The organism is Leucobacter sp. Ag1, from assembly GCF_000980875.1.
GTDB classification, from domain to species: Bacteria; Actinomycetota; Actinomycetes; order Actinomycetales; family Microbacteriaceae; genus Leucobacter; species Leucobacter iarius.
Genome location: NZ_LAYO01000111.1, coordinates 55682 through 167740, shown reverse-complemented (window position 1 = coordinate 167740; position 112059 = coordinate 55682). Strand labels below are relative to the sequence as shown.

At 69.7% G+C, this 112059-nt stretch carries 112 protein-coding genes and 1 tRNA gene (2 of these 113 only partly in view); 58 read left to right on the top strand and 55 right to left on the bottom strand.

Features of this window, described 5'->3' with window-relative positions; all coding sequences use genetic code 11:
- From XM48_RS16425 to XM48_RS16320, 22 genes are all read left to right on the top strand, one after another.
- Nucleotides 1–404, top strand: the 3' portion of a protein-coding gene (locus XM48_RS16425) for a hypothetical protein (RefSeq protein ID WP_046456901.1). Its footprint begins 58 nt before the window's first position; only the last 404 of its 462 coding nucleotides appear in the window; its start codon lies beyond the left edge, outside the window; the stop codon is at nt 402–404.
- A complete protein-coding gene (locus XM48_RS16420) occupies nt 328–2067 on the top strand; it encodes a hypothetical protein (RefSeq protein WP_197074239.1) in 1740 nt (579 codons plus the stop codon). The genes XM48_RS16425 and XM48_RS16420 overlap by 77 nt, the downstream gene beginning before the upstream one ends.
- A 15-nt stretch (nt 2068–2082) precedes the next feature.
- Nucleotides 2083–2292 carry a hypothetical protein gene (locus XM48_RS16415; protein ID WP_046456900.1) on the top strand — a complete coding sequence of 70 codons (210 nt, stop codon included), beginning with the start codon at nt 2083–2085 and terminating at the stop codon, nt 2290–2292.
- An 11-nt stretch (nt 2293–2303) separates the two neighbouring features.
- Nucleotides 2304–4214 (top strand): phage portal protein, encoded by a 1911-nt coding sequence (locus XM48_RS16410; RefSeq protein WP_046456899.1) that lies wholly within the window; start codon nt 2304–2306, stop codon nt 4212–4214.
- A gap of 10 nt (nt 4215–4224) precedes the next feature.
- Nucleotides 4225–5007: an HK97 family phage prohead protease gene (locus tag XM48_RS16405; RefSeq protein ID WP_046456898.1), complete on the top strand. Its 783-nt coding sequence runs from the start codon at nt 4225–4227 to the stop codon at nt 5005–5007.
- Between the two features lie 17 nt (nt 5008–5024).
- Nucleotides 5025–6353, top strand: coding sequence for a phage major capsid protein (locus tag XM48_RS16400; RefSeq protein WP_046456897.1), 1329 nt, complete (start codon nt 5025–5027; stop codon nt 6351–6353).
- Between the two features lie 119 nt (nt 6354–6472).
- Nucleotides 6473–6823, top strand: a complete 351-nt coding sequence (locus tag XM48_RS17200; RefSeq protein WP_052961589.1) for a hypothetical protein — start codon at nt 6473–6475, stop codon at nt 6821–6823.
- Nucleotides 6824–6837: 14 nt separating this feature from the next.
- On the top strand, nt 6838–7380 hold the full coding sequence (locus tag XM48_RS17195; protein ID WP_052961588.1) for a hypothetical protein: 543 nt from the start codon (nt 6838–6840) through the stop codon (nt 7378–7380).
- Nucleotides 7377–7718, top strand: coding sequence for a hypothetical protein (locus tag XM48_RS16385; protein ID WP_046456895.1), 342 nt, complete (start codon nt 7377–7379; stop codon nt 7716–7718). Before XM48_RS17195 ends, XM48_RS16385 begins: the two co-directional genes overlap by 4 nt.
- Complete coding sequence (locus XM48_RS16380; protein WP_046456894.1) at nt 7718–7981, top strand: hypothetical protein; 264 nt, start codon at nt 7718–7720, stop codon at nt 7979–7981. Before XM48_RS16385 ends, XM48_RS16380 begins: the two co-directional genes overlap by 1 nt.
- Before the next feature lie 2 nt (nt 7982–7983).
- Entirely contained in the window at nt 7984–8403 is a 420-nt protein-coding gene (locus tag XM48_RS16375) for a hypothetical protein (protein WP_046456893.1), read from the top strand.
- A 72-nt stretch (nt 8404–8475) separates the two neighbouring features.
- A complete protein-coding gene (locus XM48_RS16370; protein WP_046456892.1) occupies nt 8476–9057 on the top strand; it encodes a hypothetical protein in 582 nt (193 codons plus the stop codon).
- 91 nt (nt 9058–9148) lie between these two features.
- Nucleotides 9149–9499: a hypothetical protein gene (locus tag XM48_RS16365; RefSeq protein WP_046456891.1), complete on the top strand. Its 351-nt coding sequence runs from the start codon at nt 9149–9151 to the stop codon at nt 9497–9499.
- A complete protein-coding gene (locus XM48_RS16360; protein WP_156175102.1) occupies nt 9445–9876 on the top strand; it encodes a hypothetical protein in 432 nt (143 codons plus the stop codon). Before XM48_RS16365 ends, XM48_RS16360 begins: the two co-directional genes overlap by 55 nt.
- Before the next feature lie 21 nt (nt 9877–9897).
- Nucleotides 9898–13341, top strand: coding sequence for a phage tail tape measure protein (locus XM48_RS16355; RefSeq protein ID WP_046456889.1), 3444 nt, complete (start codon nt 9898–9900; stop codon nt 13339–13341).
- A gap of 2 nt (nt 13342–13343) precedes the next feature.
- The gene (locus XM48_RS16350) at nt 13344–15134 is read left to right on the top strand and encodes a hypothetical protein (protein ID WP_046456888.1); all 1791 of its coding nucleotides are present in this window, start codon (nt 13344–13346) and stop codon (nt 15132–15134) included.
- Nucleotides 15135–15139: 5 nt separating this feature from the next.
- Nucleotides 15140–16186 (top strand): hypothetical protein, encoded by a 1047-nt coding sequence (locus XM48_RS16345; protein WP_084821255.1) that lies wholly within the window; start codon nt 15140–15142, stop codon nt 16184–16186.
- Nucleotides 16183–16857: a hypothetical protein gene (locus tag XM48_RS17190; RefSeq protein WP_052961587.1), complete on the top strand. Its 675-nt coding sequence runs from the start codon at nt 16183–16185 to the stop codon at nt 16855–16857. The genes XM48_RS16345 and XM48_RS17190 overlap by 4 nt, the downstream gene beginning before the upstream one ends.
- Nucleotides 16854–17120: a hypothetical protein gene (locus tag XM48_RS16335; protein WP_046456886.1), complete on the top strand. Its 267-nt coding sequence runs from the start codon at nt 16854–16856 to the stop codon at nt 17118–17120. The genes XM48_RS17190 and XM48_RS16335 overlap by 4 nt, the downstream gene beginning before the upstream one ends.
- Entirely contained in the window at nt 17120–17977 is an 858-nt protein-coding gene (locus XM48_RS17185; RefSeq protein ID WP_052961586.1) for a M23 family metallopeptidase, read from the top strand. The genes XM48_RS16335 and XM48_RS17185 overlap by 1 nt, the downstream gene beginning before the upstream one ends.
- Entirely contained in the window at nt 17974–18411 is a 438-nt protein-coding gene (locus XM48_RS16325; protein ID WP_046456885.1) for a DUF2746 domain-containing protein, read from the top strand. Before XM48_RS17185 ends, XM48_RS16325 begins: the two co-directional genes overlap by 4 nt.
- Nucleotides 18408–18743 (top strand): hypothetical protein, encoded by a 336-nt coding sequence (locus XM48_RS16320; RefSeq protein WP_046456884.1) that lies wholly within the window; start codon nt 18408–18410, stop codon nt 18741–18743. Before XM48_RS16325 ends, XM48_RS16320 begins: the two co-directional genes overlap by 4 nt.
- A gap of 170 nt (nt 18744–18913) precedes the next feature.
- Here the strand turns inward: XM48_RS16320 and XM48_RS16315 are convergent.
- The 4 genes from XM48_RS16315 to XM48_RS16300 all read right to left on the bottom strand — a co-directional run bounded on the left by XM48_RS16315 (nt 18914) and on the right by XM48_RS16300 (nt 22236).
- Nucleotides 18914–18986 (bottom strand) — tRNA-Arg (locus XM48_RS16315).
- Between the two features lie 104 nt (nt 18987–19090).
- A complete protein-coding gene (locus XM48_RS17180) occupies nt 19091–19831 on the bottom strand; it encodes a hypothetical protein (RefSeq protein ID WP_052961585.1) in 741 nt (246 codons plus the stop codon).
- Between the two features lie 270 nt (nt 19832–20101).
- Complete coding sequence (gene gdhA / locus XM48_RS16305; protein ID WP_046456883.1) at nt 20102–21451, bottom strand: NADP-specific glutamate dehydrogenase; 1350 nt, start codon at nt 21449–21451, stop codon at nt 20102–20104.
- A gap of 74 nt (nt 21452–21525) precedes the next feature.
- Complete coding sequence (locus tag XM48_RS16300; protein ID WP_046456882.1) at nt 21526–22236, bottom strand: metal-dependent transcriptional regulator; 711 nt, start codon at nt 22234–22236, stop codon at nt 21526–21528.
- Nucleotides 22237–22343: 107 nt separating this feature from the next.
- On the opposite strand from XM48_RS16300, the gene serC reads away from it, so the two are divergent.
- Nucleotides 22344–23462 carry a phosphoserine transaminase gene (serC, locus tag XM48_RS16295; protein ID WP_046456881.1) on the top strand — a complete coding sequence of 373 codons (1119 nt, stop codon included), beginning with the start codon at nt 22344–22346 and terminating at the stop codon, nt 23460–23462.
- 86 nt (nt 23463–23548) lie between these two features.
- Here the strand turns inward: serC and XM48_RS16290 are convergent, their stop codons facing one another.
- From XM48_RS16290 to XM48_RS16265, 5 genes are all read right to left on the bottom strand, one after another.
- Nucleotides 23549–24583: a class C sortase gene (locus tag XM48_RS16290; RefSeq protein WP_084821246.1), complete on the bottom strand. Its 1035-nt coding sequence runs from the start codon at nt 24581–24583 to the stop codon at nt 23549–23551.
- A gap of 76 nt (nt 24584–24659) precedes the next feature.
- Nucleotides 24660–26123, bottom strand: coding sequence for a SpaH/EbpB family LPXTG-anchored major pilin (locus tag XM48_RS16285; RefSeq protein WP_046456880.1), 1464 nt, complete (start codon nt 26121–26123; stop codon nt 24660–24662).
- 104 nt (nt 26124–26227) lie between these two features.
- Nucleotides 26228–29743, bottom strand: coding sequence for a SpaA isopeptide-forming pilin-related protein (locus tag XM48_RS16280; RefSeq protein WP_156175100.1), 3516 nt, complete (start codon nt 29741–29743; stop codon nt 26228–26230).
- Between the two features lie 305 nt (nt 29744–30048).
- Complete coding sequence (locus XM48_RS16270) at nt 30049–30882, bottom strand: DUF3027 domain-containing protein (protein ID WP_084821245.1); 834 nt, start codon at nt 30880–30882, stop codon at nt 30049–30051.
- Complete coding sequence (locus XM48_RS16265) at nt 30875–31255, bottom strand: cold-shock protein (RefSeq protein WP_046456879.1); 381 nt, start codon at nt 31253–31255, stop codon at nt 30875–30877. Before XM48_RS16265 ends, XM48_RS16270 begins: the two co-directional genes overlap by 8 nt.
- A 179-nt stretch (nt 31256–31434) precedes the next feature.
- On the opposite strand from XM48_RS16265, the gene XM48_RS16260 reads away from it, so the two are divergent.
- From XM48_RS16260 to XM48_RS16250, 3 genes are read left to right on the top strand one after another with little or no spacing between them, the layout of a single operon-like run.
- Nucleotides 31435–31701: a hypothetical protein gene (locus XM48_RS16260; RefSeq protein WP_052961582.1), complete on the top strand. Its 267-nt coding sequence runs from the start codon at nt 31435–31437 to the stop codon at nt 31699–31701.
- 7 nt (nt 31702–31708) lie between these two features.
- Nucleotides 31709–33655, top strand: a complete 1947-nt coding sequence (locus XM48_RS16255; protein ID WP_156175099.1) for a helicase-associated domain-containing protein — start codon at nt 31709–31711, stop codon at nt 33653–33655.
- 57 nt (nt 33656–33712) lie between these two features.
- A complete protein-coding gene (locus XM48_RS16250) occupies nt 33713–35353 on the top strand; it encodes a DNA repair helicase XPB (protein ID WP_046456877.1) in 1641 nt (546 codons plus the stop codon).
- Between the two features lie 57 nt (nt 35354–35410).
- Here XM48_RS16250 and XM48_RS16245 read toward each other — a convergent pair whose 3' ends face one another.
- The 4 genes from XM48_RS16245 to XM48_RS16230 form a co-directional block, all read right to left on the bottom strand.
- Entirely contained in the window at nt 35411–37501 is a 2091-nt protein-coding gene (locus tag XM48_RS16245; protein WP_197074238.1) for an ABC transporter ATP-binding protein, read from the bottom strand.
- A 2-nt stretch (nt 37502–37503) separates the two neighbouring features.
- Entirely contained in the window at nt 37504–38409 is a 906-nt protein-coding gene (locus XM48_RS16240; RefSeq protein WP_046456876.1) for an ABC transporter permease, read from the bottom strand.
- Nucleotides 38406–39362, bottom strand: coding sequence for an ABC transporter permease (locus tag XM48_RS16235; RefSeq protein WP_046456875.1), 957 nt, complete (start codon nt 39360–39362; stop codon nt 38406–38408). The genes XM48_RS16240 and XM48_RS16235 overlap by 4 nt, the downstream gene beginning before the upstream one ends.
- Before the next feature lie 125 nt (nt 39363–39487).
- On the bottom strand, nt 39488–41278 hold the full coding sequence (locus tag XM48_RS16230) for a peptide ABC transporter substrate-binding protein (protein ID WP_046456874.1): 1791 nt from the start codon (nt 41276–41278) through the stop codon (nt 39488–39490).
- Between the two features lie 248 nt (nt 41279–41526).
- Between XM48_RS16230 and XM48_RS16225 the strand changes: the two genes are divergently transcribed.
- The 6 genes from XM48_RS16225 (at nt 41527) to XM48_RS16200 (ending at nt 48091) form a co-directional block, all read left to right on the top strand.
- Nucleotides 41527–42687, top strand: coding sequence for an ROK family protein (locus tag XM48_RS16225; RefSeq protein ID WP_084821244.1), 1161 nt, complete (start codon nt 41527–41529; stop codon nt 42685–42687).
- The gene (locus XM48_RS16220; protein WP_046456872.1) at nt 42684–44141 is read left to right on the top strand and encodes a M81 family metallopeptidase; all 1458 of its coding nucleotides are present in this window, start codon (nt 42684–42686) and stop codon (nt 44139–44141) included. Before XM48_RS16225 ends, XM48_RS16220 begins: the two co-directional genes overlap by 4 nt.
- Entirely contained in the window at nt 44138–45046 is a 909-nt protein-coding gene (locus tag XM48_RS16215) for an ROK family protein (RefSeq protein WP_046456871.1), read from the top strand. Before XM48_RS16220 ends, XM48_RS16215 begins: the two co-directional genes overlap by 4 nt.
- A complete protein-coding gene (locus XM48_RS16210) occupies nt 45043–45807 on the top strand; it encodes a copper homeostasis protein CutC (RefSeq protein WP_231580924.1) in 765 nt (254 codons plus the stop codon). Before XM48_RS16215 ends, XM48_RS16210 begins: the two co-directional genes overlap by 4 nt.
- 66 nt (nt 45808–45873) lie before the next feature.
- Complete coding sequence (locus XM48_RS16205; RefSeq protein ID WP_046456869.1) at nt 45874–46575, top strand: response regulator transcription factor; 702 nt, start codon at nt 45874–45876, stop codon at nt 46573–46575.
- Between the two features lies 1 nt (nt 46576).
- On the top strand, nt 46577–48091 hold the full coding sequence (locus XM48_RS16200; RefSeq protein WP_046456868.1) for a cell wall metabolism sensor histidine kinase WalK: 1515 nt from the start codon (nt 46577–46579) through the stop codon (nt 48089–48091).
- A gap of 118 nt (nt 48092–48209) precedes the next feature.
- On the opposite strand, the gene XM48_RS17170 is transcribed toward XM48_RS16200, so the two are convergent.
- The 4 genes from XM48_RS17170 to XM48_RS16180 all read right to left on the bottom strand — a co-directional run bounded on the left by XM48_RS17170 (nt 48210) and on the right by XM48_RS16180 (nt 54307).
- Nucleotides 48210–50372 (bottom strand): cell wall-binding repeat-containing protein, encoded by a 2163-nt coding sequence (locus tag XM48_RS17170; protein ID WP_052961581.1) that lies wholly within the window; start codon nt 50370–50372, stop codon nt 48210–48212.
- A gap of 211 nt (nt 50373–50583) precedes the next feature.
- Complete coding sequence (groL, locus tag XM48_RS16190) at nt 50584–52203, bottom strand: chaperonin GroEL (RefSeq protein WP_046456867.1); 1620 nt, start codon at nt 52201–52203, stop codon at nt 50584–50586.
- 182 nt (nt 52204–52385) lie between these two features.
- Nucleotides 52386–53063 (bottom strand): LytR C-terminal domain-containing protein, encoded by a 678-nt coding sequence (locus XM48_RS16185; protein ID WP_052961580.1) that lies wholly within the window; start codon nt 53061–53063, stop codon nt 52386–52388.
- Between the two features lie 104 nt (nt 53064–53167).
- On the bottom strand, nt 53168–54307 hold the full coding sequence (locus XM48_RS16180; protein ID WP_046456969.1) for a hemin ABC transporter substrate-binding protein: 1140 nt from the start codon (nt 54305–54307) through the stop codon (nt 53168–53170).
- 133 nt (nt 54308–54440) lie between these two features.
- Here XM48_RS16180 and XM48_RS16175 point away from each other — a divergent pair, with 133 nt between their 5' ends.
- Together XM48_RS16175 and XM48_RS16170 are read left to right on the top strand one after the other, a co-directional pair.
- Nucleotides 54441–55517 carry an iron ABC transporter permease gene (locus XM48_RS16175; RefSeq protein WP_046456866.1) on the top strand — a complete coding sequence of 359 codons (1077 nt, stop codon included), beginning with the start codon at nt 54441–54443 and terminating at the stop codon, nt 55515–55517.
- Entirely contained in the window at nt 55514–56332 is an 819-nt protein-coding gene (locus tag XM48_RS16170) for a heme ABC transporter ATP-binding protein (RefSeq protein ID WP_336653434.1), read from the top strand. The genes XM48_RS16175 and XM48_RS16170 overlap by 4 nt, the downstream gene beginning before the upstream one ends.
- 72 nt (nt 56333–56404) lie before the next feature.
- On the opposite strand, the gene XM48_RS16165 is transcribed toward XM48_RS16170, so the two are convergent.
- The 3 genes from XM48_RS16165 to XM48_RS16155 all read right to left on the bottom strand — a co-directional run bounded on the left by XM48_RS16165 (nt 56405) and on the right by XM48_RS16155 (nt 60087).
- On the bottom strand, nt 56405–57619 hold the full coding sequence (locus tag XM48_RS16165) for an NADP-dependent isocitrate dehydrogenase (protein WP_046456864.1): 1215 nt from the start codon (nt 57617–57619) through the stop codon (nt 56405–56407).
- A gap of 187 nt (nt 57620–57806) precedes the next feature.
- Nucleotides 57807–58577, bottom strand: a complete 771-nt coding sequence (nagB, locus tag XM48_RS16160) for a glucosamine-6-phosphate deaminase (RefSeq protein WP_046456968.1) — start codon at nt 58575–58577, stop codon at nt 57807–57809.
- Nucleotides 58578–58647: 70 nt separating this feature from the next.
- Nucleotides 58648–60087: a sugar porter family MFS transporter gene (locus XM48_RS16155; protein ID WP_046456863.1), complete on the bottom strand. Its 1440-nt coding sequence runs from the start codon at nt 60085–60087 to the stop codon at nt 58648–58650.
- 136 nt (nt 60088–60223) lie between these two features.
- Here XM48_RS16155 and XM48_RS16150 point away from each other — a divergent pair, with 136 nt between their 5' ends.
- The 4 genes from XM48_RS16150 (at nt 60224) to XM48_RS16135 (ending at nt 64623) form a co-directional block, all read left to right on the top strand.
- Nucleotides 60224–60676, top strand: coding sequence for a GNAT family N-acetyltransferase (locus XM48_RS16150; RefSeq protein ID WP_046456862.1), 453 nt, complete (start codon nt 60224–60226; stop codon nt 60674–60676).
- 105 nt (nt 60677–60781) lie between these two features.
- Complete coding sequence (rarD, locus tag XM48_RS16145) at nt 60782–61699, top strand: EamA family transporter RarD (protein ID WP_046456861.1); 918 nt, start codon at nt 60782–60784, stop codon at nt 61697–61699.
- Between the two features lie 51 nt (nt 61700–61750).
- Nucleotides 61751–62083, top strand: coding sequence for a metal-sensitive transcriptional regulator (locus XM48_RS16140; RefSeq protein ID WP_046456860.1), 333 nt, complete (start codon nt 61751–61753; stop codon nt 62081–62083).
- 152 nt (nt 62084–62235) lie between these two features.
- Nucleotides 62236–64623, top strand: a complete 2388-nt coding sequence (locus tag XM48_RS16135) for a cell wall-binding repeat-containing protein (protein WP_046456859.1) — start codon at nt 62236–62238, stop codon at nt 64621–64623.
- 78 nt (nt 64624–64701) lie between these two features.
- On the opposite strand, the gene ccsB is transcribed toward XM48_RS16135, so the two are convergent.
- The 3 genes from ccsB to XM48_RS16120 are packed head-to-tail and all read right to left on the bottom strand — an operon-like array spanning nt 64702 to nt 67291.
- Nucleotides 64702–65676 carry a c-type cytochrome biogenesis protein CcsB gene (gene ccsB, locus XM48_RS16130; protein WP_231580923.1) on the bottom strand — a complete coding sequence of 325 codons (975 nt, stop codon included), beginning with the start codon at nt 65674–65676 and terminating at the stop codon, nt 64702–64704.
- Between the two features lie 42 nt (nt 65677–65718).
- The gene (locus XM48_RS16125) at nt 65719–66522 is read right to left on the bottom strand and encodes a cache domain-containing protein (protein WP_052961579.1); all 804 of its coding nucleotides are present in this window, start codon (nt 66520–66522) and stop codon (nt 65719–65721) included.
- Nucleotides 66523–66535: 13 nt separating this feature from the next.
- The gene (locus XM48_RS16120; RefSeq protein WP_046456858.1) at nt 66536–67291 is read right to left on the bottom strand and encodes a GntR family transcriptional regulator; all 756 of its coding nucleotides are present in this window, start codon (nt 67289–67291) and stop codon (nt 66536–66538) included.
- 117 nt (nt 67292–67408) lie between these two features.
- Between XM48_RS16120 and XM48_RS16115 the strand changes: the two genes are divergently transcribed.
- From XM48_RS16115 to XM48_RS16100, 4 genes are all read left to right on the top strand, one after another.
- Complete coding sequence (locus XM48_RS16115; RefSeq protein ID WP_052961578.1) at nt 67409–68455, top strand: ABC transporter ATP-binding protein; 1047 nt, start codon at nt 67409–67411, stop codon at nt 68453–68455.
- A 105-nt stretch (nt 68456–68560) separates the two neighbouring features.
- A complete protein-coding gene (locus tag XM48_RS16110) occupies nt 68561–69745 on the top strand; it encodes an ABC transporter substrate-binding protein (RefSeq protein WP_046456856.1) in 1185 nt (394 codons plus the stop codon).
- 81 nt (nt 69746–69826) lie between these two features.
- Complete coding sequence (locus XM48_RS16105; RefSeq protein ID WP_046456855.1) at nt 69827–70741, top strand: ABC transporter permease; 915 nt, start codon at nt 69827–69829, stop codon at nt 70739–70741.
- A 15-nt stretch (nt 70742–70756) separates the two neighbouring features.
- The gene (locus tag XM48_RS16100) at nt 70757–71563 is read left to right on the top strand and encodes an ABC transporter permease (protein ID WP_046456854.1); all 807 of its coding nucleotides are present in this window, start codon (nt 70757–70759) and stop codon (nt 71561–71563) included.
- Nucleotides 71564–71686: 123 nt separating this feature from the next.
- Here the strand turns inward: XM48_RS16100 and XM48_RS16095 are convergent, their stop codons facing one another.
- The 22 genes from XM48_RS16095 to XM48_RS15990 form a co-directional block, all read right to left on the bottom strand.
- Entirely contained in the window at nt 71687–72169 is a 483-nt protein-coding gene (locus tag XM48_RS16095) for an SRPBCC domain-containing protein (RefSeq protein ID WP_046456853.1), read from the bottom strand.
- A 119-nt stretch (nt 72170–72288) separates the two neighbouring features.
- A complete protein-coding gene (locus XM48_RS16090; RefSeq protein ID WP_046456965.1) occupies nt 72289–73962 on the bottom strand; it encodes a cytochrome c biogenesis protein ResB in 1674 nt (557 codons plus the stop codon).
- A gap of 46 nt (nt 73963–74008) precedes the next feature.
- A complete protein-coding gene (locus tag XM48_RS16085) occupies nt 74009–74785 on the bottom strand; it encodes a cytochrome c biogenesis CcdA family protein (RefSeq protein ID WP_046456852.1) in 777 nt (258 codons plus the stop codon).
- A gap of 4 nt (nt 74786–74789) precedes the next feature.
- The gene (locus XM48_RS16080) at nt 74790–75425 is read right to left on the bottom strand and encodes a TlpA disulfide reductase family protein (protein ID WP_046456851.1); all 636 of its coding nucleotides are present in this window, start codon (nt 75423–75425) and stop codon (nt 74790–74792) included.
- Nucleotides 75422–76066 (bottom strand): histidine phosphatase family protein, encoded by a 645-nt coding sequence (locus XM48_RS16075; RefSeq protein WP_046456850.1) that lies wholly within the window; start codon nt 76064–76066, stop codon nt 75422–75424. The genes XM48_RS16080 and XM48_RS16075 overlap by 4 nt, the downstream gene beginning before the upstream one ends.
- A 60-nt stretch (nt 76067–76126) precedes the next feature.
- Entirely contained in the window at nt 76127–76648 is a 522-nt protein-coding gene (locus XM48_RS16070; RefSeq protein ID WP_046456964.1) for a GNAT family N-acetyltransferase, read from the bottom strand.
- Nucleotides 76645–77682 carry an LLM class flavin-dependent oxidoreductase gene (locus tag XM48_RS16065; protein ID WP_046456849.1) on the bottom strand — a complete coding sequence of 346 codons (1038 nt, stop codon included), beginning with the start codon at nt 77680–77682 and terminating at the stop codon, nt 76645–76647. The genes XM48_RS16070 and XM48_RS16065 overlap by 4 nt, the downstream gene beginning before the upstream one ends.
- A 56-nt stretch (nt 77683–77738) precedes the next feature.
- Nucleotides 77739–78500 carry an amino acid ABC transporter ATP-binding protein gene (locus tag XM48_RS16060; protein ID WP_046456848.1) on the bottom strand — a complete coding sequence of 254 codons (762 nt, stop codon included), beginning with the start codon at nt 78498–78500 and terminating at the stop codon, nt 77739–77741.
- Entirely contained in the window at nt 78497–79294 is a 798-nt protein-coding gene (locus tag XM48_RS16055) for an amino acid ABC transporter permease (RefSeq protein WP_084821242.1), read from the bottom strand. The genes XM48_RS16060 and XM48_RS16055 overlap by 4 nt, the downstream gene beginning before the upstream one ends.
- Nucleotides 79295–79303: 9 nt before the next feature.
- On the bottom strand, nt 79304–80170 hold the full coding sequence (locus XM48_RS16050) for a transporter substrate-binding domain-containing protein (protein ID WP_046456847.1): 867 nt from the start codon (nt 80168–80170) through the stop codon (nt 79304–79306).
- 124 nt (nt 80171–80294) lie between these two features.
- Nucleotides 80295–81065, bottom strand: coding sequence for a maleylpyruvate isomerase family mycothiol-dependent enzyme (locus tag XM48_RS16045; RefSeq protein WP_046456846.1), 771 nt, complete (start codon nt 81063–81065; stop codon nt 80295–80297).
- A 5-nt stretch (nt 81066–81070) separates the two neighbouring features.
- A complete protein-coding gene (locus XM48_RS16040; protein WP_046456845.1) occupies nt 81071–81907 on the bottom strand; it encodes a fumarylacetoacetate hydrolase family protein in 837 nt (278 codons plus the stop codon).
- Nucleotides 81904–83031: a cupin domain-containing protein gene (locus XM48_RS16035; protein WP_046456844.1), complete on the bottom strand. Its 1128-nt coding sequence runs from the start codon at nt 83029–83031 to the stop codon at nt 81904–81906. Before XM48_RS16035 ends, XM48_RS16040 begins: the two co-directional genes overlap by 4 nt.
- Before the next feature lie 126 nt (nt 83032–83157).
- On the bottom strand, nt 83158–83967 hold the full coding sequence (locus tag XM48_RS16030) for an IclR family transcriptional regulator (protein WP_046456843.1): 810 nt from the start codon (nt 83965–83967) through the stop codon (nt 83158–83160).
- An 8-nt stretch (nt 83968–83975) separates the two neighbouring features.
- Complete coding sequence (locus XM48_RS16025; protein WP_046456842.1) at nt 83976–84836, bottom strand: alpha/beta fold hydrolase; 861 nt, start codon at nt 84834–84836, stop codon at nt 83976–83978.
- Nucleotide 84837: 1 nt separating this feature from the next.
- Nucleotides 84838–85719: an MBL fold metallo-hydrolase gene (locus tag XM48_RS16020; protein WP_046456841.1), complete on the bottom strand. Its 882-nt coding sequence runs from the start codon at nt 85717–85719 to the stop codon at nt 84838–84840.
- The gene (locus XM48_RS16015; protein ID WP_046456840.1) at nt 85716–86843 is read right to left on the bottom strand and encodes an aryl-sulfate sulfotransferase; all 1128 of its coding nucleotides are present in this window, start codon (nt 86841–86843) and stop codon (nt 85716–85718) included. Before XM48_RS16015 ends, XM48_RS16020 begins: the two co-directional genes overlap by 4 nt.
- Nucleotides 86844–86845: 2 nt before the next feature.
- Nucleotides 86846–87340 carry a MarR family winged helix-turn-helix transcriptional regulator gene (locus tag XM48_RS16010; protein ID WP_052961576.1) on the bottom strand — a complete coding sequence of 165 codons (495 nt, stop codon included), beginning with the start codon at nt 87338–87340 and terminating at the stop codon, nt 86846–86848.
- Nucleotides 87337–88194, bottom strand: coding sequence for an ABC transporter ATP-binding protein (locus tag XM48_RS16005; RefSeq protein WP_046456839.1), 858 nt, complete (start codon nt 88192–88194; stop codon nt 87337–87339). The genes XM48_RS16010 and XM48_RS16005 overlap by 4 nt, the downstream gene beginning before the upstream one ends.
- A gap of 35 nt (nt 88195–88229) precedes the next feature.
- On the bottom strand, nt 88230–88997 hold the full coding sequence (locus XM48_RS16000) for an ABC transporter permease (RefSeq protein ID WP_046456838.1): 768 nt from the start codon (nt 88995–88997) through the stop codon (nt 88230–88232).
- Between the two features lie 2 nt (nt 88998–88999).
- The gene (locus tag XM48_RS15995; RefSeq protein WP_046456837.1) at nt 89000–89782 is read right to left on the bottom strand and encodes an ABC transporter permease; all 783 of its coding nucleotides are present in this window, start codon (nt 89780–89782) and stop codon (nt 89000–89002) included.
- A gap of 12 nt (nt 89783–89794) precedes the next feature.
- A complete protein-coding gene (locus tag XM48_RS15990; RefSeq protein WP_046456836.1) occupies nt 89795–90781 on the bottom strand; it encodes an ABC transporter substrate-binding protein in 987 nt (328 codons plus the stop codon).
- A 279-nt stretch (nt 90782–91060) separates the two neighbouring features.
- Between XM48_RS15990 and aspS the strand changes: the two genes are divergently transcribed.
- The 3 genes from aspS to XM48_RS15975 all read left to right on the top strand — a co-directional run bounded on the left by aspS (nt 91061) and on the right by XM48_RS15975 (nt 93052).
- Nucleotides 91061–92404, top strand: coding sequence for an aspartate--tRNA(Asn) ligase (gene aspS, locus XM48_RS15985; RefSeq protein WP_231580921.1), 1344 nt, complete (start codon nt 91061–91063; stop codon nt 92402–92404).
- Nucleotides 92405–92489: 85 nt separating this feature from the next.
- Complete coding sequence (locus XM48_RS18045) at nt 92490–92642, top strand: hypothetical protein (RefSeq protein WP_156175096.1); 153 nt, start codon at nt 92490–92492, stop codon at nt 92640–92642.
- On the top strand, nt 92642–93052 hold the full coding sequence (locus XM48_RS15975; RefSeq protein ID WP_046456833.1) for a type II toxin-antitoxin system VapC family toxin: 411 nt from the start codon (nt 92642–92644) through the stop codon (nt 93050–93052). Before XM48_RS18045 ends, XM48_RS15975 begins: the two co-directional genes overlap by 1 nt.
- Here the strand turns inward: XM48_RS15975 and XM48_RS15970 are convergent.
- Both XM48_RS15970 and XM48_RS15965 read right to left on the bottom strand, forming a co-directional pair.
- Nucleotides 93049–93762 (bottom strand): bifunctional 2-polyprenyl-6-hydroxyphenol methylase/3-demethylubiquinol 3-O-methyltransferase UbiG, encoded by a 714-nt coding sequence (locus XM48_RS15970; RefSeq protein ID WP_046456832.1) that lies wholly within the window; start codon nt 93760–93762, stop codon nt 93049–93051. The genes XM48_RS15975 and XM48_RS15970 overlap by 4 nt on opposite strands.
- The gene (locus XM48_RS15965; RefSeq protein WP_046456831.1) at nt 93759–94766 is read right to left on the bottom strand and encodes an NAD(P)/FAD-dependent oxidoreductase; all 1008 of its coding nucleotides are present in this window, start codon (nt 94764–94766) and stop codon (nt 93759–93761) included. The genes XM48_RS15970 and XM48_RS15965 overlap by 4 nt, the downstream gene beginning before the upstream one ends.
- An 81-nt stretch (nt 94767–94847) precedes the next feature.
- Here XM48_RS15965 and XM48_RS15960 point away from each other — a divergent pair, with 81 nt between their 5' ends.
- Complete coding sequence (locus XM48_RS15960) at nt 94848–95417, top strand: helix-turn-helix domain-containing protein (RefSeq protein WP_046456830.1); 570 nt, start codon at nt 94848–94850, stop codon at nt 95415–95417.
- 15 nt (nt 95418–95432) lie between these two features.
- On the opposite strand, the gene XM48_RS15955 is transcribed toward XM48_RS15960, so the two are convergent.
- A complete protein-coding gene (locus tag XM48_RS15955; RefSeq protein WP_046456961.1) occupies nt 95433–95942 on the bottom strand; it encodes a glyoxalase/bleomycin resistance/extradiol dioxygenase family protein in 510 nt (169 codons plus the stop codon).
- A gap of 121 nt (nt 95943–96063) precedes the next feature.
- On the opposite strand from XM48_RS15955, the gene XM48_RS15950 reads away from it, so the two are divergent.
- Complete coding sequence (locus tag XM48_RS15950; RefSeq protein WP_046456829.1) at nt 96064–96888, top strand: helix-turn-helix domain-containing protein; 825 nt, start codon at nt 96064–96066, stop codon at nt 96886–96888.
- A 14-nt stretch (nt 96889–96902) separates the two neighbouring features.
- On the opposite strand, the gene XM48_RS17165 is transcribed toward XM48_RS15950, so the two are convergent.
- The 5 genes from XM48_RS17165 to XM48_RS15930 form a co-directional block, all read right to left on the bottom strand.
- The gene (locus XM48_RS17165) at nt 96903–98720 is read right to left on the bottom strand and encodes a cell wall-binding repeat-containing protein (protein ID WP_084821241.1); all 1818 of its coding nucleotides are present in this window, start codon (nt 98718–98720) and stop codon (nt 96903–96905) included.
- 97 nt (nt 98721–98817) lie between these two features.
- Nucleotides 98818–99120: a Dabb family protein gene (locus tag XM48_RS15940; protein ID WP_046456828.1), complete on the bottom strand. Its 303-nt coding sequence runs from the start codon at nt 99118–99120 to the stop codon at nt 98818–98820.
- 57 nt (nt 99121–99177) lie between these two features.
- Nucleotides 99178–99474, bottom strand: coding sequence for a glutaredoxin family protein (locus tag XM48_RS15935; RefSeq protein ID WP_046456827.1), 297 nt, complete (start codon nt 99472–99474; stop codon nt 99178–99180).
- A 230-nt stretch (nt 99475–99704) separates the two neighbouring features.
- On the bottom strand, nt 99705–99803 hold the full coding sequence (locus tag XM48_RS17620) for a 30S ribosomal protein bS22 (RefSeq protein WP_005504750.1): 99 nt from the start codon (nt 99801–99803) through the stop codon (nt 99705–99707).
- Between the two features lie 106 nt (nt 99804–99909).
- The gene (locus XM48_RS15930; protein WP_046456826.1) at nt 99910–100365 is read right to left on the bottom strand and encodes a helix-turn-helix transcriptional regulator; all 456 of its coding nucleotides are present in this window, start codon (nt 100363–100365) and stop codon (nt 99910–99912) included.
- 159 nt (nt 100366–100524) lie between these two features.
- On the opposite strand from XM48_RS15930, the gene XM48_RS15925 reads away from it, so the two are divergent.
- A complete protein-coding gene (locus XM48_RS15925; RefSeq protein WP_046456959.1) occupies nt 100525–101898 on the top strand; it encodes a TrkH family potassium uptake protein in 1374 nt (457 codons plus the stop codon).
- Nucleotides 101891–102556 (top strand): TrkA family potassium uptake protein, encoded by a 666-nt coding sequence (locus XM48_RS15920; RefSeq protein ID WP_046456825.1) that lies wholly within the window; start codon nt 101891–101893, stop codon nt 102554–102556. Before XM48_RS15925 ends, XM48_RS15920 begins: the two co-directional genes overlap by 8 nt.
- A 7-nt stretch (nt 102557–102563) precedes the next feature.
- On the opposite strand, the gene proC is transcribed toward XM48_RS15920, so the two are convergent.
- Nucleotides 102564–103427 carry a pyrroline-5-carboxylate reductase gene (gene proC / locus XM48_RS15915; RefSeq protein ID WP_046456824.1) on the bottom strand — a complete coding sequence of 288 codons (864 nt, stop codon included), beginning with the start codon at nt 103425–103427 and terminating at the stop codon, nt 102564–102566.
- Nucleotides 103428–103531: 104 nt separating this feature from the next.
- Between proC and XM48_RS15910 the strand changes: the two genes are divergently transcribed.
- From XM48_RS15910 to XM48_RS15890, 5 genes are all read left to right on the top strand, one after another.
- Entirely contained in the window at nt 103532–104494 is a 963-nt protein-coding gene (locus XM48_RS15910; protein ID WP_046456823.1) for a cation diffusion facilitator family transporter, read from the top strand.
- A gap of 188 nt (nt 104495–104682) precedes the next feature.
- A complete protein-coding gene (locus XM48_RS15905; RefSeq protein WP_046456822.1) occupies nt 104683–105825 on the top strand; it encodes an ABC transporter substrate-binding protein in 1143 nt (380 codons plus the stop codon).
- Between the two features lie 140 nt (nt 105826–105965).
- Nucleotides 105966–106811, top strand: a complete 846-nt coding sequence (locus tag XM48_RS15900; protein WP_084821240.1) for an ABC transporter permease subunit — start codon at nt 105966–105968, stop codon at nt 106809–106811.
- A complete protein-coding gene (locus tag XM48_RS15895; RefSeq protein ID WP_046456958.1) occupies nt 106808–107704 on the top strand; it encodes an ABC transporter permease in 897 nt (298 codons plus the stop codon). The genes XM48_RS15900 and XM48_RS15895 overlap by 4 nt, the downstream gene beginning before the upstream one ends.
- Nucleotides 107694–108773 (top strand): ABC transporter ATP-binding protein, encoded by a 1080-nt coding sequence (locus XM48_RS15890; protein ID WP_046456820.1) that lies wholly within the window; start codon nt 107694–107696, stop codon nt 108771–108773. Before XM48_RS15895 ends, XM48_RS15890 begins: the two co-directional genes overlap by 11 nt.
- Nucleotides 108774–108803: 30 nt before the next feature.
- Here XM48_RS15890 and XM48_RS15885 read toward each other — a convergent pair whose 3' ends face one another.
- Nucleotides 108804–109238, bottom strand: coding sequence for a nucleoside deaminase (locus tag XM48_RS15885; protein ID WP_084821254.1), 435 nt, complete (start codon nt 109236–109238; stop codon nt 108804–108806).
- 97 nt (nt 109239–109335) lie between these two features.
- Between XM48_RS15885 and upp the strand changes: the two genes are divergently transcribed.
- The 4 genes from upp to XM48_RS15865 form a co-directional block, all read left to right on the top strand.
- Nucleotides 109336–109971 (top strand): uracil phosphoribosyltransferase, encoded by a 636-nt coding sequence (upp, locus tag XM48_RS15880; RefSeq protein WP_046456818.1) that lies wholly within the window; start codon nt 109336–109338, stop codon nt 109969–109971.
- 378 nt (nt 109972–110349) lie between these two features.
- The gene (locus tag XM48_RS15875; protein ID WP_052961574.1) at nt 110350–111075 is read left to right on the top strand and encodes a winged helix-turn-helix domain-containing protein; all 726 of its coding nucleotides are present in this window, start codon (nt 110350–110352) and stop codon (nt 111073–111075) included.
- 156 nt (nt 111076–111231) lie between these two features.
- Nucleotides 111232–111897: a DUF4870 domain-containing protein gene (locus tag XM48_RS15870; RefSeq protein ID WP_046456817.1), complete on the top strand. Its 666-nt coding sequence runs from the start codon at nt 111232–111234 to the stop codon at nt 111895–111897.
- Nucleotides 111898–112010: 113 nt separating this feature from the next.
- On the top strand, nt 112011–112059 hold the beginning of the coding sequence (locus XM48_RS15865; protein WP_046456816.1) for an aminotransferase class I/II-fold pyridoxal phosphate-dependent enzyme. Its footprint extends 1169 nt past the window's final position; only the first 49 of its 1218 coding nucleotides appear in the window; the start codon lies at nt 112011–112013; its stop codon lies off the right edge, out of view.

The window sequence follows — 112059 nt, the reverse complement described above, 5'->3', positions numbered from 1 at the left end:
GCGCGAAGGCCACCGAGCAGCGCGAGCTCGCGAAGACCGAGCAGCGGACGGGCAACGCGTCCGCCGCGCCGACCACGATGCGCGACGCGGTCGACGAGTCGCTGCGCGCGATGAAGTGGCTCGTGCCATCCGATCTCGCATCGCAGGTCCAGGCCCGCGAGCTCGCGCGCACTATCGACGAGCTCACCCACGCGGGCGAGGACGCGAAGGCGCTCAGCGCGCACCGGGCGCTGTCCCGCGTGCTGTCCGACCTCGGCGGCACCCCTCAAGTTCGACTGCAGCGCGAGCTGCGCTCGCTCCGGCGAGCACCGGATCCGGAGGGGGACGATGAGCGCGCCGACTCGACCCGCCCGCCGGCGGGGATCCTCTCAGAGTTCAAGCGCCCGGCGAAGCGGGGCACGTAGGCGGAAGCTGTACGGCTGCCAGACGCCGCGCATCTTCACGCCGCCGCTGCGCGAGCTCACGCCCGAGACGTCGCTCGGCTTCGATGTCGTCGAGTTCTGGGACTGGATGCGGAATCGTCTCGAGGAGCTCGACGCGAATCGCGCGCCCGACGACGACATGGACTACCTCGGCCTGCTGCCGCGCTCGCTCGAGTGGCAGCGGTGGCTGCTGATCCACGCCCTCGAGCTCCTCGACGAGCCCGGCGCGATCTTCCGCTTCCGCACGGTGCTGCTGCTCGTCGCCCGGCAGAACGGCAAGTCGACGCTCCTCACCGTGCTGATCCTGTGGCGCATGTTCCAGGACGGCGCGAAGATGACGCTCGAAACGCACGCCTCGATCGACCACGCGCTCGCCGCATGGCAGGAGGCCGTCGCGGTCGCCGAAGCGATCCCTGAGCTCGCCGACGAGATCGCGAAAAAGCACGAGGGCAAGGGCTCCGTGCTGCTGCAGCTCGACGCTCAGGAGACGTTCAAGATCGCGACGGCGAACCGCCGTGGCGGCCGCGGCTACCGCGGCGACCTCGTCATCTTCGACGAGCTACGCGAACACCACGACTGGCGCGCATGGTCGGCGACGTCGAAGACCACGCTCGCCCGCCGACGCGCGCAGGTGTGGGGCGTCTCGAACGCGGGCGGCCTCGAGTCGGTCGTGCTGCGCCACCTCCGTGCTGGCGCGATCGCGAGCATCGAGGGGAAGCATCCCGAGGACATTCCGCCCGAGCTGCTCGATCAGCTCGACCTCGACTCGACCGGCTTGTTCGAGTGGTCGGCCGGCACGGTCGACGGCACGGAAGATGGGCAGCTCGTCGGCCGCTGGGACCGCGAGGGGTGGGCGCGCGCCAATCCGTCGCTCGGGTACACCGAGCTCGACGAGCGTGCGATCGCCGCTGCGGCGAAGGACGACCCCGAGATCGAGTTCCGCACCGAGGTGCTCTGCCAGTTCGTCAACACGGCGAAGGCCGGCCCGTTCCCGAACGGCTCATGGACGGCGCTGCTCGACAGCAAGGCCGACCGTGAGGCGCGCGGCGTCACCCGCGACCGGGCGCGCACCGCCTGCTACGGCGTCGACATGTCGCACGACCGCACGATGGTGTACGTCGCGCTCGCGTTCTGGGACACCGAGGGCCGGATCCGCGGCGAGATCGTCGCGCACCGCGCGGGCCCCGACTGGGTGATCCCGTGGCTCAAGTCCCCGCAGCGCAAGGTGAAGCCCGAGCACGTCGCGTTCCAGCGACGCGGCGCCCCGATCTCCTCCCTCTGGAAGGACTTCGAGGACGCCGGTCTCGTCGTCCACCCGTGGGGCGAGTCCGAGCTTGCCGGCTGGCACGGCAAGACGTTCGACCTCGTGAAGCGCGGCGCCGCCGACGAGGCTCCCGCGGGTGAGACGCCCGAGGAGTTCCGTGCGCGCGTCGGCTTCTCGCACGGCGTGCAGCCGCTGCTCGACTCCGCGGCGACCACCGCGCAGATCAAGGCCGTGGGCGACGGCTGGGTGATCGACCGGAAGGCGTCACCGGTCGACGCCGCGCCGCTGCTCGCGATGATCGCGGCCGTCGGCCTGCTGCTCACCAACCCTCAGCCGACCACAGAGTCGGCATACGAAACGCACGACCTGATGGTCGTCTAACGAAGGAGGCCGCCCGTGGGCGCGTACCGCCGTCTCGTCGTCCACCGCCAGGTGCTCGTGAACCTCGTCAACGGCCAGGCCGTGCAGGGCGTTCTCGTGCGCCAGCGCGGCCCGCTGCTCTTCGTCGCGAACGCGACCCTGCTCGAACCCGACACCGAACCGACGCCGCTCGACGGCGAGATCGTCATCGAGCGCGACCGCGTCGCGTTCGTTCAGGCGCTCTGAGAGGAGGCATCGTGGCATTCGCTGTCTCTGGCGGTTCGCTCCGCAGCACCGCGAAGGCGCCCAAGCCGGGCGGCTACAGCCTGCAGCTCGCCCCTGATCTCGCGTTCACGTACGCGCAGATTTGGCGGAAGCAGCCCGAGGTGCGCACCGTCGTCGACTTCCTCGCACGCAACATTTCGCAGTTGTCCCTGCACACGTTCCGCCGCCTCGGCGAGACGGACCGGGAGCGGCTGCGCGACCACCCGCTCGCGCAGCTCCTCGCGAACCCGAACCCGGAGACGACGCCCTACCGCCTCATGCGGTCGCTCGTCTCTGACCGTGGCATCTTCGACTGCGCGTACTGGGCGAAGCTCGGCGACGGCGGCCTGCAGCGGCTCCGCCCGCAGATGGTGAAGCCCGTCGGCGAGGACTGGATGACGATCTCGCACTTCGAGGTGAAGGGCGACCGCGGCAAGATCGAGATCCCGCGCGAGCAGGTCGTCTACTTCCGCGGCTACAACCCGGAGGACGACCTCACCGGGGTGTCTCCGATCGAGTCCATCCGGCAGATCCTGTCCGAGTCCTACCAGGCGAGCCGCATGCGCGAGCAGGTGCTGCGCAACGGGGCCCGGATCTCGGGCTACCTCGAACGCCCCGCCGCCGCTCCGGCATGGTCGGCGCCCGCGCGCGATCGGTTCAGCCAGGGGTGGCGCTCGCAGTACGCCGGGCACACCGCGCTCGAGGCTGGCGGCACGCCGATCCTGGAGGACGGGATGACGTTCAAGGCGGCCGCGCAGAACGCGGTCGACCTGCAGTACGTCGAGGCCCGCATGCTCACCCGCGAGGAGGTCGCGGCGGCGTTCCATATCCCGCCGCCGATGGTCGGCATCCTCGACAAGGCCACGTTCTCGAACATCCAAGAGCAGCACAAGATGCTGTACCAGGACACTCTCGGGCCCTGGCTGCAGGAGATCCAGCAGGACATTGCGCTGCAGCTCATCCCCGACTTCGACGACACCGAGAACGTGTACGTCGAGTTCAACCTGCAGGAGAAGCTGCGCGGCAGCTTCGACGAGCAGGCCGCGCAACTGCAGTCCTCTGTCGGCGCGCCGTACCTCACCCGCAACGAGGCGCGCGCCCGTGCGAACCTCCCGCGGGTCGAGGGCGGCGACGAGCTCGTCGTGCCGCTGAACGTGCTCGTCGGCGGCCAGGCGTCGCCGACGGACTCGGGCACGCAGAACCTCCGCGCCGCACCCCGGCACGGGGTGAAGAGCGCTCGGCGGTCGGTGAAGTCGAGCGACGTCGAGACGACGCCGCATGTCCGCGCGGCTGCGCAGGTGCTCGCGAAGTTCTTCGCCCGGCAGCGCGACGTAGTCATGAGTCGGCTCGGCGCGAAGGCCGCGGCCGAATGGTGGGACGAGGACCGCTGGAACGACGAGCTCACCGTCGACCTGTTCAAGCTCGCCGCCACGACGGCGACCGAGCTCGGCCGCGAGCAGGCGAAGGCGCTCGGCTTCGAGCCTGGCGACTACGACGAGGACCGCACGCTCGCGTTCCTGCAGTCCGTCGCGAAGTCCCGAGCCGAGGCGATCAACTCGGCGACGCTCGCGCAGCTCGAGGAGACGCTCGGCAGCGACGAGCCGGATCCCGGTCACGTCTTCGACCAGGCGATCGAGAACCGCACCGACACGGGCTCGACCGCGCTCGTCACCGCGCTGGCTGGCTTCGCGGTCATGGAGGCCGGGAAGCAGCTCGTCGGCTCCCGAGCTGAGAAGACCTGGCTCGTCACGTCCGGGAATCCCCGCCCGGAGCACGCCCTCATGGACGGCGAGACCGTCCCCATCGAAGACAACTTCTCGAACGGCGCCAAGTGGCCCGGCGACCCGGTGCTTGGCGCCGACGGGGTCGCCGGCTGCTCGTGCGAGGTCGAGGTCACCTACTAGGAGGCACCCGATGAAGACCAAGACCGCGATCCTCGCGACCACCCGGCTCAAGGCCGGGCCAGAGGACGGACTCGAGGAAGGCCAGTTCGTCGTCTACCCGAGCACGTTCACCCGCACGCCCGACGCCTACGGAGACGTCGTCGCGCCCGGGGCGTTCGCCGAGGGGATCCAGGCGCGGAAGGATCAGGGCGCGGTGCTGCCCGGCCTCTTCGGGCACCGCATGGACGACCCCGACTTCTACGTCGCGTATGCGATCGACGAAGGCGAGGACGAGCACGGCTGGTGGGTCAAGGGGCAGTTCGAGCTCGACGACCCCAAGGCCGCGAAGGTGTACCGCCTCGTGAAGGGGCGTCGCCTGCGCGAGCTCTCGTTCGCGTACGACGTGCTCGACGAGGGCGCGGTGCAGCTCGACGACGGCCAGAAGGCCAACGAGCTGCGCAAGCTCGACGTCCACGAGTTCAGCTTCGTGCCGATCGGCGCGAACCGAGACACGTCGGTCGTGGCGGTGAAGTCGATCACCGACCACCTCATGACCGACCTCAAGGCCGGCCGAGCGATCTCGGCCAAGAACGAGGACGAGCTGCGCACCGCGCACGAGGCCATCGGCCGCGTGCTCGCGGCGCTCGACTCCGACTCGAACGACGACAGCAGCAAGGCCCGCGGAAGCGAACCGGCCAAGGACGAGGAGCCCGACGCGGCCAAGTCCGAGGAGCCCACGCGCGCACCGTCCGCCCGAGCGCTGGCGCATCAGATCGAGCTCGCGTCCAGCGAGCTCGAGTTCACCACCCTCTGACCCAAAGGAGACACCCCATGAGCGAGCAGCTCAAGGACCAGATGCGCGCGGCTCTCAAGTCGGCGCGCGACATTGCGGCGAAGGCTGAGGCCGAGAACCGCGACATGACCGAGGACGAGGTCACCGACGCGGCGACCCACCTCAAGGCGTACGAGGCGGCGAAGGCCAGCTTCGCGAAGGCGCAGGAGGGCGCGGACCTCAAGGCCGCGCTCAAGTCGATCGGCGACGAGCTCGGGCTCGAGAAGAACGAGGACCGCCCCGGCGCGTCCGACTTCATCGTCCCCGGCAAGAAGTCGCTCGGCGCGCTGTTCGTCGAGTCGGCCGCCTACCTCGGCCTGATGAAGGAGCACAACGGCCGCGCTCCCGGCGACCGCGCCCGCGTCCAGTCCCAGCCCCTCGGCGTGAAGTCGCTCCACGGCACCCGCCGTAAGGGCCTCGTCACCGGAGCATCGGACACCTCGGCCGGCGCGTTCGTCAACACGGACATCACCGGCATCTTCGAGGCGCTCGGCCGTCCGAAGCTGACGATCCGCGACCTGATCTCGGTTCGCCAGACCGAGTCGGACACCGTCGAGTTCGTGCGCCAGACCACGCAGCCCACCTCGGCCGCGCCGGTCCCGGAGGCGACGAGCGCCGCGGGCCCGACCGCACCCGCCGACGGCGGCGCGCTGACGCCCGTCGCGGGCGGCGGTTACAAGCCCGAGGGCAGCATCGCCTTCGAGAAGGTCACCGCGACCGTGAAGACGATCGCCGAGTGGATCCCCGCGACGAAGCGCGGCATCGCCGATGCCTCGCAGCTCCGCGGCCTCATCGACGACGAGCTCATGGCGGACCTCGCCCGTGTCGAAGAGGACGAGATCCTCAACGGCACCGGCGCCGGCGAGCACCTGACCGGCATCCTCGAGACGCCGAGCATCCAGGCGCAGGCGTGGTCGGCGACCGTCGCCGAACTCGACCCGCTGCTCGAGACCACGCTCAAGGCGCGCACCAAGGTGCTCACCGTCGGGCGGGCGAACCCGACCGGCTACGTCCTGAACCCGCTCGACTGGGAGCGGATCCAGCTCGCGCGCCTCGCGAAGAACCCGCAGAACGAGGCCCTGACCGCGGGTGTCCCGACGCTGCACGGCCTCCCGGTCGTCGAGTCGGAGTCGATCGCGGTCGGCACCGGCCTGATCGGCGACTTCGCGAAGGCGGTCCTCTGGGACCGCGAGGAGGCGACGATCAGCGTCACCGATTCCCACGCGGACTTCTTCATCCGCAACCTCGTCGCCGTGCTCGCCGAGGAGCGAGTCGCGTTCGGCGTCACCCGTCCGAAGGCGTTCGTCGAGATCGACCTGACCGCCTAGGCCGAGAGGGGATCACCGTGGCGAGCTGCCGAGTATGCGGTGCCGGGCACGCAGCATGCGGGCCGCGAACCACGGTGGTCCCCGTCGACCACCGAGTCACGACAGAGAAAGGGCGCACCATGCCGCTCAAGCGATACAAGGTGACGGAGCGCGTCGGACGCAGCGACGTCGAAACGATCATGAAGCTCACCGAGGAGGAGGCCGCGCGCCTCGGCGTCGAGGAGTACGTCAAGGACGCTCCGAAGCGGCGCACGACCGCACGCTCTGGCGCGAAGCCGTCGGGCGCGAAGGGCGCGAAGCCGGCAGCCAACAAGGCGCGCAAGCCCGCAGCCAACAAGGCGCGCAAGCCCGCAGCCAACAAGGCCGCTCCCGCGGGCGACAAGCCCGCCGATCCGGCGCCCCCGGCGACGGAAACCCAGAAGCCGGCCGGCGGCGTCGAAGACGCTTCCGACCCCGACGCGAGCGAGTAAGGGAGGCGGCGGCGATGGCTGACACCACCGACATGTTCGCGACCCCGGCCGACATGGCCGACCGGTCGGGCGGCACCATCGCCGCCGAGCACCCCTTCCTCGAACGCGAACTCCGTGCCGCGACGCGCTCGATCCGCAACCACTGCGGATGGCACATCGCGGGGAAGCACATCATCAAGCACCGGCGGCGCGGCCGCTTCTCGGCCGAGGTGTGGCTGCCCGCGATGCGCATCGAGTCGATCGAGAGCGGCACCATCGACGGCGCGGCGATCAACCCGGCGCTCGTCGACTTCGACGAGGACACCGGGTGGACGCCGCTCGTCGGCCGCGCGGTCGACGTGACGTTCGTCGCAGGCTTCGACCCGATCCCCGAGGATCTCGTGACGCTCACGCTCGAGCTCGCCGCGGGCGCCCTCGGATCCCCGCTCGGCATCAGCCGCGAGCAGGCCGGCGGCGTCTCGGTGACGTTCACTCGCACCTCGGGCGCGCTGCTCATCGGCCCCGGCGGGCCGGACGAAGCGCGCCTCGCGCCCTACCGGCTCGGGGTGCTCCCGTGATCGCCGGGCTCACCTCGCGGCACACGCTCGTGCGCGAGCGCCCCGCGATGGTCGACGACGGCCGAGGCGGCCAGGAGGCCGACTTCTCGGCCGCTGTCGGCGTCGAGCTCAAGGGCTGGGCGCTCGACGCCGGAGCGACGACGCGCGACGCGCAGAACCGCGATGCGGCGTCGATCGTGTGGACCGCGCGCGGCCCGTTCTCCGCCGACGTCGAGCGGCACGACCGCATCGTCGTGTTCGGCGAGCAGTTTCAGATCGACGGGGACGTCGTGCGGCAGCCGGGCCCGAGCGCCCTCACGTCGCACACGATCCTCCTCCTCAAGAAATGGGTGGGCTGATGGCTACTGGCATTCGCATCAAGATCAACCCGGCCGGCCTCCGCGCCGTGCTGCAGTCGCCCGAGGCGCAGGCACTCCTCAAGGAGCATGCCGAGGCGATCGCGGAAGAGGCCGGCGACGGCTTCGAGGCGCGCGTGCAGGTCGCCGAGGGCTCGTCGAAGCTCGGCCGCGCGATGGGGTACGTCACGACGGCGACCCCGCAGGCGCGGAAGCGGCAGGCCGAGGACGCCGTGCTGCAGCGCGCAGTGAACGCTGGGCGGTGACCATGCCCGAGCTGCTCATCCCCGCCGACCCCGAGGTCGCGGCGATCGTCGAACTCAACGCGGCGTTCCCCGAGACGCGGTTCGCAGGCGTCGCGGTCGGCACGAAGCTGCCCACCGCCGACCCGAAGCCGCCGCAGTTCGTCCGCGTGACGACGGCGGGCGGCGGCGAGCGCGACCTCGTCACCGACCGGCCGATGCTCGTGCTCGACGGCTTCGCTGTGCGGGAGCAGGATGCCCGCGACCTCACCGCGTTGGCGCTCGGCATCCTGCAGCGCGCCGGCCGCGCGGGCGAGCTCGGCGGCGTCCCCTGCTATGGGGTCGCCGTCGGCGGGCTCCCCGCGAACCTCCCGCACTCCGCGGTGCCGACCCACTTCCGGTTCACCGCGACAGCCTCCGCCGATCTCCGCAGAACGACGGTCTAGGTTCCCCACCCACCCATGACGCCCGGCAACCGCCGGGCGTTTTCCATTCCTGCCTGAAAGGGGCACCCCGCTATGAGCGTGGAATCCAAGAACGTGTTCGTCGGCGCGCCTGATCAGAAGGTCACCGGCGCGATCCTGAGCGGACCCGAGACCGACATCATCCCGGAGACGATCGACGACTTCATCTTCACCGCCCTCAAGGACTCGGGCTACGTCAACGAGGACGGCGTCGTCATCACGCCGTCGGAGTCGACCGAGTCGATCAAGGACTGGTCCCTCAAGACCATCCGCAAGGTGCTGACCGAGTTCGAGAGCACCCTCGCGTGGACGCACCTCGAGCTGTCGCGTGGCTCCCTCGAAACCTACATGGGCGAGGACAACGTCGAGGTGACCCCGGCGACCGCGGCCAAGGGCACGCTCACGCGCGCCGCGATCGCGGGCGAAGAGCGCCCGACGAAGGCGTGGTACTTCAAGATCAAGGACGGCGCCCGCCGCGCCCTGGTCTTCGTCCCGCACGGCCAGGTGACCGAGCGCGGCGAGATCCCGCTCACCGCATCCGGCGCCGTCACTCTGCCGGTCACGCTGTCGACCTACCCCGACGCGGCCGGCAAGAACATCTACATCTACACGGACGACGGCGTCGTCTCGGCGTAGCGCAGACCAGAGCGCCCGGACGACTGGGGAACCCGTCCGGGCGCTCTGCTATCCCCATCGGTTCCCCGACCCCAGACCAGGAGGTTCCCCCGTGGTATTCGAAGTCCCGGCGTCCAAGGCGTCGATCAAGCAGAACCAGTTCCAGTTCAAGCTGCCCGACAGCAAGAAGACCTACACCCTGCCGAAGATGCAGTACATCAGCTCCGACATTCGCGAGCGGATGCAGCGCACCTCGGTCACGCTCAAGGCAGCGATCGACGCGGGCGTCGAGCCGGACCCAGCCGACGCGCTCGAAGCGTCCAAGATCCAGCGCGAGCTGTTCGAGCGGTACGCGCCCGGCCTGTATGAGCTCGTGACCGACGACCAGATCCGTGCGATCCAGGAGGCGTGGCAGGAGGCGTCCTCCATCGAGCTGGGGGAATCCTCGCCCTCTGCCGACTGATCGACCGGCACGGCAACGCGATCGAGTACGACCTGCTCATGGCGGGTCGATCGCTCGACGATCTCGGCTACTCGCTGTCGTGGCGCGACCTGCAGGTGCTCGTCAAGCGATGGCAGCGCACGCCGGGCACAGCGACGTGCGAGTCGGTTCAGGGCGTCGAACACTGGACGGTCACCGAGCAGCTGCTCGCGACCGCCATCGACGCCCTGAACACCGGCAACTGGCAGCGGGGCCAGAACAGGAACAGCCCGAAGCCGAAGCGGATCCCGCGCCCGTGGGAGCAGTCGCAGAACCAGCGCCTCGGCTCGGACCCGATCCCACTCCACCAGTTCAACGACTGGTGGGACAAGAACGCGAAGCCCCGGCCCGGCCGGTAGAGCAGGAAGGGGCGTCCCGCCATGTCTTCGACCACCGGAGTGGAGCTCCTGACCGCGTGGGTGCGCCTCGTGCCCACCTTCGAGAACGTGACGCAGAACGTCGTGACCGCGTTCGCGCCCGCCGCGAAGGAAGCCGAGAAGTCGGGCGACAAGGCCGGCAAGGGGTGGAGCAACAAGGCGAAGGCGGCGATGGCCGGAGGTGCCGTCGCCGCCGGCGCTGTCGCCGCGTTCAAGGGCCTGTACGACGTCGGCGCGATCTTCGACGACGTCACCGACACCATCCGCACCGGCACCGGCGCGCAGGGTGCCGCACTGGACGGCCTCGTGGACGTCGCGAAGAACGTCGGCACCCGCGTGCCCGCCGAGTTCGAGAAGATCGGCCCCACCGTCGCCGACCTCAACACCCGACTCGGCCTGTCCGGGAAGACGCTCGAGACCGTCGCGTCGCAGTACCTCGAGGCCGGGCGCATCCTCGGCGAGGACGTCGACATCAACAAGACGTCGGCCGCGTTCTCGGCGTTCAAGATCAAGGGCGACGACGTCTCCGGCGCGATGGACACCCTGTTCCAGGTGTCGCAGGCGACCGGCGTCGGCATGAACGATCTCGCGTCAGGCGTGCAGACCGCGGCGCCCGCGCTGCAGAACCTCGGCTTCGGCTTCGAGGACTCCATCGCTCTGATGGGCTCGCTCGACAAGGCCGGCCTCAACTCCACGCAGGTGCTCGGCTCCATGTCGAAGGGCCTCGTCGCGCTCGCGAAGAACGGCGAGCAGCCGGAGGCCGCGTTCAAGCGCGTCGTCGGCGAGCTGCAGAACTTCGTGAAGACCGGCGACACCGCCGGCGCCCTGAACCTCGCCGGGAAGGTGTTCGGCACGAAGGGCGCGAGCCAGTTCGTCGGCGCCCTGCAGTCGGGCGCGCTGAACATGACCGACCTCATGGCGGCCACCGGCGCGACCGGCGACACGATCCTCGGCGTCGGCGAAGAAACGATGGACTTCGCCGAGCGTTGGCAGGTCACCATGAATCAGGCGATGGTCGCGATCGAGCCGCTCGCGTCCGCAGTGTTCGCGGCGGTCGGCGACGGCATGAAGGCCGTCATGCCGTTCCTCAAGGACATGGGCGCGTGGGTGAAGGAGAACCCGTCCGCGATCGGGATCCTCGCCGGCGTCATCGGCGTGACCCTCGTGGCCGCGTTCGCGACCTGGACGGCGTCCATCTGGGCGTCGACCGGCGCGCTCGTCGCGAACACCGCGAAGATGGTCGGCCAGAAGGCCGCCGCGCTCGCGAACGCGGCGGGCCTGCGCCAGTGGGTGAGCATCGCGGGAACCCAGATCGCGACGGGCGTCAAGTCCGCGGCGACGTGGGTCGCGGGCACCGCGGCGATGGTCGGCCAGAAGGCCGCCCTCATCGCGTCGACCGTCGCGACGAAGGCCGCCGCCGGCGCGCAGCGCCTCTTCAACCTCGTGATGAACGCGAACCCGATCATGCTCGTGGTGACCGCGGTCGGCACGCTCGTGTCGGGCCTCATCTACTTCTTCACGCAGACCGAGACCGGCAAGAAGATGTGGGAGGACTTCACCCGGTTCCTCGGCGAGGCGTGGACGAACATCGTCTCGTTCGCTCAGGACACCTGGACGAACCTCGGCAACTTCTTCTCCGACCTCTGGGCCAACATTCAGGGCATCTTCCAGGGCGTCGTCGATTGGGTCGTCGACCTCTTCATGAACTGGACGATCTACGGCCTGATCATCCAGAACTGGGGCGCTATCCAGCAGTTCTTCTCCGATCTCTGGGCGAACATCACCGGCTTCTTCCAGGCCGCGATCGACTGGGTCGTCGACCTGTTCATGAACTGGACCGTCTACGGGCTCATCATTCAGAACTGGGACGCGATCTCGCAGTTCTTCGTCGACCTGTGGAACAACATCGTGGGGTTCTTCAAGGGCGCCCTCGACTGGATCGTGAACCTCTTCCTGAACTGGACCGTGTTCGGCTTCATCATCAAGAACTGGACCGCGATCCAGCAGTTCTTCGTGAACCTGTGGAACGGCATCGTTTCGACCGTGCGCGGCGCGATCGGGTGGGTGCAGTCCGTGATCGCCGGCGGAATCCAGATCGTGAAGTCCTCGTGGGAGTCGGTGTGGGGGTCGATCTCGTCGTTCTTCGGCGGCATCTGGACGAAGATCAAGGGCACCCTCGACGTCATGATCGGCTTCGTCACGAAGCAGCCGAAGGCCGCGTTCGAGGCCGCCCGCGATGCCATCGGGAAGGCGTGGGCGGGCATCCAGGATTTGGCCAAGGCACCCGTAAAATTTGTGGTCGAAACCGTCATAAATGGCCTGATCAGCGCGGTTAATGGCTTCGGTTTGAATATCCCCAAGGTGAAGCTTCCGAAGGGCTTCGCGCACGGCGGCATCCTGCAGGGCTACGACGCCGTGAAGCGCGACACCGTCATGATGCCGCTGCGCAAGGGCGAGGGTGTGCTCGTGCCGGAGGCCGTGCGCGGGCTCGGCGCCGACTTCATCCACGCGATGAACGCGGCCGGGAACACCGGCGGGCCGAGTGCCGTGCGCGCGCAGATCGCCGCGCTCGGCAGTGGGCTCGCTCGCGGCGGCCTGGTCGATCCGCTGCCGAAGGGCTCATGGAATCAGTCGCAGCCGTGGGGGCCGTCGCACAACGGTCTCGATATGGCGGCGCCGTCTGGCACGAAGGTGTTCGCGGCGTCCAGCGGCATCGTGCAGCTCGCCGGAGCCGTCCCGATGGGCGGCAACGAGATTTACCTCCAAGGTGTCAACGGGATCGGCACCCGTTACTCGCACCTGAGTCGCTTCGCCGCGAGGGCAGGGCAGCGCGTGCGCCAGGGGCAGGTGATCGGCTACGTCGGCTCGACCGGCATGTCGACCGGCCCGCACCTGCACTACATGGTTCACAACCCTGGTCTCGGCCCGAACTCGTACTACCCGAACACCAACCCTGCCGCCTATCTCGGCGTGCAGGGGAAGGATCTCGGCGTCGGCGCGGGCCTGTTCGACGGGCTCATCGACGGCGCCGTCGGGCAGATCAAGAAGGCATTCCCTGGGGGCGGCATCTTCGTCGACCTCGCTGGCGGCATGGCGAAGCAGGCGATGAAGGGGCTCACCTCGGTGTTCACGTCGATGTTCGGCTCGGACACTGGTTCGACCGGCGGCCGCCCGATGCTCTACGACAACGGCGGCTTCCTCCCGCCTGGGTTGAGCATCGTCGGCAACAAGACGGGGAAGCCGGAGCCCGTGTTCACTGCCGCGCAGTGGGACACGCTGCAGGCGTCCGTGCAGGCGCCGTCGTCGTCTGGCCTCGGGGAGAGGATCGCGCTCGTCGACGCCGATGGTTCGATCATCGCGCGTCTCAAGGTCGTTGCGGCCGACACCGTGAACAACTCAATCGGGGCTGCCTCGGGTAGCCGACTGACAGCTCGAATGGGAGTGTAATCATGGCGAAACCGGCAGCACCGGTTCTGTCCTCGGTGACGGTGAACACGGACACGAGAGCGGTCCTCATCTGGACGCGACCGGCCAACTACAACCGCATCGAGATCGAGCGCGCGCCGGCGCTCGCTGGCCCGTGGACGCTCGTCGCTTCCATCCGGCAGGCAGGGATCACGACAGCGACTGATCAGACGATCGTCAAGGACAGCGTCTACTTCTATCGGGTGCGCGGAGTGAACATCTTCCTGCCGCCGGATGACCAGGCCTCGGACTGGTCGAACATCGTCGGGCCCCGGTACACCACGCCGGGGCCCGCCGTCATCGGCGAGCCGAAGTGGACCGCGACGGGCAACATCTCGATCCCGTTCACCCCGCCCGCAGCGGCTGTGAGCATGGACGTGCTCGACAACGGCACGGTCGTCGCGACTTCGGTGCCTGTCACGTCGCCATACACCTATGTGGGGCCGTCGCAGGCTGCGGGGCACAGCCTGTCCCTACGGACCAAGAACCCCACCGGGCAGACGCTCTACGGGCCGCAAGGCGTTGGCGCGGTCGCGCCGCCGCTCATGCCGTTCGACATGGTGCCGATCACCGGCTATGTGGCCGACGACGCGCCGGTTCGGTTCTCCTGGCGGCACAACTCGTCCGACACCTCACCGCAGATCGCGGCAGAGGTGCAGTACCGGCTCTCGTCCTCGCCCACGTGGATCACAGTCTCGGTGGGGCAGAACGAGTTCGTCGACGTCGACCTGCCGGTCGGTGGCTACGTGTGGCGGGTCCGCACCCGAGGCCTGCACGCGACGTTCTCCTCGTGGTCACTCATCCGCTCGTTCGACGTGATCACGCGCCCCACCGTCAACCTCGTGACCCCCTCGGGCCCGGTGTGGACGCTGCCCGCGCTGCCCGTGGAATGGGTCCTCACGCAGGCGCAGGGTCTCCCGCAGCACGAATGGGCGGTGGAGCTTCACGACGCGGCCGGCGTCCCGATCGAGTTCCGTGGGGACCGCACGGGCGAGACCGTGTGCCAGCTTGCGAACCGCTTCGCCGACGGCACCTCGTGGGCGCTCCGCGTCCGCGCAGCGACCGGCGGGGTCTGGTCACCCTGGGTCGAGATTGCCTTCACCGTCGACTATGTCGAGCCCGCACTACCCGTTCTCACGGCTGTCTGGAACGACGACGACGGATGCATGGAGATCGCGGTCTCGGCGGGCACGGGCGCCGGGTTGCCGGCCACCGATCATATGGACGTCGAACGCTCGGACGACGGGGGCGCGACCTGGCTCCCCATCATTTCGGGCAGCCATGGCGGGTCCGTGATCGACCGCGAGTCACCGTCAGGCAGCATCGAGGTGCTGTACCGGGCGACAGCGTTCAGCGATATCGGCGCGGCCGCGGTCACCATCGTGGGAGTCGTTCCGGGGTCGCAGGCGGTCTGGCTGGCGGGCGGGCCGTCGTTCACTGTGGTGGCACGTCTCCCGTTCAGCCCCGAGATTGAGATCGAGGCGGGCCGCGAGCGCGATGCGCTCGTCACCGATGACAGCGAGCTCCCGACACCCTTCGCGGGCGAGTGGCTGTCGCGCACCGTCGACGCTTCGGGGGCGGTGCTCGATCGCGCGCCTGACAACGCGACCGTGGCGAAGCTCGTCGCGCTCGCGCAGGCGCCGGAACCGCTGCACTTCTACCGCGATCCCGACGGGCGCTGCATCTACGGCATCCTCTCCGCGGTCCGCATGCCGCGCAAGGCGGGCGGCCTGTGGCAGTACGGATGGAAGCTCGAAGAGACGAAGCGGGGGTGACGGCGATGGCTGACCTGCACGGGCCACGCGCGCCGCGATGGCGCTACACGCTCCTCAACCGCGACGATCAGCCGCTCCGCAAGCTCATCGGTGTGACCGGTGGCGGGGTCGACGTCGACGCGACTACGCGACTCCGGGCCGCGGGCAACCTCACCATCGAGGAAATGGGGCAGGAGATCGACTGGCTGTCGCACCGGGTGCGGATCTCCTACGATCCCGGCATCCCCGGCGTCTCCGAGTGGCCGGTCGCGACGATGCTGCTCTCCTCGCCGAAGGAGAGCTACCGCGGGAAGCGGCTCGTCTACGACGTCGGCCTCCTCGGGAAGCTCGCGATCATCGACGAGACGAGTGTGAAGGGCACCTACTCGGTGCCCGCCGGCGCCGTAGTCATCGACCGTGTGCTCGAGCTCATCAACGACTGCGGCGAGCGCCGCTACTCGGTCTCTCCGTCAACGGCGGTGACGCGCTCGGCGATGGTGTGGAAGCCGGGGACGTCGTATCTGACGATCATCAACGACCTGCTCTCCTCGATCGGGTACTGGTCGCTGTGGTGCGACGGGGCCGGGGTGTTCCGCATCGAGCCCTACGTCGACCCCGGCGACCGGTTGAGCGCGTTCGACTTCGCGGCCGGCGCGCGTGCCGTGCATTCGCCCGACTGGGACCGAGATCAGGATCTCTCGTCGATCCCGAACATCGCGATCGTCGTCAGTCAGGGCGATGGCGAGCAGCCCGCGATCGTCGGCACTGCCTGGAACCTGGACCCGCGCGACCCGTTCTCGATCCCGAACCGGGGGCGCGAGATCCCGGTGATCGACGAGGGTGCCGAGGTTGATTCGCAGGCGACGGCCGACCTTCTCGCCGCGCGGCTGCTGCGCGACGCCCGCTCGGCGGTGGCTCATCTGTCTGTGCAGCACTTCGTCGTTCCGCTGAACCCGAACGATGTCGTGAGTTTCGCGCCGTCGGGCGCAGCCGCGCGCCGTGCTTCTGTCCAGGCGATGCGCTACACCTTCACGTTCAACGGGTGGGTTGAGGCGGAGTGGAGGGAGCTGTGAACCTCGATGCTCTGCTGCGTGTGGTCGAGAAGCTTGCGGCGAAGGTCGCCGACATGGTCGGGCTGCGCTGGGGGCTGGTGACGCAGGCCGTCCCGCTGCGTGTGCAGCTCGACGTAGATACGGCGCCGCTCGATGGCACGCCTTCGTCGCTCGTGAGCGGCCTCGCCGTCGGTGATCGCGTGCTCGTTGCGATGCAGAGTCGCCGGGCGACCGTGCTCGGTCGGGCCGGCGGAGAGCTGCGCCTTCCGGACCCGCAGAGCGTGAAGCTCTCCGCGGGGGCGAGCATCACGGCCGCGGTCGGTGTCTGGCAGGACGTGCCCGGACTCGCGAAGATCACCGTCGTCAACCCGACAACGAAGCGGCTCATCTGCCGCGTCGACTTCGGCGCGACTGGCAACGCGAGCGCCGGGTATGCCCGCGTCGGTGTCGCCTGCTCGGGCGCGACCGTCGTCGACGCCGACCAGTTCAGCAACGGCATCGCGGGCGGTGGTGGCCCGCACGCCCCGTTCGCGAACGGGGCGAACTCGAACATCGTCGGCTGGAAACTCGTGACCCTCGAGCCCGGCACGACGGTGTTCACGCTGCGCTCGATGCGCGACCAGACCGGCACCCATTCGACCAACTACCCCGGCTTCACCGTCACACCGATCAGCTTCAAGGGGGCATCATGACCTATCGGACACAGGCGATCCTCGCGCAGGACTTCGACCTGCAGCAGCGCGTGCAGGCGTGCGCCGCGACGCAGGGTGTCGGCGCGGTTCCGGACTGGGCCGCGGAGCACATGTGGAGCCTCTCGGCGTCGCCCGGCTGGGACGACGCCTACGCCTCCGCGCTCGAGGCGGGGGTCGAAGCGCCCGGCGACTCGGAGGCGGTCATCACCGACGCGATGATCCTGGCCGCCGTGCAGCTCCTCGCCACCGCCGGTGGTGCATGATGGCGGACCTCTACTATCCGCTCGATCCGGCGCTCGTTACCGAGTGGCCGGGCCCGCGCGACGGCGGGAGCTGGTGGCACTACGGCACCGACTTCGGCGTCCCGGTGGACACCGCGCTGCGCGCCTGCTTCGACGGCGAGATCGTGTTCGCTGGCGGCGACGGCGCGGCCGGCGTCATGAACGGCGTCCGCGCGAACGGCGAGGGCCTCACCGTCGATATCCGCCGCGACGACGGCCTGATCGCCCGCTACGGGCACATGAACCGCATCGACGTGCGAGTCGGCCAGCGGGTGAAGGCTGGCGGCTACATCGGCCTCTCGGGCAACACCGGGTACACGCTCGGTCCGCACTGTCACTGGGAACTCCGTTGGGACCGCGCATGGTCCGGCGGCGCGTGGGTCGACCCGCGCCCGCTCAAGCCCGGGCGACTCCGGAGCCCAGCCACCTCAAAGAAGGAGGATGCCGTGAAGGCGTTTCACTACGAGCACCGTGAGGTGCGCCCGATCGCGCCCAAGCAGCGCCTCTACCTCTGCGATACGCGCGGCAAGAAGCGGGACCTCGTCGCGGCCGCCGGCCCGACAGTCCTCAGCGCCCACGTCTACGGCGAGAAATTCGCACCGGGCGACGTAATCGAGATCCGGTACGAGGTCGTGCGGGACGGCAAGAGCTCCCCGCACTACCTTGACCGCGTCATCGCCGACAAGTACGGACTCATCCAGGCCACGCGCACCTTCCAGCGCTCGGTCGCGGCCGACGACGTCGTCAACCTCTCGGTGTACGCCTCGCAGGGCAACAAGGGCGGCCTCGCCCGGATCACCTTGCTCGACTCCGACGCCTACACCTTCGCCGCAGCATGACCGAGGGCGTGTGGATCGCGATCATCGGCGTGCTTGGCGTCATCTCGACGGCGGCGTCGGGCGTCGTGATCGCGATCCTTACGCGCCAGCACAGCACCGTGAAGCGCGTCGACGAGCAGGTCACGAACAGCCACGGCACCAACTTCCGGCACGACCTCGACGTCGTCCGCGACGAAGGTCGTGTCGTCGGGGCAGCCGTCGACCGAATCGAGCGCGCGGTCGCGTCGATCATCGGCGACGTGCGCGGTATCCGCCGCGACGTCGGCCGCCTCGACGATCGCGACGTAGAGCGCGGCCGCGAGATGCGCGCGCTCGCGCAGCGCTTCGAGAAGCACCTCGACGACGCCGAGGAGGCCGTCGAGCGCATCGACGAGCACGACACCAAGCTCGACCATCTCGAGCACACCCTCGATCCTCGAAAGGACACCCCATGACGACGAATCCCCCGGAGACGGTACGCGACGTGCTCGTCGCGCTCGTGCGCACGGTCGTGCCGACCGCTGTCGGCTACCTGCTGTCGCTGATCGCGCTCGCCGGACTGAACCTGACCGAGCAGACCGCGAATCTGCTCACGCTGCTGCTCACGACCGTGCTCACGGCGGTGTACTACGCCGCCGTGCGGTGGCTGTCGACGCGGTGGGCATGGTTCGGGTGGCTGCTCGGCTATCCGACGAATCCCACCTATACGCCAGAGCCCGGCACGCGCCGAGCCCGCCGTCTCGCAGCGAAGCGCTCCCCGCTCTCGCCTCGCTCGCCGCCCGCGTGATCTTCCCATCAGCGCCCCCGCTGCTCAGCCTCTCGGCTGGGCGGCGGGGGCGCTTTCGTCGTTTCGGCGAAACGAGTGTGGGCAGAACGTGGGCAGGGCCCGCTCAGCAGAAGCCAGAAGACCCCCGACTCCCTAGTTTTTTCTAGGCGAGTCGGGGGTCGTTCTCCGAGTGCCCCAGAGAGGAATCGAACCTCCGACACCTTCTTTAGGAGAGAAGTGCTCTATCCACTGAGCTACTGAGGCGGAGCTTCCATGTTATCCGGTTGCGCGCCGGCGACGCGACGCGGGAAACGCGTGAGGGGCGCGGCCGATGGCCGCGCCCCTCACGTCGAAGGTTCTGGATCCGCTTACGGGATGCGGATGATGACCGCGTAGTTGCCCGGGTTCGAGTCCACGTCGGTCTCGACCGTCTGGTTGCCCCCGAAGCCGCCGTGCACCGCACGGTGGTTGACGCCGTCGCCGGTGTAGATGGCGACGTGGCCGCCGCGCATCATGATGTCGCCGAACTTGACCGCGTCGGGCGAGACCTGGGTGCCGAAGCGGCCGAAGTCCATGGGGCCGAGGTCGTAACCGCCCTGGTCGCGACGCTCGAACATGCCGATCGCGGCGAGAGCGTTCTGCACGAGGTCGGTGCAGTCCTGGTTGACACCGATCTGGGCACGAGCCGCGGCGACGAGGCCGGCAGCGCCCTTACCCGCGGGGATGTCGGGAAGCTTCGGGGCCTCGGTCTGCGTGTTGCCCGACTCGACGGTCGCGGTCGTCGCGTCGTCGGCCTTCTTGGCGGGGACGACGGGCTTCGGGGCCGGGGCGAGCTCGGTGCTCGGTGCCTCGGTCTGCAGGGCGCCCTCGGCGTCGGCCGTGGTCAGCACCTGGTTCACCTGGATCGCGGCGGGGGCGCGGTAGCCCTCGGTCTGGATGTCAGTCGCGTACGCAGGCAGAGCGAACACGCTGACCATTCCCGCGCTGACGACGCCTGCGCCGAGCATGCGCACGAGGCGCCTGCGCGCCGGACGAGCGGGGCGTGCAGCGGGTGCTGCGATCGCCACGTCGGTGCCGGGGGTCTGAGCTGAGCCGGGGTGCTGAGTCACGAGTGGTGTCTGCCTTACGTAATCGTTCTCTTGCGAGGTACGGCCCGTCTGGACCAAAATCTCGACCAGCCTAACCCAAGATCACGGAATTGTCACGCTGAGCTGCGATCCGACTGAACATGGCGAAAGAATGGCGTGATTCCGCGGGGATTCGAGAGCGCGAGCTCGCAGCAGTATCTCGATATCGAGATACTTCGGACCCGAAAAGCTCCACTTCCGGGCAGCGGAAACCACCCCTGACCAGTGATTGACCGTGGTGCTCGCGATCCCTCAGACCACGCCCTGGTCGAGCATCGCGCGAGCCACGGTCGCGAACGCCGCCGTGTTGGCACCGAGCACGTAGTCGCCGGGCCGCCCGTACCGCGCCGAGGCATCGTAGGACGCGTCGTGCACATCGCGCATGATGGCGTGCAGCCGCTCCTCGCTGGTCTCGAAGCCCCACCGTTCCCGTGCCGCGTTCTGGCTCATCTCGAGCGCGGAGGTCGCGACGCCTCCGGCGTTCGCCGCTTTGCCGGGCGCGAAGAGCACGCCGGCCTGCTGGAACAGCGCGACCGCTCCCGGCGTGGTCGGCATGTTCGCACCTTCGGCCACCGCGCGCACCCCGTTCGCGACGAGGGTGCGCGCCTCGTTCTCGTCGAGTTCGTTCTGCGTCGCGCAGGGGAATGCGAGTTCGACCGGGACATCCCACACCGATCCACCGGCGACGAATCGCGCACCCGGCCGCCGCTCGGCGTAGACCGAGATGCGCTCGCGCTCGACCTCCTTGATCTGCTTGAGCAGCGCGATGTCGATGCCGGCCTCGTCGACGACATAGCCCGAGGAGTCCGATGCGGTGATGGCCGTGCCGCCGAGCTGCCCGATCTTCTCGATCGCGTAGATGGCGACGTTGCCCGATCCCGATACCGCCGCCCGGCGACCCCCGATGCCCTGGCCCGCACGGTGCAGCATCTCCTGGGCGAAGAAGACCGCGCCGTACCCGGTCGCCTCGGTGCGCACCTCCGCGCCGCCCCATCCGATGCCCTTGCCCGTGAGCACGCCCGATTCGTGGCGCCCGGTGAGCCGGCGGTACTGGCCGAAGAGGTATCCGATCTCGCGCCCGCCGACACCGATGTCGCCCGCGGGGACGTCGGTGTGCTCGCCGATGTGGCGCACGAGCTCCGTCATGAAGCTCTGGCAGAAGCGCATCACCTCCGCGTCGCTCCTCCCCCGCGGGTCGAAGTCGGATCCGCCCTTGCCGCCGCCGATGCGTTGCCGAGTGAGCGCGTTCTTGAAGATCTGCTCGAACCCCAGGAACTTGACGACCGAGAGGTTCACGCTCGGGTGGAACCGCAGTCCTCCCTTGTAGGGGCCGAGCGCGGAGTTGAACTGCACGCGGAATCCCCGATTCACCTGGACCCGGTTGCGGTCGTCGAGCCACGGGACGCGGAACACGATCTGCCGCTCCGGCTCCACCATGCGTTCGAGCACTCCGCCCTCGATGAACTCGGGGTGGTCGGCGAGGACGGGCACGAGGGACTCGAGCACCTCGTGCACCGCCTGCAGGAACTCGGGCTCGTGCGGGTTGCGCGCCTCGACGGTCTCGGCGATGCGGCGCAGGTGGGCCTCGGGGGAAACGGGCATGGGGCTCCTCGCGGGGTCACGTCTTCGTGTACAGGGGCAGGCCGCTCGGCCCGCAGCGGGTTCGACCCGCGGGCTCAGAAGGTGCGCGACACGTAGATGTGCGCGGCGACCTCGGGCGAGAGCTCGATCGGGTCGATCGGGTCGCCCTCCGCGGTGACCTCGAACCGCAGGAAGCCGGAGACCCGGCTGACGCGGACCGGCGTACCCGGCCGGATGCCGCCCCGGCCGAGGGTGCGCAGCAGCTCGGGATCGGTCTGCACCGGTTCCGCCAGTCGGCGCACCCGGGTCTGCACGCCGGGGTCCCCGTCGATGATCGGCAGGTCCACCGACGACACGACGCCCGACTGGAAGGGCGCGGTCGCCATCGAGCCGAGCTCGTCGAGGCCCGGGATGGGGTTGCCGTAGGGCGACTCGGTGGGGTGGTGCAGGATGTCGAGCAGCTTGCGCTCGACCTGCTCGCTCATGACGTGCTCCCAGCGGCAGGCCTCCTCGTGCACGTACTCCCACTCGAGTCCGATCACGTCGGCCAGCAGCCGTTCGGCGAGCCGGTGCTTGCGCATCACGTGCACGGCCTTGGTGCGGCCGTCGGCCGTCAGCTCGAGATGCCGGTCGCCCGAGACGACGACCAGGCCGTCGCGCTCCATGCGGCCGACCGTCTGGGACACCGTCGGACCGGAGTGGCCGAGCCGTTCCGAGATCCGTGCGCGCAGGGGGACGATGCCCTCCTCCTCCAGTTCGAGGATCGTGCGCAGATACATCTCGGTCGTGTCAATGAGATCGGCCATCGGCATTCCTCCTCGTCGCTCGCGACCTCCAGCCTATGACATGAGCGCGGTGCAATGCGGCGTCTCCGACGCCTCGGGCCGTGTCCGTGCGCGGATAGAATCGCGTCATGGCCGACATCACGATCCCCGTTTCGCTCCTGCCCGCCGATGGTCGCTTCGGTTGCGGCCCTTCGAAGGTCCGCACCGAACAGCTCGACTTCCTCGCCACCCTGCAGCCCGGGGTGCTCGGCACCTCGCACCGCCAGGCGCCCGTGAAGAACCTGGTCGGCAGCGTGCGCGCCGGCCTCGCGGAACTGTTCCGCGCGCCCGAGGGGTACGAGATCCTGCTCGCCAACGGCGGAGCGACCACGTTCTGGGATTCGGCCGTCCACTCGCTCATCGAGCAGCGCAGCCAGCACCTCGCCTTCGGCGAGTTCGGTGCGAAGTTCGCCAAGGCGGCCCAGGCCGCACCGTTCCTCCAGGATCCCGACGTGCGCACCGCGGATGCCGGCTCGCGCGCGCAGGCCGAGGCCGTCGAGGGCATCGACGTCTACGCGTACCCCCACAACGAGACCTCCACCGGCGTGATGGCCGAGGTGAAGCGCGTGCACGGCGACGCCGGCGCGCTGACCGTCGTGGACGCCACGAGCGGCGCGGGCGGCCTCGACTTCGACGCGAGCGAGACCGATGTCTACTACTTCTCGCCGCAGAAGAACTTCGCCTCCGACGGCGGCATCTGGTTCGCCCTCGTCTCGCCGGCCGCGATCGAGCGGATCGAGCGGGTCACCGCCTCGGGCCGCTACATCCCCGAGACGCTGAACCTGGCGGGCGCGATCGAGAACTCGCGCAAGGACCAGACCCTCAACACCCCCGCGCTCTCGACGCTGGCGCTGATGGACGAGCAGGTGCGCTGGATCAACGCCAACGGCGGCCTCGCATGGGCTGCTGCCCGCACCGCCGAGTCCGCAGCCGTGCTCTACGACTGGGCCGAGCGCACCTCGGTCGCGACCCCGTTCGTCGCGGACCCCGCGCACCGCTCGAACGTCGTCGTCACGATCGACTTCGAGGATTCGGTGGACGCGTCCGCGATCTCGGCCGCGCTCCGCGCGAACGGCATCGTCGACACCGAGCCGTACCGCAAGCTGGGCCGCAACCAGCTGCGCGTCGCGACCTTCACCGCGATCGAGCCCGACGACGTGCGCGCGCTCACCGCGAGCATCGACTACGTGCTCGAGCGCCTGGGCTGAACCCGGCGGGCGGGTGCCGGACTCGCAGGGGGACCACGAGCCCGGCACCGGCGGAATCCGGTCGGTGGGAGCGGCGAGGGAAGGCCTCACCGCTCCGACGCACGACTCCTTCCGCCGACCGAGGTGCGCGAGCGAACGAGCTCGGCATTCGCGCGATCCTCGGGGCCATCGCCTTCCGCCAGGGGTTGGACGTGCGATGGTCGTCTTCCGTGTCCTCCGCGGAGGACGCCCCACAGATAGCCGCCGATGACCGTGAGCCCGAGCAGCAGCCCGGCCGCCCACCAGGGGAAGCCCGGCACATCGGGCCGCGCACCGGCGCGAGCCAGGTCAGCAACGGGGGTCGGGGAGATCCGCTCCCCCGTCACCAGGATCCGCTGGGTGTTGATCCCGAGCGGCGTGCAGGTGACGAGCGTCACGAGGTCCTTCCCGTAGACCGGCGCCAGGGTCCGGGTCTCGCTCGGGTCGACGACCCGGGTATCGAACACCCGGTACGAGAGGACTTCGCCGAACACTTCGATGGTGAACGTGTCTCCGGCCTTCAGCCGGTCGAGGTTCGTGAAGAGTTCGGAGCTCGCGAGGCCCCGATGCGCGGTCAGCACGGAGTGCTGGGACTCGCCGCCGACGGGAAGCGACGTTCCCTCGAGATGCCCGACGCCTCGCGCGAGCGTGTCGTCCGAAGTCCCGTGGTAGATCGGCAGGTCCACCGCGATCGCCGGGATCCGCAGCCGACCCATCGCACCGTCGGCATCCGCACGGAGCAGGTCCGAGTAGGGGTCCGTTCCGCCCTCGACCCCGGTTCCGGTGGGGACGTTCGTGTTCGGCGCGAGCAGCGCTCCGCCCACGAGCGCCGAGTTGTACGCGCGCGCCCGCTGCAGCTCACCGTCGAGCGCGTTCCGCGGCGTCCCCTCGGAGGAGCCGCTCAGCTGCTGGATCACCTGGGACTCGGTGTACTGGGACCACCAGGCGGCCGTGCTCGGATAGAGCAGCACCAACAGCCCGACCAGTCCGATGAGCCCCGCGACGAGCGCACCCCACGGGCTCCTGCGGCGAGCGCGGTCGATCCCGTGGGACGCGGGGGTACCCGAGGCGGGGTCGGGCGCGACTCGGGTGTCGGTGATCATCGCGTCCTCCTCCGCTCGTGGGGTTCGTGCGGGCCCGGTGCGGGACCGAAGTCCCGCACCGGGCCTCTCCGGGGTGCTACTCGGCCGCCGAGCGGCGGCGTCGGGCGAGCACGATGGCCCCTCCGGCAGCCGCGAGGATCAGCGCGGCTCCGCCGCCCAGGAACATCGCCGTTCCGGTCGAGCCGGTGAGCGGCAGGTTCGGGCCGTTCTGCTGCGCGTTCTGCACCTGCACCGGGACCACGCTCGCCGCGTCGCCCGCGGTGACGGTCACCTGGGTCCAGGCCGCATCCCCCGCGGGGAGCGCGTACCCGGCCGGTGCCTGGGTCTCGTGCACCCAGTAACTGCGGGTCAGCGTGCCCCCGTTGCCGACCCAGAGTCCGGCGACCGAGATCCTGCCCTGCCCGTCGGTGTTGAGCACTCCGCCCACCTGCGGGCCGCCCTTGGTCTCGTGCAGGGTGAACTGCGCGCCGGCCAGGGTCTTGCTCGTGTCGGCGGCCGAGACCTTGATGATCTGGAGCGGACCCCAGTTGGTCTGCGGAGTGCCGGTCTGACGGACCGAGTCGTTGACGTTCACGAACGCGGTGTTGGTGATCTTGCCGTCGCCCAGGGAGTCGACGGTGGTGGCGAGGTCGACGCCGACCGCGGTCTTCCCCGCGAGCTTGCCGAGGCCGGTGGCGGTGAAGGTGATCACCACGTTCGGTCCGGAAGCCGCCGGGAGCGTCGTCGGGCTCAGGGTGTAATCGGTGCCTGCGACGAGCGGAGCACCGTCGAGGGTGAGCACGGCTCCCGTGAGCGTGAGCCTGGGGTCGAGCTGGTCCGTCACGACGAACTTGCGGTAGGTGTCACCCGCAGCGAGTTCGGGGATGGGTGCGGTGATGGTCCAGTGCACGGTCGATCCGAGCACGGGGGCGTTCGGATCGCTCACGGTCTTCTCGGGCGTCGTGGTGTTCAGCTTGTTCTTCGGGTAGACGTTCACCGTGTAGAGCCAGGTGCTGTCGGTGCTGCTGGGGTAGGGCACCGAGACCAGGAACGGCTGCCCCGGCGAGACGACCGGGTTGGGGCCCGGGGAGGTCTCGGTGACGAGGTAGAGGCCGTAGGGCAGGTTCGGGATCGTCGCGGAGCCGTCGGGGAGCGTGGTCGCCGTGGTCTGCGCCAACACGTCGAAGCCGTCGGTGTGGCCCTGCACGCGCGGCAGCGTCGCCTGCGTCGCGAGGTCCCAACCTGCGGCGGTGGTGAGGTCGATCGGGGTGCCGCCCGAGGTGACGCGCTGCACGCTGAACACGACACCGCCGAGTCCGCTGCCGAGCGCGGTGACCTGGGCGGGATCGCTGATCGCCCGCCCGTTGCCCGCGGTGGACGGGTTGCCCGCGTGCTTGTGGATGACCAACGTTCCCGTGGTGCCCGTGATGTTCGCGGGGCTCGGTTCGTCGGCGGCCTGCGCTGCCGCGCCACCGGCCGCCGCGCCGAGAACGGCGAGTGCGACCGCGAGCGCGGCGACGAATGGGCGCCGTGCGCGCCGCCCCCAGCTCTGTTGACTCATGGTGGTGTTCCTCTCCTCGCGGCGGTGTTCGAGTCGCCGGTGGTCTTCTGCTGATCTCGGGGAGCGGCGGGCCGGGAGCTCGCCGCTCGGTTCGGCTGCGGTGGTCATGCGTCCGCCTCCTGCCTGCGGGTCCTGCGCCAGACGAGCGCCGCGACGATCGCGGCGATCGCCGCCGTCCCGCCGCCCGCGATCATGAACGCATCGGTGCTCGATCCGCCCGAGAGCGGGAGCGCCACTCCCGGTTGCGGATCGTTCGCGATGGCGCCCCGGTCGATGACCGTGCCGGCGTTGGACGCGTTCACCGCGAAGGCGAAGGTCGCCCCGCCGATGTACCCGGGAGGGGCCGTCGTCTCGGTCGCCGTGTAGCTGCCCCAGGCGAGCCCGGTGAGGGCGAAGCGGCCCGCAGCGGGGTCGGTGTCTGCACCGGTGCACGGGGAACCGGTGCAGTCGGTCACCGTGACCGCCGCGGTCGAGGGGGCGGGGCCGACGATCCGCCAGACGGAACCGGCGAGCAGCTCAGTAGTCCCCTTCGCGACTTTGCTCCACTTCACCGCGCCGGGCAGGTCGGAGTTCGTGACGGTGCAGGTGACCTGCGCGCCGCGCCCCACGTGGACGATGCCCAGGACCGCGGGGACCGGATTTCCGCCGCTCACGCAGCTCCAGGCGCCGGCCTGGTATCCGCTCGGCCCGCCGCTCTCGCTCAGGGTGTAGTCGCCGGGTGCGACGGTTCCGGTCGCGCCCGTGGTTCCGGTCACGCTGCTCGCGCCGGGGCCCGTTCCGATGCCCGAGAGCGTCCAGTCGGCGGCGGATCCGGTGCCTCCGTGCGTGTTCGAGACCAGCTTCACCAGGGTGAGGCGACTCGTGCAGGTCACCTCGTTGGTCAATTCGAAGGTGTTCGCGCCGCTCGCGAGCGTCGCCTGGTACGGCAGCGTCGCGGAGACGCCGGTGCCGTTCGCCTGAGTCACGCGCTGCGAGGTGATGATGCAGCCGGGCAGCTTCGCGGGGTCGACGGAGGCGTTCTCCCCGAGGGTCACGGACGCGCCCTGCTGGAGCCCGCTGCGCGGGACGCCCCACCCCTGGTTCATCGGAGCGGGATCCCCGCCGGCCTGCAGCGTCAGCTGGCCCGAGAGCCCGGCCGGGAGCGTCTGCTCGTCCCCCGGGAGGTGGAAGGTCTGGCTCCCACCGCCGGCATCCTTCAGGATCCAGGTCTTGGTCGCGCTGACCGTCGCCGCCGGGTTCGGGGCTCGGTTGTAGACGATGCAGTTGACGCTCTGCCCGCTCGGTGCGTCGATGCGGAAGCCGTTCGTCGGGTCCTGCTTCGGCACGACCGCGGTGTTCGTCGTCAGGTTGGTGCAGACCGCGTTGTGCCCGCCGACGGGGACCAGCGTGTAGCCGGGCTGCTGCGTCTCGGTGAAGGTCACCCCGCCCGTCGACACCCCGGCGCCGAAGCTCAGCGGGAAGGCCACCGTTCCCGTGCCGTCCGCGATGGTCGTGCGATCGGCCGGGCTCGGCAGCGTCACACCGGTATCGGCCGCGCTCGCGTCGAACCGCCAGCCCGCCGGTGCCGGCGTCGCGCCGGCGATGGATCCGGGGGCCGCCGTTCCGGGGACGATCATCTTGGTGACGGTGACGTTGCTCGCGCAGGCGCCGAGCGCGAGCTGACGCAGCGTGCTCCCGACCGACGCGTAGTCGGTGGTCTGGTAGTAGTCGGACCCCTTGGTCGGACCCGAGATGGCTCGCAGGTTGAGCGCGGTGTTCGTGCCGTTGGCGCCGGCTCCCACGCCGAAAGCGATGACGCGCGAACCGCTGGCCTTCAGCGCGTTCGCCGAGAAGATCCCGTTCTCGGTCTCAACGAAGCGGTTGGTCGTTCCGCCCTGCCCCGTGTTGGGGCCGAACGCGGTCGGGTTCCCGTCGGTGATCACCACGGTCACCGCGAACCGGTTCCCAGGGGTGTTCGCCGAGGCGACGGACGCGAGTCCGCGATCCCAGTTGGTGCCGCCGGCGGCGCTCCAACCCGAGTACCGGGCCTTGAAGGCGTCGGCCTGGGCCTGCGTGGCGACCGGGGTGAGCGTCGGGTAGTTCTGCGTCGCCCCGCTCGCCGGGGAGTCCCACGAGAAGGAGAACAGCGACATCCGCGACTGGGTCCCGACCAGAGCGTTGACGAAGGTGTTCGCGGCCGCCTTCAGGTCGCCCTCGGAGTCGGCGACCGAGCCCGAGAGGTCGAGGACGAGCGCGATATCGGTGCCGCAGGTCTGCAGCGCCGCCGGGTTGACCCGCGACTGCTGCCAGATCCCGCCCGAAGCGGTGCTCAGCGAATCGGAGGTGGAGTACATGAACGACGAGGTCGAGGAGTAGGTCGTCCCCGACCGCAGCAGGGTGCCGGTGCGGAAGACGTAGTTCTCGGCAATGCCGTCGCCGCTCGGTCCTCCGGTGCGCAGCTGCGGATTCGCGTACCAGCCGGAGGGCACGGACTGCTGCACGACCCAGTACCGCTGGTCGCGGTTCGCGCCGCCGACCTCGGTATTCGGAACGTTGAAGACGCAGTCGCCGTTCGCGTCGGAGACGCATCGGGCCCATCCGGTACCCGACCCGGCGACGCCGTCCGGCCGGGTCCCGCTCGGCGACCCGGTGCCCGTGTTGAGCACGAGGGCGACACCCGCGAGCCCGGTGACTCCGCTGACACCGGTGCGATCGGCGCCGACCTTGACCGTGATCACGGCGGGCAGGATCGCGTCGTTGAGGAAGGTTCCGAAGTCGTAGGTCTGACCGACCCAGGCGGTCGTCGCCGGGGTCGCCGAGTTGTTGCTCACCGCCGGGATCAGCCGCCAGGTCTGATCGAACCCGGTCGAATAGCCGGCCGGGGCCGCGATCTGCTGCACGCGGTATCGGGCGGTGGCCCGCACCGTCTGCTCGCCGCCCGTGGTGCGCAGCCCCTTCACGACGAACTCGCCGGGATCGGGATCGAGGTCGAGTCCCGAGTATCCGGGCTGTCCGGTGTTGTCGACTACGGAGACCGCCGCACCCGTCCATCCGTTGGTGTTCCCATCGTTGGAGGTGCCCGTGCGCGGACCCTGGATCGAGAACGTCGCCCCGCCGACGAGCGCGCTGCTCTGGCCGTCCTTCAGGTTCCAGTACACGTAGGGCGGGGCGACCCCTGGCCCGTCGGGGCCGAGCGCCGCCGGCGCCATCTCTGAGCGGGCTGCGGATGCCTTGGCGGTCGGGACCGCGGGCGTGCTCGGCGTTGGGGTCGTGCTCGGCGTCGGGGTCGGCGTCGGGGTCGCGGGATCGCTGCTCGGGTCAGCGCCGGAGCCACCGGATCCGGGCGTCGCGGGCGTCCCGCTCGTGGGCTCCGGCGGCGCGGAGGTCGGGGCCGGCGTTGCGGTCGGTGCCGGCGTTGCGGTCGGCGTCGAAGTCGGGCTCGGCGATGTGCTCGGTGCCTCGGCGGATGCGTCCGACGCCTGCTCAGTCGGTGCGGATGTCTCCTCGGCCTGGGCGGGTGACGAGGACGCGATCAGGAGCGGCCCTGCTCCGAGGAGCAGCAGCATTGCAGCGGCGGCGAGACCCGCGATCCGCCGCAGTCCGCGGCCGCCGGCCGTGTTCGGTCCCCGTTGAGCATGCATCGTCCGCCCCCTTCGGCAGAAGGGCGGTGTGCTCCGCATGCAGTTCTTCCCCCTGCAGTGCAAACGCCCCTGGTTGCTGTCGCGTTGAACCTAGTGACGCGGGGGCGGGCGGAGCATCCGTGCAAATTACGTATTTCTGCAGCAGTGCTGGTCAGCGGGAAGTTCCGGATGCGGACCGTGCGCGCTCGACGCCCCGGGAGGCGTCTCGGACACGACCGGGATCCGATCGCACGACGACGAGGGAGGGGAAAACAGAGGAGGCCGGCACCCTTCCGGGTGCCGGCCTCGAGCAGCGTCAGCCGCGGTCACTCCTCGTCGTCGGAGCCGTCCGCGATGCCCGTCAGCGTCTCGATGTCGTGATCCGAGTCGTCGTCGAGGTGGTCGAACTCGTCGTCCTCGTCGTCGTCCAGGTCGTCATCGTCGAAGCCGGCGTCGTCCTCGTCGTCCGAGTCCTCGTCGTCCTCGTCGGATTCGAGGTCGACGCCGTCGATCTCGTCGTCGAAATCGCTGAAGTCGTTCTCCATCGGATCCTGCTCGGGATCCAGCTCGTCCTCCTCGGCCAGTTCCTCCGCCGCGTCCTCGGCGGCTGCGGCCTCGTCGGCGGCCTGCTTCGCCTGGGTCTCGCGGTACTGCGCGAGGCGATCGGACCAGGGCACCCACTCGGGGGCGACCACCGCTCCCGCACCGGGAAGGAGCTCGACCTCGAGCACGTTGATCTCGGAGGTCTCGTCGACGCGGGCCAGCGTCGCGGTCCAGTGCCACCCCGGGTAGCCCGCCAGGCGGCACTCGAAGAACAGGGAGAGCACGTGCTCGCCGTGGACCTCGTGCCCCTCGTCCGCACCGATCGTCTTCGGGTCGGTGATCTCGGCGAGCGCTTCGCGCGCGCGGTCGCGCGCGGCGAGCAGCACCGGATCGGGCTCGATGGGCGCCTCCGGCACCTCGGTCACCGGTGCGGGGTCCGCGGCAGGCTCGGTGTCAACGGCAGGCTCGTCGTCCGACGCGGGCTCAGCATCGACCGCAGGCGCGGCCGGTTCGACCGCGGCCTCCGGGTCGGTGGCCGGCGCTTCGACGGTCTCGGAGCGCTCTCCGGTCTCGACGGCCTCGACCGATTCCTCGGTCGTCGGGTCCAGGTCAGACATCGAAGTCCTCCGCAACCTTCTTCAGCATGGTGGCGATCTGGCGCGACTGGGCCCGCTCGGGGTACTGCCCCTGTTTGAGACGCCCGCCGACCGCGTCGAGCAGCTTGACGAGATCCTCGATGATGACCGACATCTCGTCGGCCGACTTGCGGTTGCCCCGACGGGCGAGACGGGGAGTGTCGATCACGCGGACGGACAGCGCGGCCGGGCCGCGGCGCCCGTCGGCGATCCCGTATTCGAGTCGGGTGCCCGCGGCGATGTCGGCGCCGTCCGGGATCACCGACGCGTGCAGGTAGACCTGCTGCCCGTCGTCGCCCTGGATGAAGCCGAAGCCCTTCTCCTCGTCGTAGAACCTGACCTTGCCGCTCGGCATGTGTCGTCCCTCTTCTCTCGGCGGCTCTCGGCCACCGGCACGTGTTCCGATCGCGCCGGTCGCGGCGCCGTATCGTGCCCTCCAGTCTAGGCCGTGGCGCCGACCGTCGCCGGGAGCATCCGCATCCCGCTCGGGGTAGGGGCGGGCGTCGTGCTCCGGTCCGGGGTATTCTGGTGAGGATGTCCGCAGATGCCACCCAGCCCACTCGCCTCGAGCGCGTTCTCGCATACTCCTCGTTGTCGCTCATCGCGCTCGCGGTGGTGTCCTACCTCACGACCCTCATCATCGGGCTCGTCGACCGCTTCGCCCTGGCCCACGGCTTCTTCGTGTTCGTCGCCTGGGTCGCCTACGTGGGCCTGCCCGTCGGCTTCGTCCTCCTCATGGTCCTGCTGATCGTCAGCATGCGCCGCCGCAGCGCGGCGCAGCGACGGGGCGACGGGAAGTAGCCGCAGCATGAGCGGGTCGCTCCCCCTTGCCGCGTCGATCGCGGGAATGGAGCGCGCCGATCTGACCGCGCTGCTCGAGCGCCGCTGGGTCCCGAACCCCGCCGCGGTCCGCGATCCGCTGAGTCTGGCGCTGGAGCTGCTCCGCCCGGATTCCGTCGCGCGCGCGCTCGAGACCCTCGACCGATCGGGTATCCGCGCACTGCTCGCGCTCACGACGGCGTCGTCCGCCGATTCCGATCCCGGTCCCGGTCCCGGTCCCGAGCAGGAGGTTGCAGGGCACTCCGTTCTCGCGCTGGGCCTCGCGGGGCTCGCCGCGCAGCCCGGGAACGACGTCCTCCCCCGCACCGAACCGGTCCCGCTCGACGAGGTCGCCGATCAGCTGCGGATCCTGATCGACTCCTCCGACGCGCAGGAGCGTCTGGAGCGATCCGTCCCGGTCCCGTCCCGGACCGGGCCGCGCAAACCGACCTCCGCGGCCTGGTTCGGTGCCGCGCAGACCACCACCCAGCGCGCCGCAGCGGCGCTGCGCGCCCTCGCCCTCGAACCGGTCAAGCGGAACCGCCGCGGCGGCACCTCGCAGACCGGGGTGAAGACCCTCGCCGAAGCACTGCGCACCGGTCACGAGCAGGCCGAGCGCGTGGTCGAGATGCTGCGATCCGCTGGCCTGATCCACGGAGTGGTCTCGGCGGCGCACGGCGATCGCTTCGCGGTGTCCCCCGCGGGGATCGCGTGGCTCGGGCTCCCGCACGCGGAGCGCTGGCTCGCACTCGCCGAGGCGCTCGCCGAGCGCATCTCGGGACCGCTGGCCACCGCCCTGCGGATCTCCGAGAGCGCGCTCGGCACGGCCGTGGACGAGGTCCTGCCGGTCGAGTTCCCGCTGCTGTCCGAGACCCGCCTCGCCGACGCGCGCGCTCTCGCGGACGCCGCGGAGGATCTGGGCTTCACCGTCGACGGGACCCTGACGCCGATCGCGTCCGCTCTCCTCGAGCGCGATCCCGACCTCGCTTCGGATCCCGAGGATCCGCTCGCGAGCATCCGCGCCGCGCTGCCCCCGATCGCTCCGGGCGTCTACGTGCAGCCCGACCTGAGCATCATCGTTCCCGGCCCGCTCTCGCCCGACGATGAGGCGGCCCTGTTCGGGGTGGCCGACATCGAGCAGCTCGGCGTCGCCTCGAGCCTCCGGATCACCCCGTCGTCGCTCGGGCGCGCGCTCGAGAGCGGAGTCGGCATCGCCGATGCGCGGGCGCTGCTGGACCGGCTCTCGCTCACCGGGATCCCGCAGCCCCTCGACTTCCTGCTCTCGGACGTGGAATCCAAGCACGGCAGCGTGATCGTCTTCGCCGGGACCAGCCGCACCCGCGTCCGGGTCGCGGACCCCGCGGTCGGCGACGCGATGCTCGTCGATCGAGCGCTCCTGCACCTGCAGCTGCAGCGGGATCCCGGCGCGCTCGCCTACGTGCTGCTCTCCCGCCTGCGTCCGGAGCACGTGCTCGCGGCGCTGGTCGACGCGCGCTACGCGGCCATCGCTGGATCGGATCCCGATGCGGCGCCCGCCGCACCCGCGGAACCCGGCACCGTCGTCCCAGCACCGGCACCGGCACCGGCACCGGCCGCCACCTCCGCCGCCGACGACGGATCGGAGCCGGGCGGCGAACCCGCGCCCACCACCGGATCGCTCGCCCGCGGGCCGCACCCCGCCGTCGCCGAACTGGTCGACCGCGTGCTCGCCGGCGCCGAGCAGCCGGGCTCCGGCGAGTGGACCCGGCGCATCGAGCTGGCGATCCGCGAGAAGCGGGCGATCGAGATCACCGCCGCCGCGGGGTCCGACGTCCGCACGTTCCGGTTGCTCCCGGCCTCGCTCTCGGGCGGGCGGCTGCGCGCGAGCGATCAGACCGCGGGGGTGGAGCGCACCCTGCCCGTCTCCGCGATCACGGGCGTCGAGATCCTCGACTGATCCGGCCCTGAGCGAACCCCTCCCGGCGTTCGCCCGAGGCGCGTAAACTGGATGGTTATGACCCTCGGCCCCCTCATCGTGCAGAGCGACCAGACCGTCCTGCTCGAGGTCGCGCACCCCGACGCGGAGGAGGCGCGCCACGCGCTCGCCGTCTTCGCGGAGCTGGAGCGCGCCCCCGAGCACATCCACACCTATCGCATCACCCGGCTCGGGCTCTGGAACGCCCGCGCGGCCGGCCACACCGACGCCGAGATCCTCGACACCCTCAACCGGTACGCGAAGTTCCCCGTGCCGAGCGGGGTCGCCGGCGAGATCTCCGACACCATGCAGCGCTACGGGCGCCTCACCATCGAGCGCATCGCCGACGGCGACCGCGCGGGCGAGCTCGTGCTGCGCTCCGACGAGCCGATGATCCTGCGGGAGGTCTCGAGCGCGAAGAAGATCGCTCCGCTGCTCGGCAACCGCATCGACGAGCTGACGTTCCCCGTCGAGGCGTGGGCGCGCGGCGAGCTCAAACAGCAGCTCGTGGCCCGCGGCTGGCCCGCGGAGGATCTCGCCGGCTACACGCCCGGCGATCCGCACGACATCGAGCTGGCCGAGGACGGCTGGCAGATGCGCGACTACCAGCGCGCGGCGGTCGAGAAGTTCCACGCGGGCGGCTCGGGCGTCGTCGTGCTCCCCTGCGGCGCCGGCAAGACCATCGTGGGCGCCGGGGCCATGGCCGCGGTGGGTGCGAAGACCCTGATCCTCGTGACGAACGCGGTGTCGGCGCGCCAGTGGCGGTCCGAGCTGCTGCGCCGCACCTCACTCACCGAGGACGAGATCGGCGAGTACTCGGGTCAGGTCAAGGAAGTCAAGCCGGTCACGATCGCGACCTACCAGATCCTCACGAGCCGCCGGAAGGGCGAGTACGCGCACCTGTCGCTGCTCGACGCGCACGACTGGGGTCTCATCGTCTACGACGAGGTGCACCTGCTCCCCGCCCCCGTGTTCAAGCTGACGGCCGAGCTGCAGGCCCGCCGCCGCATCGGCCTGACGGCGACGCTCGTGCGCGAGGACGGCCGCGAGGGCGACGTGTTCAGCCTCATCGGGCCGAAGCGCTACGACGCCGCGTGGAAGGACATCGAGGCGCAGGGGTTCATCGCTCCCGCGGCGTGCTTCGAGATCCGGGTCGAGCTGCCCGAGTCGGAGCGGCTCGAGTACGCGGTCGCCGAGGATCAGGACCGCTACCGGATCGCCGCGAGCGCGACGGTGAAGCAGCGGGTGGCCCGCGAGATCATCGCGAAGCATCCCGACGAGAGCGTGCTCGTGATCGGCCAGTACATCGACCAGCTCGAGTCGATGGCGGAGGCGCTGAACGCGCCCCTCATCACCGGGCAGACGCCCGTCGACGAGCGCGAGCGGCTGTTCGAGTCGTTCCGCTCCGGCGAGGATCGGATCCTCGTGGTGTCGAAGGTGGCGAACTTCTCGGTGGACCTGCCGGACGCCTCGGTCGCGATCCAGATCTCGGGATCCTTCGGTTCCCGTCAGGAGGAAGCGCAGCGCCTCGGCCGTCTGCTGCGTCCGAAGAGCAACGGCGCCACCGCGTCCTTCTACACGATCGTGACCCGCGACACCGTGGATCAGGACTTCGCGCAGAACCGTCAGCGGTTCCTCGCCGAGCAGGGCTACGCGTACACGATCACCAACGCGGAGTAGGCGGTTCCGCCACGACGGCCCCGGTCGAGCTCTCGCTCGACCGGGGCCGTCGCCGTCTCACGCGGCCGGTGCGTCCTCGAGGACCAGCACTCCGTCGCTGAGCGGGAAGTGGCAGGCCACACGATGCTCGCCCTCGACCAGCACCGGCTCGACCTCGCAGGCGGCCGTTGCGAGCGGGCACCGGGTGCGGAACCGGCAGCCGCTCGGCGGATCGATGGCCGAGGGCGGCTCGCCGTGCAGTCGGATCCGCGAGTCGTCGTGCTGCTTCGAGGGATCGGGCACCGGGATCGCATCGATGAGCGCCCGGGTATACGGGTGCTTGGGCCGCTGCACCACCTCGGCGGCGGGCCCCTCCTCGACGATGCGACCGAGGTACATGACCCCGATGCGGTCCGCCATGTACTGCACCACGGCGAGGTCGTGCGAGATGAAGACGTACGAGACCCCGGAGTCGTCCTGCAGGTCCTTCATGAGGTTCAGCACCTGCGCCTGCACCGAGACGTCGAGCGCGGACACCGGTTCGTCGGCGACGATCACCTCGGGCGACATCGCGAGCGAGCGAGCGAGCCCGATCCGCTGCAGCTGACCGCCCGAGAACTCGTGCGGATAGCGGTCGAGCGCGTCGGCGGGGAGGCCCACCTGCTCGAGCAGCCGTTCGATGCGCGCCGCGATCTCGGCCCGCGATCCGAGGCCCTGGATCCTGAGCGGCTCCGAGAGGATCTCGTCGATCCGCATGCGCGGATCCATCGCGGCGTAGGAGTCCTGGAACATCATCTGGACGTCCTGGTGGACCCGGACCTTCGCGGCGCCCTTCGCCTGCGTCACGTCGGTGCCCGACAGCACGACCGCACCGTCGTTCGGGGCTTCGAGCGCCGAGATGATCCGGCCCATGGTGGACTTGCCGCAGCCGGACTCGCCGACGAGTCCGTAGGTCCGGCCGCGGTCGACGCGGATCGAGACGCGGTCGACCGCGGAGACGGTTCCGCGGCTCTTGCCGAAGAGCCCGGTCGATCCGGCGGCGTAGGTCTTGGAGACCGCTTCGACCCGCAGCACGGCGTCGGCACCCGCATCGGCCGCGAGCGCGGCGGCGCCCTCGACCGGGGACGCGGGCGCAGCCCCCTCGCGCAGCACCGGATCCGCGACGGCGATGGACTCGCCGTCCTGTCGCGGGTGGAAGCAGGAGAACGTGTGCTCCCCGCCGGCTTCGGACTCGGCGAGGGGCGAGCTGCTCCGGCAGACCTCGCTCGCCCACCGGCAGCGATCGGCGAATCGGCAGCCCACCGGCTCCTCGCGGAGCGCGGGCGGCGATCCCGGGATCGAGAACAGCCGCGCGCCCGTGCGGAGCGCGTGCTCGGGCAGCGCCGCGAGCAGGCTGTTCGTGTAGCGGTGCCGGGGCTCGGCGAACAGGCGCTCGGTGTCCGCCTCCTCGACGACCTGGCCGGCGTACATGACGGCCACGCGGTCGGTGTGCCCCGCGACCACTCCGAGGTCGTGGGTGATCAGGATCACGCCCATGTCGAACTCGTCGCGGAGCCCGTCGATCAGGTCGAGGATCTGCCGCTGCGTCGTGACATCGAGCGCGGTGGTCGGCTCGTCGGCGATGAGCAGGCGCGGCTGGCAGATCAGCGCCATCGCGATCATGACTCGCTGGCGCATGCCGCCCGAGAGCTGATGCGGGTAGGAGTCGACGACCGATTCGGGCCGCGGCATGCCGACCCGGCGCAGGGTCTCGATGGTGCGCTCGCGCGCCTCGCGCTTCCCGACGCCCTGATGCACGCGCAGCGGCTCGCCCACCTGCGCACCGATCGTCATCGTCGGGTTCAGGGAGGTCAGCGGATCCTGGAAGATCATGCCGACCCGGGTGCCGCGCAGCTTCCGGACGTCGTTCGCCGACGCCGTGACGAGGTCGGTGCCCTCGAGCACGATCTCGCCGGCGGTGACGGCGCCGCCGGCGGGCAGCAGCCCCATGATGGACAGGGCCGTCATCGTCTTGCCGCTGCCCGATTCGCCGACGATGCCGAGGGTCTCCCCCGCGCGCACCGAGAAGTCGATCCCGCCGAGCGCGTGCACCTCTCCGCCGCGCACGGCGATGTCGGTGCGCAGGCCCGAGACGCGCAGCAGTTCCGGCCGTTCCAGTTTCTCCAACACGACTACCTCTTCCTCAGCCGCACTTCGAAGGCGTCGCGGAGTCCGTCGCCCATGAAGTTGAAGGCCAGCACCAGCAGAATGATCAGGACGCCCGGCGGGTAGATGAGCCACCAGTTGCCCGAGTAGGCGTCGGTGAGTCCCGTCGACAGCATGCCGCCCCAGTTCGCCGCGGGCGCGGGGACGCCGAGCCCGAGGAACGAGAGGTAGGCGACGTAGAGCACGGCGTCGGCGACCTGGAAGGTCGCGTTCACGACGACGGTGCCGATCGCGTTGCGCACGATGTGGGTGCGGATCGCCCGCCCGGATCCGCCGCCCATGCCCCGCATGGCGATGATGTACTCGCGCGAGCGGAGCGACAGGGTCTCGCCGCGAACGAGGCGGGCCGGGCCCAGCCAGGCGAGCGCGCCGATGATGATGATCAGCAGCGGCACGGTCGGGGTGACGATCGTCGCCATGAGCATGAACAGGAACAGCGCCGGGATCGCCATGAGCGCGTCGACCATGCGCATCATCACGGCGTCGACGGCGCCGCCGATGAAGCCGGCGATGGCACCCCACAGCGTTCCGATGAAGGTCGCGAAGACGCCCGCGAGCACGCCGACCGTGATCGAGGTCTGCCCGCCGACCATGAGCCGGCCGAGCTGGTCGTAGCCGAGCCCGTCGGTGCCGAGCGGATGCCCCGGCCCCGGCGGGAGGTTCGAGTTGGCGAGGTCGGTGTGCACCTGGTCGGTCGGGTAGAACAGCGGGCCGACGAAGGAGAACAGGACGAAGAGGATGATCGCCAGCAGGCCGAAGGCCGCGAGCCGGTTCTGCAGGAAGACCTCGGCCCCCTGCCGCCAGACGCTCTGCCGACCTGCGCGGCGCCGCGGGACCCCGGGAGCCCCGATCGAGGTGGGTGCGCTGCTCATTTCTTACCTGCCAGACGTACGCGGGGATCGGCGACGGCGTAGAGCATGTCGGCCAGGAGCGCGCCCACCACCGTCGCGATCGCGATGATGATGGTCACTCCGAGCAGAATCGGGTAGTCCCGGCTCTGCGCGGCCTGCCAGAAGAGCAGGCCCATGCCGTTGAAGTTGAAGAGCGTCTCGACGACGAGCGCGCCCGAGAAGAGCGCGGGGATGTAGAGCCCGAGCAGCGTGATCACGGGGAACAGCGCGTTGCGCAGCGTGTGCACGAAGACGATCCGGAACCCGGTCAGCCCCTTGGCCCGCGCGGTCCGCACGTACTGCTCGTTGAGGTTGTCGACCATGGAGGATCGGATGTACCGCGAGTAGGAAGCGATGGTGACGATGGCGAGGGTGACGACGGGCAGTACGAAGGCGACCGGGTCGGAGAGCACCTCCGCGACCGTGTAGCCCTGCGGGGCCTCGGGTGGGAACAGCGGCCAGACCTGCGAGAACAGGATGATGAGCACGAGCCCGAGGAAGAAGATGGGGGTCGAGTACGCGAGCATCGCCGCGACCGTCACCGCGTAGTCGGGCGCCCGGTTCCGCCGCACCGCCTGCCAGACGCCGAGCGGGATCGCGAGAGCGATGGCGAGGATCGTCGAGATGAGGGAGAGCAGGATCGTCTTGGGCAGCCGCTGCGAGATCGCATCGGTGACCGACTGGTTGAGCTTGTACGAGTAGCCGAGGTCCCCCTGCGCGAGGTTGCCGACGTAGCGGGCGTACTGCTGCGGCAGGGGCAGGTCGAAGCCGTTGTCGTGGTCGAACTGCTCGATCTGCGCCGGGGTCGCATCTTTGCCGAGCGTCGCGCGCGCGGCACCGCCGGGCAGCGCGTGCAGCAGCGCGAAGGCGATCACGGTGACCAGGAACACCACGACGATCGACTGCCCGATGCGTTTCAGGATGAACGCACCCATTGGTTCTCACCTCTCTTTCGCGAGGAGCTCCGGCAGGAGCCCCTCGAACGACGCACGGCGCACCGCGCCGGATCCGCCGGTGGGCACGGGGCGACGACGCCGCCCCGTGCCCACCGTTCAGCGGGCTACTTGGCCCAGGACCAGTCCTCGGGATACATGAGGTTCATCGGATCCTGCGGCTCGACGCCCTTCAGCTTCGAGTTGAAGGCCGAGACCTGGTACACCGGGTTCGGCATCCACAGCACCGGCAGGTCCTTGGCGAGGAAGGCGTTGTAGTCCTTCAGCGCCGACCCGTCGGAGGCGAACTGCGAAGCCTCGATGAGCTTGTCGGCCTCGGGGCTCGAGTAGCGGCCGAGGTTCACGGGCGCGTCGGTCGCGAAGAGCCGCTCGCCCGAGGCGTAGACCGGGAAGTACCAGGATCCCTGCGAACCGAAGAACGACATGTCCCAGGTGCAGTCCTTCCCGGCTTCGCAAGGCTGGGTGACCGACACGGAGTCCGGCACCTCCTGCACCTTCAGTACGACGCCGACCTTCGACATCTCGGACTTGATCTGCGCCATCATCTTGGTCGTCGCGGCGAAGCCCGACTGCGAGACGAGGTTGAACTCCAGCGTCGCGCCGGCCTTCACGCCCTCACCGCACTGGTCGGCGCCCGTGCAAGGCTTCTCGCAGACCGTGGCGCCGTCGGGCACGACCTTCCAGCCGTGATCCTCGAGCAGCTTCTTCGCTCCAGCCGGATCGAACTCGTAGGCGCAGCCCTTGAGCGTGCCCATGTCCTTCTGATCCTGCGGCACCGGGCCGCAGGTCGGAGCCGCGATCCCGCCCCAGATCTTCTCGGAGATCGTCTTCTGATCGATGAGCATCTGGAGCGCCTGGCGCACGTAGTCCTGCTTGAAGACCGGCGCGGTCTTCGGGTTCGAGAAGTTGAGCGGCATGTAGGTGATCGACCAGCCGTACCAGGGGGCGACCGTGTAGCCCTTGCCCTTCATGTAGTCGGACTGGGAGATGTTCGCCGCCGGGATGTAGCCGTAGTCGATCTCGCCGGCGCGGAGCACGTTGAACTGCGCGTCGTCACCGGTGAACGGACGCAGCACGACCTTCTTGAGCGCGGGCTTGTCGCTGCCCCAGTAGTTCTCGTTGGGGACCAGTTCGACCTTGCCGTTCGGCACGTAGGAGCTGAGCTTCCACGGACCGGAGACGACCTTCCAGAGGTCGTTCGTGGCGTAGGTGGAGAGATCCTTCGACTGCGCGGTGAGGAAGTCGAAGACCTTGACGGCCCCGGCCTTGTCGCGGTCGTAGTCGCCGACCTTCCCGCCTGCCTCGGTGCGATCCCAGACGTGCTGCGGCATCACCGAGATCTTGTTCAGCTGGTTCCCCACGAACCACGACGGCGAGTACTTCTGCTTCGTGGTGAGCGAGAAGGTCTTCTCGTCGACGACGGTGAACGCCGAGACGTTGTCGGGGAATCCGCCCTCGCGGTACGAGGCCCACTTGTCGGTGTTGTTCTTCACCAGGTTCCACCAGAACTCGACGTCCCGCGTGGTGATCGCCTCGCCGTCGGACCACTTGGCGTCCTTCAGCTTGATCGTCATCGTGAGGCCGTCCGCCGAGAACTCGGGAGTGGTGCCGAGCGACTTCTCGTCGAAGATCGAGTACTTCGAGTCGCCGTTCAGGTCGTAGTTGAACAGCGGACGGTAGAGCGCGGTGCCGAAGATCGCGTTCTCGCCCTGAGTGAATCCGGGCGCCGAGATCGGCAGGATCCAGTTCGGCGTGCGGAAGGCCATCGTGACCGTGTCCTTCGCCGCCGATGCGTTCCCGGCTCCTCCGCCGGCCCCGCTGCAGGCCGTGAGCCCGAGCGCCGCGATCGCCGCGAGACCGATGAGGGCCTTGCGCACGCGCGATGACATTCGTTTCATGGGTTCTCCATTCACCCGGTTGCGGAGACACCCGCGAACCGAGCATCCCTCGTTGGATGCGCCGGTTCCGACGCACGTCCACGTGCCTCGGATCCGACATTAATGCGAAGTAAGAGTACTTACTACGTAATTCTTTCTACGCCATTGAATTATTCGACGCGATTGGTAGCCTAGCCTCATCGAGGCAAAAACTGTCAACCTCGGTGACGCACTCGTTATATTGCACTCCAACCACGAAGGAAGTGGTGATGTCCCGAATGAACCGATCTTCGGACGACGATGTCCTGGGTCTCGTCGCGTCCCGTCAAGCCACCACCCGCGCGGCGCTCGCCAGGCAGACCGGGCTCGCACCGTCGACCATCACCGGGATCGTCAACCGGCTGCTCCTGAACGGACTGCTCGAGGAGGGCGGCGACACCGCGTCGACCGGCGGCCGCCCGGGATCGATCCTGCTCCCCGCGAACAGCCGCGAGCGCGCGCTCGTCGTCGAGCTCGGCGCGCACCGAGCGCGCTTCGGCCTCGCCGACCGCGGTGGCCGCGTCTCGCACGTGAACCGATTCGACATCGACATCGCCGAGGGACCCACGACCATCCTGCGCACCCTCGTCGAGCGCGGCGAGGAGCTGGCGGAGCGCAGCGGAACCGAGATTTCCGGATACGGCATCGCGCTGCCCGGGCCCGTCGACCCGCAGACCGGCACCGTCGTCGGGCCGAGCCGCATGCCGGGCTGGAACGGTTGCACCGTGCCGGAGGCGATGCGCGAGTGGTCCGAGCTGCCGGTCGTGGTCGAGAACGACGCGAGGATCGGCGCGAGCGGAGAGAGCGCCTACCGACGGGCCACCTCGGGAGCCCCGAGCGCGCTCGGGGACTACATCTACGTGAAGGCCGGATCGGGCATCGGCGGGGCCTTCGTCGAGAACGGCGCTCCCCGCCGCGGCGCGCACGGGCTGGCCGGCGACGTCACCCACGTCCCCGTCCCCGCGGGCGGTGATCGCCCCTGCCAGTGCGGCAACACCGGCTGCCTCGACACCATCGCCTCGGCGGAATCCATCCGGCGGGAGCTCCGCGCGCAGGGACTCGCGCTCCCGAGCAACGACGCCCTGATCGAGACCGCGCTCGACGGCAGCGCTCAGGTCGTCACGATGATCCGGAGCGCCGGCGTCAACCTCGGTATCGCGCTGTCGCACACCGTCTCGTTCCTGGCGCCGGACGCCGTGATCATCGGCGGGACGCTCTCCGCCGTCGACGCGTTCGTCGGCGGCGTTCGGCAGTCGCTGCACGAGCGCTGCCTCCAGTCCGTCATGGAGCACACCGCGGTCGAGAAGTCTCTCGCCGGCACCGACTCCGCGCTCTGGGGCCTCGCCGAGGCCACGAGCGTCTTTCTCAACGCACGAGGAGCACACGCATGAGCCGTCCCCGCATCGCGATCTGCGGCATCCACATCGAGAGCTCGACGTTCACCCCCTACACGTCGACCGCGGCCGACTTCGAGGTCACCCGTGGAGCCGAGCTGCTCGCGCGCTACGACTGGATCGACGGCGACTGGGCCTCCGCCGTCGAGTGGGTGCCGATCCTGCACGCCCGCGCGCTGCCCGGCGGGGTCGTGGATCCGGCCGCCTATGCCGCCTGGAAGCAGGAGATCCTCGACGGCCTCGCCGCCGCGTCCGATCTCGACGCCCTCTTCTTCGACATCCACGGAGCCATGAGCGTGCCCGGGCTCGACGATGCCGAGGGCGACCTCATCACCGCGATCCGCGGAGTGATCGGCGAAGCACCGCTCGTGTCGGCGTCGATGGACCTCCACGGCAACGTGTCCGAAGTGCTCTTCGCCGGCTGCGACCTGCTCACCTGCTATCGCATGGCGCCGCACGAGGACGCGTGGGAGTCGCGCGAGCGCGCCGCCCGCAACCTCGTCGACCGTGTGGTGGCCGGATCCGGCAAGCCGGTGAAGGCGCTCGTCCACGTCCCGATCCTGCTGCCCGGCGAGAAGACGTCGACGCGGATGGAACCGGCGAAGAGCCTCTACGGCATGCTGCCCGGGATCGAGTCCCGCCCGGGGATCCTCGACGCCGCCATCTGGGTCGGGTTCGCCTGGGCGGATCAGCCGCGCTGCACGGCGGCCGTGGTGGTCACCGGGGACGACGCGGAAGACGTGGAAGCTCAGGCGAAGCTGCTCGCCGAACGGTTCTGGGCTGTACGCGACGCGTTCGAGTTCGTCGCGCCCGTCGCCTCGATGGAGGACTGCCTCGAGCACGGGCGCACCGCGGCCCGTCCCTACTTCATCTCGGATTCGGGCGACAACCCGGGTGCCGGCGGTGCCGACGACGTCACGGTCGCACTCGCCGCGCTGCTCGTCTGGGAACCGGCACGCTCCGGCGAGCTCGACGTCGTTCACGCCTCCGTCGTCGATCCCGCCGCAGTCGCGGAGGCATGGGCCGCGGGCGAAGGCGCCGAGGTGGAGATCGAGGTCGGCGGCCGCATTGACACCCGAGCGCCCGGACCGCAGCTCCTCGTCGGCACCGTCGACGTGCTCCGCGACGATCCGCGCGGCGGCCGTACCGCCGTGATCCGCGTGGGCGGCCTGCGGGTCATCGTCACGAGCAATCGCAACCAGTACACCGAGTACGCGCAGTTCGAGCGGCTCGGCATCGACATCCGCCGGGCCGACGTGGTCGTCGTGAAGATCGGATACCTCGAGCCCGACCTCTACGAGACGCAGGCCGACTGGATGATGGCGCTCACCCCCGGCGGGGTGGATCAGGATCTGGTGCGCCTCGGCCACCACCGGATCCTTCGACCGATGTTCCCGTTCGACGCCGGGATGCAGGATCCCGCGCTCACCGCGCTGGTCGTCGCTCCGTGAGCGCGCTCTACGCCGGGATCGATGTCGGCGGCTCCTCCATCAAGAGCCTCGTGATCGACGAGGCCGGCACCGTCGTCGACCGGACGGCGGAGCCGACCGTCCCCGCGACCGTCCCGCAGCTCGAGTCGATCGCGGAGCGTCTCGTCTCGCGGCTCCCGGGGATCGCCGGGATCGGCATCCTGACTCCGGGCACCGTCGACGAGGATCGCGGCGTCGTCGGTTTCGCCTCCAACCTCGACCTCGCGGGGTACCCCATCCCCGAGCGGGTCTCCGCCGCCACCGGCCGGCCGGCCCGGCTCGGGCACGACGGTCGGGGCGCGGGCCTCGCCGAGAGCCTGTTCGGGGCGGCCCGCGACTTCTCCTCCAGCCTCGTCGTCCCGGTCGGCACCGGCATCTCGGCCGCCGTCTGCCTGCCCGGGGAGGTCTGGGCGGGCGCGACGCGCACCGCCGGCGAGATCGGCCACATCCCCGTCTTCCCCGATGGCGAACCGTGCGCGTGCGGGCAGCGCGGCTGCCTCGACGTCTACGCCTCGGGCAAGGGCATCGCGACGCGGTATCTCGCCGCGTCGGGGTCCGAGACGAGCGCCGAGGAGGTCGCCCGACGGCTCGGATCCGATCCCGCGGCCGACGCCGTCTGGGCGACGGCGGTCGAGGGATTCGCGCTCGTGTTCACGCAGCTCACCCTCGCCTTCGATCCCGCCGGGATCGTGCTCGGCGGCGGCCTGTCGCGCGCCGGCGACGCGCTGCTGCCGCGCGTCGAAGCCCGGATGCGAGAGATCCTCGCCTGGCGCGAACCGCCGACCCTCGTCACCTCGCTGCTCGGCGAGTCGGCCGGTCAGTGGGGCGCGGCCGTGCACGGCTGCTACGCCGCCGGATCGGACGCCTACACGGGGTGGCGGCCGTGAGCACGGACGGCTCGGGGCTCGGGCGGGTGGTCGTCGAACTCTGCGTGGGCGACCTCGCCGGTATCGACACCGCGCGCTCGGCCGGCGCCGACCGCGTCGAGTTCTGCCGCGATCTCTCCTGCGGCGGGCTCACCCCTGATCCGGCCGAGATCTCGGAGGCGCTCTCCCGCTGCCCCTCGGGCGGCCTGCAGGTCCTGATCCGCTCCCGCCCCGGAGACTTCGTCTACGGCGACGACGAGATCGAGGCGATGTGCGCGCAGATCCGCGCGATCCGCGCCGAGCACGACCGCTGGATCGCCGAGTCCTCGGGCGAGGACGCCGCCGCCGCTGCCGCGCCGCGCCTCGGATTCGTCGTCGGGGCGCTCACCCCGGATCTGCGCATCGATGCCCGCGCGACCGCTCGCTTCGTCGCGGCCGCGGGACCGCACCGCCTCACCTTCCACCGCGCCTTCGATCAGGTCGTCGATCAGGCGGCCGGGCTCGAGGATCTCGTCCGGCTCGGATATGAGCGAGTGCTCACGACGGGCGGGCACGCAGCGGTCGCGGATCTCCCGGGCCTCTCCGCGCTCGTCGAGCAGGCCGTGGATCGCCTCGTGATCCTCGCCTCCGGCGGCCTGCGCTCCGGCAACGTGGCTGCGGCACTGTCGGCCACCGGCGCCCGCGAGGTGCACATGCGGGCGCCCGCCGACGACGGCGAACGCACCGACCCGGAGGAGGCCCGCCGCGTCGTGGACGCCGTTCGGCATCGTTTCCGGGTGTAGCCGTGAACACGCGACACGGCGCCGAACGTCCAGGGAACCCATAGCAAACGGTCAGAGACTGGTCGCATGAACACGCAGCACAAGGGCCCCAGGATCCTGATCGTCGACGATGAGCCGAGCATCCGCGAGCTGCTCAGCACCAGCCTCCGCTTCGCGGGCTTCGGCGTGCGCGCCGTGGGCAACGGGGCGCAGACCATCTCCGCCGTGCTCGAGGAGGAGCCGGATCTCATCATCCTCGATGTGATGCTCCCCGACATGAACGGTTTCAGCGTGACCAAGCGGCTGCGCTCGGCGGGGTACACGGCCCCGATCCTGTTCCTCACCGCGAAGGACGACACCGAGGACAAGGTGACCGGCCTGACCGTCGGCGGCGACGACTACGTGACCAAGCCGTTCAGCCTGGACGAGATCATCGCCCGCATCAAGGCGATCCTGCGCCGCACCATCCAGGAGGACGAGGAGGCCGTCCTCTCGGCCGGCCCGATCGTGCTCGACCAGGACACCCACGAGGTGACCGTCGACGGCACCTCGGTCGAGCTCTCCCCCACCGAGTTCAAGCTGCTGCGGTACCTCATGCAGAACGCGAACCGCGTGCTGTCGAAGGCGCAGATCCTCGACCATGTGTGGGAGTACGACTTCAACGGTGACGCCGGCATCGTCGAGTCCTACATCTCGTACCTGCGCCGGAAGCTCGACCCGCTGACGGGCGACTCGCTGATCCAGACCAAGCGCGGCTTCGGCTACATGCTGAAGACCGAAGCGAAGTAGGGTGGCGCGCCGGTCGCCCGCGCAGCGCTGGGCCGATGTCTCGCTGCGCACGAAGATCACGGGTGTCACCGTGTTCATCCTGTCGCTCGGGCTCATCGTCGCGGGGGTCGGCACGCTCTCCTTCCTGCGCCCGTACCTCGTGCAGGTGGTCGACAGCGATCTGCAGAGCCTGAGCAAGGATCCCACCCGGGCGCTGGCCTCGGGGGTGAATCTGCGCGCACTGACTCCCTACGACGTGCAGGGCGCGAGCAGCTCGTACTACGTCGCGATGCTCGATTCGACGGGCAAGAAGCGATACGACAACGCCACGGATTGGCCGACCGAGAACGTTCCGCGGATCCCGGCGGGCCTCACCGGGACCGTCGTCGAGACTCGGGTGAGCGGTTCCACGTTCACCATCACGGATGCGGCCGGCCTCGAGTGGCGGGCGACCGCACTGCCGATCAACGGGGCGGAGCCCGGGCAAACCGGTACGCTGCTGATCGCGGCGTCGACCGCGCACACCGGCCAGACCACGGCGCAGTTCATCCTGATCTTCGGTGGTTTCGGCATCGCGGTGATCCTGCTGGGCGCTGCGCTCACTCGGATACTCGTGACCACGACGTTCGTGCCGCTCGCGCAGGTGGAGCGGACGGCGATGGAGATCTCGAAGGGCGACTTCTCGAAGCGCATCCACGTCGCGCATCCGCACACCGAGGTCGGCCACTTGGGCGAGTCGCTCAACGTGATGCTCGACCACATCGATGTCGCTCTCGCGGAGCGTGCTCGGACCATCGACCAGATGCGCCGATTCGTCGGTGACGCCGGCCATGAGCTGCGTACGCCCCTGGTGTCGGTGCGGGGCTATGCCGAGCTCTACCGCATGGGGGCGCTGCAGGACGAGGAGCAGGTCGGCCAGGCGATGGGCCGGATCGAGAAGGAGGCGATCCGCATGACCTCCCTCGTGGAGGATCTGCTCTCGCTGGCCCGGCTCGATGAGCGGCGTCCGCTCGAGCTCAAGACGCTGGACTTGAACGCGCTCGCGGCGGATGCCGCGTTCGACGCGCTGGCCCAGGCCCCGGACCGCACGATCAGCGTGGTCGAGGATCCGTCGCGCCCGACGGTGCTGGGCGATGAGCACAAGGTGCGGCAGCTCATGACCAACCTGATCGGGAACGCGCTGCGGTACAGCCCGGAGGGCAGCCCCATCGAGATCGCGGTCGCCTCCGGCCCGGATTCGGGCCACTTCGAGATCATCGATCACGGTGAGGGCGTGCCCGAGCAGCTCCGTACCAAGATCTTCGATCGCTTCTGGCGGGCGGACACCTCGCGCAACCGGGAGACGGGCGGTTCCGGCCTCGGCCTGTCGATCGTGAAGTCGATCGTCGATGCCCACGGCGGTTCGGTGAGCGTGCACGAGACGGAGGGTGGCGGAGCCACGTTCCGAGTCGATCTGCCGGTCGCGCCCACCACGGGTTCGCTCGAGCACACCGGCCCGCGCCCGGAAGCACCTGCCGAGCCCGATTCGAAGAGCTGAGCCCGTCCGGCTCGGCTCGAGGGCGCGAGCCGGACGGTCCCGGTCACAGGTGGCGGGCCAGCGTTCCGATGCGCTGACCCACCACCTCGACAGGCAGGCGGTGAGGCCCGTCGATGGCCTAGGCGCAGGTGTTGCGGTTCGTCAGCACACGCTCACTCACCACACCCGCACCACCCAGCACATACCCCGCCTGCGGCGTGATCTCACCCAGCACACCCGCCACAGACGCCGGCACACACCCCGAACGCACCAACAGCACCGGACCCGGCTTCCCACCAGCAACCGCAGCACCCGTCAACGCATCAGCGAACCCCGCACCCGTCGCGAGATACACCGCGCCCGACTTCGTATGCCACGACTTCGCAATCGCCGCCGACGTCGCATACCGATCCGCACCACTGTGACGGGCGACCTTCGCACTCTTGCCCAGGCCAGACTCGATGCCCTTCGACACCACGCCCGTGCCGCCCGCGATATGCACCGCGGCCGGCTTCAACGCCGCGAGCTGCGCCTGCACATCCTGACGCACCGCCCCGGCCTTCCCATCGACGAGGAGCACCGGAGCATCCACGCCACCCGCGGCCGCTCCCGCGGACAGCGCATCGGGGAAGTCGCGGCCCGTCGCGATGAACACCGCGGACGCGCCCGTCTTGCCCCAGCCCGTCTTCGCGATCTGGTTCGCCGTCGCGTACCGGTCGCTGCCGCCCATCCGCACCGTCTTGGCGCCCAGGGCACGCACCTGCTGCTCGACCTGCGCGGATACCGCGCCGGTACCGCCGGCGATGTACACCGTGTCGGGCTTCAACCGCTGCAGTTCCGCTTTCGTCGCGGCCGTGAGGGTGCCGGTCTGGGTCAGGAGCAGGGGCGCGTTCTGCTTCACCGCGAACGGGGCCGCGGTCAGCGCGTCCGCGGGAACATCATGCCGGGACAGCACCACGGCCTTCGCGCCGTTCGGGAAGTGCTCACGCGACACCTTGACCGCGGTCTCGAACCGGTCGCTGCCACCCAGACGCGACCACTTCGGAGCCACCGGTTCGGTCGGCTTCTGCTCTTCGCCGAACACCGTGGTGAGACCGTTGAAGACGATCGAGCCGACGAGCGCCGACTGGTCGGTGTCGACGTAGATCCCGTAGCCGATGACGTCGTGCTCGCCCAGCGCGGCGCGAATCTCCTCGAAGGACACAGGAGTGTTCTTGTCGACGCCGCCGACCTTGCGGGAGATCTCCCATTCGGTCGCATCGGCCAGGCTGCCCGACTCGGGCACGAGCGCCCGCACCGTGGTGAACACGGGCTGGCCAGAGTGCCCGTCGGGGTAGGCGAAGACGGGGATCTGCACCCAGACCGGCCCGCCGGAGCGACCGACCTGCATGGTCAGGGCGAGATCGAGCCCGTTCGCCAGGAAGTCCTCCTCGGCGAAGCCGTTGAGCAGCTGGACGCGACCGGTGAGCGCGATGCTGTTCGGAGACTCAGTGTCGTGCACGAACTCCCAGGCCTCGCCGGAATCGGCCCCGTTGTGCCAACCCGGGTACGTGTCTTCGTTCGGACGGATCTCGGTGAGGTATTCGGTGCGCGTCTCTCCCGCGACCGGTGCTGCGGGCTCGGCGGTGAACCGTGTGGTACCCGAGGCATCGGAGAACGAGGTCACCAGCACCGAGGACGCTGGCTTCCACGCGAGGAAACCGGTCGAGATCGCATAGGCCTTTGTGCCCAGGGCCGCGATGGCCCCAGCCCGGTCGACGGTCTCGCCCGGCTGCAGCTCGCCGATCGCACGACTCGTGGTCCACGCGTTCGAGTCACCCGCCGGAGCGCGCAGGGTCGCCCAGGACTCACCCGGCTGCCAGATTCCGTCTTCGTTGTCGTCGATACGCACGCCCACCTGGAAGGTCAGTGCGGCATCTTCGGATGCCACCAGCTCGAGCCCATCCAGTACCTCGCTCAGCGGAGTCGTATCCGAGTTCAAGTCGACATCGTTCCCGTTGCCGCGGATCACCTGCGTGGGAACGTCCGCCGCCAGCTGGATCCCGTTGCGACGCGGCTCGACCGACTGCGCGTAGTCCGTGCCCGGACCGAAGTGCCACTCGTTGTAGTGCTCGCTCTCGGTTTCCGCCGTGGTGCCCAGGATGCTCGCGCCCGGCACGTAGCGCTGCCCCTCGGGTGCGGCCGTGGCAGAGGCCGCGGCACCGCCCACGACGAGGCTGCTCAGCCCGAGCGCACCGACCGCGATCCCGGCTGCCGAGCGGCTCCAGTGTTTTGCACGAACCCGTTTCTGGTTCCGCTTCATAGTGTCCTGCGTTCCTTTCTCAACCGGCGCCCGACTACCGGGCGCACCGCAGTGGCGGCGACGACACGCCGCTACTCGCCTGTTAAAGGTAACATGTTGTTTTCGTTTCGGGTCGCCCGTACACAAGTGAGCGACGAACGGAGGAACGCCGAAAACGCAGAAGCGGGGCCGCACCCGAAGGTGCGACCCCGCTTCACGCAGAGGCTGGGACTTAGAAGTCCATGCCCGCGCCGGGATCGGCCGGAGCCGCGGCGGCGGGCTCGGGCTTGTCGGCGACGACCGCCTCGGTGGTGAGGAACAGGCCGGCGATCGACGCGGCGTTCTGCAGCGCCGAGCGAGTGACCTTGGCGGGATCGAGGATGCCCTGTGCCACCAGGTCACCGTACTCGCCGGTCGCGGCGTTCAGGCCGTGACCGGTGGGCAGGTTGGCGACACGATCCGCAACGACGCCCGGCTCGAGGCCGGCGTTGAGCGCGATCTGGCGCAGCGGAGCCTCGATGGCCGCCTGCACGATCTTGGCACCGACGGCCTCGTCGCCCGAGAGCTCGAGCGACGCGAACGCGTCCTTGCCGGCCTGGATCAGCGCGACACCGCCGCCGGGCAGCACGCCCTCTTCGACCGCAGCCTTCGCGTTGCGGACGGCGTCCTCGATGCGGTGCTTGCGCTCCTTGAGCTCGACCTCGGTCGCAGCGCCCGCCTTGATGACGGCGACGCCGCCGGCGAGCTTCGCGAGGCGCTCCTGGAGCTTCTCGCGGTCGTAGTCCGAGTCGGTGTTGTCGATCTCGCGACGGATCTGCTGGACGCGACCCTGGATCGCCTCCTCCTCGCCGCCACCCTGGACGATGGTGGTCTCGTCCTTGGTGATGATGACCTTGCGGGCGGTGCCGAGCATGTCGAGGGTGGCGTTCTCGAGCTTGAGGCCGACCTCCTCCGAGATGACCTGGCCGCCGGTCAGGATCGCGATGTCCTGCAGCATGGCCTTGCGACGGTCGCCGAAGCCCGGAGCCTTGACGGCGACGGACTTGAAGATGCCGCGGATCTTGTTGAGCACGAGGGTGGCGAGCGCCTCTCCCTCGACGTCCTCGGCGATGATGAGGAGCTGCTTGCCCGACTGGATCACGGGATCGACGACGGGGAGCAGGTCCTTGATGTTGGAGACCTTGCTGTTGACGAGGAGGATGTAGGGATCCTCGAAGACCGCCTCCTGGCGATCGGCGTCGGTGACGAAGTACGCCGAGAGGTAGCCCTTGTCGAAGCGCATGCCCTCGGTGAGCTCGAGCTCGGTGCCGAAGGTGTTGGACTCCTCGACGGTGACCACGCCCTCCTTGCCGACCTTGTCGATCGCCTCGGCGATCAGCTTGCCGATCTGCTCGTCGGCGGCCGAGATCGAAGCGGTCGCCGCGATCTGGTCGGTGGTCTCGATCTCCTTGGCGTTCTCGAGGAGCTGAGCCGAGACGGCCGCAACGGCCTTCTCGATGCCCTTCTTGATCGCGATGGGGTCGGCACCGGCGGTGACGTTGCGGAGGCCCTCGCGCACGAGCGCCTGAGCGAGCACGGTGGCGGTGGTGGTGCCGTCGCCTGCGACGTCGTCGGTCTTCTTCGCGACCTCCTTGACGAGCTCGGCGCCGATCTTCTCGTAGGGGTCGTCGAGCTCGATCTCCTTGGCGATGGACACGCCGTCGTTGGTGATCGTGGGGGCGCCCCACTTCTTCTCGAGCACGACGTTGCGGCCGCGCGGGCCGAGCGTCACCTTGACGGTGTCGGCGAGGATGTTCAGACCCCGCTCGAGTCCGCGACGCGCTTCCTCATCAAACGCAATGATCTTTGCCATGTGTCGACCCTCCCGGTCGGTCGTGGTGGGCGACGCGCGGTGGTGCGTCGCCTGAAGCACTTGGGTATTAGCACTCGGGAGAACCGAGTGCTAAGCCAATCTTGGCACTCACCATTGGGGAGTGCAAGCGGAGACGCTCGCGCTCGGCGAACACCGGGAGAACGCTGGGCGAACCCCTGCGGTTACTGGGCCGGAGCCTGCTCGTCGCCGGCGCCGGTCGACGGAGTGGTCGTCCCCGCACCGCGATCCGGGGCCGTGGTCTGCCCGCTCACGATCTTCGCGGCCTCGGCCTTGCCCGGCCCCGCGTAGTCGGCGCCGAGGAGCACCACGAGCTTCACCTGGTAGCTGTCGTAGCTCGACGACTTGTAGGAGGAGAGACCGCCGAGCTTCTTCGCGAGCCCCTCGGCCGCGGGCCGATCGGCGTCGTCGGAGTAGAAGATCGCCGAGATCTTGACGTCGCGCTTCGCCGCATCGCCCGAGAAGCTGACCTGGCCCCACTTCTCCTTCGTGATGACGCTGTCGACGCCGCCCGCGAGCTCGTCGGTGGAGGTGCCGTTGATGACGGCGACCGTCGCCTTCGGATCGAGCTTGGCGGCTTCGGTGGCCGTGGTCGTCGTCTTCCCCGTGGGCAGGCGGACCTCGCCCGTGCTGCTCGCAGCCTGCAGCGCGAAGATGCCGGCGGTGGCGCAGATGGCGGTGCCGACGAGCGCGGCGACCGCGTAGGTCCAGAAGCTGCGCGGACGCGCGGTCAGCCGATGCGCACCCGCCCTGCGGGTGCGCTGGACGCGGTCGAAGCGGTCTTCCGGCAGCCGATTGGGGCGTCGAGTCGCACTCGAAGCCTCCGTCAGTTCACCCGTCACGCGTGTCTCCCATTAGTCGTCCGGTGTCGGGCGGCCAGCAGCGGCCCAGCACTCAGCACAGCGTACACGTGGAATCTGCCAGGTTCCGGGTAGGGAACCGCGGTCTACGACCCGGCGGATCCGTCGGTGTAGATCGCCCGCGCGAGGCCGTCGAGCACGTCGGGGTAGCGCGTGCCTCCCGCGAAGACGAGGGTGTCGTCGACGTCGATGATGCGACGGTGCTTGCCGGCCTGCGTGAGCGCGATGCTCGGCTGGGCGGCCAGCAGGCCGTCGACGCCCTTGACGCTCTTGAGCCCGCCGGTCATGACGAGCAGCACGTCGGGGTCGCTCGCGATGAGGGCCTCGCTGGTCATCGGCTTCTCGCCGACCCAGCCGATCTCCTTCGCGACGTCGACCGCGCCGATCCCCTGGATCAGGCTGTCCGCGCCGCTGCCCTCGCCGAACAGGTAGAAGACCCCGGCGGTACCGCGCAGATAGAGGAAGGCGACGCGCGGGCGCTTGGCCGGATCCTTCGGCACCAGCGGCCGGATCTCCTCCTCCTTCGCGGCGATGACGGCATCGAGCTGCGCGGTGAGCTCGTCGCCGAGCGGTGCGACGCCGAGCGCCGCCGCGATCTCCTTCGCAGCGACGTCGGTGCTCTTCGGATCGGTGGATCGGGTCACGGTGACGACCGTGATCCCGGCGTCGCGCAACTGCAGCACGACGTCGGTGGGACCGATCGATCCGTCGGTGAGGATCAGGGTCGGATTCAGCGCGAGCACGCTCTCGGCGTCGATCGTGTGACCGGACTTGGTCACCACCGGCAGGTCCTCGGTGCCCGGGAGCTCGGTCGAGACGTCGCGTCCCACGAGCCGGTCGGTGAGCCCGTAGGCCGAGACCAGCTCAGCGACGGTGCCCGTCAGCGAGAGGGCGATCACACGGGAGGTGTCCTTCACCTCGACCCGGCGGTCGCCGCCGGGATCGTGCGAGGTGACGGTCACGGGGAGCTTCGCCTCGGCCTTCGCCGAGAGCGGGGGCAGGCTCGGGCCGCCAATTACGGCGGTGGCCGGCCCCTGGACCGTGCGCGGGTTCGCGACAGGGGTGAGCGTCGAGAGCGGCGGAAGGTCGACCTTCTGCTGCCCGGACGATGCCCTCGGGTCGCCGCCGGTCTGGCAGCCAGCGAGGCCCAGGGAGGCGGCGAGCGCGATCGCGAGGAGCGCGGTAGCCCGCGTTCGGGATCGGCGCGCACGGGTGGTTCGGCGCATCGGGGGCATCGCACACCTCCAGATCTGACGACCAAGTTAGCCTAGCCTAAGATAGATATGAGGAACCCGGGACCGGGTTCCCGGTCCCGAGCAGGGATCGCTGCGCACAGCCGAGTAAGGCCCTCCCCCAGAAATGAACCTGCACCACGAACCCGCTTCCACGCGGAAATCGAGGCATGCAGCGACCACGACCGCACTGTTCGTCGGGCTCTGGGTCGCGCTCATCGTCGCCCTCATCGCGTCCGCGGGAACGGGCCAGCTCGCGATCCCGCCAGACCAGGTCGTGGGCTCCCTGCTCCACCGGATCGGGATCGACTGGCTGCCGCTCCCGAGCCACCCTGCCGGTGACCAGACGCTCTGGGCGATCCGCTTCCCCCGCGTGGCAATGGCCGCGCTCGTCGGTGCGGCGCTGGCCGTGTCCGGCCTGCTCATGCAGGCGATCTTCGGCAACCCGCTCGCCGAGCCGAGCGTGATCGGCATCTCGTCGGGCGCCGCGGTCGGCGCCGGCCTCTGCATCGTGTTCGGCATCTCGATCTTCGGTGAGTGGACCATCGCGGTGTTCGCCTTCGCCGCGGGCCTCGCCGCCACCCTGCTCGTCTACGCCATGAGCCGGTCCGAGGGGAAGACCGAGGTCGTCACCCTCGTGCTCACGGGCATCGCGGTCAACGCCGTCGCCGGTGCGGGGATCGCCCTCCTCACGTTCCTCGGAGACACCCAGTCGCGCGAGCAAATCGTGTTCTGGCAGCTCGGCAGCATGGCCGGCAGCCGGTGGTCCCAGGTGCTCATCGTGGCTCCTGTCGTGGCGATCGGACTGATCGTCGCGTGGATCGTGGCGCGCAAGCTCGACCTGCTCTCGCTCGGCGAGCGCAACGCCCGCCACCTCGGCGTGAACGTCGAGCTGCTCCGCGTCGGCGTGATCGTGCTCGTGGCGCTGCTCGTCGGCGTGGCCGTCGCGTTCGTCGGCATCATCGCCTTCGTCGGCCTCGTGATCCCGCACCTCATGCGCATGATCCTCGGGCCGGCGCACCTGCCGCTCGTCACCGCGTCGGCGCTGGGCGGCGCACTGCTGCTCACCCTCGCCGACCTGGGCGCCCGCACCATCGTGCCGATGTCGGACCTGCCGATCGGCATGCTCACCTCGCTCGTCGGCGGCCCGTTCTTCTTCTGGCTGCTGCGACGAACGCGCAAGCGGAGCGGGGGGTGGGGATGATGGCCGCCCGCGCCCTCGTGCTGCCCGAGCGCACCCCCGTCGGCGGGATCGTGTGCGCCGCCGAGTCCGTGCGCCTCGTGCGCGGCGGCCGCGCCCTGCTCGACGGGGTCTCGCTCGAGCTGCGCGCCGGCGAGGTGCTCGCGCTGCTCGGCCCGAACGGAGCCGGCAAGTCGACGCTGCTCAGCGTGCTCTGCGGCGACGTCGAGCCCGATGGCGGCGACGTGCGCTTCGGCGACCGTCCGCTGGGCGACTGGTCACTGCCCGAGCTCTCGCGGCGCCGCAGCGTACTGCTGCAGGATCAGCAGCTGCTCTTCCCCTTCACCGTGCATCAGATCGTCGAGATGGGTCGCGCGCCCTGGCGCCGCACCCGGCGCGAGGACGACGACAACGCCGCGATCGCGGAGGCGCTCACGGCCGCGGACGTGACGCACCTCGGCAACCGCCGAGTGCCGTCGCTCTCGGGCGGCGAACGGGCCCGCGCCGCGTTCGCGCGCGTGCTCGCGGGACGCACCGGCGTGCTCATGCTCGATGAGCCGACCGCCGCGCTCGACCTGGCCCACCAGGAGGCGGTGCTCTCGATGGCGCGCGAACGCGCACGAGCGGGCGACGCCGTGCTCGTCGTGCTGCACGACCTGAATCTGGCCGGGGCCTACGCCGACCGCATCGCGCTGCTGAAGGACGGCGGGATCGTGGCCTGCGATACGCCCGAGCGCGTGCTCACCGCCGAGACGGTGTCCGCGGTCTACGGCACGCCGGTCGAGGTGATCCCCCACCCGACGACGGGTCGCGGGATCGTCCTGCCGCTGCGCGCCTAGCGCGCCGATCGGCTCCGGAAACGGTGAAGGCCGCGCCCCGAGGGGCGCGGCCTTCACCGTGTGCTCGCTCGCTTACGCGAGGCGGGCTTGCAGGTTCTCGTCGATCGCGGAGAGGAACTCCTCGGTGGTGAGGAAGCTCTGCTCGGGGCCGACGAGGAGCGCGAGGTCTTTGGTCATCTTGCCCGACTCGACGGTCTTGATGACGACGTCCTCGAGGGTGTGCGCGAACTCGATGAGCGCCTGGTTGTCGTCGAGCTTGCCGCGGTGCGCGAGCCCGCGGGTCCAGGCGAAGATCGAGGCGATCGGGTTGGTCGAGGTCGGCTTGCCCTGCTGGTGCTGACGGTAGTGACGGGTCACCGTGCCGTGCGCCGCCTCGGCCTCGACGACCTTGCCGTCCGGGGTCGCGAGCACGGAGGTCATGAGGCCCAGCGAGCCGAAGCCCTGCGCGACGGTGTCGGACTGCACGTCGCCGTCGTAGTTCTTGCAGGCCCAGACGTAGCCTCCCTCCCACTTCATGGCCGAGGCGACCATGTCGTCGATGAGGCGGTGCTCGTAGGTGAGGCCCGCAGCCTCGAACTGCTCCTTGAACTCGGTGTCGTAGATGTCCTGGAAGATGTCCTTGAACCGGCCGTCGTAGGCCTTCAGGATCGTGTTCTTCGTGGAGAGGTACACCGGGTAGTTGCGCGACAGGCCGTAGTTGAGCGAGGCCCGGGCGAAGTCGCGGATCGACGCGTCGAGGTTGTACTGCACCTGTGCGACGCCGTCGCCCGGCGACTGGTAGACCTCGAACTTCTGCGGCTCGCCGCCGTCCTTCGGGGTGAACTCGACGGTGAGGGTGCCCTCGCCCGCGAAGCGGAAGTCGGTCGCGCGGTACTGGTCGCCGAAGGCGTGACGGCCGATGATGATCGGCTTGTTCCAGCCGGGCACCAGGCGCGGGATGTTCGAGATGATGATCGGCTCGCGGAAGATCACGCCGCCGAGGATGTTGCGGATCGTGCCGTTCGGGCTGCGCCACATCTGCTTGAGGCCGAACTCCTCGACGCGGGCCTCGTCGGGGGTGATCGTGGCGCACTTGACGCCGACGCCGTGCTTCTGGATCGCGTGCGCCGCGTCGACCGTGACCTGGTCGTTGGTCTCATCGCGGTGCTGGATCCCGAGGTCGTAGTACTCGAGCGTGACATCGAGGTACGGGTGGATCAGACGGTCCTTGATGAACTGCCAGATGATCCGCGTCATCTCGTCGCCGTCGAGCTCGACGACCGTGCCTGCAACCTTGATCTTCGCCAACGCGTCTCCCAGTTCTGTGGTGAGTGGTGTGGGACGGCGGCGGGCGCGTGTCGCTCCGTCCGGAACCGCGCACAACAGCGCCTTCCGGATCGCCGTCGTCGGTGGATCCGTTGGGACCACCGACAGTCTACCCAAGTTTCCGGGGTATCTCGACGTCGAGATATTTGACGACGACGAGCGCGAGGATTCAGGCCGGCAGGTGCTTGAGCACGTGCTCGTAGTACTCGGTGAGCTCCAGCTTCGCCGCAGCCGCCCGGTCGATGATCACGGTCGCCTCCGGGTGCAGCTGCAGCGCGCTCGCCGGGCAGCGGCTCGACAGCGGGCCCTCGATCATCTCGGCGACCGCATCGGCCTTGCCGGCCCCCTGGGCGACCAGCAGCAGCTCGCGCGCGTCGAGGATCGTGCCGAGCCCCTGGGTGAGGCAGTGCACCGGCACCTGATCGGCGGAGTCGAAGAAGCGGGCGTTGTCCTGACGCGTCTTGGGTGCCAGGGTCTTCGGGCGCGTGCGCGATCCGAAGGACGACGTCGGCTCGTTGAAGCCGATGTGCCCGTTCGCGCCCAGGCCGAGCAGCTGCAGGTCGACGCCGCCGGCCTCGCGGATGCGGCGCTCGTAGTCGGCGCAGGCCGCCTCGAGATCGGGAGCGGTGCCGTCGGGCACGTGGACCCGAGCCGGATCGAGCCGCAGCGGCTCGGTCACGGTGCGGTGGATCACCGAGTGGTAGCTCTCTGGGTGCTCGAGCGGGAGCCCTACGTACTCGTCGAGCGCGAAGGCGGTGACGCCCGCGGTGTCGAGCGAGCCGTCCGAGACCTGGCGCGCGATCTCGGCGTAGGCACCGAGGGGCGACGATCCCGTCGCGACGCCGAGCACGGCGAACGCGCTCCGACGGATGACCGCGGCGATGCGCTCGCCGGCAACGCGCCCGACCTCTTCGGGCGTCTCGACAATGATGACCTGCATGCGCACATGCCTTTCGTAGTGGTGCCGGGCGCTCTGCCCAGGCCCGGCGTGCCTCTAGTCTGCCCGATTTTCAGTCGGCACGATTCTCGGCGGGCCACTTGCCGCCGTTCTCCCAGAACAGGCGGATGTCGTCGAGCGGACGCCCCTTGGTCTCGGGCGCGAACCTGAGCACGAACAGGAACGCGAGCACGGCGAAGACGCCCAGGACCGCGAACACCCCCGCTCCGCCGGTGAGCTTGAGCAGCGGGAGGAACGCGACACCGACGATGTAGTTCGCGACGAGATCGCTCGTGAGCATGGTGCTCGACCCGAGCCCGCGGAGGTGCGACGGGAACGCCTCGCCCGCATACACCCAGATCATCGATCCGAAGCCGAAGGTGAAACCGACGTTGAAAAGCACGAGGCCGAGGAAGCCGAGCGCCACGAAGCCCCCGTCGAGGCGCACGTTCGTCGGATCCTGGCCGGCCGCGCCGAAGCCGAAGGTCGCGACCATCAGGATCCCGGCGACGACCATGATCCCGATGCCGGTGAGCAGCACGGGCCTCCGACCCATGCGATCCACGAGCGACATGGACACGAAGACCGCGATCAGGCCGATCACCTGCACCAGCGCGGGCAGTCCGAAGATCGCCATGTGGTCGGTCTCGGCGAAGCCCATCGCCTTGATGATCTGCGGGCTGTAGTAGACGATCGCATTGATGCCGGTGATCTGGACGAAGAAGCCGAGCAGCACGACGAACACGGTCGCCCGCAGGTAGGGCTTGCGGAGCATCTCGGCGAGGCCCTTGCGGACGGACGGGACTCCCGATCCGCTGTCGAGCTCGCGCTGCATCGAGGCGATCTCGCCCGCGGTGTCACCATCCGGCTCGATCAGCGCCTGCACCCGGGTCGCATCCGCGACGCGTCCACGCATCATGTACCAGCGGGGCGTGTCGGGGGCGCGCAGGAGCAGCAGCGTGATGAGCACTCCGGGCACCGCCGCGGCGCCGAGCATGATCCGCCAGTTCTCGGTCGGGGCGAGCGCCCAGGCCAGCAGGTAGCCGAAGATGATGCCGACCACGGTCGCGACCTGGTACATGACGAGCAGCGCACCGCGGATCTTGGTCGGCGCGGACTCGGCCACGTACATGGGAACGACCACGATCGAGATGCCGATCGAGACGCCCAGCAGCACGCGGGCGATCGCGAGCGAGGGGACGTCCCACGCGAGGCCCGAGGCGAGCGAGAAGATCGCGAAGGTGGCCGCGACGAGCACCATCATGCGCTTGCGCCCGAAGCGGTTGGCGAGCGAGCCGCCGATAAGGGCGCCGCCGATCTCGCCGAAGATGACGAAGGAGGTGAGCACGCCCTTCTCGGCCTCGCTGCGGATGTCGAAGGTCTTGGCGATGAAGTCGAGCGCGCCGCCGATGTTCGACGAGTCGTAGCCGTAGATGATGCCGACCGTCGCCGCGGCGACCGCGACGAGCAGCGCGGTCTTCGACGAGGTTCTGAGTTCGTGCAGCAGCCCCATGCGCGCACCCTTCTTGTGCTTCGGTTCTTCGGCGCGAATCCGTGCCGAAGGCTCGGAGACCCACTCATCGTACGGCGATCCTGCATGTCTGCCGCGCACCACTTGCGCATCGCGTCGGGAGCGCTAGCCTGAGTACATGAGCCAGCTGCGACTCGAAGAACTGTCCGCCGCGACGATCGTGGCCGTGAACAGCCTGGGCCTGAAGCCCGGGCAGGAGCAATTCGTCACGCCCGTCTCCTACTCCGCAGCCGCAGCGGTCACCCCGATAGGGTCCGCCTGGCAGCGCGTCGTGCTCGACGGCGATCAGGTGGTCGGCTTCGTGCACGGCAACTTCGACCCCGACGCCAAGGAGGAGGAGTTCCGCGCGGCGCTGTGGCGCATCAACGTGGACGCCGAGGCCCAGGGCATGGGTGTCGGCCGCTTCGCCGTCGCCGCACTCCTCGATGAGGCCCGCACGCGCGGCGTCGGGCGCCTGACCGTGCTCTGGGAGCGCGGCGAGGACGGCCCCGAGGTCTTCTTCCTGCGCATGGGCTTCGTGCCCGTCGGCGAGACCCAGTACGGCGAGGTCATCGGCGCCATCGATCTCTGATCCGGTCCGGATCACACCGGCGCCCCGGCCCGATCAGGGCCGGGGCGCCGGTGCGTTCCGGGCCCGCGCACGTCCCCGCTCCCGTTCGACCTCCTTGGATCGCCCATGAACTCCTCCGCCGCAGCGCCGCCGCTCTCGCGCGGTGTGCTCGTCTCGCTCGGCTCGTCGGTGAGCTTCGCGATCCTCTACTTCGCGACGCCCATGCTCTCCCCGCTGCCGGCCGAGGCGATCTGGGCGGTCCGCGCACTCGTGACGCTGCCGTTCGTCGGGCTCGCCCTGCTCGCCATGCGCCGCCGCTCGCTCATCGTCGAGGTCGGTTCCCTGGTGCGGCGCCGACCGATCGCGCTGCTCGGGATCCTGATCTGCGGCCTGATGCTCAGCGCGCAGCTGTGGGTGTTCGGCTGGGCGCCGCTGCACGGACGCGGCCTGCAGGTCGCCCTCGGGTACTTCCTGCTCCCGCTCGTGCTCGTCGTGATCGGCAAGTTCCTGTACCGCGACCACCTGCGCTGGTGGCAGTGGGTCGCCGCGGGGGTCGCCGCGATCGGCGTCGTCTGGGAGATCGTCCGCATGGGCGGGGTCTCCTGGGAGACCCTGCTCGTCGCGCTCGGGTACCCGGTCTACTTCGTGCTGCGCCGCTCGCTCGGCACCGGACACATCGGCGGGATGTTCTGGGAGCTGCTGACCGTGCTCCCGCTCGCGGCGACGGTGCTCGGCATCGAGATCGCGACCGGCACGGCGTTCTCCGAGCACCCGGATCTGCAATGGACCGCACCGCTGTTCGCACTGTTCGCCGCGTTCGCGCTGCTGCTCTACATCCTCGCGTCGAAGCTCCTCTCGATGAGCCTCTTCGGACTGCTGAGCTACGCGGAACCGGCGCTGCTCGTCGTCGCCTCGCTGCTGCTCGGCGAGACCATCGCGTCGGGGGAATGGCCGACCTACATCGCGATCTGGATCGCCGTCGCGATCCTGGTGCTCGGCGGTCTGGGCGAGCTGCTGCGCGCTCGGCGAACCCGCCTCGACTGATACCCCTCGGGGGTGTACTCTGCCGCCATGCACGAAACGCGGGAGGCGCACATGAGCATCGCGGAGATCGGGACGACCGAGCCGGCCGAGCCGACGGACGAGCACACGCACGGCTACGACGCGCACAAGGACGACCTGCTGAAGCGGCTGCGCCGGGCAGAGGGCCAGGTGCGCGGCATCCAGCGCATGGTCGAGGAGGACTCCTACTGCATCGACGTGATCACGCAGGTGAGCGCGGCTACCAAGGCGCTCGAGCGCGTCGCACTCGCGCTGCTCGACGACCACCTGAGCCACTGCGTCTCGGACGCCGCCGCCAAGGGTGGGGCGATCGCCGAGGGGAAGCTCAAGGAAGCCTCGGACGCGATCGCGCGCCTCGTCCGCTGAACCGTTCGACGCACGAAGACGGCTCCGGCGATTTGCTCGCCGTTTCAACCAAACAAGACAACGATCCGGAAACTGCTTACTATTACCCTCCAGGGAGCTTCCTCTCATACAGGAGCCTCCTGATTTCTGCTCGGTAATCAGCTAAGGATCCCGTGAAAACTCGCCTAGCTTCCACACTCTCCCTCGTCCTCGCGGCATCCCTGGTCGGATTCGGGCTCGCGCCCGCCTCCGCCGAGGAAGCCGCGGCGCCCGAACCCGTCCCCGCGGCCCCCGTCTTCGACGAGTCGACCCCGACGGTGGATGCGAACGCCACGCCCGACGAGCTCCCGGTCATGGGCGACTACGCGGTCTCGGAGTTCTCCGCAGCGGCCGCCGAGATCGACCCCGAGCTCGCCGAGGCGGCCCAGCGCGACCTCGGCCTCAGCACCGAGGAGTACCTCGCCCAGGGCGAGGCCGCGACCGATGGCACGACGGTGCTCGAGGCGCTCCAGGAGCGCAGCGCCGGGGTCGTCGGCGGCCGGGTCACCGGCACCGAGCTCACCGTCTACGTCACCGACCCGGAGGCCGCGGCGCTCGCGGAGTCCGCCGGCGCCCGGGTGAGCTACGACGCTCCTCCGACCGCACCCGAGGCCGAATTCGAACCCGCGGCGGATCTGTACAGCGGCCAGCCGTACGGCAGCATGGTCACCAACAACTCCTGGTACCGCTGCAGCACCGCGTTCAACGGCCGCGCGCTCTCGGGCTCCGGCGCCTACCAGACCCTCACCGCCGGACACTGCTACAAGTCGGCGTACCCGACGCTCAAGGCCCTCAACTTCACGAAGGCCAACGACGACGACCCGAAGAACTCCCCGAAGGTGACCGTCGGAGCCACGCTCGGATCCTGGGTCTCGGGGTCGCCGATGTACGGCAACGGTGCGGACACCGCGCTCATCTCGATCGCCACCGGAAACTTCTCGCCGAAGTCGGGCCTGCTGGCCTGGGGCGGCGGGAAGGGCGCGCCGAACTCGGGCGCGAAGAAGCTCGTCACGACCTCGACCTCGACGGTCGCCGGAGCCCCGATCTGCAAGACGGGCTCCACGAGCGGCTGGACTTGCGGCCGCGTCACCTCGGTCGACCAGACCACGAACGTCGCCGGGCATCTCGTGAACTCGATCCGCTCGACCGCCTGCCTGATCCCCGGCGACAGCGGCGGCGCCGCGGTCGTCGGCACCTCGGCCGTCGGCGTGAACTCCTCCACGACCACGTCGGCCTCCTGCGGCCAGTCCGGCTACCAGTCGGGCTACGCACCGATGGTCTCCAAGCGCGCCGGAGCCAACAACAGCGTCTCGGGCCGCCTCGGTGGCAACTGGGAGCCCCTCGTGACGGTGGCTCTGGTGCCGAAGGTCACGAGCCTCCCCGCGAACACTCGCGTGTTCGCCGGCGGGACCCTCTCGGGCACCGCCACGAACGTCGCGTCGGGCAACTATCTCAAGATCCAGTTCTCGGGAGAGACCAAGGTCCGCACCGCGAAGATCGTGAACGGCAAGTGGTCCGTCTCGCTGGCCGGACTCACCCCGGGCACGAAGAGCTTCACCATGCGCGGAGCCTGGGGCAAGTGGTCGATCGGTGCTCCCGTCTCCGGCTCGCTGCGGATCATCGCGAAGCCGTCCGTCGCGCGATACGCGGGCGCGGATCGCTACGCGACCAGCGTGGCGATCTCGAAGGCGGCCTACCCGAGCGGAGCGAAGACGGTCTTCATCGCGACCGGCGCGAACTACCCCGACGCGCTCGGCGCCGGCCCGATCGCGGCGAAGGAGCACGCACCGCTGCTCCTGACGGCGAAGACGCTCCCCGCGAGCGTCACGGCGGAGCTCACGCGGTTGAAGCCGACCGAGATCGTCATCGTGGGCGGCACCGGAGCGGTTCCGACGTCCGTCGGGAAGGCTCTCGGCAAGTATGCGAAGAAGGTCACCCGTCTCGCCGGCAAGGATCGTTTCGACACCTCGCGCAAGCTCGTCAAGCGCGGGTTCCCGACGTCGGCGCCCGCGGTGTACGTCGCCACCGGCATGAACTTCCCCGATGCGCTGTCGACCGGCGCGGCGGCCGGCGCCAAGACCCGTCCGGTGCTGCTCGTCAACGGTACCCGCCCGCTGGATGCGACGACCAAGTCGTTCCTGAAGGGTCTGAAGACCACCAGCGCCACCATCACCGGCGGCACTGGAGCGGTCTCCTCCCGGATCCAGAGCGATCTGAAGGCGGCGGGCATCTCGACGACGCGGGTCTCCGGCGCCGATCGCTACGCGACTTCCGAGGCCATCGGCCGGGTGTCCTTCCCCACCTTCAAGACGATGTACTTCGCCACGGGACGGGGCTTCGCCGACGCGCTCGCGGGATCCGCGATCGCCGGCGCGCAGCAGACGCCGCTGTTCATCGTCCCCGGCTCCTGCGTGCCCGGATCGATGATCACCGACGCACTGAACCAGGGGGTCACCCAGGTGCGGCTGCTCGGCGGCACCGGAGTCGTCGCCTCCGCGGTCGGATCGCTCAAGCGCTGCTGAACGAACCGTCCGCGTGACAACGGAGCGGCCCCCGAACCATCTGGTTCGGGGGCCGCTCCGTTGTCACGCGGTGCCGGGTCAGAGTCCCGAGTAGGCGTGCAGGCCCTTGAAGAACACGTTCACGATGGTGAAGTTGAACAGCACTGCGGCGTAGGCGATGATCGACAGCCAGGCCGAGCGGGTACCGCGCCAGCCGCGCGTCGCCCGCGCGTGGATGAAGCCCGCGTAGAGCACCCAGATGACGAAGGTCCAGACCTCCTTGGTGTCCCAGCCCCAGTAGCGGCTCCAGGCGGACTCGGCCCAGATCGAACCGGCGATCAGGGTGAAGCTCCAGAACACGAAGCCGATGATCGCCATGCGGTACGAGAGGTCCTCGAGGCGGGTCGAGTTCGGGAAAGTCGCGAGGAACTTCATCGGTTCGCCGGAGCCCGCCATCACCCTGTTCTCGCGTCGGGTCTGCAGCAGTTGCAGCACCGAGAGCCCGAACGAGAGCGTGAGGAATCCGGTCGCGAGCACGGCGACGAGGATGTGGATGACCAGCCAGTAGGACTGCAGGGCCGGCGGGAGGGGCACGATCGCCACGTAGAAGTTCACCTTGGCGAGGCCGAGGAACAGCACGGTCAAACCGGTCACGAGGGTACCGAGGAAGCGCAGGTCGACGAAGATCTGCACGAGCAGGAAGATGAGCACGATCGCGCAGGTCGCGGTCAGCGCGAACTCGTACATGTTCGACCACGGCACGCGCCCCGCACCGATGCCGCGCATGATGGTCGCCGCGAGGTGCAGCAGGAACCCGAGCACGGTGAGCGAGAACCCGATGCGGAGCGAACGGGAGCGCCGCCCGGGCGCCTCGGTCGGGGCCGCGGTGCGGGTCAGCGTCGCGACGCCGCCCCCGGCCGACTGCTCGGCCGCGGCCGGCTGAGCCGCCGCGAGGCGGGTCGCATCACCGCTGCGGTTGGCCAGATCGACCGCGTAGAACACGAACGCGATCGCGTAGACGATCATCGCCGAGTAGAGGGCGAGAGTGGAGTTCAGTTCCAGCGAATCGAGCACAGCTCCGCATTCTATCCGCTGAGCCTGAGCGCGCGAACCGGCTCAGTCGTGGAACACGAGCCCGAGCGGGGCGTCGCCGCACCGCAGCACCTTCGCGTCGGGCAGATCGAGCTCGATCCCCGCCCCGCGCCCGGCCTCCGGATCCTCCGCGAGCAGGTCCGCGAGCGCTTCGGAGACACCGGGGATGCGGAGCAGCGATCCCGGTGCGCGCCGGGTCTCGTTCGAGATGATGACTCGACCCGCGTGGCTCACGATCGTGACCGCCCCGGGCACCGAGCGCAGCACCGGCATCAGCGCGCGCTCCATGCGCGAGACGTGCACGTCCGCTCCGACCACGCCCGAAGGCCGGCCGACCTCGCCGACCAGTGCGGTGATGGTGACGGTGTAGTCGTCGGTGCACAGGTAGTCCACGTAGGGGCCGGTGACGTGCCTGCGCCCCGTGGTCGCGGGCACCTTCCACCACTCGAGCGTCGTGTAGTCGCGGAACTGCTCGGCCTCGGGGTCGTCGACGGTCGCGAGCCGGCGCAGTGCAGCGTCGGGACCGCGCTCGGCCGGGATCTCGAGGCGCCGCAGCCACCATGCGAGGTGCCACGCGGCGTCCCCCAGGAACCCCGGGGCGGAGACGAAACCCGCTCCGGTGATGAGCCCGTCGTCGAGCAGTTGCGGGATCGCGAGGTCGCCCACGATCGGGTCGAGCCGCTTCGCCGTCGGCGGCGCCTGCCCCGGCGCTTCCAGCGCGCGACGGATTTCCGCACCCCAGTCGTCGACCGTGCGGAACACCGCGCCGAAGGCCTCTCCGACCTCCTGCGCGGCGTGACGAGCGGAGTCCCCGTTGTCTCCGATCATGAGTGATGTCCTTTCATCCCTCGAGAGCGGCTTCGAGCCGTTCCTTCTCCTCGATGAGCCAGTCGGCAGCCGCCTCGATGTGCGCCGTCGCGGCGGCGCGGGCCGCTTCCGGTCCGCGCGCGAGCGACTCCAGGATCTTCGCACGGGCGAGGCTGCTGCGCTCGCGCCCCTCCGGTTCGCGCAGCCAGAGCCAGAGCAGGCTGCCCGCTTCGACCTGCAGCGTGAGCTCGGCGCGGACGAGTCGCGGGGACTGCGAGAGCGCGGCGACCTCGAGCTGGAATCGCCCGACGGCTCGGCGCGCGGCTCCGAGGGATTCCTCGACGGGTCCGTCCTCGAGTTCGGCGAGCCGCTCCAGGTCCTCCGGCCCCGCACGATCCGCGGCCGCCTCAGCGGCGGCTCCCGCGATCGCCGCGTAGTAGAGCGCGAAATCGCGCAGCTCGCCGCGGCTCATCCCGCAGACCCGCTCGTCCATGAGGCGCGCGGCGCGCTCGCGGTCGAAGGTGACGAAGCTGCCGCCCTCGCGTCCGCGTCGGGTCTGCACGAGCTTCTGCTCACGGAGCGATTCGAGCGCTTCGCGCGCGGTCACGACGGCCACGCCGAAGCGGCGCGCCGTCTCGCTCTCGCTGGGGAGCCGTTCGCCGTCGCGCAGGATTCCCGAGAGGATCGCGTCGCGCAGGCGCTGAGCCACGCGCTCCCCGCGGCCGACGCCGTCGAGGGGCGTGAACACGACGGCGCGTGCGGCGTCCGCCTGGGCGAGATCCCGCGGCATCCGGCCTCACCTCCGTCGGTCCGTTCGTCGATCGTTGCTTCACCGTAACATGACCGACTTGCGTTAAACATCTGGAGTCATATGATTGTCGCTATCCACACATCAAAGGAGATGTTCATGACTGCACCGCAGCTCGAACCGGCCATCCGACTCACCGGCCTCACCCGCGAATTCGGCACCGTCACCGCGGTCGACCACGTCGACCTCGAGATCGGCAGGGGCGAGTTCTTCTCGATGCTCGGCCCCTCCGGCTCCGGCAAGACCACCGTGCTGAGGCTCATCGCCGGATTCGAGCAGCCCACCTCGGGCACGGTCGAGCTCTTCGGCGAGGACGTCACCGCGAAGGCCCCGTTCGATCGCAACGTCAACACCGTGTTCCAGGACTACGCACTGTTCCCGCACATGAACGTGCTCGAGAACGTGGCCTACGGACTCCGCGTCCGCGGCGTCTCCCGCGGTGAGCGCAAGGCCCGCGCCATGAAGGCCCTCGAGTCGGTGCGGCTCGAGCACGTCGCCGAGCGCATGCCGTCGCAGCTGTCCGGCGGGCAGCGCCAGCGCGTCGCTCTCGCCCGCGCCACCGTCGTGGAACCCGCGGCGCTGCTGCTCGACGAACCGCTCGGCGCCCTCGATCTCAAACTGCGCGAGCAGATGCAGGTCGAGCTGAAGCAGATCCAGCGCGACCTCGGCATCACCTTCATCTTCGTCACGCACGATCAGGAGGAGGCGCTGACCCTGTCGGACCGGATCGCGGTGTTCAACGCCGGCCGGATCGAGCAGCTCGGCACCCCGGCGGAGCTCTACGAACGTCCGGGGTCCCGCTTCGTCGCGGACTTCGTCGGCACCACCAATCTGTTCGACGCCGAGCTCTCGCAGCGGCTGCTCGCGCGCATCGGCGAGCACTCCATCCGGCCCGAGAAGATGCGACTCGCCGCCGAGCGGGCCGCGGAGCCCGGCACGCTGAGCGCCCCGGGCACCGTGGTCGAGTCGATCTACCTCGGCAACTCGACCCGCGTCGTGGTCGATCTCGAGGCGGGCCAGCGCGTGAGCGTGCTCGAGCAGAACGCGAGCGGCGACCGCGGCGACCTGCGCGGCCAGCACGTGTTCGTCGAGTGGCACGAGAGCGCCATCGTCGCGCTCGACGTCCCGGCACCGCTCGCCGCCTGATCCGGCACCCGGACCAGCCCCCGTACCCCGTACCCGACCCACATTTCGATCCGACCCAGGATCGGCGAAGCCGCCGATCCGTCACACCCTCGAGGAGAGGAACCCATGACCCGCAAGATGACGCAGCGTCGCGTCGCAATCGCCCTGGCGAGTGCGGCAGCGCTGACCCTGATGCTCGCCGGATGCGGCACCGCGAACAGCGGTGGCGGCGGAGGCACCGTGAAGGAGGCCGAGAAGCTCGGCAAGACCGAGGGGTCCGTCTCGATCCTCGCCTGGCCCGGCTACGTCGAGGACGGCTCCAACGACCCGAAGGTCGACTGGGTCACGCCGTTCGAGAAGGAGACCGGCTGCACCGTCACCACTAAGACCTTCGGAACTTCGGACGAGGCGTTCAACCTCATGAAGACCGGCAACTACGACGTGATCTCGGCCTCGGGCGACGCCTCGCTCCGCCTCGTCGCCTCCGGCGCCGTGGCACCCGTCAACACGAAGCTCCTGAAGAACTACGACGGGATCTTCAGCTTCCTGAAGGATCGCGCCTGGAACACGGTCGACGGCAAGTCCTACGGAGTCCCCCACGGCTACGGCGCGAACGTGCTGATGTACGACACCAAGACCTTCCCGACCGCGCCCGACTCGTGGGACGTCGTCTTCGAGAAGGCCGGCGACCACAAGGGCAAGGTGACCGCGTACGACTCGCCCATCTACATCGCGGACGCCGCGATGTACCTGATGGCGCACCAGCCCGACCTCGGCATCAAGAACCCCTACGCGCTCGACCAGAAGCAGTTCGATGCGGCCGTGAATCTCCTCAAGGAGCAGAAGCCGAACATCTCCGAGTACTGGGGCGACTACCTGAAGGAGGTGCAGTCGTTCAAGTCCGGCACCAGCGTCGTCGGCACCAGCTGGCAGGTGATCCAGAACGTGCTCGCCGGCGAGGGCGGCAGCACCGCGGTGACGATCCCGAAGGAGGGCGCCACCGGATGGAGCGACACCTGGATGATCTCGTCCAAGTCGAAGAGCCCGAACTGCGCGTACGCGTGGCTCGACTACATCTCGAGCCCGAAGGCCAACGCCGAAGCGACCGCCTACTTCGGTGAGGCTCCCTCCAGCCAGGAGGCCTGCAAGTTCCGCGACGACTGCGAGGCGTACCACGCGGGCGACGCCGAGTACGCGAAGAACATCTGGTACTGGACCACGCCCATCGCCGACTGCGTCGACGGACGCACCGACGTGAAGTGCATCGACTACGCGGCCTGGACCAAGGCCTGGCAGGAGATCAAGGGCTAGGACGCTCGGCGTCCCACGGCGGGGAGGCGTGCAACGCCTCCCCGCCCCGGCCCCCGTCCCACCCGAGAGGATCCAGACCCCATGAGCACCTCCACCGCAGCCCCCGCCGCCATCGCAGCGCGTCCGCCGAGCATCGCCCGACGCTTCTCCTCCTTCCTGTACGCGCACCCGCGCTTCCGCCTCACCATGCTGCTGACCGCGCCGCTCTTCTGGCTCGGCCTCGTCTACATCGTCGCCCTCGTGCTGCTGCTCGTCACCGCGTTCTGGACCACGGACAGCTTCACCGGTGCGATCAACACCACGTTCACGCTCGACAACATCATCGGCGTCGTCACCGACTCGCTCTACCAGACGGTCACCCTGCGCACCGTCTTCGTCGCGCTCTGCGTGACCGTGATCGATGTGGCGCTCGCGCTCCCCATCGCCTTCTTCATGGCGAAGGTCGCTTCGCCGCGCACGCAGCGGATCCTGATGATCCTCGTGCTCACCCCGCTCTGGGCGTCGTACCTGGTGAAGGCGTACGCCTGGCGCTCCGTGCTGTCGGAGGACGGCCTGCTCTCGTGGCTGCTCACCCCCGTCGGCGGAGGCACCCCCGGCTACGGGCTCCCCGCGACCATCATCACCCTCGCCTACCTGTGGCTGCCCTACGTGATCCTGCCGATCCAGGCCGGACTCGAACGCGTGCCCGATTCGCTGCTCGAGGCGTCGAGCGACCTCGGCGGCAAGAGCTGGCGCACGATCCGCTCGGTCGTGCTGCCGATGGCGGTCCCCGCGATCATCGCCGGCACCATCTTCAGCTTCTCGCTCTCGCTCGGCGACTACATCACCGTGCGCATCGTGGGCGGCACCAGCCAGATGCTCGGCAACCTCGTCTACGACAACGTCGGCAGCGCCAACAACCTACCGCTCGCGTCCGCGATCGCGCTGATCCCGATGGTGATCATCTTCATCTACCTGTTCATCGTGCGCCGCACCGGCGCGCTCGACAATCTCTAGAGCAGGAGCCCGAACATGCGACTCTCGAAGCCCTCGCGTCTCACCCTCGGCATCGTCACCGGGGTGATCCTCGCGGCGATCTACCTGCCGCTGCTCGTCGTGGTACTGAACTCGTTCTCCACCTCGAAGTCCCTCACCTGGCCGCCGCCCGGCTTCACGCTCGAGTGGTGGGGCCGCGCCTTCACCAACGCGGGCGCGATCCAGGCGACCGGGACGAGCCTGCTCATCGCGGTGATCGCGACCGCGATCGCACTCGTGCTCGGCACGCTCATCTCCCTCGCGCTGCAGCGCTTCAAGTTCTTCGGACGCGAGGCGGTGAACCTGCTCGTGATCCTGCCGATCGCGCTGCCCGGCATCGTCACCGGTATCGCGCTGAACAACTTCTTCCGCACCATCCTCGGCGTGGACCTCGCGCTCTGGACCGTCGCGGTCGCGCACGCCACCTTCTGCATCGTGACCGTGTTCAACAACGTGATCGCGCGCCTGCGCCGCATGGGGACCAATCTCGAGGAGGCCTCCGCCGACCTCGGGGCCGGCGTCTGGACCACGTTCCGGCTGGTGACGTTCCCGCAGCTGCGCTCCGCTCTGCTCGCCGGCGGGCTGCTCGCGTTCGCGCTGTCGTTCGACGAGATCATCGTCACCACGTTCACCGCGGGCGAGGGCGTGACCACGCTGCCGATCTTCATCATGAACAACATGCTGCGCCCGGCGCAGGCGCCGATCATCGCCGTGATCGCCGTCGTGCTGATCGTCATCTCGATCGTGCCGATCGCCATCGCGCAGAAGCTCGGCAACGGAGGCGGCGAGGTGAAGGGGAAGTAGGGAACGCCTGGCTTCGCCGGTTCCGCCGAGTGGCGGCAAACCCATCTGATGGAGACCCCTTCAGAAGCGTTTGCCGCCACTCGACGCATTTCTGGGCTGGGTGGAGCGGGGCCGTGACCCGGGTCAGGCGGCGAAGAGGCGCGCGAGATTCGCGAGCGAGGAGGCGAGACCCACAGCGTGCTCCACCGCCGAGATGCCGTTCGGCACCCGTTCGGCCCGGATCTCGGCGATGCTGCCGCCCGGCGTCGCGGGGTCCTCGCGCACGCGCCAGGTCATGAGCATGGTGCCCGCGAACGCCGGATCGTCGGAGACGAAGTCGATCTCCTGCACTACCCGCTCCCCCTCGACCAGTTCGACGAAGCGGGCCTCGACCACGTCGGTGCCGTCCGTGGTCTTGCCCTTCGGGCCCCGGCCGGGCTCCCCCGCATTCTCGTACGCGAGCGCCATGCGGTACCCGCCGCCGGGCGTCGCGTCGAAGCGTCCGAAGGAGCCGCTCATGCCCTGCGGCGGCAGCCAGGCGAGCAGCAGCTCGGGATCGACGAAGGCGCGGTACACCTCGGCGGGGGTCGCGGCGATCGGGCGTGCGGCGGTATCGGTGCGGGGCATGCCTCGACGGTAGCAAGCCGGGCTTCGCGGGGCGTTTCCCAAGGCTCGGCCCGGTCCTTCCCGAGCCGGCCGTGCCCGGGGTGCCCCAGACTCCGGGCCGCAGGCCGCCGGAGCCCCGCCTACAGCCGGGATCGGTGCTGTTCGCGCAGCTCCGCGACCGCGCGCTCGAGCGTCGGGTCGTCGCCCCGGGCGAGGCCCGCGTACTGCAGCACAACGCCGTCCTCGGTCGCCTGCGCCTTCACCCACATGCGTCGGCGCGGCACGAAGAGCGAGGTGAGCAGTCCACCGAGCGCCGCGAGCGCGAAGATCAGCACGTAGTTCTGCGCCGGGTTCTGCATCACGTCGAAGGATGCGTACCGAGGCACCTTGTCGAGCGTGATCGTGCCCATGCCGTTCGGCAGCTCGGTCGTCTGCCCGGGCTTCAGCTCGATCGACTTCTTGTCGATCGCGCGGCCCGTGAGCTGCGTCATCTTGCTCGTGTCGAGCGCGTACACCGACTGCGGAATCCCTTGGTCGATGCCGAGGTCGCCCGAGAACACGTCGAGCGTGAGCACGGGGTTCAGCAGGTCGGGGTAGTTCGAGGTGAACGCCCCGCTCTCGAGGTCCGCCTTGGTCGGGTAGAAGAAGCCGCGCAGGCCGACCTGCGTCGACTTGCCGTCCGTGTCCTTCAGCCCGTAGGGCACCTTGAGGACGCCGAGCGAGGTCAGCGTGCTGTTGTCCTGCGGGATGAACGGCATCGACTCGCTGTAGACGACGGTGCCCTTCGGATCCTTGATCGTGATCGTCGGCGCGTAGCCGTTCGCGATCAGGTAGATGGGCGAGCCGTGCACGCGCAGCGGATGGTTCACCCGGATCTCGTCCTTCGAGGTCGACCCGTCGGGATCGATGAGCGTGACGTGCGCGATGTAGTCGAGCACCTGGCCGATGGCCTTCGTGTTCTTGTCGTTCGGCGTGACGTACTTCACGTCGAGGTCGTCGAGCCGCATGCGGAACGGCGAGAGCGTGGAGTCGTCGAAGGATCGACCCGAGTTCGCCGAGTCGTAGTCGATGAGCTGATTCAACAGCGTGTCGCCCTCGACCAGCACCTTCTGCCCGTTGAAGCTCAGGGCGCCGCCGAGAGCGACGCTGACCAGCACGCCGACGAGCGACAGGTGGAACACGAGGTTGCCCGTCTCGCGCAGGTAGCCGCGCTCGGCCGAGACCGACACGGACCCGGGACGGGAGCCTCGCCCCTCGACGCGCTGGATCTCGGGGCGGTAGCGCTGCTTCTTCAGCACGCCCGCAGCCTCGGCGACCGCCCGCTCGGCGAACTCGTCGCGCTCCGCGTCGGAGGCGTCGGGGTTGGAGATGCGGACCTCGGAGAACCCGGCCATGCGCTGCAGGCGGGCCGGGGTCTTCGGCGGACGTCCGCGGAGCGCGCGCCAGTGGTGCAGGATGCGGGGCAGCACGCAGCCGATCAGCGAGATGAAGAGCAGCAGGTAGATGGCCGAGAACCAGACGGAGCCGTAGACGTCGAACGCCTGGATCGGGAACGCGTCGAGGAACTTGAACAGCTCGGGGTGCTGCTGCTGGTACTGCAGCACGCCGTTCGGGTCGGCGCTGCGCTGCGGCACGAGGGATCCCGGGATCGCGGCGACGGCGAGCAGCAGCAGCAGCACGAGCGCGACGCGCATGCTGGTGAGCTGGCGCCAGAACCAGCGCAGCCAGCCGACGAAGCCGAGCTCGGGCGACTCGATCTTCTGCGACGCGACGCGGCCGCTGTTGCCGTCGTCGTAGTCGCTCGGTCGGCTCAGGTTCTCGGATTCCCGCCCGCTTCCGCGGGAGTCCCGGGATCGAGGGTCAGAGGATCGGGGCATAGCTCGAGATCACCGCCTGCAACGCAAACATCATCCGGCTCCACAGGCCGGTCACCATCAGAAGTCCGATCAGGATCAGCAGGCCGCCGCCGATGAGGTTCATCACGCGGATGTGCCGCTTGAAGAAGCTCATGGTCTGGGTCATCCAGCCGAACCCGAAGGCCGCGAGCACGAAGGGGATCCCGAGCCCGAGGCAGTAGAAGATCGCGAGGATCACGGCACGGCCGATCGATCCCGACTGCGAGCTGAGCGAGAGCACCACGGCGAGCGTGGGGCCCATGCAGGGCGCCCAGCCGACGGCGAACACGATGCCCAGCAGCGGCGCGCCGATGAGCCCGACCCGCGGCTTCAGCTTCAGCTTGGTGGTGCGCTGCATGCGCGAGAAGACGCCCATGAACACGAGCCCCATGAGGATCACGATGACGCCCATCACCCGAGTGATCGTGTCCTGCCAGTCCCAGAGCCAGAGCCCGATCGAACCGGCGAACAGATTGAAGAGCACGAAGACGAGCGTGAAGCCGAGCACGAAGAGCAGGGATCCCAGCAGCATGCGACCGCGCTCGCGACGACCGGCCCGTTTCGGGTCCGCCGCGGCGGTGCTGCCCGAGTCCGATCCGGAGGTGCCGGAGACGTACGCCAGGTAGCCGGGCACGAGCGGCAGCACGCACGGCGAGAGGAACGATACGAGCCCTGCGGCGAGCGCGATCGCCACAGCGACGACCAATTGGCCGTCCGCGACGAGTCTGCCGATCTCCCCCACGACGCTACTTGGTCTTCTCAGCGAGGGTCTCGTTGAGCATGGAGCGCAGCTGCCCGGCGTCGGCGAGCTGGCCGAGCACGCGGTGCGCGACGCGGCCCTCGGCGTCGAGCACCAGAGTCACCGGGGTCGCGTTCAGCGGGATCGCACCGGCGAAGGCCCGCTGCACGCCGCGATCGCCCTCGACGTCGAGGATCGACGGGTACTGCACACCGAACTCCTCGGAGAACTGCTGAGCCTGAGCCGCCTGATCTCGGGTGTTGACGCCGACGAACTCGACGCCCTTCGGCGCGAACTCCTTCTGGGCCGTGTTCAGGTCCTTCGCCTCGACTCGGCAGGGAGCGCAACCGGCGTACCAGAAGTTCACGACCGTGACGTGGCCGAGCGTCTGCTTCGATCCGAAGGTCGAGCCGTCCTCGGTCTTGCCCGAGTACTCGACGGGGGCCTTGCGCTTCTCGGGAGGGATGCTCACCGAAGAGCCGTCGCCCGAGATGTAGCCTTTGCCGCCGCCGTCCTTCCACTGCTCGGGAAGGGTGTCGTTGCCGCCGCTGCAGCCGGTCAGGGCGACGGCCGCCGCGAGCGGGAGCGCGAGGATCGCGGCGATCCTCGCGGCACCGCGCCGGTTCTTCGATCGACCGGTCACACGGCACCTACATCCACGGAATCCTCCACCAGGTCTGCGGCGGGCTCACGGTAGTCCACTTCGAACCACCGCTCCCCTCGCCGCTCGAACGTCGTGATGCTCGACAGCGCGCAGCGCCGCTTCGCGGGGTTGTGCGCGAGCGACCGGCCCGCGATGTCGAGGTGGGCGATCCAGATGGGAGCCTGGTGGCTCACCATGACGATGTCGCCGTCGCGCACCGAGTCCCAGTGCTCGTCCATCGCCTCGCGCACGCGGCCGGCGATCTGACGGTAGGGCTCGCCCCAGCTGGGCCGCAGCGGGTTCCACAGCTTGGGCCAGTTGCGCGCCTGCTTGAAGGCGGCCTCGGGGCCCGTGTTGGGAAGGCCCTCGAAGCGGTTGGTCGGCTCGATGATGCGCTCGTCGGTGACGATCTCGAGCCCGAGCGCGGCGGCGACGGGTCGCGCCGACTCCTGCGTGCGCTGCAGCGGGGAGGCCACGAGCTTCGCGACCACGCGGTCGCTGCCGGCGATCTCGAGGGCCGCGGCCTCGGCCATGCGGTGGCCGAGCTCGGAGAGGCGGTACCCGGGCAGGCGTCCGTAGAGGACGCGGTCGGGGTTGTGCACCTCCCCGTGGCGCACCAAATGCAGGAGTTTGTCGCTCACTCCTTCATTCTACGTTCGACTCGTCTGGGCGTTTGCCGGTGACCGCGGTCACCCCGGGGCTCAGCCCAGGTCGTCGAGGCGTTGGGCGTAGGTGAAGAGGTCGAGCACGCGCACGCCGTCGATCCAGAGTCCGTCGCGCTCGGGTGCGCGTTCGAAGCCGAGCGCGTCGTAAAGGCGGTGGGCGCCGCGCATGTTCGGTGCCGTCTTGAGCACCACGGCGCCGAAGCCCTGCGTCCGCGCCTCCGCGAAGACGTGCCGCATGAGCGCGGCGGCGATCCCGCGCCTGCGGGCCTGCACCGCGACGCCGAGCAGGCGCAGGTCGAGCTCGTCGTCGGCCACGTCCTCGTGCAGCGGCGGGCCGCCGGCCCGCCGCGTGGTGACGCTGCCGAGCAGCTCGCCGTGCTCGTCGGTCGCGACCCAGACGTCGAACGCCTCGGCCCGCACGGCGGAACGGTGCATCGGGTCGTCGTCGTGCTCGTCCTCGCCGTAGTCGTGCGCGTACGCGGCGTCGATGAGGCGGTCGATCTCGGCGTACTCGGTCGGCAGAGCCGCCCGGATCCGGGTCTCGGTCCCCACGGTCATGCGCCGGACCGGGCGTTCGCGGGGGTCCACCCGAGCGCGGGGCCGATGCGCGTCGCGAGCTGGTGCAGGATCTGCTTCCAGTCCTCGAGCTCGAACTCGAACGGCAGCTCGAACAGATAGTCGTCGGCGGCCTGGAACGCGATGTCGCCGCGGATGAACTCGATGATCTCGTCCTGCGAGCCGAGCACGTCCTTCGCGATGATCGTGTTGCGTCCGTGCACCTGCTCGGTGCGCGGGTTGCGCGCCTCGGCGTACGCCCGGTACTTGCGCTCCTGCTCGGGCGTCGCGCCGTCGGTCGGCACGATCACGCGCGCCACCGTGGCCCGCGCGGCATCGCCCGCGGGGTGGGCGGCGCGGAACGCGTCGATCTGGTTGCGCTGCGCCTGCGCGAAGTCGGTCACGCCGTTCTCGGCCGAGCTGATGTTGCTGACCAGCCAGTTGAGGCCCGCGGATCCGGCCCACTCTGCCGAACGCAGCGATCCGCCGCCGTACCAGAGGCGGTCCGAGAGGCCCGGGCTGTGCGGTTCGACGCGCTCCGAGTCGAAGTCGCCGCCGATCCCGTTGTACTCGGGCACCTCGCGCACGCGGTCCCCGGCGAGCAGGCTGCGCAGCCGCTCGATGCGTCCGTAGCCGTAGTCCTCGTCGCGCCAGCCGGTGTCGTGCACGAGGTCGTTCGCCGCGTCGTCGTAGGCCGGCGGGTGCACGCTGAGCCCGGGCAGCGCGCGTCCGCCCGAGATCACGTCGACCGTCGCGAGGTCCTCGGCGAGGCGGAACGGGTTCTCGAAACCGACGGGGATCACGGCGTTGCCGAGCCCGATCCGCTCCGTGCGCTGCGAGATGGCGCCGAACAGCACCGCGGGCGACGAGACGCCGTGCTGCAGGTGACGGGTGCGGGTCCAGCCGCTGTCGAGCCCGAGCTCCTCCGCGTACCGGAACAGCTCGATGGCGTCGTCGAAACCGCCGCGGGGGTCGTCCCGGTCGAACGGGACGAGGTGGATGAATCCGAGGTGGCGCAGGGGGCGCGGTGCGGTCATGAGGAGTCTCCTTCTGTGGCGGGTTGACGTGTGCGGGATCGGCGCGGTCGGCGCGATCAGATCTGGTAGTCGGGGGTGCCGAGCGCGAGGTGGTACTCGCGGAGGAACGCGCGGGTGCGGGTGCCGACGTCCGCGCCGAAGAAGGCCTCCGGCGACGCGTCCTCGATGACGTCCCCGCCGTCGAAGAAGAGCACCCGCTGCGCCACCTGCCGCACGAAGTGCATCTCGTGCGAGACGATCACCATCGTCTGGCCGTCGGCCGCGATCCCGCGGATCGTCGCCAGCACCTCGCCGACGAGCTCGGGGTCGAGGGCGGAGGTCGGCTCGTCGAGCAGCAGCACGCTGGGCTCCATCGCGAGCGCGCGGGCGATGCCCACGCGCTGCTGCTGGCCACCCGAGAGCTGCGCCGGATAGTGCGCGGCGTGGCTCGCGAGGCCGACCCGGTCGAGGTGCTCGAGGGCCCGCTGCTCGGCGGTGCGCCGGTCGAGGCCGCGGATCACCCGCAGTCCCTCGGCGACGTTCTCGAGCGCGGTCTTGCGCGAGAAGAGGTGGAACTGCTGGAACACCATCGCCGTGCGCCGGCGGAGCTCGAGGATCTCGGAGCGCTTCGCCGTCGCCGCGTCGACCGTCAGGTCCCCGACCGTGATCCGCCCCGAGTCCGGGTGCTCGAGGAAGTCGATGCAGCGCAGCAGTGTCGACTTGCCCGCTCCCGAGGGACCGACCACGGCGGTCACCGTCCCCGGTTCGAAGCGCAGGGTCACCCCGTCGAGGATCGTGCGTTCCCCGAAGGACTTGCGGACCTCGTCGAGCGCGATCATGCGGGCACCTCCGCGGTCTTCGGGTCGAGCGCGGCGGGGCGGGCGCCCGACGGGCGGTCCGATCCGGGAGCCGCCCCGCGCCCGCGCCTCGCACGCGGGATCGGGCGCTGCATGCGACGCTCGACGATGCGGGTCACCTGCTCGATCACGACGGTGAGCCCCCAGTAGATGATGGCGGTCGCGAGATAGGCCTCGAAGTAGTGGTAGTCGCGCCCACCGAGGATCTTGGCGTACGCCGTCACCTCGATCACCGAGACCACGAAGGCGAGCGACGACTGCTTCAGCATGCCGATGAACTGGCTGACGAGCGTCGGGAATGCGACGACGCTGGCGTTCGGGATCGTGATCCTGCTGAGCGTCTGCCACGGCGTCATGCCGAGCGACTGCGCGGCCTCGATCTCGCGGCGATCCACCGAGAGCAGCGCCGCGCGGATCGTCTCGGAGGCGTACGCGGCCTCCGCGAAGGCGAAGGTGATGGCCGCCACCAGGAAGGGCGAGAGCGCGAGCGCGTCGAAGTTCGTGCCCGCCGCCTGATTGATCATCAGTACCGCGATGGGCACCGCGTTCACGTTGAGCAGCAGCTGCACGAGCACCGGGGTGCCGCGCAGATAGGACACGAAGACCGCGTTCACCTGGCGCAGCACCGGGATCCGGCTCATCTTGATGAGCGCCATGATCAACCCGATCACCGTGCCGAGCAGCGTGGCGACCACGCTGAGCGCCAGGGTGATCGGGATGTAGGGCAGCAGCCCGACGGCGTACTTGCCGACCGCCCCGAAGTCGATGATGGTCACGCGCGGCGGCTACTGCTTGGGCACGGAGTAGTCGGCGCCGAAGAACTGCTCGCTGAGCTTCTTCAGCGTGCCGTCCTTCGCGAGCTCCTGCAGCGCCGTGTTGATCTCCTGCTCGACGTGCTCGCGGTTCGGGGTCTGACGCGAGACCGCGAAGGCCGACTGCAGGTTGGTGCCGAAGTCCTGGGTGAGGTACTGCCCGTCGATGGGGATGAACTTGAGCTTCAGCTCGGGCTTCTTGCCGTATCCGTCGAACACGACCTGCTCGTTGAACTCGAAGTCGACGAGGCCCGCCGCCAGGTTGTTGTACTGGGTCTGCAGGTCGAGCTCGGTGTACTCGATGTTGATCTTCTTGTCGGGGTGCTGCTCGTTGTAGCTCTCGAGGATCTTGGTGAAGTTGAGGCCGGGCTCGCCGTAGACCTTCTTGCCGGCGAGGTCCTGCAGCGAGTCCACCTTCGAGATGCTCGAGTCCTGCTTCACCACGACGCCGAACTGCGCCTCGAGGTACGGATCGGTGAAGTCGTACTTCTTCTTGCGCTCCTCGTTCGCCGAGAGGTTGTTGGCGACGATGTTGAACCGCCCGGAATCGAGGCCGGCGAACAGCGCGGGGAACTCGGCCACCTGGAAGTCGAAGGAGAGGTCGGCGACCTTCTTGTCGACCGCGCGGAGGATCTCGATGTCGTAGCCCGTCAGCTTGTCGCTGTCGTCGAGGAAGGTGTAGGGCTTGGGGCTCGCGCCCGTCGCGACCACGATCTTCTGGGCCTTGCCATCCTTCGCGTCCCCGCTGCTCGCACCTGCCGCGCCCGAGCAAGCGGTGGCGCCGAGGCCGACGACGAGGAGAGCGCCGAGGAGGGCGGCGGAGCGGGCGGAGCGCGTCATGAGCGGGGTCCTTTCGTGGGTGACAGGCCCACGTTAGGAACCAGAGACACATGCGTCCAAATTATGTGTCTCATTCTTACGCATTATGCATGAGTCGCGCGCGCACCCGCGCTGCGCCGCCCGGTCACAGCCAGCGCGGCGCCGCCGGGAGCCGAACCGGAGCCTCGCCGATTCCCCTCGCCTCGAGCCCGGCTGTTTCCGAGGCGCGACCGCGGCCCGAAGCCCAGGCCAGCAGGGCGGGAAGCGGCCCCTCGATCCGGATCAGCGATGCCGCACCCGGCGCGGGCGCGCCCGCGGAGAAGCCGCTCGCCGGATCCGACAGCACGAACCCCAGCCGCTCCCCGCGCGCAGCCCAGGTCCCGACGATGTCCGCGAGCAGCCGCTCGGCGATGGGTGCGGGGACGTCGCCCCATCGCGCGCCGTTGTCGAGATCGATCGCGTGCAACCAGAGCTCCCGCAGCCGCATCCAGGCCGTCTCCGAGAACGGGACCTCGCGCCCCGTCGCGGTGCGCACGGACGCACGCCAGGCCGCATCGGGCGAATCCCGCCACTCGACGTCGAGACTCACCGCCGAGTGCTCGAAGAGGTGCCGCAGCGCGTGCGGCTGCAGGGTCGCCCCGCGTGCGATCTCGCGATCACGCGCATCGGGCGACGCGTACATCGGATGCGGCTCGCCCGAGTTGGCCCACAGCGCGAGCCGGCACAGCGCACGGGCGTTGTAGCCCACATGGGCAACCAGGTGCCTGCGATTCCATCCCTCGAGCCTGGTCGGGGCGTCGAGATCGGCGTCGCTCAGCTCGCCGAGCTTGCGTGCGAAGAACGCCGTAGCCCTCCGTACCTCCAGCAGATCGGCGCGCACCCGCTGATCGGTGGCCAGGTCGTGACGCGCGACCATCGCCGTTACCCCCGCGCCCCGACGATGCGATTGACCAGGGCTCCGATGCCCTCGATGCGCGTCTCGAGCACCTCGCCCGGACGGAGGTAGCGCTCGGGATCCCGCGCCCGCCCCACACCCCCGGTCGTCCCGGTGAGGATCACGTCTCCCGGCAGGAGCTCCGTGATCGTCGAGATGTACGAGATCAGGAACTCGGGGCCGTGCACCAGATCCCCGAGCCTCGCGTCCTGCATCACCTCGCCGTCCACGAGCGTCTGGATGCGCGCGTCCACCGGCATCTCATCGGTCGTCACCAGCTCGGGACCGAGCGGTGTGCTCGCATCCCAGATCTTGCCCTGCAACCACTCGATCGTGCGGAACTGCCAAGTGCGCATCGATACGTCGTTGGCGATCGTGTAGCCGGCGATGTGTGCTCCGGCCTCCTCCAGCGGGATCCGCCGTCCGGCTCGGCCGACGACGATCGCGAGCTCCGCCTCCCAGTCGATCGCGGAGTCCTCGGCCGGGATCTCGATCTCGGCGAACGGTCCGGTGAGCGTCTGCGCGAACTTCGCGAAGAGCGTCGGATGCGACGGCAGCTCGCGCCCCATCTCCCGGATGTGGCTCGCGTAGTTCAGTCCGCAGCAGAGAATCTTCGCCGGGCGCGGCACCACGGTCTCGAGCTCGACCGCGTCGAAGGGAACCCCGCTTCCCCCCTCGGCCGTTGCGCCAGCGGCCCGCGCGCGCCAGTCCGCATCGGCGAGCAGCTCACCGACGTCCGATGCACCGGGGATCGGGATCCACCCGGACTCCCCGCGTCTCGCCGCGGTGCTTCCCGATGCGGTGCGGATCGTTGCCAGTCTCATGCGTTCTCCTCCTCGATGAAGCGACGGTCGAAGTGCAGGCGCTCGATGATCGGCTGATCCCCGAACGCGAACAGGTCGAAGTCGGTCTCCGCGCCGATCCGGCACGCTGTCCACGAGGGCACGACGATGAGATCCCCGGTCTCGACCACGATGCGCTCGCCGTCCAGCACGAACTCGCCGCGCCCGGCGAACACCTGGTAGACGGTCGAGCCGACCTCGCGGACCGTGCGGGTCTGCGTGCCGGCGCGGAACCGGTGGAACTGCGCCCGGATGGTGGGCATGATGTCGCCCCCGGTCGTCGGGTTGACATAGCGCACCGCGGCGTGGCCGGGCTCGATGGTCGCGGGCACTCCCTCGTCCTCGAGCAGGAGCTGCTGCGCGAGCGCCCGATCCGTGTGCTCCCAGCGGTACGCGCCGATCGGGGAGTTCACGGTGGGCTGCAGCGCAGACAGCGGCCGCAGGCCGGGATGACCCCACAGACGCTCCGAGCGCGAGATGTCGGGAGTCGCCTCGTCGGTCACGCGGTCGATGCCGAACTCGAAGAACCCGGTGTCGGTGTAATGCACGAAGGGGATGTCGAGCCCGTCGATCCAGGCCATCGGCCGGTCGGTCTCGTTGTGGTGGCCGTGGAAGTTCCATCCGGGCGTCAGCAGCAGATCGCCGCGGCGCATCGCGACCGGATCGCCGTTGACGACCGTCCACACGCCCTCACCCTCGACGACGAAGCGGAAGGCGTTCTGCGAGTGCCGGTGCTCCGGGGCGATCTCGCGACCGCCGAGGTACTGGATCGCCGCCCACAGCGTCGGGGTGATGTAGGGTCGCCCGCCGAGGCCCGGATTCGCCAGGGCGATCGCTCGACGTTCCCCGCCCCGTCCCACCGGTACCAGCTCGCCCGCCTGCTCGGCCACCGGCAGGATGCTGGTCCAGCGCCAGACGTGCGGCACCGCTTGCGGCGACGGCTGGTTCGGCATGAGGTCGCCGATCTGCGTCCACAGCGGGATCATGTGCTCGCGCTCCATGCGCCCGTAGAGATCGGCAAGGCCGGCCTCCTCCTCCGGCGTGGGCGGCAGCATGGTGTTCCGCACCTCATCGTGCGAGAGTTCCTCGAACTCGTCGGCGCTCATCGGCGGCTCCTTCCTCGTACCCGCCGAGCGGTGTCCCGCGGCGGCGTCGGTCTCGACGACTCCGAACGTAGGCGCGCCCTCGGCCGGACGGGTCGGGATTCCGCAGAGCAGAATCCCAGGGGGAGATCAGTGCCCGCCGCTCCCGTGGAACCCCTCGGCGGCGAGCGCGTCCTCGACGGCGTCGCGGCAGCTCCGCAGCTCCTCGACGACGCGTCCGGAGCGCATACGCGCGACGCGCGAGGAGCGCACCGCGACCGCCACCGCCGCGACGACGCGCGTCTCGCCGTCGCGGACGGGCATGGCGAGGGCGCTGAGCCCGAGTTCCGAATCGTCGAGGTTGCGGGCGTACCCGCTGCTGCGCACGGCGGCCAGCTCCCGGCGGAGCCTGGCGCGTTCTGATTCGGGCAGCGCATCGCCGGATCGACCGGCCCGCTCGCCGCCGAGCAGCGTCTCGACCGACGCGGGAGAGAGGCTCGCGAGCATCGCGCGGCCCCCCGCCGTGTAGATCGCCGGCAGCACGATGCCCCGCCGGTCGCCGACGGCGCCGCCGTCGAGGGATCGGACCGTGAGCAGGAACCGGACCCGCGCGCCCACCCTGATCATCAGGTTGCTCGTCTCCCCGACCCGGTCGGTCAGGCGTTCGAGGTGCGGCCGAGCCAGGCGGCAGAGCTCGCGGGTCCACGGTTGTCCGATGGGCCGCTGCCCCACCGCCGGGCCCGGGTGGTAGCGGCGCTCCTCGTCCTGGAACGCGAAGTCCCGGAACACGAGCATGCCGAGCAGACGGTGTGCGGTCGAGTGCGCGACGCCGAGCTCGGATGCCGCATCCGCGACGCGCAGGGGACCGGTGTCGCGCAGCAGCTGGATGAGCGTGAGCGCGTGGTCGACGGAGGCGATCGGGTAGGACGGCGCCTCCCGGCGCAGCGGCACGTCGCGCATGGGCGCCTCTAGACCGGGGTCTTCGCGCTCTCCAGCGCGCGGAAGGCCGCGGTGACCTCGGCGGCGAACACCTCGGGGATCGTCTCGTACGGCACGTGGGCACCGCTGAACTCGGCGAAGTCGGCACGGTAGCGGTCGGCGATGCGCCGCAGGCTCTCGCGGTAGATCCCGAGGAGCTCGGTGTGCTGCTCCGTGCCGCCGACAGTGCCGATCCCGATCAGCAGCGGCGTCCGCCGCGCATCGATCAGCTCGTCGGGCGCGTCGTAGCGGTCGAGCACGCCGAGCTCATGACGTACCCACTGCTCGCCGTTGCCGCGCACGCGCTCGCGCAGTCCCTCCGGTTCGGGCACATCGCTGTCGTCGCCGACGAGCCACCCATGGAAGTCCTGAACGGCCTCCGGGTAGCCGCCTCGGGCCACCGCCGCCTCCATCCGATCCTGCAGACCGCGCAGGAACGCGTCGCGATCCGGCAGCGTGCCGATCTTCGGCGGCTCGTGCGCGATGACCGCTCGGAGCACGTCCGGGTGGCGCAGGCACAGGTCCATCGCGATCGTGGCCCCGCTGCTGTTGCCGAACACGAGGGCCGGACCGAGTCCCACCGTCTCGATGAGCGCGGCCGCATCGTCCGCCTGCTGATCGATGTCGGTCGGCCCCAGCCCGCCCGCGACCGCGCTGCGGGAGTTGCCTCGGCGGTCGTAAGTGATCACGGTGTATTCGCCCGAGAGCGCCGCGGCGGCGCGCTCGTACATGCCGGCGTCACCGCTGGCCCCCGGGATCAGCAGCAGCGGCCGGCCCGACCCCCGCAGCTCGTAGTGCAGTTCCGCGCCGGGCACCTTCGCCGTCCCGATCCGCTTCCCGTATCCGTCCATGTCAACGCTCCTTCGCTGTCGTCATCATCCGGTCGGCTCCGCTGCCGACCGGGATCTCCTGCAGATCGCGGGCGACCACGATCCGTCCATCGAACGTCGATGCGGCGGCATCGCGCCACATCTCCTCGGACACCACGTCCCCACCCGGTACGAGGTGGGAGAGCACCAGCGTGCCCACCCCGGCCTCCGCCGCGACGCGTCCCGCATCGGCGGCCGTGGTGTGGCAGCCGAGCAGGTGATCCATGAGGGTCCCCGCGTTCGCTCCCTCTGTCTGGGCGGCGAGAGCCTCCGGGAAGATCGCCTCGTGCACGAGCACGTCGGCTCCCCGGGCGAGCTCGATGAGCGCCGGACTGTAGGACGTGTCCCCTGAGAACACCACCGACCCCTGATCGCTGTCGAAGCGGTACCCGAGCGCCACCTCGAACGGCGGGTGGTCGACGAGCGCGGTCGAGACCCGCAGGCCGTTGCGCTCCCGGACCACACGCGCATCGTGGATGTCGGTGTTGCGCAGCATCTCGGGAAACGCTCGCCTGCCGGTGGTCGCGGTCCTCGCGGCGATCTCGGGGGCGGCCATGCTGAGGAAATCGTGCGTCATCGCCGTGGTGCCGGGGGGCCCGTAAAGGTCGATCACCTCTTCACGCCCGTCGGTCCAGGCGATGAGCGGCAGCGCACCGAGGTCGAGCATGTGGTCTGCGTGGTGGTGCGTGATGTAGGTGGCCGCGAGATCGCTGCGCGCGATCCCGGCCATCGCCATCTGCCTGGCGACGCCGTTGCCGCAATCGATCACGTGCACCTCACCGCGGTGGACGATGGCCTGAGCCGGTGCGGCACGCTTCGGGACGGGCCGGGGCCCGCCCGCCGTACCGAGCATGACGAGTCTCATCGCGTTCCTCCTCGTTCGGACTCGGGCAGGGGCACCCCGGCCGTACGGAACAGGTCCCGCGGGAACTTGCGCGCACGGAACATGCGGTTCGACCGCGCCCCGGAGTCCTGGAAGGCCCGGAACTCCATGTGCGGGTTGACGTACTCCCAGACGGTGTCGCCATCGCGGGTCACCTCGAGCACCCGTCCGGTCAGGCCCTCGCAGGCGAGGGTGTTGCCGTTCGGCAGACGCTGCACCGACGACTGCAGCGCGCTGAACAGCTCCCACGGCACGGGGTCGGTGTACCGCCACACCTCCTCCCCGGTCTCGAGATCGAACTCGATCAGGCGGGAGTACGGCGGGGCGCCGTCGAGGCGGTTGAAGCCGTTGTCGAAGACCAGCACTGTTCCGTCGTCGGTGATCCACGGCGAGTGCTGCCCCGCGAGGGTTCCTGAGCCGTAGCGGCGGGTGATCTCCCCGGTCTCCCGCGAGATGCGCAGCACGGTCGAGGTCTGCCGCGCGCTGAGCAGGATCTCCCCCGTCTCCAGCTCGGCGATCCCGTTGCCGTGCAACCATTCTTCGCGGTCCATGGGTCCCGGACCGATCACGTCGAGCTCGGGGTCGAGGTGCTCCCAGCTGCGCCACTCCCAGATCTGATCGCCCTCCCGGGTGAGTTCGACCAGGGTGTCGGCCCACATCGTCGCTCCCGGCTCCCCGATGCCCCCGCGCACCCGCGCGGCGATCTCCTCGGGAACCGCTCCGATGCCGAGCAGCAGCACGTTCCCGTTGGCGAGCAGGATCCCGTCATGATGATGGCCGGAGTGCCGGACCTCCCAGAGCTTGCGCCCATCCCAGTCGAACTCGGCGATCGCACCGGCTTGGAACGGGAGCCCCGAGAGGAATGGATGGTCGTCGCGGACCTTGCCGTTCGCGAGCAGGGTGCCCCGGCTCGTGATCGTCTGTCCGAGCCCGGGAGGCCACGGCAGATCCCACCCGTGCACTTCCGCACCGGCCTCGTCGACGAGCCGGACTCGGGTCCCGCCCCAGCTCGAGGCGATGAGAGTCAGCCCCTTGTCCACGCGCTCGGGGTCGAGCAGGGTGACGCCGCCCAGCCGCCTCCGTTCCGGAACCGCGGTGAATGTCATCGTCACTCCCCGCTCAAGGTCTCGAGGCGGGCGATCAGCCGATCCATGCCGCCGAGGAACTCGAGCAGTTCCCCGCCGGAGAATTCCGCGAACGTGTCCGCTCGCAGTGCGTCGACGCGCGGACGTAGTTCCGCGAGCAGGCTCCGCCCTTCGGGGGTGAGCACCAGCACGTTGCGCCGCTGATCCCGCGGGTCCTTCAGCACGCGCACGTAGCCGCGCCGCGTGAGACGGTTCGCGACGTCGGTCATGTTCGACTTGTCCATCGAGAGGTGCGCGCCGATGTCCTTCTGGCTCTCTCCGGGGAACCGTTCGAGGAAGGTCAGCACACCGAACTGGGTCGAGGTCACCTCGGCGGAGACCGCCCGGCCCCAGGATGCCGTGTAGAGCTGCGTCAGGCGGCGCAACCGCAGCATGAAGGCCCAGGTGGGGTCGGTCCCGCCCACGGTCTGCTCGGCCCGGGGCGCCGTCGTCCCGTCGGTCGTGTTCGTCTCGTTCATCGCTGTCCTGCTTTCGTTCCGCCCAAGGCCACCTGCAACAATTCTGTCGGCGAAGTCTGCGCCGACTGCGAACGGATCTCCCGGAGGATCTCCGCGCGCACCTCGCCGAAGCGAGGCAGGGTCTTCGTCTCGATCTGATCCCGTTCTCGACCGAGTCCCGTCTCCTCGACGCGCACCACGCCGGCCGGCGAGCCGCCGAGAACCACGACGCGGTCGCTCAGATAGACGGCCTCGTCGACGTCGTGGGTCACGAGCAGCACCGAGGTCCGGTACTCCTCGCGCAACTGCAGGGTCAGATCCTCGAGCTCGGCGCGCGTCTGCGCGTCGACGCTCGCGAAGGGCTCGTCCATGACGAGCACCGAGGGCTGGTAGGCGAGCGCCCGGGCGATCGCGACGCGCTGCTGCATCCCGCCGGAGAGCTCGTGCGGCAGCTTCTTCGCGTGGGCCGACAGCCCGACCGCTTCGAGCGCACGTTCGACGCGCACTGCGCGATCCGGCTTCGGCAGGCCCTTCCCTTCGAGAGGAAGGGCAACGTTGTGCGCGACGCTCATCCAGGGGAGCAAGGACCGCGAATAGTCCTGAAAGACGATCGCGAGCCCCTCGGGCGGCGCAGCGACCCGGTCGCCGCGGAAGCGGACCTCTCCGTCGGTCGGCGCGAGCAGTCCGGTGAGGCAGCGCAGCAGCGTCGTCTTCCCGGTTCCCGAGTGACCGACGACGCAGACGAACTCCTGGTCGTGCAGCGCGAAGTTCACGTCGGACAGGATCGTACGCCGCCGATCCCCCGAGCCGTACGCCTTGCTCAGGTGGACGGCTTCGAGCACCGCCGCTCCTGCGGATTCCGCTGAAGTGTTCATTTCTCTCTCCTCGAGGGGATGTGCGAGTTCGGGGCTCATGCGAGGCTCCGGGATGACGGGTGCCAGTGCAGGATCCGCCGCTGCACGAGGCCGAATACGGTGTTCAGGAGGTAGCCGATGATCGCGATCACCAGAGTGCCGACCCAGACGCCCGCGATGTCGAATTGGCGCTGCGACGCGATCACGAAGTGTCCGATGCCCTCGGTCGATCCGAACATCTCACTGATGATGACGACGATGAAGGAGACCGACAGGCCGATCTTGATCCCCGCGAGGATCTGCGGACTCGTCGCGGGCAGGATCACGGCGAAGAAGCCGCGAGTACGCGGCACGCGGAAGGCGCGCCCCATCTCCCGCTGCCTCGGGTCGATGGCTTGGGCCCCATCCATCGCTCCGATCAGGATCGGCCAGACCGAGCTCAGGAACACGACGAGCATTCTGGTTCCCGGGCCGAGACCGAAGATGAGCAGCAGCACCGGCACGATCGCCGCGTCGGGGATCGCGCGGATGAAGTCGATGAGCGGGCTCCAGAGCGCCCGTGCCGTGGGGAACAGGCCGAGTACCAGTCCGGCGGCCGTGCCGACCACGACCGCCGCCGCGAAGCCGACCGCCACGTTGATCAGGCTCGGGAGGAGATCACGCTGGAGACCGGTGGGCCACCACTCCTGGAATCGGGCCCAGACGTCCGCGGGGGTCGAGATGAAGATGTTGTTCGCGAGCGCGGCGTAAGCGGTCACCGCGACGAGCAGCAGCACCGGGAGCGCCAGGAAGGCGATCGCGGGCGATCCGAGGATCCGTTTCATGGTCAAGCCGTCCGTTCCATCCGAGTACGCGCGTAGTGCCACGCGAGGATCCTGCTGTCGAGCCGGCGCAGCGCCGAGAGCACCGCGATACCGAGGATCCCCGACCACACGGCGAAGGCGAAGACTCCGAGCCCGTCGCCGTTCACGTTGGCCACGGAGATCAGCTGGCCGACCCCGGGAGCGCCGGAGAGCAGCCCGGCGCCGATCGAGACCAGCAGCGCGACGGTCACCGCGAGCCGGAGCCCGGTGATGACGGAGGGCATGGTCGCGGGAAGCACGACCCGGAAGAACCGGACTCTCGCCCCGAGCCGGAAGCTCCTCGCCATGTCGAGCGTCTGTTCCTCGACGGAGCGTGCGCCCTCCGTCACCTGGATCAGCAGCGGCCAGAAGGCGACGAACGAGGCGAGCAGCACCACCATCTCGTTCGTCGCCCCGATGAAGAGCAGGAACAGCGGCACGAGCGCGACGCCCGGGACGGCACGGAGGAAGTCGATCGTCGATCGGGTATACCGGTCGGCGGCGGGGACCCGTCCGATGAGGATCCCGAGTGGCACGGCCACGATCGTGCAGATCACCACGCTCGCAGCGGCCTGCAGCAGGGTCGTCAGGGTCGCGCCCCAGGTCGCGGCCTTACCGAGCTCACCGAGCAGTCTGCCGAACACTGTGGTGAACGGCGGCAGCGATGCCTCGGAGATGATCCCGAAGCGGGCGATCACCTCCCACAGCAGCATCGCGCCGACGATGCCGACCGCACCGAGCCAGAGCGCACGCACTCGCTTGTCCATGGGGTTCCGTTCCTACTTGCCGTTCTCGAACGAGAAGAAGCGATCCGCGGGCACGGTCTTCTCAAGCCCTCCGTACTGGACCAGCGCGTCCTGGAGTTCCATCAGCGCCTTCGGGTTGATGTCGGTCCGGTACTTCGTGAGTTCCAGCTGGTCCACGACTCCCGCCTGCTCGGGAACATCGGTGAGGAGCTTGCGGATATGCTCGCGCACCAGGTCGGGGTTCGCGTTCGCGTACTCGCAGGCCTCCGTCATCGCCGCACGGAACCCTTTCAGCAGATCGGCGTTGCCCGTCGCGAAGTCGACCTTCGAGAAGTACATGTCGAGCGGGCTGCCGGCCGGCAGCGCCTCGGTGTACTGGAAGACCAGGTGGACGCCGTCGATCTTCAGTGCGGACACGGCCGGAGCCCCGATGAAGATCGCCGCGTCGACCTTGCCGCCGGTGAGCGCGGGGAGCCGCTGCGGCCCGGGCAGCTCGACGAACTGCACGTCGTCCGGGTTGCCGCCGTCCTTCGCCACCGCAACGCGGATGCCGATCGATGCCAGATCGTTGAGGGAGGCGACCGCGACGCGCTTGCCGACGAGATCCTTCGGGGACTTGAGCGACGGGTCCTTCGCCACGACGGCGGCCTGCTGCTCTTCGCCGCTGATGATCGCGGTCTGCGCGACCGCGGTGATGGGCGCCCCCTTCATCATCGCCCGGATCATCGGTGGGGACGCCGCGAACCCGACATCGGCTTGGCCGTTCATCACCGAGGCGAGGGTGCCGTCGAAGGCCGGCGACATGGTCGAGGTCACCTGGATCCCGTGCTTCTTGAAGATTCCCTGTTCCTCGCCGATGAGTAGCGGGATGGTGCCTTCGACGTCGATCGAGGCGACCTTGACCTGGTCGATGGCGGTGCTCCCACCGCCGGCCGGTTCTCCGGCGCTTGAGCAGCCGGAAGCGAGCAGCGCGACCGCCGCCGCGATGGCGACGAGCGCCGCTCCACGTACGTTCAACATGAACCTCTCCTTTGAGTCCAGGGGTGTGCCGCCATCGATCCCGCGTATCGCGACTTCGAATTAGTACGTATACGCACTATCTGCGAACTTCCCTCACCATACGTGCTGAAATGCGTACTGTCAAAGAGAATTCTGCACAGATATTCAGGAGGTCCGTACACGTACCTTCATGCCTATTCGAGCCCTCCGTCCACGCCACGGAGACGTATCGCCCGACAGCAGGTCCCCCGAGGCCCTCCCCCGCGCATCGCCGCCCTCCGCCGCGACTAGACTGGCCGGGTGACTGAGCGTGTATTGATCAAGGATCTCGCCGCCCGCGAGGACGGCCCCGTACGTGTTTCCGGCTGGGTCGAGAAGGTGCGTGACCAGCGGTACGTGCAGTTCGTCGTGCTCCGCGACGAGAGCGGCGCGGTGCAGCTGGTGAACGGCGGCGTGCTGCGCGAGCCCGACCCCGAGAACCCGCGCTCCGACATCCTGGTCCCGCGCACGACCACCATCTCCGAGCTGACGCAGGGCACCTTCGTCACCGTCGAGGGCGAGCTGCAGCACAACGAGCGCGTCAAGCTCGGCGGCGTCGAGATCCAGATCGAGACCATCGAGGTCGTCACCGCGGCGCTGCCCGACAACCCGATCGCGGCCGACAGCGGCATCGACGTGCGTCTCGACTGGCGCTTCCTCGACCTGCGCCGCCCCGAGCAGAACCTCGTGTTCCGCATCCAGACCACGTTCCTGCACGCGCTGCGCAACGTCTGGGTCGACCGCGGCTTCATCGAGATCCAGACCCCGAAGCTCATGGCCTCGGCATCCGAGTCCCGCGCCGAGCTGTTCGAGGTCGAGTACTTCGAGGGCAAGGCGTTCCTGGCGCAGAGCCCGCAGTTCTTCAAGCAGATGGCCCAGGCCGCCGGCTTCGGCGGCATCTTCGAGGTCGGCCCGGCGTTCCGCGCGGATCACTCCTTCACCTCGCGCCACGCGACCGAGTTCACCTCGATCGACACCGAGCTCAGCTGGATCGACTCCCACGAGGACGTCATGGAGCTGCACGAGGAGCTCATCGTCGCGGGCCTCTCCGCGGTCAAGGAGAAGCACGGCGAGGAGATCCAGAAGCTCTTCGGCATCGAGCTCGAGGTCCCGTCCCGCCCGTTCCCGCGCATCCCCCTCGCCGAGGCGAAGGAGATCGTGAAGGCGGAGGGCTACGAGGTGCCGCGCGCCGACGCCGACATGGACCCCGAGGGCGAGCGCCGCATCGCCGCGCACGTCAAGCAGAAGTACGGCCACGACTTCGTGTTCCTCACCGACTACGACGTGTCGATCCGCCCGTTCTACCACATGCGCAACAGCGAGAACCCGCAGCTGACCAACAGCTACGACCTCGTCTACCGCGGCACCGAGATCTCGACGGGCGCGCAGCGCGAGCACCGCATCGAGGTGCTCGAGGCGCAGGCCGTCGAGAAGGGCATGGACCCCGCCGAGCTCGGGTTCTACCTCGACTTCTTCCGCTACGGTGTGCCGCCGCACGGCGGGTTCGGCATGGGCCTGAACCGCGTGCTGATGCTCATGCTGCAGCAGTCGTCGATCCGCGAGGTCACCTACCTGTTCCGCGGCCCGAACCGCCTGCTGCCCTAGCCCGCAGCGCGCGATCAGAAGCACGAGTCGAGGCCCGTCCCGCATCCGCGGGACGGGCCTCGACTCGTTTCTCAAGGAGGTCCAGGTGGTCGACGTGCGTGTGATCGGCAACGCCCGGGTCCTCACCCCGGCCGGGTCCGACTGGAGCTACTGGGCCGAGAACGGCACCGAGGTCACCGCCGACTTCTGCGCGAACCGCGACCAGCCGGCTCCGCAGGAACGCAGCTGGCAGGCCTGATGCTGCGCTTTCTGCTCGATACCGGCACCGCGATCGAGCTGCTCCGTCAGCGAACCCCGGATCTCGTCGCCCGGTGCGAACAGCACGCGGACGAGATCGCGTTCTCCTCGATCTCGGCGTTCGAACTCTGGTTCGGCGCCGAGCGGTCGAGCGATCCGGTGCGCAACCGTCACGCCGTCGACGAATTCCTCCCCCTGGTCTCCCTGATCGATTTCGACACGGAAGCGGCATCGCACGCGGCCGAGATCAGGGCCGAGCTCGCCCGAGCCGGAACCCCGATCGGTGCGCACGACCTGCAGATCGCCGCGATCGCCCGAGCCCGCGGCCTCACGGTCGTCACCGGCAACCAGCGGGAGTTCTCGCGGGTTCCCGGCCTGCGCGCCGCGAACTGGATGCGCACCGAGGCCTAGCGGCGGCGCAGCACCACCACGGTGTCGTCGAGCGTCGCGGGTGCTCCATCCGGCCCGGTGATGGCCCGAGTTCGCACCTCGGCGGTCACGGTCACCCAGTCGTCCGGAGCCGGATCCAGCATCGCGAGCTCGGACTCGGGCGACGGGAAGTCGCCGCCGTGGCCCGGGGCCCACGAGGGCGCCGCCGCGTGGGAGACGAGCACCAGGTGCCCTCCGGGAGCCACGCGGCCCGCTGCCGCTCGCAGGATCCGCTGACGGGGGAGCTCTACCGGCGACTGGAAGAAGCTCGCCGTCACGAGGTCGAAACCGCGCGCCTCCCCGCGATCGATCCCGGCCGGGTCGCCGGCCCACTCCCCCAGGTCGGCGACGACGAACCGCGCCCGGTCGCCGCCGAGCCCGGCCTCGACCGCGGCGGCCTCCGCGCGGGACACCGCGGTCGGCGAGAGCTCGATCCCGACGGCCCGCCACCCGTGAGAGGCGAGCCAGCGCACATCACCGCCTTCTCCGCAGCCCAGGTCGAGCGAGGATCCCGGCGCGAGATCGCCGACCGCGGCGGCCAGCGTCGCGTTGACCCGCCCCGACCAGATGGGCTCGGCGCCCGAGTAGCGGCGCTCCCAGAACGTGATGGGCGCCTCTCCGTTTCCGACCCCGCCGTCGGCCGCCGTCGAGCCGCGCCCGTGCCCGTGCCCGGCGCCGTGCGACGCGGTCATCGCACGACCGCCGTCTCCGCCGTCTCCGCCGCGCGGGCGAAGTCCGCCTCCGCGAGCGCCAGGTTGACCCCGCCGCCGGCCATGCTGCCGCTCGAGACCGCGAGCGGCACCGCCGCCGAGGGATTGACCACGTTGCCGACGGCCCAGATGCGCGGGTGGCTGGTCCGTCCGATCGGGTCGACGGTGAGGAAGCTGCCGAACGGCGCCTCCGTGCGTGCCAGACCGAGCGCGGCGACCGCGTCGTCGTTCGGGCGGATCGCACCGAAGGTGAACAGCGCGTCGATGAGGTGCGTCCGCCCGTCGTCCGTGCGCACGGACCGCAGCACCCCGCCCTCATCGCTGACGACCTCGGCCACGGGCCGGTCGACCAGTCGGATCTTCCGCGCCCGCAGCTCGGCTCGGGTCGCGTCCGCCAGCTCCCCGATCCCGGCGGTGAACACCGTCAGTTCGTCGGTCCACTGCCGCAGCAGCTGCACCTGATGCAGACTCATGGGCGAGGTCGCGAGCACGGCGATCCGCTCGCCGCGCACCTCCCAGCCGTGGCAGTAGGGGCAGTGCGCGGCACCGCGCCCCCACTGCTCCGCGAGGCCGGGAAGCTCGGGCAGCACGTCCGTGACCCCCGAGGCGAGGATCACGGCGCGCGTACCGATGCTCCGACCGTCCTCGAGCTCGACGACCAGGCGGGTCTCTCCCGCGCCCGGACGGTCGGGTCCGCCCGCGCCGTCGGCGGCCTCGTCCGTGCGGGGCTCCCGCACGGTACGCACACCGACCGCCTCGATCCGCACGCCGTACCCGGCCGCCTCGCGCCGGCCGATCTCGAGCAGCTCCCCGGGGGCGATCCCGTCGTGCCCGAGCACGTTGTGCATGCGGTCCGCGAAGCGGTTGCGCGGCATCCCGGTATCGAGCACGAGCACGCCGCGACGGGCCCGGCCGAGGGACTGCGCGGCGCTGAGGCCCGCGGCCCCTCCGCCGACGATGATGGTTTCGATCCACTCTGCTGTCATGCTTCCAGAGTTGTCGGGGCATCCAGGTTCTGCAATCATGTTTGCGAAAGCAGCAAGAATATTCCCCGACGAGGAGGCTCCGTGCCCGAACTCGACCGGCTCGGCCCCCGCCTGCGGGCCGCGCGCCAGACCCGCGGATGGACCCTCGAGGAGCTCGCCGGGCGGGCGCAGATGTCGCCCAGCACGCTCTCACGGCTCGAATCGGGCAAGCGCCAGGCCAGCCTCGAACTCCTGCTCCCCCTCACCCGGCAGTTGGGGATCCGCATCGACGACCTGCTCGACCCGCGGGATCGCGACCCCAGGGTCCGTCGCCCGTCGGTGCAGCGGGATGGCATGACGATCGCCCCGCTCACTCGCGAGGAGTCCGAGGTTCGCGCGTTCAAGATCACGTACCACCCCGACGCGCCCCGGATGACGCCCCGCACGCACGACGGCCACGAGTGGATGTACGTGCTCTCCGGCAGGCTCCGGCTGCTGCTCGGCGATCAGGAGCTCGTGCTCGAACGCGGCGAGGCCGCCGAGTTCGACACGCGGACCCCGCACGCGATGCGCGCCGAGGGCGGACGTCCGGCCGAGACCATCAGCCTGCTCAACACGAGCGGCGAGCGCCTGCACCTGCACGCGCCCGCCGCGGCGGCCGAACCCGAGTAGGGAGCCGCGTTCTCGCTACTCCGCTTCGAACGAGCTCGCCCAATCGCGCACCCGCTGCACGCTCTCCTCTTCGGAGAGGTCCTCGACACGGGTCATGATCGACCACCGCACGCCGAACGGATCGCGGATGCTCGCGAAGCGGTCCCCCGTGACGAAGTGCGCAGCCGGCTCGCGCACCACCACACCGGCAGCCACCGCCCGCTCCACCACGGCGTCCACGTCGGGCACGTAGAGCGCGATCGAATAGCAGACGTCGTCCTCGCCCTCCGGCGGGGCGACCAGGTGGTAGTCCGGCATAGGCACGCCGAGTTGCAGGCGGCCGTTGCCGAAGTCGAGATCGGCGTGCGCGAGGACCCCGCCGAACTCGGTCGTGTCGACGACGCGCGCGCCGAACACGTCGCGGTAGAAGGCGAGTGCCTCGCCGGCGCGCGGGATCGCGAGGAAGGGCGTGAGCGAGGTCACGCCGTGGGGAATGCCGTTCGTCGTATGGGATCCGGTCGCAGCCCGGGTGAGTTCTTCAGTCATGGCGCCAGCGTAGATCCGCCGCCGCGCGCCGTACTTGAACATTCGCGCCAGATCCCGCGACACTGGGAACCGGCTCGCCGAACGGCGCCGCGGCCCTCGGCCGGACACCCATCGGAGCAGCATGACCGGACGCGACGACGCAGAGCGCGGGACCCTGTTCCCGTCGAGGCTTCCCGAGTTCCACCGCATGCCCGCGCCGCCCGCAGCGGCCTACGCGATGCGTTGGATCTGGATCCCCGAGTGGGATCTCGCCCCCGGCGAGGAGTCCCGGCAGGAGGTGCTGCCGTTCCCCGCGGGCAACCTGGTGATCGAATCCGAGGGTTCGATACTCGTCGGCCCGCCGACCCGCCGCTCGGAGCGCGTGCTGCGCGGCCGGGGCTGGGCGGTGGGCGCGCTGCTCAGGCCCGCCGCGCAGCCGACGCTGCTCGGGCGTCCCGCGGAGCTCCGCGACCGCGCGATCCCCCTCACCGCGCCGGGAGCGGAGGAGCTCCGCGATCGGGTCGCCCGCGCGATGACGGCACCGACGACGGACGGCGCTGCGCGTCGTGCCGCAGCCGCGGCGCTCCTGATCGAGTGGGTCACCGACCGCGTCCCCGCCCCCGCGCCCGGGTCGGACGGCGCCCTCGCGAATCACCTCGCGGCGCTCGTCGAAGATCCCTCGATCACGCGCGTCGAGCAGCTCGCCGAACGGATGCACCTCTCGGTGCGGAGTCTGCAACGCCTCGCGGATCGTTTCGTGGGCGTTCCGCCCCTCGCGCTGATCCGCCGCCGCCGTCTGCAGGAAGCGGCGCAGCGGCTGCGGGACCACCCGGAGCTCCGGATCGCCGACCTCGCGATCGAGCTCGGCTACGCCGACCACGCCCATTTCACGGGTGACTTCGTCGCGGTGCTGGGCCGCACCCCGAGCGTCTACCGACGCGCGGCCGCGGACACCGGACGGAGCTGAGCGGCGGCCTCGACTCAGGGGACGAGGTACTGCTTCAGCTGCGCCTGCACGCCGGATCCGACCGCGCCCGTTCCACCGAGCACCGCGATGCGCTGCGGCTGGAGCCGCGACAGCTCCGAGCCGATCGTCGATGGGATCGATCCCTGCCGTACGAGCAGGATCGGGCCGCCCTGCGCCGCGGCTACCGCGGCCCCGGCGAGCGCGTCCGGGAAGTTCATGCCGTCCGCGACATACGCGATCGGGGCGCCCGGTTCAACCGTCGACTCCGAGATCGCGACCGAGGTCCCGAAGCGGTCGGGGCCGTCGATCCGCGCCACCCCATTGCTCGCGTACCGCCGCAGCTGGGATTCGACCGTGCGGCTCACCGCACCGGTTCCGCCCAGCACGATGATCTGCTCCGGTCGCAGCCGAGCGAGCTCGGTCTTCACCGCCGCCGGGATCGTCCCCTGCGGCACGAGCAGCACGGGAGCGCCCGCCGCACCGGCCGCGGCTGCACCGGCGAGCGCGTCGGGGAAGTTCATGCCGCTCGCCACATAGACCGCGGGCACCTCGGTCCCGCTGGTCTTCCGCGAGATGGTCGCCGCAGTCTGGTAGCGGTCCGCGCCCGCCATGCGTCGCACGGCGTAGTCGGCGAACTGCTCCAGCTCGACCTGCACGGAGACGCTGACCGCCCCGGCTCCGCCGAGCACGATGATGTTCTCGGGCCGCAACCGGGAGAGCTCCGTGCGCACCGCTGCGGGGATCGAGCCCGACCGCACGAGCAGCACCGGCGCACCCTCCGCACCGGCCGCCGCCGCACCGGCGAGCGCATCGGGGAACGCGTTCCCGTTCGCGACGTACACGGTCGACGCCCCGAACGGGTAGGCCGCCCGCGAGATCGCCGCCGAGGTGTCGAAACGATCCGCTCCGGAGAACCGCTTGACCGCGAGGTTCGCGGCGGTCACGACCGGCCTGCCCGGGAACCCGAGGTCGGTTCCGGTGCGATTCTCCGCCGCCGCGAGCGCGACGGGCTTGGCCGACTGCAGCGCCGATGCCCCGCCGAGCCAGGTCATCCGTTCGCGGCCCGCCGCATCCGGATCCTCGATGAGTCCGACCGTGTACGTCCCGCTCCTCAGCATCGGCAGCACGTAGGCCCGCGAGGACAGCGGCCCCTCGCGCACCATTCCCATGTCGAGCTGGATCCAGCGGCCGTCCGCCTTCGTATAGACGATCGGAGCGACGCCGGCGTCGAAGGAGTCCCGCAGCCCGAACGCAGTGCCCGAGACCTGCGCATCGGGCACCGCCATCGCGGCATTCCACGTGGTGTCGGCCCCGTCGGCGACCGACACGGTCACCGTGCCGTCCGCTGCCGTCAGCAGCTGGGTGAACCAGCCCTGCTCGCAGCCGCACGTGCCCGCGGCGATGAGGACGTACTCGCCCGGGTCGACTCCCGAGAATGCGTACCCGCCGTCCGCCTCGATCGACGACATGTCGTAGTAGGCCGTGCCGTCGCTGGAAGCCAGGACCACGGCGGAGAAGTCATCGGGATCGAGCACCCCTGCCGGAACGTCGATGGTGCCGTGGAGAGACGCCGCCCCCACGGGGAGCGCGGCGGGCCGCTTCACGGACTTCCGCTCGCGGGAGCGCTCCAGCAGCTCGGCCGGGGTCCAGTCGCCCCGGTGCTCGCGCGCGGCGGGAGCGGACGCTTCCGCCGACCGGGCCTCGGGCGCCGGTGCGTCCTCGGCGAACGCCGGGGACGCGGCGACGGCACCCGAGGTGAGGAGGGCGACGCTCAGCGTCAGGCCGACGAGTCTGCGGATCGTTCGTACGGGCACCGTTGCCTCCTGTTTCATCGCACACGCCGTTCGCGCACCCGACCCACACTAGTGGAGGATTCAACTATTTCGGGCCGGCCGCTCCAGCGGCCGACCCTCGGCCAGAGCCGGTCGCTCAGACGGTGAAGTCGCTCGCGGCCCGGGCCGCGGTGATCTGCTTCATCAGCGCGACCACGGGGAGGTGCTCGGAGTGACCGGCGTACACGGCCAGCCCCTCAGCGTCATCGAAATCGGCGATGAGGGTGACATCGAAGTTGTCGCCGTCGAAGAGCTCGTTGCGACGCACGTCGAGCGCGCGGACCGTCGGAACGCTCTCGCGCAGCGGCTCGATCGCGGCGATCGCGCGAGCGGCCTGCTCATCGCGCTCCTCGCGGGTCTCGCCGTTCAGCTTCCAGCTCACCACATGGCGCAGGGTCATTCGAGTTCTCCTCGGTTCGGGATCGATGGTTCGGATTTCGGGACGGTCGCGCGGAGCTCAGCGCCGGAACAGCGCGAGTCTCGGGCCGTTCGCCGCGCGTTCGATCGCGGCGGTCAGCTTCGCCGGATCAACGCGCCAGATCGCCACCCGCCGGCCGTTCACGAGCACGACCGGGATGTCCTCCGAGTGCCGTCGGGCCAGCTCGGGATCCTGCAGGATGTCGAGCTCCTCGAGCTCGGAGGCGATCCCCCGCTCCGCGGTCTCGGATCGCACGGTCTCGACCACCGCTCGCGCGTCATCGCACAGGTGGCACCCGGGCTTGCTCAGCAGTCGGATCGAGACGGGATTCGGCACTCAGCCAGTGTAGATCCTGCGACTCGTCCCTCGCGCAGGATGACGGGACGGGACCGCTCGTCCCTCGCGCAGGATGACGGGGTGGAACCGCACGGTCAACGCGCAGGATGACGGGGTGGAACCGCACGGTCAACGCGCAGGATGACCGGGCGAAGCGGCCGGGACGCAAGAAAGGCGCCGGGCAGAGCCCGACGCCTTTCGTCGATCATGCGCCTCGTGGCGCGAGTCGACTACTTCTTGTTGCGACGCTGGTGACGAGTCTTGCGAAGCAGCTTGCGGTGCTTCTTCTTCGACATGCGCTTGCGGCGCTTCTTGATAACTGAACCCATCGGTACCTCACAACGTCTCAGGGTCGCATCGGGTCGATGGCCCACAAAACACACATCCTAACATCGGCGCGCCGCATGAAGCCAACCGAGGGCCGCAGGTATGCGCTCAGCCGCGGAGCCGGAAGCGTGCCACGAGCTCCTTCACCTGGTGCTCGGCTTTGGCCGCGACACGACCGATCCCCTCGGCCGCGGCCGCCACGCCCTCGGGCAGCACCTCCTCGTCCGAGTCCGGGCCGGGCACCGGCTCCCCCGATTCCGTCAGGTATTCGACCGACACCTCGGTCTCGAACCCGGCCGAGAGGAAGGGGATCACGAAGTCCTCGATCATCTCGAGCGGCTCGGGATCCAGCGAGTAGAAGCGGTGCTGCCCCTCCTCGCGCACGGTGACCAGCTCGGAGTCCCGCAGCACCTTCAGGTGCTTGGAGACCGTGGGCTGGCTGATCTCGAGCCGGGCGACGATCTCGGAGACGCTGATCTCCGTACCCTCCAGATGCCGCTCGAGCAGGATCTGCAGGATGTCGCGCCGGGTCGCGTCGGCGATGACTCCGAAAATGTCAGGCATAGCCACCAGGGTAACCCGCCGGGTGTGTAGCATGACAACCGCGAACCTCGGGGCCGTTGCACCGAATCGTCGGGCGAGTCGGAAGAAGGAGACGTGAGGGCACAGCGCGCGATGCGCAGGACGTCCGCTCCGCTGGCGCAGAAGTCCTGGATCCAGAGCATGATCCAGTCGTCGCCCGCGCGATTCGCGATCCTGGTCTTCTCCGCTCTCATCCTGCTCTGGACCGCGCTCCTCTCGCTGCCGATCTCCTCGGCGGCAGGCACCATCACCCCGCTCGCCGACGCCATGTTCACCGCGGTGTCGGCGATCTGCGTGACCGGCCTCTCGACCGTCGACATGGCCAGCCACTGGTCGATCTTCGGCGATCTCGTGATTCTCGCCGGCATCCAGATCGGCGGCATCGGCGTGCTCACGCTCGCCAGCATCCTCGGGCTCACCGTCACCCGGCGCCTGGGCCTGCGCCAGCGCCTCCTCGCCGCGACCGACACGAACCCGATGCGCACGGGTCGCGGCGTCAGCGAGAGCCAGGCGGTCGGCCTCGGCGACATCGGCGGACTGCTCGGCGCCGTCGCGATCAGCCTCCTCGTGATCGAAGCCGCCCTGACGCTGATGATCGCGCCCCGCCTGCTGCTCGAGGGCTACTCGCTCCCGCACGCCCTCGGCAATGGCTTCTATCTCGCGGCCTCGGCATTCACCAACACCGGTTTCGTGCCGCTCCCGGGCGGCCTCGCGCCCTACGAGACCGACGGGTACCTGCTGTCGGTGCTCGCCATCGGCGTGTTCCTCGGCAGCATCGGTTTCCCCGTCATCTTCGCGCTCTACCGTTACCTGGCCGGCGGCGGCTGGCGCGCCCACAAGCGCCTCGGCCTGCACGCCAAGCTCACGCTGACCACCACGATCGTGCTCGTGATCTTCGGCTGGCTCGCCATCGCCGGGCTCGAGTGGAACAATCCGTCGACCTTCGGTTCCCAGAACCTCGGGCAGACGCTGTTCAGCTCCGGCTACATGTCGGTCATGACGCGTTCCGGCGGCCTCGGGATCGTCGATCCGCTCGATATGAACGGCTCGACCCTGCTCGTGATCGACATGCTGATGTTCGTCGGCGGCGGCTCCGCATCGACCGCCGGCGGCATCAAGGTGACGACGATCGCGGTCCTGTTCTTGGCCGCGTACGCCGAGGCCCGCGGGTACCAGGACATGCAGGCCTTCGGCCGCAGGATCCCGAACGAGGTGCTGCGCGTCGCCGTCTCGGTCGTGATCTGGGGCGCGACGATCGTCGCCATCGCCTCGATCACGATCATGCACATGACCGGCCAACCGCTCGACATCGTGCTGTTCGAGGTGATCTCGGCGTTCGGCACGTGCGGCCTCTCCACCGACCTCTCGGCGAACCTGCCCGACGCCGGCAAGTACGTGCTCGCCGCGACGATGTGGGCGGGCCGCGTCGGCACCGTCACCCTCGCGGCCGCGGTCGCGGCGACCAGCCGTTCCCGCATGTTCCGCCTCCCCGAAGAAAGGCCGATCGTTGGTTGATATCCGCAGCGATGCCCCCGTGCTGGTGATCGGACTCGGACGCTTCGGCGCCGCGACCGCGGGCCAGCTCGACCGCCAGGACCGCGAGGTGCTCGTGGTCGACACCGACGCCACCCTGGTGCAGAAGTGGGCCGACCGCGTCACCCACGCCGTGCAGACCGACGCGCGGTCCATCGAGGCGCTCCGCCAGATCGGCGCGGACGAGTTCCAGATCGCCGTCGTCGCCGTCGGATCCTCGATCGAGGCCAGCGTGCTCATCGCCGCGAACCTCGTGGACCTCGGGGTGCCGCAGATCTGGGCGAAGGCGATCTCGTTCTCGCACGGCAAGATCCTCGAGCGCATCGGCGTGCACCACGTCATCTACCCCGAGCGCGAGGCCGGCGAACGCGTCGCGCACCTGCTGAGCGGCAGCATGCTCGACTTCATCCAGTTCGACGACGACTTCGTGCTGGTGAAGATGTACCCGCCGCGCTCGATCCGCGGCCTCGACCTCGAGTCGAGCGGCGTGCGCTCCCGCTACCGGGTCACGGTGGTCGGCGTGAAGACGCCCGGTCAGCCGTTCACCTACGCCACGCCGAGCACCGTGGTGTCGTCCCACGATCTCATCATCGTATCCGGCACCGCGTCGGACGTTGAGCGCTTCGCCGCGATCGCGTAGTCGCGGATCAGCCCGCCGCGAGCTCCTCGGAGCGGCGGATGTTCGCAGCGAGCGCCCGGTCGAAGAGATCGGCCCAGCCGCCCGACTGCAGCACGAGCACGGCCTGTTCGGTCGTGCCCTTCGGGCTCGTGACCCGGCGGCGCAGTTCGGCCGGATCCTCACCGGAGGATTCGAGCAGCGCCGCGGCGCCCGCGACGGTGCCCTCCGCGAGGAGCTTCGCCGCGTCATCGTCGAAACCGAGCCGCTTCGCCGCGGCGACGAACTCCTCGACGAACAGGAAGAGATAGGCGGGCCCCGATCCCGAGACGGCCGCGACGGCGTTGATCCGATCCTCGTCGACCGCGAGCACCCGGCCGACGGTCTCGAACACCGCTCGCACCGTGTCCATGACCTCGGCGTCGGCGGCCGCTCCGCCCGCGATGCCGGTGACGCCCTTGCCGATCACCGACGGGGTGTTGGGCATGGCGCGCACGACCGGGTTCACGGCGGGCACGAGGGCCTCCATGCTCGCGATCGTGGTTCCCGCGGCGACGCTGACGACGATCGCGCCGGGTTCGAGGTCCCCCGCGATCTCGCGCAGCACGTCGTGGATCATCCACGGCTTGACCGCGAGGATCACGATGCGCGCGCCGCGCACGGCGATCCGGTTCGCCTCCGGGTCGGTCTCGCTCGCGAACGCGCGCACGTCGTCGGCGCCGTCGAACGCCGCAGCGCTGGCCGCGGATCGGGTGGTGACGGTGATGGGGCCGTCGATGCGCACCTCGGGTGCGCGCAGGCCTTCGAGGATCGCGCCGCCCATCGATCCGACTCCGAGGAGGACGGTTCGCGGAAGACGCACGGCGGAAGTATTCGAGTCGCTCACGCCGCCCATCCTAGGATGGATGCACCGCTCCGGCACGGGGCGAACGGAGTCGACGGTCGCCGCCCAGCGCGCGGCCGCGGATCCGGTGGAGTCAGTGTGGAGGGGATCCGGCGATGAGCGCGACCGGCGGCAACAAGGCGATCATCGCGGCATTCCTCGCGAATCTCGGGATCGCCGTCACCAAGTTCATCGCCTGGGCGTTCTCGGGGTCCTCCTCGATGCTCGCCGAGGGCGTGCACTCCCTCGCCGATTCCGGCAACCAGCTCCTCCTGCTGCTCGGCGGCCGCCGTGCGAAGCAGCGCCCCGACAAGGAGCACCCGTTCGGCTACGGCCGGGTGCGCTTCGTCTACGCCTTCGTGGTCGCGATCGTGCTGTTCTCGATCGGCGGCGTGTTCTCGGTGTACGAGGGCATCTCGAAGATCCAGAACCCGCACCCGCTCGAGGTCTGGTGGCTCCCGCTCCTCGTGCTCGTCATCGCGATCGGGCTCGAGAGGTTCTCGCTGCGCACCGCGATCGCCGAGAGCCGCCCGCACAAGGGCACGGCCAGCTGGATCTCGTTCATCCGGCGTTCGAAGGCCCCCGAGCTCCCGATCGTGCTGCTCGAGGATCTCGCCGCGCTCACCGGCCTCGTCATCGCCCTGTTCGGCGTCGGGCTCACCGCGCTCACCGGCAACGGGCTCTTCGACGGCATCGCGACGATCCTCATCGGCGTGCTCCTCATCGCGGTCGCGATCATCGTGGGCATCGAGGTGAAGAGCCTCCTCGTCGGCGAGGGCGCGAGCGACGAGGACGTGGCGAAGATCGAGCAGGCCCTGCTCGCCAACTCGGAGGTCGAGCGCATCATCCACATGAAGACCCTCTACCTCGGTCCCGACGAGTTCATGGTGGGCGCCAAGATCGGCGTCGCCGCCGAGCGCACCATGCGCGAGGTCTCGGTGATCGTGAACCTCGCCGAGCGCCGGGTCCGCGAGGCCGTGCCCGCGGCCCGCATCATCTACGTCGAGCCCGACGTCTACCTCGATCCGAACACGGTGCAGCCCACCACGGGCTCCATCGTCATGCTGTCGAGCGACTGAGTCGCCCCGACCGCTTCCCACGACGCGCTGAGACCGCACCGAGCGGTCACCTTCCCGTAACCCGGGCTTCGCACTCCGGCTACTCGCCGAACGTAGCTTGAGATCCCGGGCCCGGCATCGCCGACCGACCCGGCATCGCCGGATCGAACCCGCCAGGGTGGCCCCTCTGGTGATGGAAGGAACTCCACGTGAACTCACGCGCGATGCTGCGAACGGTCGCCCTCAGCGCGACGGCAGCGCTCATCCTCGGCGGCACGCTCGTCGGCTGCTCGTCGTCCGACTCGGGTTCGGACGCGAAGGGCGGCACGGTCGACGCAGCGAAGGCGACCAGCGCGGCCGACTTCGGCGGGATCGACGGCCTCGTGAAGGCCGCCAAGAAGGAGGGCCAGCTCAACGTCATCGCCCTCCCCGAGGACTGGGCCAACTACGGCAAGATCATCAAGGGCTTCGAGGACAAGTACGGGATCACCGTGAACTCGGCCTCCCCCGACGCCTCGAGCGCCGAGGAGATCCAGGCCGCCGACAACCTCAAGGGCCAGGACACCGCGCCCGACGTCTTCGACCTCGGCGCCGCCGTCGCACTCGCCAACACCGCGAAGTTCGCGCCCTACCAGGTCGAGAAGTGGGACGAGATCCCCGACGCTAACAAGGAGAAGACCGGCCTCTGGGTCAACAACTACTCCGGCATCATGTCGATCGGCTACGACTCGGCCAAGGTGCCCGAGCCCAAGAAGCTCGATGACCTGCTCGACGCCAAGTACAAGGGCGCGGTCGCGCTCAACGGCGATCCGACGCAGGCCGGTGCCGCGTTCGCCGCGGTGGGCCTCATCGCCGCGCAGAACGGTGGCGGCGTGAAGGACTTCGGCCCGGGCGTGGACTTCGTCGCGAAGCTCAAGCAGGCCGGCAACTTCCTCACCGTCGACCCGACCCCCGCGACCATCGCCTCGGGAGAGACCCCGGTCGTCTTCGACTGGTCGTTCAACAACGTCGCGGCTGCCAAGGGCAAGCCGAGCTGGAAGACCACCGTGCTCCCCGGCGCCGCCTACGTCTCGTTCTACAACGAGGCCATCAGCAAGGACGCCCCGAACCCCGCCGCAGCGCGCCTGTGGCAGGAGTGGATCTTCTCGGACGAGGCGCAGGCCCTCTACCTCGAGGCGAACGCCGTCCCGGTGCGCGTCGAGGCGCTGAAGAAGGCCGGCTCGGCCGACGAGAAGCTCATCGAGCAGGCCACCTTCGGCACCCAGTCGAGCGATTGGATCTCGCCCGACGCCGCGCAGGTCGAGGCCGCCAACAAGGTGCTCGCCGACCGCTGGGCCGCGGCCGTCAAGTAGTCGCCGATCCTGCGACTCGTTCCTCGCGCAGGATGACGGACCCGCCCGTTCGTCATCCTGCGCGACCCCGTTCGTCATCCTGCGCGAGCCTGCGAGTCGCAGGATCTCCGCCTCCCACCGCCTCCGACCAGACGGACCCCATGAAACGACTGCTCCCCGCCCTCGGCCTCGCGCCGTTCGGCGCGTACATCCTGCTCTTCCTCGCGGTTCCCACGCTGCTCGCCGTCGCGAGCGGCTTCAGCACCGCGCAGGGCTTCTCCCTCGCCGGCCTCTCGGTGCTGGTGCACCCGGACACGCTGCAGGCCTTCGGCGCGAGCGTCTGGGTCAGCGCGCTCACCGCCGTCGTCGGCGCGGCCGTCGGGGCCGTGCTCTGCTGGGCACTCGCCGCGCTCCCCGAAGGCGGCGCGATCCGCCGCGTGATCGACTCCGCGAGCTCGGTGCTCGCGCAGTTCGGCGGCGTCATGCTCGCCTTCGCGTTCATCGCCACGATCGGCATCCAGGGCGTCATCACGGTGCTGCTGAAGGACCACCTCGGCGTGAACATCTTCGAGGAGGGCGTCTGGCTCTACGAGCTGCCCGGCCTGATCCTCCCCTACCTCTACTTCCAGGTGCCGCTCATGGTGATCACCTTCCTGCCCGCGGTCGCAGCGCTGCGCCCGGGCTGGGCCGAGGCGGTCGCCACCCTCGGCGGTTCCAGCTGGAGCTACTGGACCCGCGTCGGGCTGCCCGTGCTCGCCCCCGCCTTCCTCGGCTCCCTGCTGCTCCTGTTCGCGAACGCGTTCTCCTCGTACGCGACCGCCGCCGCCCTCATCAGCCAGGGATCGCAGATCGTCCCCCTCCAGATCCGCGCCGCCCTGATCGGCGAGACCGGCGGCACGACGGCGTCGACCGCGGGCGTGCTCGCCCTCGGCATGATCATCGTCATGACCGCGGTCATGCTCGCCTACGGCCGTCTGATGGCCCGTGCCGCGAGGTGGCAGCGATGAGCGCGCGCATCCCCGGTCGTCCCTCGAAGGGGCTCGCCATCACCGTCGTCACGGTGATCGGCCTCGTCTTCCTGATCCCGCTCGGCGCGATGGTCGAGTTCACCCTGCGCCAGACCTCCGGCGGCTACGGGCTCGAGCACTGGGCGGCCCTCTTCGACCCCGAGAAGTCGCGCGGCTACCGGATCCTATTCCAGGGCCTCGGCAACTCGGTGCTGCTCGCCGTGATCACGCTCGGGATCGTGCTCGTGCTGTTCTTCCCGACGATCGTGCTCGTGCACCTCCGCTTCCCGAAGCTGGAGCGCGCGCTCGACCTGCTCACGGTGCTGCCGATCGCGATCCCGGCGATCGTGCTCGTCGTGGGGTTCGCGCCGATCTACCGCAGCATCGGACAGGTGTTCGGATCCGGCGTCTGGACCCTCGCCTTCGCCTACGGGGTGCTCGTGCTCCCGTTCGCCTACCGCGCGATCGTCTCCGACCTGCAGGGCATGGACGCGCGGGTCCGTGCCGAGGCCGCCCGATCGCTCGGCGCCGGCTGGGGCACCGTGCTCGCCCGGGTGATCGCGCCCGGCGTGCGCCGCGGCCTGCTCGCCGCGTCGCTGCTGACCGTCGCGATCGTGCTCGGCGAGTTCACCGTGTCGTCGCTGCTCAACCGCACCACCCTGCAGACCGCCCTGCTGCAGATCTCCAAATCGGATCCCTTCGTCGCCGTGATCGTGTCGCTGCTCTCGCTCGTCGGCGCGTTCGTCGTGCTGCTGCTCGTCAGCGCCACCGGTTCGGCTCGGCGCAGCGGCCGCCGCGCCCGTCGGGCGGCGTCCCCCGCGCTGCCCGCGCCCGCCGTCACCGGATCCGCCACCGCACCCGTCCCGTCGAAAGAGTCCCCCAGTGTCCGCTGATCCCCGCTCCTCCTCCGCAGGCTCGCCCGTCCGCCTCGAGTCCGTCACCAAGTCCTACGGCTCGACCACGGTGCTGCACGGCGTCGACCTGTCGCTCGCGCCCGGAGAGCTCATCTGCCTCCTCGGACCGTCCGGCTGCGGCAAGACCACCGCGCTGCGCTGCATCGCCGGCCTCGAGCAGGTGTCGGGCGGTCGCATCACCATCGGCTCCGACGACGTCACGAACGTGCCGGTGAACCGGCGCGACGTCGGCATGGTGTTCCAGCAGTACTCGCTGTTCCCGCACCTCTCGGTCGCGCGCAACGTCGAGTTCGGACTGCAGATGCGCCGCATCTCGAAGCCGGAGCGCACCGCGCGCATCGGCGAGATGCTCGAGATCGTCGGGCTCGAGCACCTCGCCGAGCGGTTCCCGCACGAGCTCTCGGGCGGCCAGCAGCAGCGCGTCGCGCTCGCCCGCGCGCTCGTCACCCGCCCCCGCGCGCTCCTGCTCGACGAACCGCTGTCGGCGCTCGACGCGAAGGTGCGGGTGCGCCTGCGCGAGCAGATCCGCGCGATCCAGACCGAGCTCGGCATCACGACCGTGTTCGTCACCCACGACCAGGAGGAGGCGCTCGCCGTCTCGGATCGGGTCGCCGTAATGGAGGGCGGCCGGATCGCCCAGCTCGGCACGCCCGAGGAGCTCTACCGCCGCCCGGTCTCGCCGTTCGTCGCCGACTTCGTCGGCCTGTCGAACCGCGTCGACGGCCGGCTCGACGGCGGCGTGGTGCGGGTGCACGGCGCGAGCATCCCCGTGCTCGAGGCGCCGCAGCTCACCGGCGTCGGCGCCGAGGTCACGGCCTACGTCCGCCCCGAGCACGTCCGGCTGGAGCCGGTGACCGAGCGGATCGACCCGCTCGACGCCGTCGTGGTCTCGAGCGGGTTCCTCGGCTCGATCCGCCGCACGGTCGTGCAGCTCGCCGACGGGGCGACCCTCGCCTCGCAGCACGGCGCCGACACGGTGCTGCGCCCCGGGGACTCGGTGCGGGTCACATTCGCGCCCGAGGCCGTGACGGTGGCTCCGCGGAGCTAGCGCAGGGCCGCCGCCCGGGTTCGGGATCGGCTACCGGCGCTGCTCGAAGAAGTCGCGCAGCAGCTCGGCGGCCTCGTCGGCGCGCACGCCGGCGACGACCTCGGGCACCGCGTGCGGCAGCCGGCCGTCGCGGAGCAGGTCGTAGACGCTGCCCACCGCGCCCGCCTTCTCGTCCCAGGCGCCGAACACGACGCGGGGGATCCGGGCGGCGAGGATCGTCGCCGCGCACATGGCGCAGGGCTCGAGCGTGACCACGATCGTGCACCCGTCGAGCACGCGGTCGCCGATGCCGGCCGCCGCTGCGCGGATCGCGAGCACCTCGGCGTGCGCCGTCGGATCCGGCACCGCCTCGCGCGCGTTGCGGCCGGTCCCCACGACGGCGCCCGTCGCGTCGACCACGATCGCGCCGACGGGGATCTCTCCTTCGGCGGACGCCCGTCGCGCTTCGGCGAGGGCGAGCCCCATGAGCCGCAGCTCCTCGGCGGTCGGGGGAATCGGCGCGGCCGATGCGGTGCTCGGCATCCCACTCCCCTCGCAGCTCCGCGCCCTCTAGAATCGAGGTATGCGCGTCGTCGTTGCGGATCACCCGCTCATCACTCACAAGCTTACGGTTCTCCGCGACGAGCGGACCCCGCAGCCCACCTTCCGGCTCCTCATCGAGGAGCTCATGACCCTGCTCGCGTACGAGGCGACCCGCGAGGTCCGGGTCGAGCCCGTCGAGATCACGACCCCGGTCACCAGGACCACCGGCGTGCGTCTCAGCGAGCCCCTGCCCCTCATCGTCCCGATCCTGCGGGCGGGCCTCGGCATGCTCGAGGGCATGGTCAAGCTCGTCCCGACCGCCGAGGTCGGATTCCTCGGCATGGCTCGCAACGAGGAGACGCTGCAGCCCACCACCTACGCCGAGCGACTGCCCGAGTCGCTCGCGGGGCGCCAGTGCTTCGTGCTCGACCCGATGCTCGCCACGGGCGGCTCGCTCGCGGCGGCCATCAAGTTCCTCTTCGATCGCGGCGCCGACGACGTGACCGCGATCTGCGTGCTCGGTACCCCCGAGGGCGTCGAGGCGATCCGCGAGGCCGCCGGCGACCGCAAGGTGACGCTCGTGCTCGGGGCGCTCGACGAGGGCCTCAACGACCGCGCGTACATCGTTCCCGGTCTCGGCGACGCAGGCGACCGGCTCTACGGAACCGCCGACTGATCCCAGGTCAGACCGCCTTTTCGCCCCGTGCTGAGCATTCTGCTTGACACGGGGCGAAATACTTTGCTTAACTTTGCGTTATGACCGCAACCACGCGACCCCAGTCCGCCCTCGAGGTGAACTTTGGGATGAACGGCATGATGATGTGCCGCCGTGGTGTCATGCGCTGTCGAATGTGCATCTGAGAAACCGGTAGCCGCACCGAGAGGTTCTGCGCAGAGACGCGAACCGCAGGTGCCCTCGCACGCCGCCCCGATCGGGAGCAGGCCTGCACTCCCCGGTGAGATCCGATTCAACGAGGATCCGCCGCACCGCTCGTCACCGACGAGGCACATTCCGCCGAATCGCTTTCGGCGCACCGCAAGGACGCACATCATCATGACCACGCTCACCGCTCCCGCTCGCACCGCTTCGACCGCTCAGAATCTGCGCGCCGCCCGCCCCGACCTCGCCCCGCGCGACGCCGAGCCGCAGGCCGCCCCCGCCCGCCGGGTCCCCGAGGGCACCGAGGTCCGCGGCTTCGCGCTCTACGTCGGCCTGTCGGAGGAGAAGATCGCCGCGGGCGACCCCGCGCTCGGCGCCATCGTCGCGCAGATCAAGCACCTCGTCGCGCAGCTCTCCCCCGCGGCCGAGACCTACGCCGCCGTGGCGCTGGCGCCCGAGGGCGCCGGCGGGCGCGACGTCGACGTCGTCCGCCTCGCGCTCGGCGATCCCGCCGCCATCGCCCGGCAGAAGAAGGACGAACCCGTCGACGAGGATCGCGCCGCCAGCGGCGTGACGATCGACCTCACCCGCAAGCGGGTGCTGCTCGACAACGTCGCCGCGCCCCTCACCTTCCGCGAGTTCGAGCTCCTCCAGTACTTCGTGCTCCGCGAGGGCCGCACGGTCAGCCGCGAGGAGATCATCACGACGCTCTGGGCCGACGCCCCCGAGAGCGAGATCCCGAACGAGCGCACCATCGACGTGCACGTGCGCCGCCTGCGGGTGAAGCTCGCGCAGTACCAGGACATCGTGCGCACCGTGCGCGGCATCGGCTACCGCTTCGATCGGCACGCCGACGTCTCGATCCTGCACACCTCGGCGCCGAGCCCCGATCTGTTCTGATCGTCCCTGCCCGATCCCCGCGACCGCGCAGCACCGGCCCGACGGGTCACGATCTGCTGCCAATCAGACGAATTCTCGGTGCTGCTCTCCCGTTTCGGCGCAAGCAGGAGTAGCGTCGGGGAGCACATAGCAAGCACCCAAGTTGAGGAGACTCACATGACCACGCTGCCTCCCGAGGCCAACGACGGCCAGCAGGGCCCCGAGAACGGCTCCGGCGCCGCAGTCCCTCCCCCCGCCGGTGCACCGGTCCCGCCGCCCGCGGCTCCCCCGGTTCCCCCGGTCGCACCGCAGGTGCCCCCGGCCGCAGCCCCCCAGGCTCCGCAGGTTCCGCCCGTGGCGCCCCAGCCCGGTTACGCGGCCCCGCAGCCCGGCTATGCCGCGCCGCAGCAGCCCGGGTACGCCGCGCCCCAGGCCGGCGGCTACCAGACCCCGCCGCCCGCGGGCGGCGGCTACCAGCAGCCCGGCTACGCGCAGCCGGTCGCCGATCCGGTGAGCAACATCACCCTGAACTACTGGCTCTCGGTGTTCTTCAGCTGGATCCCGGCGCTCATCTTCTTCCTCATCGAGAAGGACAAGGGCAACCCGCAGGCCCGCGCCTACCACGCGGCGAACCTGAACTTCTCGCTGCTGCGCGTGATGGTCATCGTCGCCACCTGGATCCTCGGCGTGATCCCCTACCTGGGCTGGGTCCTCGCGCCGCTGCTCGGCATCGGCTCGATCGTGCTGTTCGTCTTCCACATCATCGCCGCGGTGAAGGCACCCGAGAACTACCGCACCGGCCAGCAGCCCGGCTTCCTCTTCAACATTCCCCTGGTGAAGTAGCCACTGCTCCGACGCGCTCCGGGCGCCGAACCCTCGCGGTTCGGCGCCCGTTCGCGTTTCTCCGTGCGACGCGGGTGCCCGGTGCGGCAGACCCCTGCTCTTAGACTGGGGCGATGACCGAACGTTGGCGCACCGTCGCAGCAGCCACCGGCCTCGCCGCTC

Excerpts from the sequence above, each read along its gene's own strand:
- XM48_RS16420 (WP_197074239.1), top strand. The coding sequence starts at position 328 with ATGAGCGCGCCGACTCGACCCGCCCGCCGGCGGGGATCCTCTCAGAGT.
- XM48_RS16405 (WP_046456898.1), top strand. The coding sequence starts at position 4,225 with ATGAAGACCAAGACCGCGATCCTCGCGACCACCCGGCTCAAGGCCGGG.
- XM48_RS16400 (WP_046456897.1), top strand. The coding sequence starts at position 5,025 with ATGAGCGAGCAGCTCAAGGACCAGATGCGCGCGGCTCTCAAGTCGGCG.
- XM48_RS17200 (WP_052961589.1), top strand. The coding sequence starts at position 6,473 with ATGCCGCTCAAGCGATACAAGGTGACGGAGCGCGTCGGACGCAGCGAC.
- XM48_RS17195 (WP_052961588.1), top strand. The coding sequence starts at position 6,838 with ATGGCTGACACCACCGACATGTTCGCGACCCCGGCCGACATGGCCGAC.
- XM48_RS16380 (WP_046456894.1), top strand. The coding sequence starts at position 7,718 with ATGGCTACTGGCATTCGCATCAAGATCAACCCGGCCGGCCTCCGCGCC.
- XM48_RS16375 (WP_046456893.1), top strand. The coding sequence starts at position 7,984 with ATGCCCGAGCTGCTCATCCCCGCCGACCCCGAGGTCGCGGCGATCGTC.
- XM48_RS16370 (WP_046456892.1), top strand. The coding sequence starts at position 8,476 with ATGAGCGTGGAATCCAAGAACGTGTTCGTCGGCGCGCCTGATCAGAAG.
- XM48_RS16355 (WP_046456889.1), top strand. The coding sequence starts at position 9,898 with ATGTCTTCGACCACCGGAGTGGAGCTCCTGACCGCGTGGGTGCGCCTC.
- XM48_RS16350 (WP_046456888.1), top strand. The coding sequence starts at position 13,344 with ATGGCGAAACCGGCAGCACCGGTTCTGTCCTCGGTGACGGTGAACACG.
- XM48_RS16345 (WP_084821255.1), top strand. The coding sequence starts at position 15,140 with ATGGCTGACCTGCACGGGCCACGCGCGCCGCGATGGCGCTACACGCTC.
- XM48_RS16335 (WP_046456886.1), top strand. The coding sequence starts at position 16,854 with ATGACCTATCGGACACAGGCGATCCTCGCGCAGGACTTCGACCTGCAG.
- XM48_RS17185 (WP_052961586.1), top strand. The coding sequence starts at position 17,120 with ATGGCGGACCTCTACTATCCGCTCGATCCGGCGCTCGTTACCGAGTGG.
- XM48_RS16325 (WP_046456885.1), top strand. The coding sequence starts at position 17,974 with ATGACCGAGGGCGTGTGGATCGCGATCATCGGCGTGCTTGGCGTCATC.
- XM48_RS16320 (WP_046456884.1), top strand. The coding sequence starts at position 18,408 with ATGACGACGAATCCCCCGGAGACGGTACGCGACGTGCTCGTCGCGCTC.
- gdhA (WP_046456883.1), bottom strand. The coding sequence starts at position 21,451 with ATGCCCGTTTCCCCCGAGGCCCACCTGCGCCGCATCGCCGAGACCGTC.
- XM48_RS16300 (WP_046456882.1), bottom strand. The coding sequence starts at position 22,236 with ATGGCCGATCTCATTGACACGACCGAGATGTATCTGCGCACGATCCTC.
- serC (WP_046456881.1), top strand. The coding sequence starts at position 22,344 with ATGGCCGACATCACGATCCCCGTTTCGCTCCTGCCCGCCGATGGTCGC.
- XM48_RS16290 (WP_084821246.1), bottom strand. The coding sequence starts at position 24,583 with ATGATCACCGACACCCGAGTCGCGCCCGACCCCGCCTCGGGTACCCCC.
- XM48_RS16285 (WP_046456880.1), bottom strand. The coding sequence starts at position 26,123 with ATGAGTCAACAGAGCTGGGGGCGGCGCGCACGGCGCCCATTCGTCGCC.
- XM48_RS16280 (WP_156175100.1), bottom strand. The coding sequence starts at position 29,743 with ATGCATGCTCAACGGGGACCGAACACGGCCGGCGGCCGCGGACTGCGG.
- XM48_RS16270 (WP_084821245.1), bottom strand. The coding sequence starts at position 30,882 with ATGTCTGACCTGGACCCGACGACCGAGGAATCGGTCGAGGCCGTCGAG.
- XM48_RS16265 (WP_046456879.1), bottom strand. The coding sequence starts at position 31,255 with ATGCCGAGCGGCAAGGTCAGGTTCTACGACGAGGAGAAGGGCTTCGGC.
- XM48_RS16260 (WP_052961582.1), top strand. The coding sequence starts at position 31,435 with ATGTCCGCAGATGCCACCCAGCCCACTCGCCTCGAGCGCGTTCTCGCA.
- XM48_RS16255 (WP_156175099.1), top strand. The coding sequence starts at position 31,709 with ATGAGCGGGTCGCTCCCCCTTGCCGCGTCGATCGCGGGAATGGAGCGC.
- XM48_RS16250 (WP_046456877.1), top strand. The coding sequence starts at position 33,713 with ATGACCCTCGGCCCCCTCATCGTGCAGAGCGACCAGACCGTCCTGCTC.
- XM48_RS16240 (WP_046456876.1), bottom strand. The coding sequence starts at position 38,409 with ATGAGCAGCGCACCCACCTCGATCGGGGCTCCCGGGGTCCCGCGGCGC.
- XM48_RS16235 (WP_046456875.1), bottom strand. The coding sequence starts at position 39,362 with ATGGGTGCGTTCATCCTGAAACGCATCGGGCAGTCGATCGTCGTGGTG.
- XM48_RS16230 (WP_046456874.1), bottom strand. The coding sequence starts at position 41,278 with ATGAAACGAATGTCATCGCGCGTGCGCAAGGCCCTCATCGGTCTCGCG.
- XM48_RS16225 (WP_084821244.1), top strand. The coding sequence starts at position 41,527 with ATGTCCCGAATGAACCGATCTTCGGACGACGATGTCCTGGGTCTCGTC.
- XM48_RS16220 (WP_046456872.1), top strand. The coding sequence starts at position 42,684 with ATGAGCCGTCCCCGCATCGCGATCTGCGGCATCCACATCGAGAGCTCG.
- XM48_RS16205 (WP_046456869.1), top strand. The coding sequence starts at position 45,874 with ATGAACACGCAGCACAAGGGCCCCAGGATCCTGATCGTCGACGATGAG.
- XM48_RS17170 (WP_052961581.1), bottom strand. The coding sequence starts at position 50,372 with ATGAAGCGGAACCAGAAACGGGTTCGTGCAAAACACTGGAGCCGCTCG.
- groL (WP_046456867.1), bottom strand. The coding sequence starts at position 52,203 with ATGGCAAAGATCATTGCGTTTGATGAGGAAGCGCGTCGCGGACTCGAG.
- XM48_RS16180 (WP_046456969.1), bottom strand. The coding sequence starts at position 54,307 with ATGCGCCGAACCACCCGTGCGCGCCGATCCCGAACGCGGGCTACCGCG.
- XM48_RS16175 (WP_046456866.1), top strand. The coding sequence starts at position 54,441 with ATGAACCTGCACCACGAACCCGCTTCCACGCGGAAATCGAGGCATGCA.
- XM48_RS16170 (WP_336653434.1), top strand. The coding sequence starts at position 55,514 with ATGATGGCCGCCCGCGCCCTCGTGCTGCCCGAGCGCACCCCCGTCGGC.
- nagB (WP_046456968.1), bottom strand. The coding sequence starts at position 58,577 with ATGCAGGTCATCATTGTCGAGACGCCCGAAGAGGTCGGGCGCGTTGCC.
- XM48_RS16155 (WP_046456863.1), bottom strand. The coding sequence starts at position 60,087 with ATGGGGCTGCTGCACGAACTCAGAACCTCGTCGAAGACCGCGCTGCTC.
- XM48_RS16150 (WP_046456862.1), top strand. The coding sequence starts at position 60,224 with ATGAGCCAGCTGCGACTCGAAGAACTGTCCGCCGCGACGATCGTGGCC.
- rarD (WP_046456861.1), top strand. The coding sequence starts at position 60,782 with ATGAACTCCTCCGCCGCAGCGCCGCCGCTCTCGCGCGGTGTGCTCGTC.
- XM48_RS16140 (WP_046456860.1), top strand. The coding sequence starts at position 61,751 with ATGAGCATCGCGGAGATCGGGACGACCGAGCCGGCCGAGCCGACGGAC.
- XM48_RS16125 (WP_052961579.1), bottom strand. The coding sequence starts at position 66,522 with ATGATCGGAGACAACGGGGACTCCGCTCGTCACGCCGCGCAGGAGGTC.
- XM48_RS16120 (WP_046456858.1), bottom strand. The coding sequence starts at position 67,291 with ATGCCGCGGGATCTCGCCCAGGCGGACGCCGCACGCGCCGTCGTGTTC.
- XM48_RS16115 (WP_052961578.1), top strand. The coding sequence starts at position 67,409 with ATGACTGCACCGCAGCTCGAACCGGCCATCCGACTCACCGGCCTCACC.
- XM48_RS16110 (WP_046456856.1), top strand. The coding sequence starts at position 68,561 with ATGACCCGCAAGATGACGCAGCGTCGCGTCGCAATCGCCCTGGCGAGT.
- XM48_RS16105 (WP_046456855.1), top strand. The coding sequence starts at position 69,827 with ATGAGCACCTCCACCGCAGCCCCCGCCGCCATCGCAGCGCGTCCGCCG.
- XM48_RS16100 (WP_046456854.1), top strand. The coding sequence starts at position 70,757 with ATGCGACTCTCGAAGCCCTCGCGTCTCACCCTCGGCATCGTCACCGGG.
- XM48_RS16095 (WP_046456853.1), bottom strand. The coding sequence starts at position 72,169 with ATGCCCCGCACCGATACCGCCGCACGCCCGATCGCCGCGACCCCCGCC.
- XM48_RS16070 (WP_046456964.1), bottom strand. The coding sequence starts at position 76,648 with ATGACCGTGGGGACCGAGACCCGGATCCGGGCGGCTCTGCCGACCGAG.
- XM48_RS16065 (WP_046456849.1), bottom strand. The coding sequence starts at position 77,682 with ATGACCGCACCGCGCCCCCTGCGCCACCTCGGATTCATCCACCTCGTC.
- XM48_RS16060 (WP_046456848.1), bottom strand. The coding sequence starts at position 78,500 with ATGATCGCGCTCGACGAGGTCCGCAAGTCCTTCGGGGAACGCACGATC.
- XM48_RS16050 (WP_046456847.1), bottom strand. The coding sequence starts at position 80,170 with ATGACGCGCTCCGCCCGCTCCGCCGCCCTCCTCGGCGCTCTCCTCGTC.
- XM48_RS16045 (WP_046456846.1), bottom strand. The coding sequence starts at position 81,065 with ATGGTCGCGCGTCACGACCTGGCCACCGATCAGCGGGTGCGCGCCGAT.
- XM48_RS16040 (WP_046456845.1), bottom strand. The coding sequence starts at position 81,907 with ATGAGACTGGCAACGATCCGCACCGCATCGGGAAGCACCGCGGCGAGA.
- XM48_RS16035 (WP_046456844.1), bottom strand. The coding sequence starts at position 83,031 with ATGAGCGCCGACGAGTTCGAGGAACTCTCGCACGATGAGGTGCGGAAC.
- XM48_RS16030 (WP_046456843.1), bottom strand. The coding sequence starts at position 83,967 with ATGCGCGACGTGCCGCTGCGCCGGGAGGCGCCGTCCTACCCGATCGCC.
- XM48_RS16025 (WP_046456842.1), bottom strand. The coding sequence starts at position 84,836 with ATGGACGGATACGGGAAGCGGATCGGGACGGCGAAGGTGCCCGGCGCG.
- XM48_RS16020 (WP_046456841.1), bottom strand. The coding sequence starts at position 85,719 with ATGAGACTCGTCATGCTCGGTACGGCGGGCGGGCCCCGGCCCGTCCCG.
- XM48_RS16015 (WP_046456840.1), bottom strand. The coding sequence starts at position 86,843 with ATGACATTCACCGCGGTTCCGGAACGGAGGCGGCTGGGCGGCGTCACC.
- XM48_RS16010 (WP_052961576.1), bottom strand. The coding sequence starts at position 87,340 with ATGAACGAGACGAACACGACCGACGGGACGACGGCGCCCCGGGCCGAG.
- XM48_RS16005 (WP_046456839.1), bottom strand. The coding sequence starts at position 88,194 with ATGAACACTTCAGCGGAATCCGCAGGAGCGGCGGTGCTCGAAGCCGTC.
- XM48_RS16000 (WP_046456838.1), bottom strand. The coding sequence starts at position 88,997 with ATGAAACGGATCCTCGGATCGCCCGCGATCGCCTTCCTGGCGCTCCCG.
- XM48_RS15995 (WP_046456837.1), bottom strand. The coding sequence starts at position 89,782 with ATGGACAAGCGAGTGCGTGCGCTCTGGCTCGGTGCGGTCGGCATCGTC.
- XM48_RS15990 (WP_046456836.1), bottom strand. The coding sequence starts at position 90,781 with ATGTTGAACGTACGTGGAGCGGCGCTCGTCGCCATCGCGGCGGCGGTC.
- XM48_RS15975 (WP_046456833.1), top strand. The coding sequence starts at position 92,642 with ATGCTGCGCTTTCTGCTCGATACCGGCACCGCGATCGAGCTGCTCCGT.
- XM48_RS15970 (WP_046456832.1), bottom strand. The coding sequence starts at position 93,762 with ATGACCGCGTCGCACGGCGCCGGGCACGGGCACGGGCGCGGCTCGACG.
- XM48_RS15965 (WP_046456831.1), bottom strand. The coding sequence starts at position 94,766 with ATGACAGCAGAGTGGATCGAAACCATCATCGTCGGCGGAGGGGCCGCG.
- XM48_RS15955 (WP_046456961.1), bottom strand. The coding sequence starts at position 95,942 with ATGACTGAAGAACTCACCCGGGCTGCGACCGGATCCCATACGACGAAC.
- XM48_RS15950 (WP_046456829.1), top strand. The coding sequence starts at position 96,064 with ATGACCGGACGCGACGACGCAGAGCGCGGGACCCTGTTCCCGTCGAGG.
- XM48_RS17165 (WP_084821241.1), bottom strand. The coding sequence starts at position 98,720 with ATGAAACAGGAGGCAACGGTGCCCGTACGAACGATCCGCAGACTCGTC.
- XM48_RS15940 (WP_046456828.1), bottom strand. The coding sequence starts at position 99,120 with ATGACCCTGCGCCATGTGGTGAGCTGGAAGCTGAACGGCGAGACCCGC.
- XM48_RS17620 (WP_005504750.1), bottom strand. The coding sequence starts at position 99,803 with ATGGGTTCAGTTATCAAGAAGCGCCGCAAGCGCATGTCGAAGAAGAAG.
- XM48_RS15930 (WP_046456826.1), bottom strand. The coding sequence starts at position 100,365 with ATGCCTGACATTTTCGGAGTCATCGCCGACGCGACCCGGCGCGACATC.
- XM48_RS15925 (WP_046456959.1), top strand. The coding sequence starts at position 100,525 with ATGATCCAGTCGTCGCCCGCGCGATTCGCGATCCTGGTCTTCTCCGCT.
- proC (WP_046456824.1), bottom strand. The coding sequence starts at position 103,427 with ATGGGCGGCGTGAGCGACTCGAATACTTCCGCCGTGCGTCTTCCGCGA.
- XM48_RS15910 (WP_046456823.1), top strand. The coding sequence starts at position 103,532 with ATGAGCGCGACCGGCGGCAACAAGGCGATCATCGCGGCATTCCTCGCG.
- XM48_RS15900 (WP_084821240.1), top strand. The coding sequence starts at position 105,966 with ATGAAACGACTGCTCCCCGCCCTCGGCCTCGCGCCGTTCGGCGCGTAC.
- XM48_RS15895 (WP_046456958.1), top strand. The coding sequence starts at position 106,808 with ATGAGCGCGCGCATCCCCGGTCGTCCCTCGAAGGGGCTCGCCATCACC.
- XM48_RS15885 (WP_084821254.1), bottom strand. The coding sequence starts at position 109,238 with ATGGGGCTCGCCCTCGCCGAAGCGCGACGGGCGTCCGCCGAAGGAGAG.
- upp (WP_046456818.1), top strand. The coding sequence starts at position 109,336 with ATGCGCGTCGTCGTTGCGGATCACCCGCTCATCACTCACAAGCTTACG.
- XM48_RS15875 (WP_052961574.1), top strand. The coding sequence starts at position 110,350 with ATGACCACGCTCACCGCTCCCGCTCGCACCGCTTCGACCGCTCAGAAT.
- XM48_RS15870 (WP_046456817.1), top strand. The coding sequence starts at position 111,232 with ATGACCACGCTGCCTCCCGAGGCCAACGACGGCCAGCAGGGCCCCGAG.